The organism is Methanobacterium alcaliphilum, assembly GCF_023227715.1.
GTDB lineage: Archaea > Methanobacteriota > Methanobacteria > Methanobacteriales > Methanobacteriaceae > Methanobacterium_E > Methanobacterium_E alcaliphilum.
The window spans coordinates 1-109,381 of sequence record NZ_JALKIF010000011.1; the positions used below are offsets into that span (position 1 = coordinate 1).

The following is a 109,381-nucleotide window of genomic DNA, read 5'->3' on the forward strand; positions in this document are numbered from 1 at the left end:
ATACACGGAACAATCAACTACCTACGACGCAAAATGCAAAACTGGACACAAAAACACGGGAAAAATATCAACCCCCAATAACTTTACAACCCCTATTTTTCAAAAAATAAAAATAGAATGATGAGTGGATTTTGTTTAAGGGAAAATTTATAAAAAAAAATTGGAATTAATCTAAAATTTCTCTCATATATTCTACGAGATCGCGGCGAGCTTCAGGATCTTCAAAAGCAAATTCAATGGATGTTTTTAACCATTCTACTTTATTCCCAATATCAAAAGTTTTCCCATCAAAAACACAGCCATATATATTGTCCAGAAGCCGCATGGCATCAGTTAGTTGGATTTCTCCTCCAAATCCAGGAGGTATGCTTTCAATATGATCAAAAATTTCACTTTCCAGAACATATCTACCCATGATAGCCATATTAGATGGTGCAACTTCAGAGGATGGTTTTTCAACCATGTCTTCAATTAAATAGGTGGATGGACTGACTTCTTTACCTTTGATTATACCATATCGCTCAATCTTTTCATCAGGAACCGTTTCCACTGCTAGGGCAGATGCCCCATACTTTTCATGCACTTCCATCAATGTTTTAGTGCAGGGAATCTTTGATCTGGTGATGGTGTCCCCTAAAAGTACGGCAAATGGTTCACCGTCAATATGTTTCCTTGAGCAATATATGGCATCTCCCAGTCCTTTTTGTTTCTTTTGGCGTACAAAATAAATATCTGCTAGTTCTGAGATTGATTCTATCTGTTCTAAAAAATCAGTTTTCCCATTCTCTCTTAAATGATATTCCAATTCAAATGAACGATCAAAATGATCTTCAATAGAACGTTTTCCTTTACCGGTTATGATTAATATATCATCAATCCCTGAAGCTACTGCTTCTTCCACCACATATTGTATGGTTGGTTTGTCAAAGACAGGTAGCATTTCTTTTGGTTGTGCTTTGGTTGCAGGTAGGAATCGAGTCCCTAAACCCGCGGCTGGTATCACTGCTTTCATTTCGTCACCTTAACTAAGATTACATGAAAAATGTATTGTTTTCAACTTTTTTAATTTTTCCAGGACTCTTGTCACCATGAGGGTAATATATATAACTGGAAAGTATTTTAATTCTACTATTCTCCTGAGATAATGTGAAGTTTCCTTCCCAATCAGTTAGAAGACCAATGATATAAAAAGTTCCTGAAAATTTTTGCCCATCATTGGTAAAATTACCTCCACCGGTCCAGGCGGCACATTCCATAGTGTAAGTTCCATTAAGTTTAGTACCGAACATTGCTGTTTTTAGATCTTTAGAAAGTAGTGCAGAAATTGTGGTTGGAGTAATCTGGATGGTATATAACTTTCCCTTACCAGATAGTCCATTTTCATCAAGGTCAATTTTCGTTCCATTGATTTCATGCAAATCAAATTGTTCCGGCACCATTATCTTAAAATTGAAGTCTCTTCCCTGACCATTTATATTATAATAACCAGAAATAGAGCCTGCATCAGAAGAAGTTGGAGGGATCCAAACATGACCTGTGTAATTGTAGGGGATTTGGTCAAATAGATATCCTTCGATGCTGCTGGTTGAATATTCAAAAACAGCTAGACCACAGATACTTAATATTACTATAACTAGAGCTAAGTATTTTTTTTGCATTTAAATCACTAATCAGTTAAAAAAAGTTAAAAAAAAGAAGAAAAATTTTAGAATATATGAGCTATTACCGTACAGAGTGTCGGTGGTTGTGTGAATACTATACTCACCGTACCATCTTCGTTTACTGTTAGAATTTCCTCTTCAAATACTGGTTCAGTACTATCCAAGTTTAAGTCAGCAATTTCTTCAACGGTACCCCATTTGATGGTGTCGTCAGTTATTCCACTAGGTAATTGATATACAGGTAGGTCTGCAAAGAAGACATTGTACTTTTGATCGCTGGTTTGTGGATTAAGAGTGTTTGACCAACCCTGGAAGTCAAGATTTAAGTCCTGATTAGATCCCGGTACTGTTTCATTAACTAATCCTTTCCAGGATAATATTCGAATAGAAGTACCTGCAGGTAATCTGTCAGTTCCATATCCTAGTAACTCACTTAAGTCAATAACAACTTGACCATTTACTGGTTTTAAAAACACTTGGGCATGTAAGTCTTTTTGTGTGCCATCTTTCATGGTAACGTTTACCATTGTTAAATCAAGAGCTGCCCAGGTAGGACCTGTATTGTATAACGCAAACTTAGTACTGGTTTCAGAAGCAGCTACACTAGGACTTGTATTAGAAGTTAATACATAAGCTCCAACACCAACAATCAGGATGACTGCGATAATAATTCCGATTAATACATTTCGTTGCATATTATCACCCTAGACGATTGTTAGAACCTTATAAGTAACTACAGCACCAAATACTAATAAAAGAGGTACTATTGCTACATTCGACCCACTGACAAATTTATTTATTTTTAAATTCTTTTCTGTTTCCGAGCTCAATATTTCTTTTAGGGCTAAAAAGCCAATTAACGCCACTACCGCAATAATACTGTAGGCCATAACTTCCGTTGTAGTAACAGTAGTAGTCGTTGTAGTTACCGTCGAAATCATATTTCCCCTCCAATTGATGTAAATGATATTAAATGAATATTAACAGTATTCAACTGACATATAATATAGAGCCGGTACTATATAAAGTTATTCAACTTAAAAATGAATTATATTACCGGTTTTTAAAATACATAATTGATTTAAACACCATCAATATAAACAAATATGTTACTTTTTATATATATTAATATTACATTATAAATTTTACTATTCCTATTTAAAGAGTTTTGATTTCCAAATTAGTCAACAAGAGAGCAGTTAAAATAAAATTTTCACTATAAAAATGAATTTATTACTTCTAAAAATTCAACCTGTAATATATCATATATTTTTAATGTTTTTTGATGGCTTTTTTGTCCAGAAACTAATTCTACTTCTTTTCCCGTGAGTTTAGAGATTTCTTTTATGATTTCTTTGTTGGCCTTTCCTTTTTGGGGTAAGGCAGTGATTCGAATTTCTATCCTCTCCCTCCAGGAGTTATATCCTGAGATGGCAAATTTTGAAGCATTGGGAGTTACATCAATATTTACAAGTATCCCATCCTTAGTTTCAGTGACAGCTTTCATTTAATCAACCATTATTTTAAATTATACTCATGGGGATAACTATTATCAAAATGACATATATACTTTCAAAAAGAAAAAATGAAATCAATGGTTAAGCAAGTTAAAATTGAATAAATGGTACATGTATTAACCTAAAAAGTGAAAGATTAATTGCAGCAGTTAACTTGCAGTCGTTTTATGCTCTCAATTGTTGAGTATACAAATGTGACCGTTCCTTTCTTTTTTTCAATATCCCTAATAATTTTTACTAAATCATTTTCATTGCCGGGTTCATTCAGATATGTTTCAAAACCATTTTCAGATAATTGATCCTCATACCCACCAGATGTCATTTCTTTAAACCATAAATCTACCTTAACTTCTTCTTGGGATAAGTCTTTAGGCCAAGATTCGTCAATTAATATTCTAAATCCATCTTCTTCTTTAGGGAGTTCGTATATTTCTTTCATTCTTAACAAGATAACCACCGGTAAACTAAATTAATTTCATGATAAACAATTTAACATTATTAATCATGATATATAAAATTAACTAAAATATAGTTTTATTAAATCTAGAAAATTTAGGATTGGCCCAACAATAATCCAGATAATAGCATTGTAATTAAATACAATGCAATAACAGCAAGTTATAATAAAAATGAATATAATTTCATAGACTCCTAAAATGATGCACAAAAATAATTTAGAATACTCAATTCCTATTAAAAATCATACCAAGGGCAAAGTATAAATATAGTGAATAAGAAATGATGGTATACTTCCACTCAAAACTTTTTTTTCAAAGGCGGGGGTGGTCGAGCGGTCAAAGGCGCTAGGTTGAGGGCCTAGTGGGTGAGTCCCTTCGCGGGTTCAAGTCCCGTCCCCCGCACCATTATTATAATAAATTATAAATTTATTTTAAAAACAAAAGATTATTCTACAATTATATCGACATTTAACTTCTCCCCCTTACTTAAATCTTCAATTAATAGGGGGTTTAAATCACAGGCGGCCTTATCTGATTTTATCATTAATGTTCTGCTGCAGACATAATCACTTTTTCTGCAAACAATATCCGTTGGATGATCCAGGCTTAAAGAAACATTTCCAGTGCCTTTAATCTCATCATAAGCATTCTTAGTGGTTAAAACAACCCGGATGGACGAATTATTTTTTGCAATAGCTTTTTTAAATTCTTCTGGAAAATTAAGCATGGATTTTTCTGATGAAACACCAATTATGCAATCAGCAGCTTCACCAATTTCTGGATCCATGGTCACTTCAAAGGTTGTTTTATGGGCAGATGTTACATTAGGGTGCCCTTGAGCATGAAAAGAATAACGCATAATATCACATTTATTTTAATTAAAATTTAAAAATATAATGTTTATCGTTTCGTTTCTGCAGGGTTAAAAAGAACATTTTAATAATTGCCTAAATATCCTGCAAAGAGTACCACAACTTCTAAAGAAGAATGCAGGACTTTATGTTCCCTATAGAACTCTCCCCAAGCCCTATAATAATAGGAACACTATTGATTACTTATTTCCCATAGTAAACATCTTGCAATTGCCAGTTAATCACCCCCACGGTAATAAACGGCCCTGCAGAAACTATACTTATATAATATTCTTAATCATATAAATTTTGCGAACTCTATTTCAAATATTAAGTTAATATAATAATCCACACGACAATTAATAATATTAAAAAAGATCTATTGTTTAAATTAAATTGTACAAAAAGGATCAAATAAAATGAAAGGAACTTACTGTTTAATTATAGAACTAAATAATCGAACCAATCTTAAAGTAGGCTGTATAGGTAAATTAGATTTAAAAAAAGGGTTTTACATATATGTTGGGTCTGCTTTAAATTCCCTGGAAAGTCGGGTGAAAAGACATCTTTCCTCTAAAAAAAAAGTGCACTGGCATATTGATTATTTTCTAACCCATAATGATACCCAGATAAGAGAAGTACTCTTTTCAATTGGAGATGAAAAAATAGAATGTAACCTGGCATCAAATATTTTAGAAAAAGGTAAGGGGATTGTAAATTTTGGTTGTTCTGATTGTAAATGCAGTTCACATCTAATTTATTTTAAAGAATATTCTGAGGCATTAAAATACACTAAACAGGCATTTAACAAATTAAATATTGAATCAAATAATTTAGAGTTTTTATTGAGTCTGGAAAGAACTTGAAGGTAGGGAATATTAATTTATCTTGAATTTTTGTACAGTTTATATCCTGCAGCAATAATTACCAGCCCCAAAATTATTTTTAAATAGGCATGCCAAATTGGTTCACCGGCCCATTCACTCGGAGTGAGTGCCCAAATACCCATAATCAGAAATATAATTCCTAAAATGAAATGAGCTGCTGATAATAAATTATAATTAATCATAATATCACCTATGCATTTTTACTGGAAATATAGAGTTTTGTAAAATATATCCCCACACCAATTATAGAGATACCCACCAGAATCTTAATAATTGCATGCCAGGCAGGTTCATACCCCATATTTAGAAGGCCAAATAAACCCATAATACCCATAACTGTTATTATGATTCCTAATATCCCATGAACTGCTGATAAAAATACTAATCGATCCATATTTCTACCCCCTGCTATTTTTGTGAAAGTGTGAAATGGAATGATTAATTAAAGATCATATGCAACATCTAAAAAAATCTCAGTGAAACTGTCGGAAAAACTCTTCAAATTCCTCAATATCCATAGGTTGGGGAACTGTGAATTCATTATTATGAAAAACGTCTTTAGCAAGTTTTTCATAGAATCCTGCTTGCTTCGAGTCGGGATATTTTTCAATAACGGTTTTTGCTTCTATTTCACTTTTTTGAACCAGTTCACTTCGGGGAATAATCCCTATTACTTTCGATCCAACCTTCTGGGCAAATTTATTAACTATTTCCTCTTCTCGGTTAATACCCTTGCAGTTGCAGATGATACCTCCAAGGTTGCCTTTGAGCTTTTTTATGCCTTTACATATATTATTTGCTGCATAAAGAGCCATGTATTCCCCTGAAGTTACAATATATACTTCATCAGCAAAATCTTCTCTAAGTGGTACTGCAAAACCTCCGCACACCACATCGCCCAGGACATCGTATATTACCACATCCAGATCTTCACTGAAAACTTCCAGTTTTTCTAGAAGGTTCATGGCCACAATAACCCCTCTTCCAGCACACCCTACTCCAGGTTCAGGGCCTCCACTTTCAACACACATTACATTATTATAGCCCTCAAAGACCACATCTTCCACTTGGGCACTGCGTTTTTCCTTTAATACATTGAGGACAGTTGGGAGACGGGACCCATATAATGTTCGGGTAGTATCTGCTTTAGGGTCGCATCCAATTACCAGAACTTTATGGTTTTTAGAATATGCTGCGGCAATATTGGATACCGTGGTTGATTTTCCAATACCGCCTTTACCATAAACTGCGATTTTTTTAACATTACTCATTAGACTTCACCATAGCGCCAATTAAATCTCCACGGGTAATTATGCCTATTAATTTTTTCTCATCAACCACAGGAAGCCTCTTAACATCATGTTTATCCATTAACTCCGCAGCATCAGATATGGATTTTTCAGGAGTAATGGTAATTAATTTTCGAGTCATAATCTCTTCCACTAAAATCAGTGCCGCTTTGGTCATTCCTTCTGCGATTTCATCGTATTCATGCTTCATACGAAGAGGTAGTTCAATTAGATCTAAAGGAGCAGGTAGAATAAGATTCAATTTAGGGGAGTGGACTTCTAAAAGGCGCATAATGTCTCCTTCACTGACAATACCTATTAAATTTTCATCTTCATCCAGTACTGGTGCTCCACTAATTTTATTTTCTCTTAAAATTTTAGCAGCATCCCCTATTTTAGTGACTTTACTAAATGAAATTACATCTTTTTGCATAGCATCCTGAATCTTTATCATCACATCAACTCCCATTATCTTAGATTAATCAATCAAATTATTTAGATTATAAAGAATTACTAATGTTATATCTGTTTTTATAGTAATCTTTTTTGTCTTAAAAAAAATAAAATTAATAGTTCAATTTTATAGCTATTATAAACTTTAACTAAATTAGGCTGTGATAACATTTCTGAGACGGAATTGGATAAATTGTCCGATATTCTATGGGTGCAAAAAGAATACTTATCATAAAAATAGTTATATTCATTATATCCTCAATTTTGTGTGGTTTTTCAAGCACTATGTTTGAATTAATATTATTTAGAGGAATCCAAGGGATTGGTGGTGGTATTCTATTAACACTACCATTCATTGTTGTAGGTGAGATTTTCAATCTCCAATAAAAGGCAAATATATGTGAATTATAGCCTCGGTATTTCCAGCATCCTGGGACCAATATTTGTAGGTATAATCACCGATGGAATTCTAGATGAAGAATTGTAACAATCTTAAATTTTCTTAATTCTTTTATAAACAATATCATTAGGCCTTACTCTATCTGTAACCTTTAAACCAACATTTTGACCTTTTTTGGCTTTTGAAATATCTTCACCTTCAATTTGCATTGATTCAACAAGCTGAATTACAGATCCTGTTTTATTTCCCTGAATAATGATCTCATCATTAATTAATAGGTCGTCCCATAATTTAATTTCTGCAGCAGAAACATTTTTATAGTAATTAACCACAGATCCGATGTCCTTTTTTATGTGGGTTGCTTCATTATATGTGCTGGTTTTATAGGGAGTTTTAAAATAAAATCCAGTGTCAAAGCCCCTGTTAAAGACTTTTTTTAATTCTTCCATCCATTGTTGATTAAATTCCCTTCCTCCTTTTTCATAGGAAGTAATGGCTTCATTATACACTTTTGTCACAGTGGCAACATAATCCGCAGGTCTAGCCCTGCCTTCAATTTTAAAAGCATCAATACCCGCATCTATAAGTTCAGGAACGTGTTTTATCATACACATATCTTTTGGAGACATAAAATAGCCCCCATTTTCTCTTTGGTCCAATAAAAATTCACCTTCACCGGATTCAAGTTTCCATTTTTTCCGGCAGGGTTGTAGACACTCACCACAGTTAGCACTTTTATTATAAAGATAGGAACTTAAAAAACAGCGCCCAGAGACAGCTACACACATGGCCCCGTGTATAAAAGTTTCAATTTCTAGTTTTGTGTTTTCACGAATCTCTTTTATCTCAAAAAGGGATAATTCCCGGGATAAAACTACCCTTTTTACTCCTAATTCTTCCAGGAGATTCAATGATTCCACATTAGATATATTGGATTGAATACTCATATGGACATCAATCCCTTTATCAATAGCAAGTTTTAGGGCACCCAAATCTGAGATAATCAGAGCATCAACATCAAGGTCATGGAGAATAGGTAAAATCTTTTTAAAATAAGTTATGTCTTTATTTTTCATTATAGTATTAGTGCAGACGTAGATCTTCTTATCCTGTTTATGGCACTGTGTTACTGCATCTTTTAAGGTTTCAAGTGTGAAATTTGAAACATTAGCCCTCATGTTGCATCCTTCAATTCCCACATAAACTGAATCTGCACCATTTTCTAAAGCAGCACTTAATGAAGGAAAATCACGTGCCGGGGATAACAATTCCACCATTTATTCACCCCAAAAAAAGGAAAAATAATAAATTAACACCTGCATGATTCATATTCTTCTATGTTTTTAGGAAGATTAGTAGGGTACTTGCCATTAAGACATCCCATACATAATTTATCTTCATCAATACCTATACACTTTTTAAGAGAATCAATACTTAAATAACCCAGTGAATCCACACCTAAATCGTTTTTAATTTGTTCTACAGATTTATTAGCTGCAATAAGCTCTTTTTTAGTGGCCATTGCAATACCATAGTAACATGGTGAGATAATTGGGGGACATCCTACCCTAAGGTGGACTTCCTTAACACCAGTTTCCCTTAAAACTTCAATCAAAGATTTAGAGGTGGTTCCCCGGACAATACTATCATCCACCAGAACTATACTTTTACCTTCCAGTTCCGATTTTATAGGATTCATTTTCAGCCGGACTGATGATTCCCTCTCTTCCTGAGTAGGCATGATAAATGTTCGGCCAATGTAACGGTTTTTTATTAAGCCTTCCCCATAAGGGAGTCCTGAAACCCGCGAATACCCAATAGCAGCAGTAATAGCAGAGTCTGGAACTGGCATTACTACATCAGCTTTAGCCGGGAATTCTTCATAAAGGGCCTTACCAATATTTAACCGCACATTGTAAACATTACGCCTATCTAAAATGCTATCAGGCCTTGCAAAATAAACATATTCAAACATGCAGTGAGCTCTTGGAAGTTTACCTGTCCTTTCCATATTATAACTGGTTATTTTATCATTTAAAAGTAGTATTTCACCAGGTTTTACATCGCGCGTATATTTTGCACCAATTACATCAAAAGCAACACTTTCAGAGGCAACCATTTTCAGATCGCCTTTTTCCCCTAATACTAATGGTTTTATACCAATTGGATCTCTAACAACATATAAATCGCTGTTAACTAATATAACAATAGAATACGAACCAATTAATTGACGGGATACGCTTTTTATAGATTCAACCATGTTCTTCTGTTTGATGTATTCCTTGCTCAACATATGGCAAATGACTTCAGAATCAGTTGTTGATCTGAAGTGATGGCCTTCTGCTTTCAGTTCCTGTCGCAGTTCCATAGAATTTACAATATCACCATTATGAGCAATAGCAATATTTCCTCCCTGGAATTCACTGAAAAAAGGTTGTGAATTTTCTAATTGTGATTTTCCGGTGGTTGAATATCTAACATGGCCGATACCCACGTTACCATTCAATCCATCAATTTTTCCATTATTAAATACATCACATACTAATCCCATACCATGGAATGTATTTAAGTTGCAACCATCATTAGTTGCTATACCTGCAGATTCCTGACCTCTATGCTGTAAAGCATAAAGCCCATAGTAAATATGGGATGCGATGTTTTTAGATTGATTATGAGAATATATACCTACAATACCACACAATTTGGATTCTCCCAATTAACCAAATAGTAAATAAAAATGATAGACTAAGATTAATCCCATATATTCTGGAATCTATTATCTAAGTTATCTTCTTCCTCTAAATCCTCTTTATTTTCTTCAGATTTATCTGGATCTATGAAAATTAATGCCGTTTTTATAACTTTTAGCCATTCAAGGGCTTCTTCTTTTGACCGGGCACTTATATAACCCTGTCCAACGACAATGTTATCAGGTTTAAATTGATTAGTAGCAAAAATAATTTGATCTTCATCTTTTAAAATATCATCAAAAGCTTCTCTCCAAAGCTTTTTAATAGAAAAAACTTCTAATAAATTTCTTTTATGGATATGAGAATACTGAGATTCTAACCGACTGTATTCTTTTTTAAGACTACTGGATTCGCCCTCAACTTTTTCAAGCTCGCTTTGTAGCTTTTGATTAAGGTTGGATAATTCTTCCAGTTTCTCAGCAAGGTTATGATTTTCAGATAATAAGTCCTGGTTTTCCAAAGAAAACTGCCTTATCTTATCATTCGCATCGTCCATTTCCGTTTCCAATTCTCTAAAATGTTTAATATTAGTTATAGATGACAATCCTGCCCTAATGATAGCATTTTTAATTTCATCCTTTATTAAAAGCGGATCGATGTATTCCACATCATGGCCATAAGGAAACTTCATTCGCTCCAAATGCCCTACTTGATCTTTTAATGCGTCTTGAAATTTTTCAGCTAGCTCTCTACCTGGAGCATCCACATCTGTGGCAATTAAAACCACATCCGCACCATCCACAGCCCTACGGGCTATGTCTAGACTGGTTGTGGGAATTATAGAAGAAATGGTGATGTGGTATTCAGCCCCTAAAGCCACGTCCTGCATGGCTCGGGAAACACTTTCCACGTCAGAAGCACCTTCTACTATTATTCTAACATCAATAGGGCTTTTATTATCCATCTATTTCAACCTTATACCTGTAGTTACCTTCTTGTTCTGCCAGTTGTAACTTCTTATTCGCTTGGATTTTCCAAAGCCGCAGGAAGCACAAATTTTTTTGCGAACATGATAAGCATTTCGTCCACAACGTCTACAGCGTATGTGGGTTTTTTTATTTCTCTTACCAAATGATGGTGTACCTTTCATTATTTAATCCTCCTAAAAAAAGATGTGAATAATTATTCTAATGGAATTAAATTACATTAAAATAGTATGTGATTAGTTGAAAAAATAACTAATCTTAATTAATATATGTTAATATTCCATTAGATCAGGGAGATATATATACTATGTTATCTCCACGGATAAGAACCGTGCCCAATCGTCTAGTAATTTCACCTTTCTCTAATTCTTCAGCATCATTTAACACTAAGTTCATATGTAAGTCGAAACTTTTTAAAATCCCTCTGAATTCACGCTCACCTTTGAGTTTGATTAATACAGGGGAGTTTAATGATTTACCTAATGCATCAAGTGGTCTTTGTACATTCACTTTTTGTGCATTCATAATTATCACCTATCCTATACCTTCAATGTTGGCTGGATTTATATTTAAATGTAACGTTATCTAAATAAAAAGGTTTAATGAATTCCAGAGTTGAAGTTGGAACTCTAACATTAACTTTTTATCAGAACCAGATGTTACTATTTAGTATAATCCATAAATTAACTTAAACTTAAACATCAATTACTTAAAATTGACTTTATTAATTTATCTATATAAAATACACTATTTAAGCTTTTAATTTATTAATATTATTTATTATATTTAGGTGGATTTTTTAATATTTAATTGATAAACAGATAACAAGCCCTTTTATTTAAAACTCAAAATACATTAATGATAATATCACAAGGAGAAAGAATGATGGTGAATAATTCCAGCAACTTTTTTGCAACTTTTTTAGGGATAATGATAATTTTCATATTCTTTTTTCTAGTTTACCTGGGAATTATTCTTTATAAAAAATATATCCAGAGCCATGAAGGATTTAAAAGAGCAGGTAATTCATTATTTACCGGATTCTTTTTCGTGTTAATTTACTTTTTAAACTGGGGAGATTCATTTACTTATATTTTAAACCCTTTAATCTTAGAAGCAGGGATATTATCTATCACATCAGGAATATTTAAAATAGAAAAGATTGAAAATTACAGGACATATATGGTAGTTGCTATCATTGTTTTAAGTGTGACCATAATATTGAATTATTTTAATGCACATGATGTAAACCAAACAGTGTTCTATATCTTAACCAGTTTAATAGCTGTGAATTTAATAATCAGCGGATATTATGATGTTTTAATCTCAAAAAATGATAAGGAAAAATTATATTCAAAAATCAGTAATGGCCTAATAATAGTGACATTTATAATTTTTCTAATGATATTTGTTAAATAATAAAAAATAGGATATGAAACATTAAAATATGAATTCCACATCAGTAAGTCTTGTTTTAATCTCATTTAATATCCTATCTTCTTCTTCAATGGATAATTCACCATCTTTAAAAGCTTCGAAGCATGCCGCCATACGCACATAACTTCCGGCATCATCCCAGGGAACTGTGGAAATCAATTTTTCTTTTATTAAAAACTGGGAAAATTCTTCAGCACTGTTGAATTTAACACCATCTTTAGTTGCCTCGGGTGTTTTTATATAAAGATAAAATGTACCTCCAGGCATCTTTGCCTTAAATCCAGCCTCTTTTAATATATCAACCATCTTGGTGAGTCTTCTCTCGTATTTGGTTCTGGTTTTCTCAGTGATTTCTGGATGTTTTAAGCAGTTTATTCCTGCTTTTTGGATGGGTATGAACTGTCCACTGTCAAAATTATCTTTAACTGTTGCAAATCCTTTAACTACAAGTTCATTTCCTGCAACAAATGCTAATCTCCAGCCAGTCATATTATATGCTTTTGAAAAGCTGTGAATTTCCACCCCAACATTTTTTGCATCTTTAATTGAAAGAAAAGAAAGTGGTTTTTCTCCGTAAGTTAAAGCAGCGTATGCTGCATCCTGAACAACAACCACCTCATTTTCAAATGCAAAATCAATTACTTCTCTATAAAATTTTTTAGTTGCCTGGGCACCGGTGGGGTTATTAGGATAATTTAAATAAATTAGTTTAGCTTTTTGTTGAATATCAGGAGCAATGCCGTCTAAATCAGGCAAGAAATTATTTTCTTCAATTAAAGGTAATGATTCCACATCACCGCCATACCACTGAGTATGGGTTGCAGTTACTGGATAACCCGGGGTGGTCATTAAAGTTACATCCCCCGGATTTATAAATACGGCTGTAATGTAAGCTAGAGCAGGTTTGGATCCCATGGCATGAATTACTTCATTTTCACCATCCAGATTCTTTACTCCAAAAACATTATCCATGTATAATGGTACCTGGTTTTTTAGTTCTTGAATGCCATTATCTGCATATCCCCTGTTTTCATGGCGCTTTGTCTCTCTACATAATGTATCAACTACTGTATTATCTGCCATTTCATCAGGTTCCCCTACACCCATGTCAATGAGTTCCATATCAGGATACCTAAGTTTAGCCTTTTGTTTGGCTCTTTTAATTTTTTCAAACTTGTAAATTACATCTTCTTTGCCAAATCCTGGCCCGCCAATTCGCTCAGAAAAAAGATTTTGAATATGGTTTTTCATTTATTACACCTGAGTAATTTTTACTAAATATGCCTATTTCCCATTATTATATTATTTGAAAATATATTTTATAAAACAAACACTCCCCACACAAGATTAGAAATAATTTTTACTTTATAAAAAAAAACCCACACACAAAAGATTAGAAATAATTTTTACTTTATAAAAAAAACCCACACACACAAAAGATTAGAAATAATTAATTATCAATTAGGATAATAGTTATAACCATGAAATGGAAGTAGAATGAAGAAATTATGAATTTTTTATTATTTATTTATCAGGTGTTTTAGTTGAAGATTAAAAAAAGATATTTTCTCCAGAAAAAGAAGCTTAAAAAAATATTAAATGAATTAGGTAGTTACTCTGTTTTAATCCCATCCAATGCTAAGGTGGAGATGCTGGAAGTGGATCCTCACGATATCATCCTCGTAGATGGAATCCCTGCTATTATGTTAATAAATGATAAACCATTCCCTACATTAAAAGGTGCCTTAACTCTGAAATTATCATCTAATTATGTGGTGGTGGATATGGGTGCTGTTAAATTCATGGCAAATGGTGCAGATGTTATGAGTCCGGGAGTGGTTGATGCAGATCCTGGAATAAAAGAAGGAGATACTGTAGTAATCATGGATGAAACTCATCGCAAACCATTAGCTATTGGAATAAGTGTTATCTCTGGTAGTGAAATGGTTGAAAATGATAAAGGAAAAGCAGCTAAAACAATCCATCATATTGGAGATAAAATCTGGGATTTAGATGCTTAAATCAACAAAAAGAGTGATTGAATGGTAGAACTACGTTACGGTGCAGGAAATGTAATTTCTCCTGAAGTCCATAGTATAGGAATACTAGCTTTAGGTTCTCATTTAGAAAACCATGGCCCTGCACTCCCTATTGACACTGACGCAAAAATTGCATCATATTTAGCTTTAGAATCTTCTTTTCAAACAGGAGCCAAATTTTTAGGAGTATTATATGCTGCTACTGAATTTGATTATATTAAACATGGAAAGCACATCTCTGTAAAAGAATTGGTAGAACACCGATTGAAACCCACATTAATTTCAGCAAAAAAATGTTTAGATATTGATAAAGTAGTGATAGTAAATGGACACGGCGGCAATGTACCTGTTAAAGATTATCTTGATGATCTTAAAGAAGAACTGGATATGGAGATAGTTTTTAACAACAAAATAGTGGAAATTGAGGGCCCTCATGCCGGTTCTGGAGAACTATCCATGGGTTCCATCCTGGGGATACTGGATCCCAGGTATATAAGTGAAAGCTGTGATTTTAAAAAATATCCGGAAGTGGGGATGTGCGGTTTTCACGAGGCACGTGAGTTAGATGAAGGAATAGATAAGGGTGCTAAACTTGTAGAATCAAAAGGTTTGATGTTAGATCCAATATTAGGTCACTCTCTCCTTGATGATGCAATTACAAATATAAAAAAAGATGTTAAAAACCTTTTAAAAGAAGATTTTTAGGGTTTTCTTATAAAATGTATAAAAACCATACTCTTAGATTGCAGCACATTTGTCTAAAATATAGGTTTCTTGAAATACAGTAAAATAGTTAAAAATTAGAATATTTTTTTAACTCAAGTAGGCAGAGGTGATAAAATTGGACACCTTTATTACCGTCTACCTTAACTTGAGAGGGGACAATCCCCATATTAACTTTAATACAAATACATAAAAACTTTTAGGAATAGAAAATAAGAAAAAATAGATTTACTGAGTCTTATTCTTTTTTTTGAAATTAATTATAGTCTTATGAATATCATCTTTTTGCAAAGGTTTAATAAAATAAGGGCATTTCAATTTTTCTGCCTCTTCAAGAAGTTCTGGATCATTGTAAGCTGTGCAGAATATTATATACGGATCGTAATGTTTTTTAAGTTCCAATGCAGCATCCATACCGGACTTATCTTCTTTTAACTGAATATCCATAAGGATCACATCCGGCCTTTTTTCCAAGGCAATATTCATTGCTTTATCATAAGTATCAGCACTATCAATAACATCCCATCCTTTACTCATTAAAAAATGCCTTAAGCTTAAGTTAATTATGGCATCGTCCTCTACAATCATAACCTTCATCTTTATTCATCACTCCACACGAGTATTTTTTTATTGATATAAATATGGTAATCAATCACCATAAAAGTAAGTATTTATTATTCAAAATTTTAACCTTTTTCAATGATTTTAATAATTTTCAAGCATTCTTTTGCTTTTTTATGGTTATTAAAAGCTAAAGCTACCCTTCTAACTGCATCGAGAGTTCTTACTATTGAATCTAACCATGAAAAAATATCCCCTGGATAAGCATGTATTTGATATTTTTGCAGTAATCTTCTGGTTATATCAACAGGATCTTGTTTTTTGAGACGTTGTTTTATAATTTTCAAAGACAGTTCATCTTGCAGACAATTACAAAAAGGTCGATCTTTACATTTACAGGTCAAAAAGTCCATTTGTATATTTATAAGAGCTTGCTGAAAATTATGGTCGAGTTTAGCCAGATTTTCTCCAGAAGATATAATATCTAAGGTGGAATCTGCAAATAATCTGGTTGAAAAATTAGTTTTTAGGGCTCTGCTTAATTGAGTATGAATTCTGCTGGATAAATATGCACTTTCAAATGGTTCTAGAGACAACGCAATTTCAAGTGGGCTTTTCTTTGATTTCTTTTTCAAGTGGGTTCGAATATATTCTGCATCTTCCACATTTAAAAATGACATAGCAACTGCTTTTCCATAGTCAGTATGTTTTATAATGCCCTTATCTATCTTTAAAAGGCCATAAGATTCTAATATACCAATTGCCTTAGCAGGGTCTATGGGTAAAGGCACTCCTGCATAAATTTTAGATAATTGCTCTGTAGAAGAAACACTTCCTGCACATACATCAGCCAGTACATGTTCCAGGCTGTCGTCTTCAGAATAGTATACATTTACTGGATCAACATCACTTTCAAGTAGTTGCAGGGCTTTTGCTTCTTCAGTTTCATCCTCAAAACTCAGGCCGATTTCTGGAAGTAAGTAAACTATTCCCCTATCGTGGTAAGATGGTCTTCCAGCGCGTCCCAACATTTGGGAGAATTCATTAGGAGTAATCCATTTATTGCCCATGGTAAGGGTTTCAAATATTACCTGGGATGCTGGGAAATCAACACCCGCAGCTAAAGCAGCAGTGGTGACTACAGTAGATATCTCCTGTTTGGCAAAATCTTTTTCAATACGTTCTTTTTGAAAGTAAGATAGACCAGCATGGTATGCAGCAGCATTAAGCCTATTTCGGTTTAAATAATTAGCTATGAGATGGGTTTTTCGTCTGGAGTTAGTGAATATTATAGTTTGACCATGAAACCCTTTATTTGATTTGTTTTTGAATTCTTGTCTAGAAAAACGGGCAATTAAACTCTTTTTTTCTTCTTCACTGCGGGTAAATACAAGATGTCTCTCTAAAGGAACCGGGCGCCTATCATATTCCACCAGTTTGAGTCCAAATGCGTGGGCAATTTCTTGAGGATTTTGGACTGTTGCAGAAAGCCCAATAAGTTGAATATTTGGAAAAAGAGTTTTCAATCTTTTTATAAGTCCATTAAGACGGGGGCCTCTTTCTTCATCATCTAACATGTGAATTTCATCAATTACAACTGTGCCTAAATTTTCTAAAAGGAACGATTTTCCAGATCTAAGCATGAAATCTATACCTTCATAAGTGCCCACAATAATATCTGAATCTTTTATTTTTTCTTCAGGGAGTTTTATTTCCTCTCGAGCTTTTATTCTACTCATACCTACTTTAATGGCTGGTTTTAATCCCAAATTACTATATCTCTTCTTAAAATCCCTGTATTTTTGATTAGCCAGTGCCACCAATGGTGTTAAGAAAATGAATTTTTCACCATTAAGTGCTCGAGGTATCCCTGCCAATTCTCCTATTAAAGTCTTACCACTGGCTGTGGCCGAAACCACCAGCATACTTTCACCTTCTAAAAGACCATTATCTACTGCCAAGTACTGTACCGGTAGCAATGTTTTACTACCCTGTCTTTTAAGAGATATTTTAAATTTTTCAGGGATATTTAACTGTTCTATGTTTAATTTTGGCATATCTTTATCAGAAGAGGTTGTGATCTTATCAAAGAGAGTGAGATTGGAATTTTTTATTGGATCAAAATTAGGATCTAAAACTTTCAATACAACATCAAGATTCCCTGTTTTATCCAGTATTCTCTTAAAGTTTTTAAAAGTTTTTTTATCCAAACCTCTGTACTTAATTTCTCGTTTAATTACTTCTTCAGCACATAAACGACAGATATTCTGATCATGATACTTGAAAGATGATTTGGAATTAATAATAGTAATATTTCCTTCCAATGTGCAGTGATGGCAAATTCTTGTTCGGCGGAATTTAATATTTAATGATTCTAAAAATTCCTGGGTTTCGGCATCCTTTTCAACTAAAAAAACAGCTTGTTTTCTAAATAGTTTCACTGCTTCTGCGGGAGGTAGAACTTCTTCCTTATCCTTTTTTACGACAAAACGATTTATTTTAAGAGCTGATGGAGTTCTTTTAAATTTTATATATCCATAAAATTCAGGTTTTCTTCGAGAATTTAATGCACCTTTAGGACTGCCTATTGGATATAGTTCCAATATCTTCTTCTTTTTTCTTAAAATTATCATTTAAATCTTGAGCTCTTTAAAATAGTTTATAGTAATATTATCAACCAATTAAATTAAACCTATTTTTTTAAATAGTTATAACTACATAATTTTTTAAAATATTATAATTCCGAATCATTAATGTTCAAATTATCTGATCATGTTCATACCAATAATAATTTTAGAACTTTAATGTTAATCTCATCTGTCACATTATATGTTATATGGAGTAAACTTCTCCCAATAATCTTTTTTTTGAAAAAATAGAATATTATAATATATTGACCCGGCTCAAGTTATTTCTATAATTTTTAATTCTGTAAAAAAAGTCTATGTAAAAAAGTATGAGAGAAATAATTTTAGAGTATATTAATCAATATCTTCTTCTTGATCTAATTTTTTCTCTAAAAGCTCGACCGCCATTTCTCTTAATTTAAACTTTTGCACTTTGCCACTGGCAGTTAATGGAAGTTCATCAATGATGAATACATGTTTGGGAACTTTATATCGTGCTATTTTGGCCATAGCAAAGTCCCGAACATCTTCTTCTTGGATATCTGCATTTTCATCTTTTATAACAAATGCTCCAACAATTTCACCGTATTTTTCATCGGGAATGCCTATGACCTGCACATCTTTTATTCCAGGCATGGTGTAAAGGAATTCTTCGATTTCTCGAGGGTAGATGTTTTCACCGCCACGGATAATCATATCTTTTATTCTACCTACAATCGAGTAGTACCCTTCTTCATCCATAGTTGCCAGATCTCCACTATGTAACCAACCGTCCTCATCTATTACTTCTTTGGTTTTTTCTGGCATTTTATAGTAACCCTTCATTACATTATATCCTTTACAGCATATTTCTCCAGGTTCATTTATTCCCACTATTTCACCGGTTTCAGGATCCACTATCTTAACTTCACATTCAGGTAGTTTTTTACCTACAGTTTCCACTCTTTTTTCCAGTGGATCGTCAACACTGGTCTGAGTAAATCCCGGAGAAGCTTCTGTTAGGCCGTATACACTGGTTATTTCACTCATGTACATATCTTTAACTACTTTTTTCATGACTTCAACCGGAGGAGTAGAACCCGCCATGATTCCAGTACGCAGACTGGATAGATCAAACATTTCAAACATGGGGTGGCTGTACTCTGCAATGAACATGGTAGGTACGCCATATAAAGCTGTGCATCGTTCTTTTTGGATTGCAGCGAGCACCAGGAGAGGATCAAAAAGTTCTACCACCACAAATGTGGCCCTGTGAGTTAAAATAGCCATTACTCCTAGTACAATACCAAAACAATGGAAAAGGGGAACTGTTAAACATAGACGATCTTTTTCGGTGAATTTCTGACATTCCCCAATATAATAACCATTATTCAAAATATTTCTATGGGTTAACATTACTCCTTTGGGAAACCCAGTGGTACCTGAGGTATACTGCATATTTATGACATCGTTATTAGAAAGACCCTTTTTTGCCTCTTCTAATACTGCGTTTTCGGTATGTTTTCCTAAAAGAAGCAGTTCATGAGTATTGTACATACCCCTGTGTTTTTCAGGGCCTATGTAAATGACACATTTAAGGTGGGGGTATTCTTTACTTTTTAAATTGCCTCTACTGTGGGTTTTAATTTCAGGAACCAGATCAAAGACAGTTTGGACATAATCCACATCCCTAAAACCATCAATTATCGCCAGAGCTTTCATATCTGATTGTTTTAATACATAATCCAATTCGTGGCTTTTATATGCTGTATTTACTGTTACCAGCACTACTCCTATCTTAGAAGTGGCAAACATGAAGGTTAACCAGTCAGGGACATTTTTTGCCCATATACCCAAATGATCTCCTTTTTTAAGACCAATAGACAAAAGCCCCTTGGCGAGCATGTCAACCCTATGGTTAAATTCTCCATATGTAAAGCGCAGGTCACGATCTGGATATACCATGAATTCGTGATCTGGATTTATTTCTACTTGTTTTTCAAAAAATTCCCCAATAGTATCTTCAGTAAATACCATATATCCACCTGACAAAAATTTTTATATACTACAAAAAGGCCTCAGCCAAATATAACTTCATATTTTTCCAATATCTTCTTCTTCAACAAAATGTTTTTCAAGTTGAGACCTTATATCCTCTGGAATAGAGATTGGAACTTGATTCACGAAGTCATAATGAACCAGAACAGCTTTACCCTTAGCTTTTAATTCATCATCCTGCCATGCTTCATGACCTATGGTGAAAGAAGAATTCCCAATATGGGTGATATAACTCCTAATTTCCACATCTTCCCCATAGTACATCTGTCCTATAAAGTCAAAATCAGTTCTAACCAATATCAATTTCCATTTTTCATAACTTAAATCCAGATCTGGTGTAAACATTCTAAATATATGGTTTCGACCTTTTTCAAACCATACTGCTAAAACAGTATTATTAACATGTTTTAAACCATCTATATCTCCAAATCTAGGTATAACATTTATCTTAAACATTGAAAAATCCTCAAATTAATTGAATATTTTATTAAAAGGGTGTGTAAACTACTGCCAGTATTTTTGCTGGTTTTTCTCCATAGGCATGTAAATGGTGAGGTACTATTGAATCATAATATATGCTGTCTCCTTCCATGACCTTGTATTTCTCCTGACCATATACTACTTCAATTTCTCCATGAAGGACAAATATAAATTCTTCACCTTCATGGGAAGATAAATTAAAATTATCATCATCATGTATGTCTACATCAATCAAAAAGGGTTCCATGTGTCTGTCACTTTTTCCGGACCCTAAAGAATAGAATTCCATAGCACTTTCTTTAGTTTCATCTTCCAGTCCAGAGAAATAGATAACTTGATGACTTTTGCCTTTTTCTACTATAAAAGGTCCTTTTTGAGGAGAGTCATCCATGAAAGTTCCTAATCTAACACCTAATGCTCTTGCAATTTTTATTAATGGTGTTAGGGAGGGTACGACTTCACCATTTTCAATATCTTCAATTAAATTTATACTGTTATCACTTGCATCAGCAAGTTCATGAGTACTCATTTCCCTACTTTCTCTTATTTGACGAATTTTTGCTCCAATAAGGTTTTTGTCTGTCATTCCATCACCATTATAATTGTTATAATAACTTTTAATAATTTATTCCATAATTTATTTGTAAATTGTCCTTTATATAATTAGAATATTATAAAATTAAAAAAAAGCATAATATTGCCATTTTGCTGTTTAATATACTAAAAATATCTTGAAAAGTAAATATCTCCCAATAAGGGAGTAGATGTCAATTATTTAATCTTCAAAATAAGTAGTTTCATTTGTATCACTGCTATTGTTGTGGATAGGCGGGTTATCATTATTATTTGTATCATTTGTGGTGGTGTTGTTGGTAATATTTTGAATTATATGTCTTTTAATCCAAACTGGTTCAAAAGAAGGATTCCCAATAGTACTTATTTGTTGCTGATCCGCTGCTAAAACTTCAGGGACTTCCAATGTAATGATATCCGCAGTCAATAAACTAATACATGACCCCAAACCATAGGCTAATAATGCAAACATCAAAACTGCAAATAGCTTTCCCTGTTTTCTTGAATTCAAAGATATCACTCTCGTCTTAATATGATAAACTCATTTAAAGATAATTAAATCACTTACGATTAATTATAGAACATCTGCTTTTAATATTTAATGGTATTCTATATAATTTACTTAAATTATTTTTCTGGATTATTACTTGAAAAGAGAAAAAAAGTAACTTAATTCGTTATGATAGTTTAATTTATTCTTTTTTGGACTTTTGTACCCCTACCGCAAATATTATATAATAGCTAAATGAAAGTTTTATCGGAAATAGGTTGCCTATATCCAGCTATTAATAAAAATAGATACTCCAAGGCATTATCGGAAGAAGGAATCCTTATTCCGTTAAGTTTTTTTGGGGTGAAGATGAATTTGATTCAATACAGATTCATTACAAAAATGATTTTAAGGCATACAATCTGTTTCTAGTAAAAATTGAATGGATTTCAATGGAAAATAATTATAAACAAGATAGTAATTGTAAAATTAACTATTATAATCGTAAATTGGAATCATATTAATAGTAATAATATATATGGAGGCAAAAAATGGTTGCTGTACTCAATTCAGGAGACACTGCATGGATGTTAATATCCACAGCACTGGTCATTTTAATGACCATCCCCGGAGTCGCTCTTTTTTATTCCGGGTTAATTAAACGGCAAAATGTTTTAAATACGATGTTTTTATCTTTCATAACCTTTTCTATTGTGAGCATTATTTGGTTTGTCTTTGGTTATGACCTGGTATTTGGGCAGGATATATATGGATTACTTGGAACGATGCATAATCCATTCTTTAATGGGATATTAGAAAGCAAAGCTCTTGCTCCACTTGCTCCAACAATCCCTACTGGATTATATGCCATATTTCAAATGACTTTCGCTGCAATCACAGTAGCGCTCATATCTGGAGCTATTGTTGAGAGAATGAAATTTTCCACTTGGTTACTATTTGTACCGCTGTGGTTGTTACTGGTCTACATACCTATAGCTCACTGGATGTGGGGAGGGGGATGGTTAGCCCAACTAGGAGCATTTGATTTTGCAGGAGGCATAGTAGTTCACTTAAGTAGTGGTATAGCTGCTCTGGCATTAGTACTGTTATTAGGAATAAGAAAAGATATGCGTTTGCTGCCTCATAACTTGGGTTATTCTGTAATAGGAGCAGGATTACTATGGTTCGGATGGTTTGGATTTAATGCCGGATCTGCACTTTCTGCCGGAGATTTAGCAGTATCTACCATGATTGTGACTAACATCTCAGCAGCAGCAGGAATGCTTGCTTGGGTATTAATGGATAAATTAAACACAGGAAAACCAACACTTTTAGGTGCATTATCCGGTGCAATTGCTGGCTTAGCAGCCATAACACCTGCCGCGGGATACGTTAACATTACAGCAGCACTGATTATTGGATTTGTTACATCAATTATTTCTTACTACGCAGTATCCCATTTAAAACCTCTTCTTGGTTATGACGATGCACTGGATGTATTCGGAATTCACGGAGTATGTGGTATTTTTGGATCCTTAGCTGTGGGAATATTTGCTTTACCTGCAATAAATAATGTTTTAACTTCAGGAGGGTTAATAACAGGTAGTTTTAACTTATTAATTAGCCAAACTATTGCCATTGTCACAGTAGCACTATATTCATTTGTAGTTACCTGGATTATAGGCAAAGTACTGGATAAAACAATGGGTCTGAGAGTAAAAGATGCAGACGAAGTTCAAGGACTGGACATTAATCTACACGAGGAATCCGGTTACAGACTATCTTAGGTATTTATAAATGCTTCAAGATTAATTGAAAATAGTATAAGCTAATTAAATACTAATTTAATATAAAAGGTGATGTTAATGAAAAGGATAATCACTATAATCCGTCCTGACAGACTTGAAGCTGTGAAAGATGCATTGGAAAAGCTTGGAATTCATGGAATGACTGTAGAAGACGTTAAAGGTAGAGGTAGGCAATTAGGAATAACTGAAAGCTACCGTGGAAAAGATTATAATGTTGATTTGCTCCCTAAAGTAAGGTTAGAGATTGTTGTAAAAGCCAGTGACCTGGACTCAGTAGTCAATGCTATTTTAGAGAATGCAAAAACCGGAGACATTGGGGATGGAAAAATCTTTATTTCTACCATAGAGGAAGTCATTAGAATTAGGACAGGCGAAAGAGGAAAAGAAGCAATTTAATCTCCTCTTTGTATTTTTTTATTTTTTTCTATTATTTTTTTTAAATTTATTAATGTTTTATCATGACTGATATGGTTTTATTCAAAAAAATTACCATATCACTGTAACAATTGAACCTTCATATTAATTTTTTCTGAACAAAATTCAGGAAAACCAAAACATTTATATATAAAAATATCCAACTACTATAATGTCGGAAGATGGCTTCCGATTTCCGATGAATGTACATATTGATTCATCTGGAAAAAAGATATTGGAGGAATTAACACTATTAAGCAGTAAAAAGCGAATATAACGTGTTAAAAATCTAAAAATAAATTAAAAATATTATTAAAATCTAAAAAGAAGATTTTCTATAATGAAAAAATGGAGGAAATGTTATGGATCCTGTTCTTAACTCTGGTGATACAGCGTGGTTGCTTATATCCACAGCCCTTGTAATGCTAATGACCGTTCCAGGTTTAGCATTATTCTATGGAGGGTTAACTAAAAAAGAAAATGTCTTAAATACAATGTTTTTATCTCTCATCGCATTTGCCATAACAAGCATAATTTGGGTACTTTACGGGTACCAATTTGCATTTGGTTCAGATACTTTGATGGGAATAATTGGAAGTCCAATGAACTTGCTAACAAGTGGAATTGGTGTAGACCAACTTTCTACTGTTGCAACAACCGTTCCTGAATTCGTATTCATTGCTTTCCAGATGACCTTTGCTGCCATAACCGTGGCACTGATTTCTGGAGCAATCGTAGAGAGAATGAAATTCTCTTCATGGATGGTATTTGTAGCAGCCTGGGTCTCCCTGGTATATGTCCCAATTGCCCACTGGGTATGGGGTGGAGGATGGTTATTCAATCTAGGTGCTCTTGACTTTGCAGGAGGTACTGTTGTGCACATAAACTCCGGTATTGCTGCATTAGCACTAATTTTACTATTAGGTAAAAGAAAAGATACTCGATTGCTACCTCACCACTTAGGATACTCTGTAATAGGTGCGGGATTACTATGGTTCGGATGGTTTGGATTTAATGCCGGATCTGCATTAACCGCAGGCGGATTAGCTGGATCAGCATTCATAGTTACCAACACTGCTGCCGCAGCAGCAATGATCTCATGGGTCATAATAGATTACATTAAAACAGGTAAACCAACTTTACTTGGTGCAATATCAGGTGCGGTTGCCGGTTTAGTAGCAATTACTCCTGCAGCTGGTTTTGTAACCATACCTGTAGCAGTTATAATTGGATTAATCACATCAGTTGTTTCCTACTTTGCAATATCCTACCTCAAACCAAAACTTGGATACGACGATGCACTGGATGTAGTTGGAATACACGGTATGTCAGGTCTATGGGGTGCAATCGCCGCAGGTTTATTTGCAGCGCCATTTGTTAACGAAGCTGGAGTTGGATTATTCTATGGAAACCCTGGACAGCTATGGATTCAGATTATAGCCGTAGTTGCTGTAGCTGCATACTCCTTTGTAGTAACTCTAATCATAGGGTTAATCATTAAATACACTATGGGACTAAGAGTCAACGAAAGAGAAGAAATTGAAGGTCTGGATACCAATCTCCACGAGGAGTCTGGTTACAGAATTTAGACAGGTGGGTTAAAAAATGAAAGAAATAGTAGCAGTTATTCGACCAGACAAATTGGAAGATGTGAAAAAAGCTCTGGAAACTATGGGATGCCATGGAATGACCGTGACTGAAGTTAAAGGAAGGGGTCGTCAGTTAGGTATCACAGAAAGCTATCGGGGAAGTGATTATCGTATTGATCTTCTCCCTAAGACCAGATTGGAACTAATTGTCAATGACGCAGATGCTGATAAAGTCATTGATACCATTGTGAAAACTGCACAGACAGGGGATATTGGAGATGGGAAAATTTTCATATCATCTGTAGAAGATGTGGTAAGAATCCGAACTGGAGAAAGAGGAGATAATGCAGTATAATTATTTAAGGCCTTAGTGGCCACCAACCTCTTTTTTTTATTTTGTTTTTATCATATTTTTTTTATAGATTGATTTTAGTTTTATTTTATTGAACTTAGTTTCGTGTTAATTATAATATCATTGGCGGGGATGATGAATGTCAAAAAAAATTCTTGTCCTGAAAAATCAAGGCAGCTTAAAATTAGAAAGTCAAAATTGGATCGATTTAGAGATATACCAATATCAGAGAATGACCATAGATGGAAAAAACACTTACTTATTGAAGGAATACGGGCATGAACAATTCTTTTCATTAGGAGATATTATACAACAAGTTGATGGGGTGATGATCTTTGTCTCAGGTTCTTCTCCAGAGGACATAGGGGGAATAGTGGATATATTAAATATTCAACAGCTGCCCCATGTTCTGTTAATGGAAGAAAATTCCCATGAAATTTCGCAAAAGGAAAATGAGATATTTGCTATAGATAATAAAATTGAGAGTATAATCATAGCACTAAACAGGTTATCATCTCTAATTGATAAAAATATCAAAAAGTCAGATTATTCACCTGAAGAATTAATAACTAGATCCAAAAAAGAGATACTAGAAGAATATGCAAGTGAAAAAGAGCAGGAGACTTATTCAACTGAAGAATCAGATTATTCAGTAGAATTGGATAACACTACAGAAACTGGAAAAAACCATGACAGTGAATTTAAGAAATATGATCCTGAAGAGTATAGGGATGATGTAAATGAAGAAAAATTAAAGAAAATTAAATTTAATTTACACCCCATAATGATGAATCCCATCAAGCAATCGTTAGAAAAAATGGGATTTTCAAATATAACTGTTGCCGATATCAAATATGCTGAAGAAAGTCAAAAAAGTGAAACATATCGGGGAAGTCATTACAATATGAATTTTTCACCACGCCTAGAAGTAATGATGGTGGTAAGGGAAAGTGAATTAAGTTATATTCTTGATATTTTATCCCATCACAAAAATGAGGATATTGGCGATTATGCTGTTATTTACAATGCTGAAGATGCCGTAAGAATAAGTAGTCAAGAACACGGAAATTTAGCTATTGATTAATTTTTTTTTTAAAAAAAAAGTAATTATAAAGAGGATTACCATCCTCTCTCTTGCATACGGTCAGCGTCAGATATTTCACTGATTTCTAACCCATGCATTGCTTTTCCTAATCCTCTTGAAACATCAGCAAGTACATCAGGTTCATTATAATGTGCTGTGGCTTCTACTATTGCCTTTGCAAATTGCTCAGGGTTATCAGATTTGAATATTCCAGACCCAACAAATACACCATCTGAACCAAGTTGCATCATTAAAGCAGCATCAGCAGGAGTAGCTACACCGCCAGCAGCAAAGTTAACTACAGGAATTTTACCTAGTTTTGCAGTTTCTTTGACCAGTTCCAGTGGGGCTTCAATTTCACGGGCAAATGTCCATAATTCTTCTTCTTCTTTATTCTGAATCTCACGAATTTGTCCCATGATTATGCGCATGTGGCGAACTGCTTCTACAATGTTTCCGGTACCAGGTTCACCTTTAGTACGGATCATTGCTGCACCTTCATCTATTCTCCGCAAAGCTTCTCCTAAGTTCCGAGCACCACAAACAAATGGTATGGTAAATTTTTTCTTATCAATATGGAATGATTCATCTGCAGGGGTTAAAACTTCGCTTTCATCAATCATGTCCACACCTAATGTTTGCAGTATCTGTGCTTCTGCAAAGTGTCCAATCCTGACTTTAGCCATTACCGGAATAGAAACAGCATCAAGAATTTCCTGTACTTTAGTGGGATCTGCCATTCGAGCAACTCCACCAGCAGCCCTAATATCAGCAGGAACTTTTTCCAATGCCATTACTGAAACAGCGCCAGCTTCTTCAGCTATAGCTGCTTGTTCTGCATTTACAACATCCATTATGACTCCACCCTTTGTCATTTTAGCGAAGCCTTTTTTTAATACATCTGTACCATGTAACATCAAATTTCCTCCTTTATAATATGTTCAGCGTGATTTTTAACCATTTTATATTATTGATTACACAAAAATTTATATAATTGTAATTTGAAAGAGTAATCAATAATAAAGAGTTTGATTTTAAGATAATAAATACTTTTTACTAATCAAAATTCTAAAAGAAATATATTAAAAATTATCAATTCAAGAAATTTAAAATTATAAAGTGATAAAATGGTAGTTGAAACATTTACAGGATCCCTTATCTATTCACACATAGCCCCAGCAATAGTCGGTTTTTTAGGCATTCTTTTTATTTGCATAGGCATAATGGATAGAAAACAAAATTATACAATCATAGGAGTTATTATGTTCTTTGCTGCGGGTTTATTACCGTTTTTAATTCTTCCAGCAATTATAGGCAGCTAATTATTTATTTATTTTTATTTAGCCGGTTTAATACATAATTCCAATCTTTTTTAAATCCATTTTTATTTTCTAATTTAATTGTCGAGACCATTGCTGCAAATCGCCCACATTCTTCCAAAGAATTGCCAGTTACATGGCAGGAAATATAAGCTGCCATGAATGTATCTCCAAGTCCAGTGGGATCTGTTAATTTACTTGGAGGGAACGCCTTAATTATAAAAGCTTTTGATTCTTTTTTAGAATATATTACTGAACCCCTATTCCCACAGGTGATAATTACTTCATCAGGACCATATCCAGATAATAATTGTCCAATTTTTGCCAGTGATGTTTCATTAGGGGCTATGGCCCTGGCCTCCCCTTCATCTAAAAATAATATTTTGACATATTTTAAAATTACATTTACTCTTTTCAATGGCTCTAAATGGATATCACAACCATCAAAATGTCTTAAATAACCTTGAAGGCCCATATATATGGGTATATTAAGATCATGAATTTTATTAATGGTCTCCATTGGTATGTCCCATGGTAAAAGAGGACCTAACAAAACTCCGTCAAACTGTCGTTTTTTATCTTTAAATAATGTGAAAATATTTTCAACATCTTCTACAGTAACCGGTATTTTAGGAGCATTAGAGCGTTGAATCCTATGATTAGGATCATGATCATAATAATTATTTTCAAATTTCACAGTATCTCTTTTAAACAAGGGAATTACCTTTGTTTTATCTGGAAATTCATCTAATATGAATTTATCCTCTTTTGAAAGAGTTACAGCAGCAGTATGTTTTAATCCTAATCCACTTAAGACCATGGATTGATAATAAACAGCGCCCCCAATTCTATGAGTTTTCTGATTTTTTTTTATGATAGTATCCTTACTAACTGGCCCTAAAAGTAAAAATGATCCCATTTTTTCCTCCTTAAAAAATTCTAAATAACCAGCGGAAATTTCCCATTATGAAGTGCTGAACCAATAAGAACTTTGTTCACCCCTGTGGAAGAGATATCTGAAATCCCATCTAAATTTATGCCTCCACCTAATATCAAAGAGTTTTTGAGGGGTTCAAATTCTTTAATGAGATTATAGTTGAAACCTTTTTCCGTTCCTACTTGACTTATATCTAAAAGAATAATCTCAGAGGGATTTAAATTTATTAGTTCATCTTTCAAATCACCAAGTGATAAATCCATTTCATTGGAATATAATTCTCCATATTTAATATCGACACTGACCACTATCCTTTCTTTAGGAAATTTTTCAAATATTAAGTGAAGATCTTCCAGACTGTTTAGAGTCTCTGTAGCCACAATAACTTTACTGGCAAAATTTAGAGCAAATTCATATGTTTCAATATTTCTCACTCCAAAATCAAGCATAACTGGCAAGATATGGTTAATTTTTTGCACCAGTTCCAGATTTGATCCCTTATTTTCAATGGCATCCAAGTCAGCTATGTATATTCGGCGCGCACCCTGCCTTTCCAGAGACAAAGCTATTTCCATAGGATTTGAAGAGTTAGCAAAAACAGTTTTCAGTGGTTTATAAGTCTCACGCATTCCTGATTTTCCAGATACAGCCATACCTGACATTAAATCAAGTACTGGTATAATTTCAATCATATTCAAAAATTAGTTTTTCATGTTATTAAAATAAATGGTAAAAACTAGCTGATTAATGCGAAAAAAATCCAAAAAAAGGAGAAAAGTAGATTAAAAATTATTAAAAAAATGGAAAGTGAATGTCAACCTCCCTGAACCATGATAAGTTTTCCAGTTTTTGGATCCTTATAAACCTGGCCCATCTCCACATAACCCTGTCCTGATCCCGACGAAGTTTGAGGAGTATCATTCAACTCGTTTCCCTGATTTATTTCTACAGCCTTTTTCATTGCTTCCATGGTGTCCTGTCTCTCATCAGCAGACATATCTGAGAAAACAATGTTCTGCATATTCCAAGACATAACCAGAAATATTAAAAATCCGACAGAAAGCACCAACATTGCATCTACCAAGTTGGATGTTCCAGCTGTAGGGTCTTCCTCTTGCTGACTAGAAAACATTCTGCGTCTGGATTTTCTCACCATTTTTCATAACCTCCAGAACTGAATCAACCAGAGTATCTAAGTTAGAAATGTATTCTTCATACCATCTTCTCCTAATCTTAGAAACCACATATGCAATACCGCCTGCTGCCAGGCCAACAACTGTTGTATCAAAAGCTATAATAATTGCCTGGGCAAGAGTATTTATATCCCCCGACCCTAAAGCAGCTAGTCCAGGACCCATAGGAATCAATGTTCCCATCAAACCAAGAGTAGGGCCTAAACGAGTAACTATATCTGTTTTTTCTATTCCTTTCATTGCTTTTATTTCTTCATTTTCAACTAATTTTCGAGCTAATGCTTCTCTGGATTCTGAACCCATATTCTGAGTATTGGCCAGGTCATTTAGAATAGTTTTTTGTCCTTGTGGCAGTGCACTTTTTTCCACAACTTCCAGTATATTTTCAGGAGTTGGAGGATTTGATATTGCCTTTAGTATATCTTCAATTTCTTTGGGACTGGTTTTAATTCGGCTGGAATATTCAGAAATCATTCCACCAAATGTGATGATGGCATATGCCATGAATAACAAAAGGCCGACAATTACCGGTATTAAAAGACTCTGAGAAATTACGTGCAAAGCACTGCCTAACATTTCGCTGCCAGGAACTGCAACCATGAAATCACCTCATAATAATTAAATTTGATACTTAATTTTATTTTTTGTCTATTTAGAAAGAGTGCTTCTCTTCTTAGTCATATAAACTCCAACAACCAGTAAGGCTACAGCACCTAAAATAGCATATACTAAAGTCGTTATAGATGGAACTGATAGTGGAGTCATAGTAGTACTTAAAACTGAGTTTATATTGGGTAGAACTATTGCTGATGCCATGAAATATAATCCTGCAAAAAGCATGAAGTTGCCTAGTAGTACAGGGTAAGGTTTTTTTACCATCTTTACAATTGCTCCGGAAGCGAGATAAAAAACCGCTATTAATATCATTAAAAATAATGCAGAATATCTACCTATAGTTGCAGCAGAAAGACCTATAAGTGGTGAAACCATTATAATAACCGCAATTACTGCACCAAAGCAGCAGGGGCATGGAGCAACCATAGCCATACAAGTTGCTTTAGCAGTATTTTTTTTATTCTGTTTCCACTCGTTTATAGTATGGAATCCTGCATACATGATTACTGCCGCCATGATTATAGTTATTAACGAAGAATATTCGGTAAAAAAACCCTGTATAGAGGACATATAAGCACTAGCCAAAGTTGTTAGAGCTAATATACCTAAACCATATCCTATAGTTATTGCTGCTGCCATTTTTTTTGAAAGGCCAGCAAAGCCCATAGCTAAACCAATTTTTATTCCAAATACCAGCAAGACAGATAGCACTCCTACTTGCCAGAGTAAACTTACAATGTCCATATTTTCACCTTGATTCAATCCAATATATAATAATTTCTATTAAAAACTTATTATTACTTTTTCCCTGATTTTCAAGTATTTAGTAATAACAAATAATTGTTAATACCTATTCCCATGAAAATCCATTTTTTAATGGTAAAAAATAAAAAAAAGTTTTAAAATTTGATTCTGCTGCGGTAGTATCCTAATCCAAACAATCCCAATAATCCAATTATCCCCAAAATAGCATAGGCAGTGACACCAGTGCTATCTGAAGATCCTTGTGGATTTTTAGTGACTTCATATGATTTCTGTTGAGATTTTTCTGATCCTGCAGTATTTTGAGATGCTGATTTTTCTGATATAGAATCAGAAGATTTGGAACTGGAATGCCCATCAGATGAAGACTGACCAGTACTTCCACCAGTAGATGGAGAGTGACCATTTTCACTAGTAGATGAATCATCTTGTGATGGATTTGATGGATTATTTGAGGTTAATCCTATATCCTGACCAGTTGCAGCTTTGATAATATTTGCATATGTTTTTAAAGTAGCTGCTGGAAGTGAAGACACCTTAGCCACCCACTTATTAAATTCAAGATTAGCACAAGTGTGATGAGAGCACACAACTCCATAATCTTTAATAGCATTAATGTATTCATTAGCTATTTTTGTTAAAGTAGCAGAATCTGCTTTCCACATTCCTCTTCTAGCTGCTTCCAATAACCATGCTGCAGTTGAAGCAAATGCATATGGATTTGCTTTTAACATCTGATTCCGGTAATTTGAATCGAGTATGTACATATCCGCTATATTTTTCCACATCCAATCTTTGGTTACTGTAGGATCTATAGCATTCCATCGGAATAAGTTCTCTACATGATCTGCAATTTCATGTGCACCACTAAAGTTATTTTTGAGCATACCCTCCGCCCATTTAGGATTTAATATTCGGGTCCTCATCTCATTATTTACAAACTGAGACAATGTCTCAATTTTAGGTGTGCCTCTAGTATTTGCAATATAAACCTGAATATCACGCCCAGATAAGTATTTGGCAGCCATGGTCAGACCACCTAAATACTGCACTACATCGTCGTTATCAAATACACCATATAAACCATCTCTGATTTGTACAGTCGCATCAATACGTGTGAGCTGGTTTATAAATGCATTTAAACCACTTTTAGCATTTATGTTTCTCCCATAGAAATAGGACATTCTGGTTAAATATGTGTCGACCAACTCAGATTGATCATCCCAGGCAGTAGTTGTAGTAGATAACTCACTTAAACCAGTACCATATGCTTCTGCAGGAGGCCCGAATATACGCGCCATAGCATATAATTCAGCATCATCTGAACTCATTCCCTGCCCATTATATTTAATCAGGTCTTCCAGATAGTGTTTTCGAATATAGTTATTTGCAACACTTTCATTGAGTTTGGATACGAATCTAAAAGCATCGTCTAATAATTCTATGGTGTAAGAGAACGTGTCTCTGAAAAGTCCGCTTATGGTTACTACAACATCCACTCGGGGCCTATTAAGTTCAGATAATGGTGTTGCTTTTACTCCATTGAAATATCCAGAAGATGCATAAGTTGGTTCAAGACCCATTAACCTTAATATCATAGCAATAGACTGCCCATTGGTACGCATGGTCTCAATAGACCATAAAACAACGCCTACTGTTTCGGGGTAACGGCCATTAGTATTGTAGTATTCTTGTATTAGATCATCCGCCATTTTTTTCCCAATTTCCCAGGAAGCTTTATCTGGAGCATATCTGGGGTCAAAGGAATAAAAATTTGAACCAGTTGGAAGTACATCGACTTTTCGGATAGGGCTTCCTGCAAGAGCTGCAGGTATATATTCCCCATTTAAAGCTTTCAACAAGTATTCCATTTCATAATTTACACTTAGTATGCTGCGTAAGTAATCTCTATACTCAGTAGTATTCCTATTTTCTGGATCAAAACTTACAATAGATTCTATCATCTGTTCCAATAAATCTCCTTCTAAAACACTTCCAAATGTGTGTAAGCCATAAGGCATTAGTGTCACAGCAAGTTCTTCTAAATAGTGTTCAACCTTGTCCAAAACTTCATTGAAGGGAGTTGTATTGAGGTTCAAATTCAAATCTTCATCTAGATGTAAATCCTTAATCATCACCATCATGATTTTTTGGAGCGCAATTTTTCTTTCCTCAGTTGTAGCATCGCGATAGAATTTAATCTGATCTGAAAGTTTTGCTAAATCACCATAAAGTTCTGAGAGAACCATAGGTGGAATCATATGGTCTATGATTACAGCATAACTTCTTCTTTTAGCTTGTGTTCCTTCACCTGGATTTTCTACGATATAAGGGTAAATATTAGGTATGTTACCTATTAAAACATCTGGCCAGTCATCACTACCCAGACCTACACTTCGCCCTGGGAGCCATTCCAATGTCCCATGAGTACCCAAATGAATTATTGCATTGGCATCGAACTGGTTCTGAAGCCACATATAAAAAGCAATGTATTGATGAGTTGGCGGCAAACTAGCAGAGTGTGTTATTTTATCGGGATCTTCACCCCAACCACGCATAGGTTGGGCACCTAAAAACACATTTCCCAGCATTATTCCAGATATAACTATGGAATTATTGTAAACCATTACATTACCTGGTGCTGGCCCCCATTCACTTATGACTTCGTTCCTTAAAGTTTCAGGCAGACTATTGAACCATGTTAAATATGTCTCCAGAGGTATTGTTATGGCACCCGCCTGAACTACTTTTTCAAGTTCTCCTGGAGCCCAACTACCTACATTATTTCCAATACCTAGCATAATATCTACTATGTCTTTTGAGGAATAGTTACCGGGAACGGTGTAATTAGTTCCATTTAAGGCCTTAATGATGGCATCAATACTACTTACCACATCCAGATAAGAAGCAGATACTCCATCTTTACCCCCACCAATATTATAGTAGAGCAGTGCAATTTTTTTATCGGCATTGGAAAGGGTTCTGAGTTCGATCCAATTTTTTACACGTTCTGTGACTCTATCAATTCTCTCAGGAATGGCCTTATAATGTTTGAGGACTATTCCGGTTTCAGGATCTATTCCTACTGTTTCTATACCTCCCATGAGGATTGGTTCTATTCTTCCTTCCAGTTCGGGTTGTGCAATTTGCCAGTACACTTCACTGGTTATCCCAGTTGAACTATCTTCCCAACCTTCCAGATTAGAAGTATAAACTGGAGCAAATATTGGTACATTCAAATCTTTAAATAGAATAATAGACTTTGAAGAGTTTCCAGAGACATAAGTGAAACCTAAACTAGCAATTAATGCATGGATTCTGGTTACATTGCCCTCTTTAAAATACATATCCGCAACATTTAATCTACCCGTAGTGGTTGCAAATACAAGTATAACATTAAGCCCCTTATTTTCAAGACTTTTTAGGAGTTCTACTTGCATTTCACTGTTTCCTCCTTTTAAACTGGAATCATAGGCAACAATTCCAACCCATGGTGCGTTTTGTTTATAATAACCATTGTTTTTGTACCATGTGAAGTACTCATTCCATGTGTAAAACATAGCTATTCCCCCATTTAAGTTTGCATTGGAAGAATTAGCTCCATGGTGAAATATGAACTGTTCTGGCCAGGTCACTACAGTGACATTTTCACCAGTTTTTAATCCCATCCCTACCATTTGCAGGATGTATAATTGAAACCTTCTAACATTTTCTGCACCGGCCTGAACCCAGTACTGTCTAGTGACTGTATCATTAAGATCTATATTGGGTAAATTAAGATTCGAACTACGAATACCTAGAATTTTCTTTGCAGGAGTATTGGATATTAAATCCCTTATAATATCCACCTTAGAAGAACTACTAATCATCTGTAAAGCAATTATATCTGCTTTATTTGCAGCTTCTCTGATTTTTTCCTGTTTTGCCAAATCTGTTACCTCATCCAACCCAAAATAATAGAGATTGAAATAATAACCCTCATTTTTAAGTTGTTTATAGGTATCTACAAAATTCTGGACATACGTCTCTGAGCTACTAATCATTAGCAAATTATAAGCCCTCAGATTTATACTGGCATTAGCCGAATAAAATAAATCTTCAGGGTTTATGTGGGAAACTGAAACATTCACACTATTTGATACATGTCCCAGTGCACTGGATGTTATATTAAAAAGAGTTTTATTACTGGTAAAATTCACTTTGTACTGATTATCTCCGAACTTACTTACTGAAACATTACTTATAAAATTCCCCTCTTCATCTTTCACAGTGATATTTGGCAAATTATCACCCGCGATGGCTTCAGGATATTCCAAAGTTAAATTTAATGTTATTTCTGATTTATTAAACGAATTTACTTCAGAATTATTTGCTGCAGAAACTGTTCCACATAAAGATATCACAAAAACCATAGAAATCAATAGTAAAATTAATTGTTTTCTAATGTTTTTCACCTCCATTTCACATCTAGCATATTATAAAATATACTTGAATCAAATAAAATTGATATTTAAATTTTACTATTTTTTCAAGAAAACTTTATAGTTTATCAAGTAATTTTTATATTAAAGCAATTATTGAAGAACGTATAATTTATTAAAGAAGTAAATCGATCCATAAGTTGTTTAAACTAATTATAGAGCCAATTATGCCCATGAAAAAAGATTACTGGTATTTAAATTTCTAAAACATGTAAATACGAAAATTTAGCGTCTTTTTCTATATCTAAAAAAATAAATAGTCCCTAAACTTTGAATAAAAAGTAAGAACCCTGGCAGAAACCTGATAACGAACAGTTTTGGGATAAATACATTGGGGTATTAGATTTCTACCAAGTATGCCCTTAGGAGAAATGATTCATTTGAATCAATTTTTTATTAAACTTCATTTCATATAAATGTAATTATATTTCTATAAAAAGTATTACGAAAAGGAGGTTATTAAAAAATTGTTAATAAAAAATAAAAAATACAAGTTAAATATCACGCACTTTTCTTTTTCATCCAGAAAACACCACCTGCCAATCCCCCTATTAAACCAATAACAATTCCTGTGATGAATGGAGTTAAAAAGCCACTGCTAGTATTAGTATTTTTTGAAGCTGTGGAATTAAGCAAAATTAGTCCATTTTTAATGTCCATCTCATCTGAAGAGCTAACAAAAATTCTACCTGAAACCTCAGGATGTTTTGATAAGAAATCAGTTACTGTATCTTGATAGGCTACAACCAAGATTGTCTTATTAGTATTATTTATAGCATGTTCTAATTCATGTAATACGTCATCTCCAGATTTAAAATTATAAACAGAAACATTCAGTCCTATATCATTTGCTAATTTTTTAGCTGGAACTCCTGTCGAATTATCAGCAATGACAATCATTGTTGCATTCTCTGGAGTTACGTGCAATCCATGAGCATTAACCGTGGATATCATTCCTAAAACAATTATCAGAATACAAACTAATTTAATGTTCATTAAACATCCTCCTTTTTAGATTTTAGTAATTTTTAACATTTCAGGTTTTACTTTGCCTATAAATGATACTACGAAGACAGTCGCAGTTCCTTCGATAACTGCAATAAATAGATAAAATGGTAAGAGAGTAGCCAGTAGCAGATCTAATGTGGCAACACCTGCAAATAGTAGTATTAAAATATGAGTAATGGTGGCCATTGCTATTCCCATTAGTGTCCCCGCAAAAACACCTAAACGTTCGTCAAGGTCCGAAGTCAATGTATAGAATATGTAAGTAGAAAAGCTAAGTACTACTCCCATAGTTAATGTATTTCCTCCTAATGTGGTAATCCCACCCATTCCCAGGATGAAAAATTGAATGGTTAAACAAATAAAGGCAACCAAAACACCTGTTAAAGGACCTAATATTATGGCTACCAAAGGAATAAGGAAAAAATGCATGGGTACACCAAAGGGTGAAGGTACCGATATAGATGAAGCCGCGACTGATGCAGCAGCAAGTAAAGCCGTTAAAACCATTCTTTTTTGATTATCTTCAGTTTTTGATATTTTATATGAGTATAATGCCAGAGCAATGAGAACAATTACCCAGTAAATAGCTGCCTGCCATAAAGGTATAATTCCATCAGGTAAATGCAATAAAAAAACCTCCATTTAATGTATAATATGATTAATCTTTATTCCGATATTAGCATAAATAAAAATTTTATTTCAATATACCTGCTTTAAACAGACCAACCATAGCTGCAAATCCTACCACAAAAACACCCATTATTGTCAAAATACTCATGACTGGATTAGAAGAATTATCTGTGGAAGTGGCATTAGTTTGATTATTTGTATCATTCGAATTATTTTGGGAAGTAGCAGTATCATTTACACTGGATTGATCAGTTGCATCATCAGTAGAATCAGACTGTGAAGATCCACTGCTTCCCTGATTACTGGAAGAACTACCACTACTTGATCCGCTTGAACCATCAGAGTTACTGTTTTTATTGTTTGTAGTTGTACTTTTTTTATTATTATTCTTCTTGTTGCTATCACTGGTTGAATCTTGGTTAGATTCTTGTTGATTAGTATCTTCAGTAGTTACCTCATCATAATATTCACCATGCCCTGGATGGGCGATGACCATTCCACTCCCAAATATAGCCAATGCCATGAATGAAATAAGAATTATAGTGATTCTTGTTTTATTTTTAATATAATCAGCCCCTAAACTTCTTTATTGAAACAATAAATGTATCAACATCATATTAGAGTAATACAATAAATAAGTTTTATGTTATTACGAAAATGAGGAAATTCGAGAAAAAGTAATAATTAATTGATATTAATCCTATTAAAATCAGGGATTTATACATTTATTCTATAAAAAAGACCAGGAATAATCATTAGAAATATATTTAAAAAATTCAATCCATAATTTAAATAAATAAATCAGTCTTTAATCAATTAAGAATTCCAATACAGCATAAATAAAAAAAAATAGTTAATGTAGGGAAAGAACCAGTAGAGATAATAAATCCCTACCGGATCATACAGAGGGTAAAAAATGGCTTAAATTAGTATTACCCACAACAACTTAATTGTTATCAGTTGTAATGTGATATAATTCTTATTTAACACTTTCTATTTATTTTTTATTATTAAAAATTAATGCAAAAAACAAGAGTTAGTAATAAATTAAGAATAAATCATATTCTATCAATAAATTCTAGCTAAAAATTATTCTTTTTTGATTAAAATAGAAGTATTGTTCACTTTACCTGAAGGTAAAACTGTGGATTCTATTACAAATCCCAGAACATCTTCTTTCGTTACAGGAGAATATAGAATAGCCCTCATGCCAGTGTAAGTTCTGTAAATTACCCTAGTTTCTTCACTGATTAATAAGCGGACATTTTTAAAAACTCTCTTTTTTGGTTCTGCCAGAGCAGCCACCAACACTAGATCAAAATCGATACCAGAAAGACTAGTCTCATCACCACATAACACTGAAATCTCTTCATTTAAGTCCATTTTTTTTAAAACATTCCTCGAAATATCAGCAACCTCAGGGGATCTTTCAATGCTAACCCCCTTAATCCCATAAAATTTATTAATTAATATTAGAGATAGTGGAAGGGGACCTCCTCCCACAAAAACAACCCTATCCTCATTAACATAATGCGCCAGATGAGCTTCATTTCGAATTAATTTTTCATATCGATGAAAAAAATGAAATGACTCTAAAGTTTTCCAGGGGCTATCTGAATTCAAGATTTCATATGCTTTCTCAGTCTCCAGCTTCATTCCAATATCCACATAAAATTTCCGGATAACTTTTAATGCATTAGCCATTCTTTCATTATCTAAAATATGTTGAGCTGACTCAAAATCTATAGTTTTATCATGAGCTATTTCTTCAATATCATCTAAAAGAGGCAATATTTTTTCTAACGGCAAATTTTCAATGGTGCATTCATCATATTTTTTCAGGTTTTCTGCAATCTCCGAAATTTTTTTCCAGTAAATGTAACAACTCATAATGATTCCTCAACTAAAATTGAATAATTTTTTTAGATTAATGCTCATCACTATCTAAAATAAATCAAAGATTCTCATTTTTATAACGCAAAGTCTAAATTTTTATTTCGTACTATCTATGGATATTATTAATAAAACATCTATTTTAAAATATTTAATTCTGTTTCATGAACCCCTTAAATAAAAATATATATCTGGTTGGATTAAAACTACTTATTAATATAAAAATATTCATGAGTATTACAAATCTTGAAAAAACCCAGCAAAAAGTATTATTGGTGAGGGATTATTATTAAAGAGTTTACCATCAAAATCATGGAAAAATCAGATATAGACCTATTCAATGTGCGAGAATTTCTTTTTTCACTGATTAAACAGGAATTTGGGTATGGTTATGTTCCCGAATTCCATGAGGACATAATAAATCTTGAATCGTTTTATATAACTCCTGAAAAAAATGCATTCATAATTGCCATAGACAACGAAAAAAAGAAACTAGTCGGTACTTTGGGCGTAAGAAGCTATGATAAAGATTTTGAATCTTTTAAAGATAGATACAATCCCTCAAAAACAGCAAGTTTCTGGAGAACATTTGTACTGAGCCACTATCGTAGGATAGGTTTAGCATCTTCTCTGGTAAAATTTGGAGAAAATTTTTGCCATGACCAAGAATTCCATGAAATTTATCTGCATACACACAAAATAGTTCCAGGGTCTCTCGAATTTTGGATGTGTAATGGATATAATATTATTGAAGATACTCAAAATGAAAGAGGAACAGTGCATATGGAAAAAATACTAAGTAAACCAATAAACTACTCAAAAGGATTATTGAAACAGAAAATTTCCTCAAAATTTGAATACAGGGCATCTATACAATAAAAAAAGTGACTGAGCGAAAGGATTGTTATAGATGCCCTGGAGTACTTTAGGAATCATGCCAAGATTTATGGCATAAGCATAGGAGGAAACCAATGCTCATGTTAAAGAAGGTGCAATTAGTATAAATACTTTTTGAAAAAAAAGTATTACTTAATTGTTAAAATACTTAAATATCGTATTAAAAATTGAGAAAAATAGTTTAAATAAAAGAAAAAATTAATTAAATTCGGTAATGATCATCTAAAAATTTGTCCAGTGAATTATGGGCAAATTCTAATGCTTCATTGACAATTTCGGGGTCCTGATTAGATAACTGGTCTAAAAAAAGCTCAATTGATATATCAACAGAGAGTTCTTCACTATATGATAATTCAACCTTTATATCAATGTCAGAAATCTCTTTTTTAGAAACTTGACCTAAAATGAAGTTTTGAGTGGTAGAAGAAATGAAATCTGAAATTTGATCTAAATCTTCTTGACTCAAATTTTTGAGTTTTTTCAATTAATTACCCATCCCCGGAGTTAATCCAGCGCCCTGCATAGCTTCTTGTAATGATGCCTGCATTTCCTGGAGTTTACTCATAACTCTTTCTTCTTGTCTTTGAATGGTTTTTTCTCTAAGTTGTAAAGTTTCAACTTTATCTTCTAACTCAGTATTAATCTCATCTTTTTGAACTTTAATTAAAAGATTGCCTGCAGTTTTGTAAACATCAGCATCGTCTGCAGCTTTTTTAAGTTCTTCTAAAGCTTTTTGAGATTCCTGGATTTGTAATTCAACAGTTTGTTTCTGCATAGAAATTGCCTGTGCTTGTTGTTGTAACTGTTGGAATTGGGCCAATTGATGTTGGATATTTTGTGGAACTTCCATTGTATTACCTCATTTTATTAAAATAATTACTTTTTATTTTTAAGATTTAATACATCTAATGATAATATAATCCATTTTAGAGATGAGTTTAATGATGCTCTGAAAGAGGTGGCATCTGTAGCTTTAATGTTAATATGAATGTTATTTCCTTGAAGATCCATAGTCATAGATGATCTTTGAGAAGGAGAACTAGAAATCTCAGGTTGTACAGAAGTGAATATAAGTTCTGCTTGTGTTGGATTATCAAATTCAATTAGTATTTCACTTTCAACATACTTTAAAGGAGCAGTTGCATTCAAGCAGCACCCTCTCCTCTATTAAAGTTTTTTATAAAAATCTTGAAGCCAGTAGATATCCCACTGGAATCAAAAAATTCCAAGATTGCTTTATAATCATTATCAGATTTCTTTATCCATAAAAAATCCAATTCTGATTCATTATCACTTTCAATATTAAGAATATCCCCTAAAAAACATAGGTCTTTAACATCACATTTATACGATAAATGATCTTTATGTATCTTGATCCTTTTTTCAGGAAGAGCAGCATTTAAAGTGATGTAAATTATCTCAGAACCATCACAATCATAAAAAGTTATTTTACTGGGATTACCGTGTTTTTCAAAAACAACAGCAATAGTATCATGGTTTAATTGAGAAGCTTTTAAAAGCACATCTCTCATGCTCATTTTACCCCTGTTTACATATTCTGAATTTAAAACCCGGTGAAGGGTCTGACAAAACGAACGTGTTCTGCTTCCAGGTTTTCTAGACGTAGTGATGAGCATTGAAACTCTTCCCAAAGTAGAATAATAAAGATAAAATTTATTATCTTGCTTTAATATTCCTTCTTACAGTAGGAACTTCTTTAAATAGAATCCTATATCTGCATCGTGGACATTTATTTTCCATGTAACCTTTAGGATCAATTACAGCTCCACATTCAGCACATTTATACAACTCATAAACCTCCAACAATCCGTTTTATATTTCTAGTAGCAGTCTTTCCCATAGGTGTAACTGGGGCATATGCACCGCCAGTAAAGACAGTATTGCATTTTCTGCATTTCCAGATTCCAGTACTTACTCTTTTAACATGAGGTCTGTCACATTTAGGGCAAACATGCTTCTTTTTCATGTTTTCTTCAATTTGTTTTACGGTTCTTTTGGCTTTTCTACCGTATCTAGCCCCAAATCTTCCTGTAATACCAACTTTTTTGGTTCTTGCCATTTATATCACTCCAAGTAAATTTTACGATTTAGTGGTTTTTAGGATAATAATTATCCCGGATAGATTAGCATACTATAAAATTGCATCTATCTGTTATTAGTGAATTAACACTGAAAAAACTGACAATAACTGAGTTAATTGCAGTCCAAGTAAATTATTTTAAACAAACTTTAGAAATCATTAGTTTAAAAAAGTTACTCATAATATTTAGATTAAATTTTTGTCATATCGACAATTTAGATATATAAAATATAATTAAAGCAATATTTAAATGTAAGGTTTAAAGAGTAGATGATTATGGTAAGTTTTTCATCAACTCTTTAGATTTTTCTTCAGTTGTTTTTACTGCTTTTATTATCTCATCTTTAGTGAGTGGTGTGGCACCACCTTTCTGCATAGCACATATCTGTCCTGATTCCGTAATTCCAATAGATATTCTAGCAGAAAGTATATTTTCTTCATCTAATGCTGGATCAATGATCATCTGCTCACCTATTTTGGCAAAAGTACACATTGTAACTTTATCCCGAATAGGTAATGGTTCTAAAATATCCTTATTAATTACAATTTCATCATTTTCCACGGTAGCTTTAGGTATTTTTGTATCTAATAAAGCAGCAACAGTTCCTAAAACAGCCGCATCAAATAAATTACCATCATAATCAAGAATATGCAGGTCAACAAATATCAACCAAACTTTTTTGCCTTCGATGATGCACAGCTTCTCCATATCAACCATTCGACTTTCGCGAATACATCTGTCTGTCACTCTAGCTAATTCAACTGAGCGTTCATCAGGTGGTCCTGGTTCAAATGTAGGTGAAGCCATAGGTAAAAGTTCCGAATTGGTCATAAGTACACCAACATTAGGAGTATCAGAGAAAGGTTCTCCAAGTTGTGACTTAGTACCGACAATTATTTGAGTATTTCCGATTTTTACACGTGCAGATCCTTCAGCTTTGGAAATAACCCCAGTTTCAAGCGAAATTTCCCTATATTCATCCAAAGCACGACCATCAGGCCTTTCCATATTGTTTATAAGATTAGTAATGCTTTTACGAGTTATCTCTGGAACAACATTCATCTTACTCACCGTACCTGTTTTTTAAGGCCTCTTTTTGAATTTTACTAATTTCTTGACAGCCTTCAATAGCCAGATCAAGGGCTTTTTCAAATTCTTCAGTGGTAAGATTGCCATCACTCTGTAGGAGTGTTACCTCACCGCTGCGTGGCATGATTGCCACCGGAACATCAGCTTGACCGTCTTTATCTTCTACTTCTGAGAGATCCAGTACAACTTCATCATTTACTTTACCGGCCGCACAAGCCACAACCATGTCTTTCATAGGTATACCAGCGTCAGCTAAGGCTACAGAAGCTGCAGTAATTCCTGCACATCTAGTTCCCCCTTCAGCCTCTAATACTTCTATAAAAATATCTATAAGTGATCTAGGATACTTTTCAAGAAGTATAGATGGCTGTAAAGCTTCTGAAGTAATTTTTGATATTTCTACCGATCTTCTATCTGGCCCTGGTCTTTTACGATCGTCCACAGAAAACGGGGCCATGTTATATCTGCACCTAATATTGGCCCTATCTGGACGTTGTAATCTCCGAATATGTGATTCTCTAGGCCCATAAACTGCCACCAATATTTTATTTCCACCAAATTCCAAATACGCTGATCCATCAGCTCTTTCTAAAACACCTGCTTCAATTTTCAAGGATCGGAGTTCATCAAATGATCTTCCATCATCCCTTGATTTAGAAGTTGAATTGTTGTCTGTTGTGATGATAATAATCACCTCTTAATGAAATTTAATTTAGATTCAATTAGATCACGAGGGAGATTTTTATTTGCTTTATTTTCCTCATTGTTAGAAGAATCTTCAGAGTTGTCCTGAGACGTTTTGTCTCCTCCCTCTTTTTCAACTGTTTCTTCTTGATCTTCAACAACTTTCTCTTGTTCTGCAGCTTCACCTTGAGATTCAGATGATTCTTCTTCAGTCTTGCTAGAAACTTGAGATTCATCATCTTTTGATTCTTCCAATGACTCTGTTTCAGAAGTTTCTTCTTCATCAACCTCAATTTTCTCGCCAGTTAACTCCGCAAGCATATCTCGAACTCTATCAGTAAGTCCAGAAGTGTGAGCCTCATCTTCAATCATTAAAATGACTTTTTCAGCAATTCTTTCCATATCACTTTGGCCATTAACCCATACCACTCCATTTTGACCAACGACAATATCACAGCGAGTTTTATCCTTGATCATATTAATCATGGATCCTTTTTTCCCAATTAACCTAGGAACTTTAGTAGGAGTGATATTTATTAATATGCCTCCTTTAAATTTGCCCAACCCTCTGCCTTTGAGTCCTAATTTTACTTTTTTAACTTCGTCTACATCAATTACTCTTAAAAATAAAACATCTCCAATGTCAAATACTTTCTCCAGTTCTCGTTTTTCTTTCCCAAACACTTCTGATGCAGGTAACAATCCCGAGTAAGGTGAGTTTATATCTAGTCCCCACATTGAAAATCTAATATCAGTAATCTCTCCAATAACTACATCGCCCCGTTTAGGAACGTATTTACTTTGTAGAGGAATTACACTAATTTTTTTATTTCTTAAGGCAACCAAACCTACAACAGAAGAGCATATTTTGTTTTCTTCCTTAAAGGTTCCTCTGCCAGGATGATAATCATCCTCTGCAAGTACTTCACCAGGAACCACAAGATCCTTGTCTTTTACTAATATCACATTATGCCTCCTTTAATTATGAAGGCCACATAAAATAGGGAAAAGAAGAAGTTATTTGATAACCTTGGTTTCAACATTTCCACCTGTAAGCTCACTCATTTTTTGATAAAAACTATCTTGAAGGCCTCCAGGTATCTCCACCACTGCTATCCATGACCCATCTTGTTGCCATTCTTCTTTAATGATTTTTCCAAACTGAGAAATAGTACTATAAGCACCACCTGCAGATTCTCCAGGCATTCTCATAGCCACTTTAACCTTTTCAAAACGTATTGGAATTTTTATCCGAATGGCTTTTAGAACAATATTTACCTGTTCGTCAACAGTTTTAAATGGATCAATATGAACTTTTGCCTCTTCCATGGCCTTTTCAATTCTCCTTGGGGGGTGAGGAAGTCCAGTTTGAGGATTTATAGCTTCTCTAGCTATAGTACTTACAATTTCTTTGTGTTTCTCCTCAAGCATTTCTCTGCGTTGTTGAGCAGTGAGTTGGATCTGTCCTTTCATGATGATTGCTGCTGCAACCTCCAGATGATCCGTGCTTTGAAATACTTTGTTCATTCCTTCCTCTGATGCTTTATCACCCTTTTTAGCATCTTTAAATACTTCTTCTACTGCAAGGACACTTTCTATATCAATTTCAGATCCTTTTTTAAACTCAGCAGATAAATCAGGGTCTACTAAAATCTCAAATCGTTCCCCATGAGATTCTAAACGGGCAATTACTGCATCTTCAAGGTTAACCATGTTTTACTCCTCTTCTTCCTCTTCTTTCTCCTTTCTTATGAGAAGTTCTTCAACATGATCTTTAATTTCATCTTCAGATAATTTTTTATATTTCTTATTTTTTGCATCAATTACTGCTATTTCCACGCTTTCAGGGGTTGTTTTACCTTCTGTAGCCTCGTAAACTGCATCTAAAGCAAGTTCTATCGCTTCAGTTAAGGTCATGTCATCCCTGTATTTTTTTTCAAACTCTTCCATGGCTACTGGTCTTCCAGCACCAATAGCAGTAGCTTTATATTCAATTAATGCACCACTAGGATCCGTTTCAAATAAACGACATCCCTTACCATTTACTCCACCAATGATAAGAGCAGATCCAAAAGGCCTAACCCCACCATGTTGAGTGTACATCTGTTTCATATCACAGATTTTTTTAGATAGGGTTTCTACCCTTATTGGCTCATTATAAGTTATTCTATTAACTTGAGCTTCTATTCTGGCTTTTTCTATAATTGCTCTTGCATCTGCTACTAAACCAGAAGTAGCAGCACCAATATGTTCATCAATTTGGAAAATTTTTTCAATTGATTTAGGCTCAACCAGTTTGCTAGTGGGTCTCTTGTCCACCACAAGCACTATTCCTTCGCTTGATTTAACACCTAATGAAGTTGTGCCTCTTTTTACTGCCTCTCTCGCGTATTCAACCTGGAACAATCTTCCATCCGGACTGAATACAGTAATGGCCCTATCATATCCTGCACTTTGAAGCGGTTGCATAGGTATACCTCTCTTTTTTTTCTTCTATTTATGAAAATAATTTTTAAGAATTTGATTTTTTAATAAGGTAATTTATTAAAAAACCGATCTGTCCACACTATAATGTATTAATTCGTCTATTCTGTGTAATTTATGTTAGTTTCTTGGTTTAATAAACTTTTGCGTTGCTGAGCGAATAGTGCCAGATAATCCCAAAGTATAAAAAACCACTCTCTTACCTTTATATTGGTGAGTTAAGCACATAGCCGCCCTAACTTTTTCTTCATCTTTCCGGTTGCACTGTAATATACCCTTCATATAAAAATCATTATTTTTATAATTATTCCCTTGGTCAACAGAAGGGCAAGTCCATAACCTCATTAGCCACAAGCGAAATCTACTGGTTTCACATTCTCCATGTAATTTCAAACAGGAATCCCATATTATAGAAACCAAATCATCTCTATTAATAGATTTTTGAGAAATGACCTCAAAAGCAATGTATCTTTTTGGGCCTCTGATTGTAGGGGGAAGTATTTTAAGTTTCATTGAACCATCTGCAAGATCAATTATAACATTTAACGGCGTATATATTTATAATAAATTATCCAACTACTTTTTTGACTCCACCAATGACCATATCTCCTCTATGTTTATTGTAATCCATGATAGAATGAGGAACTTTGGATAATGCTGAAATGGATTCTTCATGATTAAGGCCAAAGCACTGGGCAAGCGCAATTAAATCTCTGGGACTTCGAATATCATAGAAAGAAGTTGCACCACTGGTAATTATAAGTGGAAAACCAAATTTTTTATGCAGTTTTATTATTTCTCTAAAATGGGCTAATAATTTAGATCTTAATGTTAGCCATGATTTTAAAATATCAGATATATTAAGTTCTACTGCCACATTATTTTTAGCTGCTTCTTTAGCCAGAACATGATTAATTCCACAATCACGTCGTTTGTAATAAGGCCTTGAAAGAATATCCAACTGAACATTTTCACATGCAGCCCTATTGATCTTTAAATCTCCTCCATGAACCAGTAAAAGATCAGTTTTATTTCTAAATTTTCTGACTTTTTTTTTAAAATCTTCGGGATTTTTTGGATATAACTCTAATCCAGGATCTAATTGAAATGGTGTTTGTGAAACTTCAGAATTTATTTGGTCTTTAATTTCATCCAAATATTTAATATTTTTATAATTATCAATAGAATAACTTATTGACACACCAGAATAACCTAAGTATGCTGCTTCTTTTATAATGCTGTAATCAGTTTCGGGATTTCTTCCTTTCAAGTGTAAATCATAAAATTTCATGATAATATTCCTTAATAGTAATTACCAATGGTTATCTTTATAATGTATTATTTGAATTTGTTTAAAACAATTAATATAGATAAAATAATTGAATATAGTTACTGAATTTATAATCAACCTAAAATATCCTGTGCAATTTTAATTGCAACCTTCTTTTTTGCAGGATATGCAGCAATTTTTATTCTAACATGGATAGAATCTCCATGTTCCACAATTTTCCAATTGCCGTGATAAGCTTCTTGTTTATTAAATCGTAAAAATAAGTTTCCATTATCATCCATCTTTCTTTCTAAATCGTGAAAAATTGATTCTTTCTCTTTTTCATTGATATTTTGTAATCTTTGAATGAACTCTTTGATTTCTCTTTTTTTATCGATTTTTTCCTTTAGAATGATAACGGGATTTTTATAATAACCTTCTGTTTCTTCCCTTTCAAAGGAAATATTTGGAAATAATGTTATTAAAGCATCTTTTATCTTATCCTCGTTTTCAGTTCCATGAACAAAAACCCTATAAGAAATATTGTGAATCATAATAAACCTTTAAAAAATGTTTGATTAAATAATATTATCAATAATAGAAATTAATAGAATAGATGACTCAGATAGTTTAATAAGGAAATAAGAAAAGAATAAGTAATCTTAAAAGATTATCTTATTTTTTCTGAGCCTTTTCCTTTATTACGGAGCCCTCTGGTTTTTTTACCTTGGCTAGTTAAACCACGGAATGCTCGGCCTTTGTGCTGTCTTTCACAGATCCAGTTAATTTTAGGATCATTTTTAATGACAGGATGGTTTGGGTCTACCAATATAACTTCGTAGAATTTGAATTTACCATCAGCCCATACCCAGTATGAGTTCAGGACTTCCATATTCGGGAATTTTTTAGCGACTCTTTCTTCGGCTATTCTTTGTAGGTTCTTTTTTGGAGTTATTTTCTTAACACCCATTCTTTTAGGCCTTCGACCTGCTTTGAATCGGGTTTTTCTCCTTCCACCACGCCTAACGCGTGTTCGAACAACTACATATCCTTTCTTAGCCTTGTAACCTAGTGATCGTGCTCGATCAATTCGGGTTGGTCTGTCGATTCTCTGAATTACGCTTTCCTTTCTCCATTGAGGAGCTCTTTCCCACATAAGTTCCCTTACATAGGAGTTGTCTGGATTTTTCCATGCATCTTTGATATACTTATACATAAATAAACACCTCTTTGTTCAGCTTGCGCCACATCCATGGGACTATGTCCCAAAAAGAGTTTTCACTCGCCAAAATTGGCGATGGTTAATATTGATATTATGAGCATAAAAAGGTTTTCCTTACCCTAAATATTTTCTAGTTGATAAAATAGGTATTTGAGTTTTTATTTAAATTAATTATAATTAACGAATTCACATATATAATATTACGCAAATCTGTAAAAAAGAGAAAATATCTGAATATTAACCTTATTTTAAAAGTATACAGGCGTTGGGGAATAATCTCTAATTCATTCTGGAACAACTGGCTGTTCTTTGAATCTTATTTCAAAATGAGTTCCTTTAGATCTATCTAAAGTTACCTTGGCACCAATTTGTTCCGATAGATTGTAAATTAGTTTTAAACCTAATGAATCAGAATCTTCATAATCTAATCCTTCAGGGATGCCAACACCATCATCACTTACAATTAATCTGTATCCAGAATTATCTTGGTGAAATTTAACATTCAAATTACCAACCATATCGCTAGGAAATGCATATTTTAAAACATTAGAAACCAGTTCATTAAGAATTAAGCCTAGGGGTATGGCAGTGTTTATATCCAGCATTACTTTTTCAACTTCAATATTCAGATGAATTTTACTGCCATCCCTAACATAACTACGAAAAAGATCCATGGTTAAAGCCCTGGTGTACTCTCCAAATTCAATCCTTTTAAGGTCTGTTGATTGATATAATCTTTGATGAATAAGAGCCATAGATTTCGCCCGGTTCTGACTCTCTTTAAAAATATTTAATGCTTGTTCATCTTTTATATATTTGGACTGGAGATTAAGAAGACTTTGAATAACCATTAAATTATTTTTTACCCGATGGTGAATCTCCTTCATCATCAAATCTTTTTCATTTAAAGATTTTTTAAGCTGTGATTCTAGTTTTTTTCTTTCGGTTATATCTCTTACCACAATTTGAGCAGCAGGCTGATTATTGAATATTATTGGAACATCACCAATTTCTATATCTTTCTCTTCACCGTTTAATGTAATTATCCTCTCTTCTATAAAATCTAAAGACTTTCTTTCTACTAAAACTTCATTTAACCTTTTTTTTGAAATTTCTTCAAAGTCAGGGTGAATGAAACTAAGAATTTCTTTTCCAATTAATTCTTGAGAACTTTCGGCCCCTAAAAGAATTGCAGAAGCATTATTAGCAAATACAATCTTGTTATCTATAAGTACTGCGATCGAATCAGGAGAAAGTTCGGTTAAAACCTCATAACGATCTTCAATATTACTTAATTCTTTTTCAACAGTTTTCCGACGAGTAATATCTTGAATAACAATTAATTTGCCCAGTTTATCCTGGTTTTCACAGATGGAAGTTAATTGTACTTGAAGCCAGAGATTCCAAGGTTTTCCTAAGAATATTTCTTTTTCTGAGAGTTCTCCATTGTAAAATGTATTTAGGTCTGGAAGATCAGTAAATACATCCTCTGATTTTTTACCAATGCTTTCAGAATATATTCCCAAAAAACGTGAAGCTGAGTTGATTTCAACCAGTATATCTTCTGCATCAAACACCAGAAAACAATTTTTCATACTTTTAAATAGTACCTCATGAACAATAGGGCGAATATCTAGAAAATTAAATAAAAAAATATCAATGGAAATCAATATTCCCGAAAATGCAAGGCCGAACGGAGTTATGTCCAGCCCAGCAATTGGAAGAATATCAGAAATATAAAGAAGGCTGAAAATTATAGGTGAAAAGCCACTCAATAATAAAAGGTAAATTTGAGACCTATAAATTTTTGAAGAGCTAATTAAAGTCTGGAATAATATTGTTACACCCAACAAAATCATTATGAAACTATATAATATATTTAGCCAGAAAGCAGGCCCATGTGCATATATCAAAAGCGCACCAGGCACATCTGAAGTGGGTGTAATGCTGGGCCAAACTAAGTTATGCCATGAATTGGTGAAAGCCAAAACCAATACAATTAATGGTATTATCATTAAAAGTCCAATATTTTTGGGTTTTAAGTATTTTTCATATCGACTATAACTTAATACTACAATTAACCATAATGGTGCAGCAGTTGTAACCCCAATGTAACTTATTTGTATCCAAATAATTTTCAAAGACATTTCTATGGTGAAAAATTCCATGGCAGATGCGAAACACCATACAAATGAAGATAACAAAAGCAAACTAAAATAAACATGCATTCTGGAAGAACGTTTTTGAAAACTGTAAATTGACAAGGACAATACGATTACTGCACTTATTAATAATACAGCCCCATATGGTGAATATTGAAAGTTCATGATTAATAACAACCAGTCAAGGATTATATTAATAATTGAATTGTATGCACCCATATAATATTATTCATCCTACTAAATAAGTGCCTATACAATTTTTATGTGTTAAACATAGGTCAATAACTTATTGATTTAGGTAACTTTTTTGCAAAGTTTATACAATATTCAATATCTTCCAAAACAAATTTGGCTCGAGTATAATTTTTATCCTCATTTAAATGAATTAATTCATTAAAGAGATGTTCTGGTGAATCATTTGACAGTTTATCAATATTATCTGTTCCTGTTTCATAAATCATTCTGGCAAATAATGGCCCTACCCCTCCACAGCGGAGCAGATCAGCGAGTTTTACCAGTTCCATGAGTGATTCTAGGGGAACATTTGTTTTTTTTGATAGTTCTTCCCGTTCACTTTGCGTTTTAGAAACCTGGAATAGTTGTTTAGAATTTTTGATATTGAAATCAGAGAGATTGTCCACATAATCTTGATTAACTCCAGATATGTCTTTTAAATAGACAGGTTTTGGTTTATAAGCCATGATATGTCTACGCTGAATAGTTAAATATTCAATAGATAAGCCGGTTTCATTTGAAAATTCTACAATTTTCTTTTTAGTTTTTATTTTTGATAATAGATCCTCTAAATTAGTTATTTTTAAAGACCGGAACAAATCAAATCTCTCTTTTAGGTTATCTTTTAAAATGGTTCTTCCAGGGAGTACCCGGGCTGATTCTAAAATTTCCTGATAATCGCTTAATTTAAAATTTTTTAGATTAACATTGTAATCATCTTTCATATACTCACCGGATTTTAATATCATCTAATTTAAAGTCCATCCACAAGATATTTGATACTTTCTCATCGGCTGTGTTTAATTAATTCATTTAATAATTCAAATCAAAGGCGATTAAATTTCAATTAAGTGAATTAATGACTTTTTCAATTAATTCAACTTTTAATCTAAAAAAAATAATATGTGAGATATTTGTTTTAGTCTACTATCTCATAGAGTATTTTCATAGCTTTGACAAAAGGTGGGTTTCCAGAAGTTAGAAGAACTACTCGTAGAACATCCACTATTTCATCTTTTGTGACATCAAATTCTCTCATGGCACTCATCATTTGTTTTTTCATGGCACGATCATCAGAATTAGCAGCAGTTATACCTAAAGCAATTAGTTTTTGAGTTTTATAATCTAAAGACTTACCCGTATATGCTGCTTCATTCAAAGTCACAACGGCATCATATAAATCAAGATAATCTTTTTTTACATGAGCCATACCTTTTCCATAGAAAACATCTTCTTTCATTAAATCCCTCCTATTTCTACCAAATTAATATATGTTTAAAATATTATTTAAATATTGGATAAAAATATGATTTCCAAATTCTATTAAGATTATAGGCTCCTATAAAACCCCTTACTCTTTTTTATAAAGCAAATGGAATATTATAATAGCCATCATCTATTTTTTAGACCTTTTTCTTCCAATTCTCAATGCATTCAAAATAACAGCTAAACTAAGCCCCATGTCTCCAATTGCTACTGCCATCCATAAAGTAACAAATCCCATAACAGAAAGAATAGCAAAGGAACTTTTAATTATAATGGCTACAGTAATATTCTGTTTAATTACGCCCATGCTTTTTCTACTTAAATCAATTAAATAGTCTATTTTTGAAATATCGTCCTGCATTAAAGCTATATCTGCTGCTTCAATAGCAACATCTGAGCCAACAGCCCCCATGGCAATGCCCACATCCGCTAAGGCCAAAACTGGAGCATCATTCACTCCATCACCAACCATAGCTACTTTTTTATTTTCTTTTAGAAGATTTTCAACCATCTTTACTTTATCTTGAGGCAATAAACTGTAATGATATTTGTCCATACCTATTTTAGAAGCTACAGCTTTTGCTGTGCCGGGATTATCTCCAGTAAGCATTAAAGTTTTAATATTTCGATTTTTAAGAGATGTTATTGTTTTCTTTGATAATAATCTTATTTTATCCCTTAAACCTATAACCCCAACAATATGATAGTTATTACCAACAAGAACCACTGTTTTACCTTCACTTTCCATTTTTCTTACAATTTCAACAGGAAAATCAATATTTTTATGGAAAAGACTTTTTTTACCTATGAAAAATGTATCACCATCAATTATGCCTTTAAGGCCTTCACCAGTTAAAGATTCAAAATCTTTAACTTCTTTAATGGGTATTTTTTGATTACTAGCCTGGTTCACTATGGCCTCTGCTAAGGGATGTTTTGAATTGGATTCCAGTCCCGCGGAAATCCCTAAAAGTTCTTTTTCAGAGAAATTATTAAAAGGGATAATATCAGTCACTTCAAGATTTCCTTCGGTTAATGTTCCTGTTTTATCAAATACAAATACATCCACATCTTGCATTTTTTCGATGTATTCCCCGCCTTTTATTAAAACACCATTATTGGTTCCTGCAGTTATAGCTGAGACCATAGAAATGGGTGTTGATATTGCCAGAGCACATGGACAGGAAACTACAAGTAAAACTAAGGCCCTATAAAACCAGGTATCAAATGGTAATCCTAATAAAAAAGGAGGTATAGTGGCCACAGCAACAGCAAGTAAAATTACAGCAGGAGTGTAGTAATGGGCGAATTTATCAATAAATGCCTCTGTTTTGGATTTCTTACTTTGAGACTCTTTAACCATTTGAATGATTTTGGAAATTAATGTCTGATTGGATCTCTGGGTGACTTTTACTTCCAAAAATCCATCAATATTTAAAGTTCCTGCAAAAACCATATCTTTTTCAATCTTTGTAACTGGCATACTTTCACCAGTTATTGTAGCTTGATCGAGAGATGATTTACCTTTAATTACCACCCCATCTAAAGGTATTTTATCTCCAGGTCTTACCAAGATAATGTCATTAATATTTACTTGATTGACTGGAATTTCTTCACTTTCACCATTCTTTTTTAAAGTAGCAGTTTCCGGAGCTAATTTTAATAGATTAGAAATTGATTTTCGTGCTCTCTCACCAGCGTAAGTTTCTAAAAACTCAGCTAAAAAAAATAAAAATACTACCGAGGCACCTTCTGCCCCCTCGCCAATAAAAAATGCCCCTACAACCGCTATGGTAATTAGAAGATTCATAGTGAATTTTCCTTTTAAAGCTCCTTGCAATCCTTTCTTGATTATTTCTAAACCAGAAAGAACCACCACCACCAAAAAGAATAATTCGGCGAGTAGTTTCTGACTAGTGAAGAAATCTAGATATAGTCCCAGAGATAATATCAGGATGGATGAACAAATAATCAAAAGAGGTGTTTTTTTCCAGTCTTTTTCTTTTTCTTCAAAAAGGTCATCACCACAACCACAACTGCAAAAATCGGATGAATTATCTGTTTTGCAGCTTTTTCCAGATGTATTCCCACAGCCACAATCCTCATCATTCTCATCATTCATGGAGGAATAATCCTCACATCCACCATTAATATTATTATAGCTTTCATTACAATCACAAGAGTGCGGATTTTTTGAGTTTAAGTCTTTTTCATCGTTATCATTTTGAGCCATAATATAAACCTCCACCCCACATATCTGTTCATATGAACATCTATTCATACAAATATATAAAGTTTTTTTATTTGACTAAAAAGATGCAAAACGATTAAAAACAGAGAATTTATGATTAAAAATAAAAAGATTAAAAAAGGATTATTCCTTTTTAGTTTCAATAAGTGACGAGTTTTCTATTTTTTCAGAATTTTTGTCTTTGGAAAATAATTCACCTATACCTGCAATTGATCCTAAAATTCCAGAAGTTTCCATAGGGAGCAGTATTTTTGTAGCCTTACCATCAGCTACTTTTTCCAGAGAATCTAAATATTTAATAGCTAGTAAATCATTGGTAGGATTACCCTCGTGAATGGCATTAAATACATTCATAATGGCCTGGGCTTCACCCTCAGCAATAGCAATTTCCTGATATTTATTGGCATCTGCAACCTTTTTAATAGATTCCGCTTTACCTTCAGCTTCCAGTATAGATGATTGTTTATCACCCTCAGCTCTTTTAATTTCTGATTGTTTATATCCTTCAGCTTCCAAAATAGCAGCTCTTTTCATCCTTTCAGCTTTCATCTGTTTGGACATGGCTTCTACAATATCTTTAGGAGGTTCAATTTTCTGAATTTCAACTCTGACAACTCGGGTCCCCCATTTATCCGTTGCAAGATCAAGAACTTCTCTTAATTGAGTATTAATCATTTCACGAGAAGTTAAAGTTTGATCCAGCTCTAAATCACCTATTATATTCCTTAGATTAGTTTGAGCAAGTTTAGTTATGGCTTGATAAAAATCAACTACATTGTAAACCGCATTAAATGGATCCACTACTTCGTAAAATATAACACAGTCCACTACCACAACTGTGTTGTCTTTAGTAATCACTTCCTGTGGAGGGACATCCACTACCTGTTCCCTTAAATCAACCTTCTTTATGGTTTCAACAAATGGAACAATGATAATTAACCCACTTTCAACAGTGCGCTGATATTTTCCTAATCTCTCCACAACACCCTTCTCAAAAGGCCTTAATATTTTGACACCTTTAAATGCCATTACTAAAAGCACTAATAAAATCAATCCAATAGTAAATATATCCATTATAATAACCTCCATTTAATAATTAATACTATTAATTTATTCATTGTCAAGTGTTTTAACACAAAGTTTTACACCTTGCACACTTTCAATTTTAACCAGTTCACCTGTTTGAATTTTTTGTGGTGCAACAGCTCTCCAAACATCACCATCAACATCCACCAGCCCACCTTCGTGCTCAAGAATTTCTTCAATCACTATCGCTTCTTTGCCAATTAAGCGATCACTAGCTGCTTTTTTTGGAGATTCGCTAGTAATTCGTGCAGCAAATGGTCGTGATATCCCTAGTAAGATCAATGAAATTATTATAAAAGCAACAAACTGTATCATCGGGTCAAATCCTAAATAATTCAAAACCGCAGTTATAGATGCACCAATACCAAACCATAAAAGGAAAAAACTGGTGGTGATCATTTCCCCTATAAAACAAATTGCTGCTAAAGCAATCCATATTTTTATATCTATCATTATATCTCCATTTGAAACTGTAGAATAAAAAAAATATTATATAACACTAACTGGGACCTCGGCATATCTCACAACTTTTTCTGTAGTACTACCCAGAACCAGTTTTTCAATTCCATGTTTACCAGATTTACCCATTATTACATGATCAATATTTTCTTCTTTTATTGTTTTGAGAATAACTTCTGCAGGTTTACCCTCCTTAATAAGAGGGATAAAATTAACATTAGTACATTTACCTTCACATTGATTATCTTCCAATTTTTGTTTAAAATGTTCCAATGTAATTTCACCTTCTGCTTTTAATTCTTTTTTCAGTTCATCATAAAGATCTTTTTGAGGCAGTGATTCTAGATAGGAAGTATCAATAACATACAAAACTATTATTTCAGCAACTTTCAGACCTAAATCAGAAATTGCATATTTTCCTGCCTTTTCTGATGGTTTGGAACCATCTATAGGTAAAAGTATTTTCTGCATAATAATTACCTCCTCTTATTTGTAGAGTATTTTATATTAACCATTATATATCTTTACCATTCTTAATTAAATCCATTTAATAGAATTAAAAAAATGAATTAATACTTCAATTTTTATAGAAGCAACACACAACCATACGATGATATTTTTTAAAGTATTTAATCAATTATTTTAAAAATTAGAATTTATGAAAGTTAGGTATTTCCAAACTATCAACAATATATTTACCCATAATAAGTATTTATTTAGAAAATTAGCCCATATCGTCATGTTACACATCATTAATAATCACGTACTCCGAGAAACAAAAATATTAATATTAAATCACCATATTATTGTTAAGATCAGATATTATTTTGATTGATTGCTATTTTGAAAATTGGATATTAAAAAAACATGCAAAAAAGGGGTTATCATGAAAAAAATATTTCTTTGGTGGTTAATTGCTGGCACAAAAGGTGGGAAAAACCGTGCTAGGATTATAGACGAACTGAAGAAAAGGCCCTATAATGCAAATCAATTAGCAGAGAAACTTAATTTAGATTATAAAACTATTCGACACCATATTGGAGTTTTAGAGGAAAATGATTTAGTTAAATCAAGTGGGGAAAAATATGGAACTTTATATTTTCTCTCAGATAAAATGGAAGAAAATTTTTCTGTTTTCCAGGAAATATGGGATCAATTTAATGAATAGATGTTAAAAATTCCTGAAAATTAATATATGATTAAGATAAAAGAAGGTAACTAACATGTCAACTGACGCTGGATCAATTTTTCGACTAATATTAATATATTTACCTGTAATTACAGGAATCATAAACATCTTTTTCTTATTAGGAATGTTATTAATTTACGGGGAAAGATACAAAGAAGTAAAATCCAAATTCACTTCTATTTTATTATTCTTTGCACTGCTTCTTATATTACAAAATGTTTTGTTTACCATATACTTCCTGGCTTTTCCACCAGGACGAATTCTTTATGCATTACTACCTACTATTTACGCCGGCCTTGAGTTAATGGCTCTGGCGCTTCTTTTAAGGATTACATTAGATTGATATTATAATAAAAACAGTATATATCTATTAAATCCTAATTTCTTTTAATTACAATATTACGGAAAAATAGCCTGAACGTATAAAATAAATGCATGAGAAGAAATGTGAGTTTTATCATGATAGCACATGATATGACTGTGGCTTCAACTGCAGATAGGACCATAAAAGTTCTGGATGGAACATTCAGAACTGATTTTTTTATTTTATATCGATATAATCGAGAATAAATGGTTTTTAAATCTATTTTAATATAAAAAAATCTACATTTTCAATTTAAAGAAGCTGTTTATTATTTTATTTAATTCTTTTCAACACCCCTAACTTTACTGTCTCCAATTTTTAGTCTTTTTTCTAATTTACATGGGGTGAATTTGGGTGTAAAATAGATAAAAAATTGATAGAAACTTGAGCGAATTTATCGAAAAAGTTGACTTAAACTTGATTAAATCTTGGAAAAATTATTTTTAAATGGTTAATCAACAATTAGGATAATTAAAAATTATTAGGGGTGATTTACATTTATTATAATTCTTAAAATAAAATCTGTCCCGAAAATCAAAGCAATTATTTTGACAACTTAAATTTAAAAATAAACCTTAAAAAAGTTCAATATTTAAAAAAGAGAATTAAATATTTAAATATACTAAATCCGGGCGAAACCATGGACATTTATAAATTAGCTTTTAAAAATATTCGTAGAAAGCAGCTGAGAAGTGCATTGACCATGCTGGGGATAATAATAGGTACTGCAACCATCGTATGTTTATTAGGAATTGTTTCAGGATCAACCTCAGCTCTAGAAGATGAAACAAATGCATATATGTATGATATAATTGTAACACCTTCTGCTACAACTGGGACCTATTTTTTAGATCCAAAAGCTGTGTCGAATGTGAAAAATTCCACAGGTTTGTATGATATAAAAGAAACTACCAGTATGCAGACGTATGTAAACGGAAAATTAACGACAATAACTGGAATTAATAATTGGAAAGAAGTAGATTTGAAAAAGGGTAACTCAGGAGTTGTTGTAAGTTCGACAATGGCCAAAAAATCAAAATATGGTATTGGAAAAAAAATCAAAGTTAAAAATAGAGAATTTATCATAACCGGCATCTCTTCAAAAGATCAAGAAATCATTTTCATCGATCAAAGGGCAGTTAAAGAACTAGCTGGAAATAAAATCAGCACAATTACTGCAAGAACAAAATTAAGTGCAAAAAAAGAAGCTAAAACTTTAAAAAATAATGTAGACGAAGTTACTGTATCAACAAAATCAGATCAGGTGAAAAAAATCCAAAAAAATGCAGACAAGGCTCTTTTCATTATCGGGACAATAGCCGGTATCTCTCTTTTAGTAGGAATAATAAGTGTGGTAAATACTATGCTTATGAGTGTTATGGAAAGAACAAAAGAATTAGGCATATTAAAAGCCATTGGTTTTACTAACCGGCAAATAAAAGTAAGTATTCTCCTGGAATCTGGTTTTTTAGGGCTTACTGGATCAATTATTGGAGTTATACTAGGAGTTATTGGAATTTTGGTTGTGGCCAATATGACTGATTTTACACAATATCTTCCCCAAATGATGCCAGTATGGTTAATATCAGGATCAATTTGCGGTGCTACATTATTAAGTGTTTTAGCCGGCCTTTACCCTGCAATTCATGCATCTAGATTAAATGTTGTGGAGGCTTTAAGATATGAATAATTTAATTGAATTTAAAAACGTTTTTAAGACGTATTATATGGGTGATGAAAAAATTAATGCACTATCCGGTCTGAATCTTTCACTCAAAAAGGGGTCATTCACCGCATTTATGGGCCCATCAGGTTCTGGTAAATCAACTTTTTTACATATTGCCGGAATACTGGATAGGCCAAGCAAAGGATTATTTAAAATTAATGGTAAAGAAACAAACAATATTTCTAACAAAGAAGAATCTTTACTTAGAAGAAAAGAAATTGGATTTATATTCCAAAGATTCAATCTCTTACCTCAACTATCGGCACTAGAAAATGCAATGTTACCTATGTTGAAACCAGATACTGAAAAAGCAGAAGATATGCTAGACATGTTCGGTTTAAATAAGAAATATCATAAACGGCCCAACCAACTTTCAGGTGGAGAACAACAGCGTGTAGCTATAGCAAGAGCATTAATCAATGATCCATCCCTTATTTTAGCAGATGAACCAACTGGAGAACTTGATACTCATAATACTACCTCAATAATGAAAATATTAAATGAATTGAATGAAAAAGGAGTGAGCATAATACTGGTTACTCATGATAAACGAATAGGTGAATTTGCAGATAATATTATTTATCTCAGAGACGGTGAAATAGTCGATAATGTGTGAAATATTTTATTAAAAAATACCGGGTGAAAAAATCTAAATCTAATTATTAGATTTTACTTTCGGAAATTATTTTTTTAATAAATTTAGAAAAGAATAATCATTAAATCAAATAAGATTATTCAAAGGAAATCCAAAAATTAATTAGAGATAATGAGTTCAAACTAATTAATTATAGGGAGAATGTATATGCTATTTGGATCACCAGATTTAATTACTGATTTAATTGTTATTAGTACTGTTTTCCTGGGTATTGGAACTATAATATTACTTTTAATATTATTATACATTTACTGGGGAAGCTTTAAAGAAATCAGGTCAGAATATACCATTGGTTTATTATTTTTTGCATCTACTTTATTACTACAAAACATATTACTAACTGCCAGCTACTTCGCTTCATCACTTAATCATTGGTTTGAAGGTATTCCAGGTTTTAGTATAGTTGTACTTGAATTTATTGGGTTATTTATTTTATTAAAGATTAGTTGGGAATAATTTAAAAATTTTAGTAATTTGTAAGAGGGTTTTTCATGAAAAAGTTTTTATGGTGGTTAATTGCAGGCACGAAAGGAGGTAGAAATCGTGCCAGAATAATTAATGAGCTAAACGAACGGCCATATAATATACATCAACTTGCAGAAAAGCTAGAATTAGATTATAAAACAGTTAAACACCATATGAATGTATTAGAAGAAACAGATATTGTTATATCAAAAGGAGAAAAGTATGGCAGGCTTTATTTTCTATCAGATAAAATGGAAAAGAACTATGATATTTTCCAAGAGATATGGGCACATTATCAAAAAACTAGTTAGAAAATAAAATTTATAAAAACTAAAAAAGGGTATTTAATATGGCTCTAATTTCACCAGAATTAATAAATATTCTAGCTTCAAATTTATTTAGAATATTGGCACTAGGTAATATAATCTTATTATTAGGATTAATCTATACTTACAAAAGAAACCATAACGAATTTAAGTCTAAATACACTTCAGGATTACTATTTTTTGCAACAGTTTTCCTATTGCAGAATATTATAGTATTTATAGCACCTTCTGCCAGAGGCATAGTATTTTATTCATATATAACCCTGGAGTTCATTGCCCTGGCAATATTACTTAAAATCAGCACTTAAATAAAAAAATTTTGTTTTTCTTTTTTGGATGATACTGCTGCGAAAAATAAATTAACAATAATTTATATATACTATCCTCATGACTGGTGCTAAAAAAAGAATTGCTTGGGGAATTACTGGTGCTGGGGAAAAACTTCCAGAAACTTACGCCATAATGAAAGATATTAAAGAAAAATATCAGGACGATGTGGAAATCCGTGTTTTTATTTCCAAGTCGGGAGACCAGGTAGTCAAATATTATGGCATATTCCGGGATTTAGAAACCAGTTTTGATAATGTGTGGGTGGAAATAAATGCTAATTCACCATTTCTTGCAGGGCAAATCCAGTTAGGTAAATTTGATTTCATGGTGATTGCGCCGTGTACTTCCAATACAGTAGCCAAGATTTCCCTTAGGATTGCAGATACTCTGCTTACCAATGCTGCAATTATGGGTCAAAAAGCGGGAATACCATTGTATATTATGCCCTCTGATTTTAAAGAAGGAGTTGTAGTAACTAGGCTGCCTAATGGTAAAGATTTAGAACTTGAAATTACTAAAGAAGATGTTGAACACGTGGAACGCTTAAGTAAGATGAAAAATACCCATGTATTTGAACACCCGGACCATATATACGAAATACTTTCCAAACATGTTCGATCAGACTGAGGTGACCTAATTTATTTATTTTTAATTAAGGAACTGGAATATAAAACTATTATTGCAACTCCTGTAAGTTGACTTTATATGTGAAGAAAAGGACCCCAACATCATCAGATTCTTCCTTTAAAGGCCCTGTACCTTTAAAATAATATTCAACATCTCCTGTATCCCCTATACTCATTTTCAATGGTTCCATATCAGTCATTGATTCAAAAAAATCTTTTATTCGTAAAATTTCTTCTTCATATGACTTAAAATTCACTGTTAAGGCTCCAGCTGATCTTAAAGTTAGTGTAAGATAATCTTGTTTAACTTCTAGTTTTACATCTTCAGATTTCTTAGCCCCACTGGTTTTTTTAAAAACTACATATTCCTCTAAATTGCTCATCATAATTTCCCCTTTTTATTTGTATAAAATAATATACATTTAAAAACATATAATAATTTTTAAAATATTGAACTGCCTTTTTTTAAGGAAGTAATATTATGAATAGCAGCATTCTAAAAAAGTTGATAAAGTCTAAAGAAACCTTAATCATGCCCGATGCATATGATCCACTAAGTGCTAAATTAATTGAAAATGCTGGTTTTAAAGCAGTTCAATGTTCAGGTTACAGTTTTTCGCTGGTTAATTGTATTAAAAAAGAAGTTAACCTTTCTTTAAAACAAAACCTTGAAATCACTTCTAAAATTGTAAGTTCGGTTAGTATCCCGGTTATGGGTGATGCAGAAGATGGATATACCAATGCCCAGAAAATAGGAAATACGGTAGTGGAATTTATACGTACCGGTGCTTCTGGAATGAATATTGAAGATCAAATTCAAAATGAACTTCCAGGGGTTCAAATTGTAGATCTTATTACCATGACCGAAAAAATTCAAAATGCGAGGAATGCTGCAGATAAAATAGATCCCGATTTCATAATAAACGGCCGTACAGATGCCTTAAAAGCAGGAGAAAATAGATCAGAAAATCTCTCAACTGCCATAAAACGTGCTAATGCATATTTGAACGTGGGAGCCGATTTAGTTTTTATACCTTATGTAAAAACACTTGAAGAAGCTGAGATTATTTCAAAAAGAGTTAAGGGCCCGGTTAGTATAGCTATTGGTTTACCTTATAACATTAATAATTTATCAATTAATGATTTAAAAGAATTAAACATTGCTAGAATCAGTTTACCAAATCTATTGATCCATTCTAGCATTCATGCTATGAAAAATGCATTAAACCATATAAATAATGATAAAATCTCTGATCTGTCAAAAAAGAAGTTGATATCTTCTTCTGAAGAGTTAAATAAATTAATAAAACATTTTTAAATATTGGATAAAAAAAGAAAAAATGAATTAAAATTTGTATCCAATATCTCGCAGGAATTTACGGCGATTTAATATATCTTCTTCAGATTCAATGCCTTGGGGAATTGATCCATCTATAACTCCTATTATTCCTCTCCCCTGTTCACTTTCTACAATTAATATTTCTACTGGATTTGCTGTGGCGCAGAAAATGTTTACAACTTCAGGTATATCTTTAATTCGTTGAATGATATTTATGGGAAAAGCGTCTTTTAAATAAATTAAAAAAGAGTGGCCGGCCCCAATATCCATCATTTTTTCACAAGCCATTTTTTCCAGGTCTTGGTCATTGCCAGCATATCTTATTAAACAATCACCTGATGCTTCTGCAAAAGCCAACCCAAATCTAGCTTGAGGAACTGTGTTCACAATGGATTCGTAGAGATCTTCAACTGTTTTTATAAAATGACTCTGGCCTAAAATTATATTCATTCCTTCTGGAACATCCAGCTTTACTTTCTTTATTTCCATGAATATTCACCTTTTAATATTTATCTAATTAATCTTAGAAACAATTTATGTAAAGTATTCAAAAAAATAAGATTAACCCGAAATAATTCTAAAAAACTGTTCTTAATAGACATCTTTATATATAAAATAAAATAATTCATCATTAATAATCATTACATATTTTATTATAGTTACATGCAATATTTTCCCATATATTCAACCAATATTGAACAAAAATTATCATTTTTAAATATTTAGACCAATATAATTCTATTTGAATATTTTATATAAAATATCAAATCTATTAGAATTACCCTGTGATAAAAATTAGTATTCATACGAGTGATATTTGAGGTGTTAATAAATGCAAGAGAAAACAAAAGAAATCGGCTCCAGAGTAATGGAACTTAGGGAATTATCTGAAATAAATCCTGAAGAAATGGCCGATTACTTAAAAATACCTGTAGATACCTATTATAAATATGAAAGTGGGGAAGAAGATATTCCTGCCAGCATTTTATATGAAATTTCTCATAAATTCAAGGTAGATATGGGTCTTCTTCTCACTGGAGAAGAAACCAGAATGCATATTTTTTCAGTGACCCGTAAAGAAAAGGGTGTTGCAGTAGAAAGAAGAAAACAGTACAAATATGAAAATTTGTCTGAGAGATTTATTCACAAAAAATCAGAACCTTTTATAGTCACAGTTGAGCCTCGAGAAGATGGAAAAAAGCCTTCCACTAATAGTCATCCTGGACAGGAGTTTAATTACGTCCTTGAAGGCCGTATGAAAATTTACATACACCATCATGAAATAGTTCTAAATGAAGGAGATTCCATATTCTTTGATTCTAATTATAAACACGCTATGGAAGCTTTAGACAATAAACCTGCTAAATTTTTAGCAATTGTTATGTAAACTTCATTAATTAATTATATTTATTAAAGAGGTATTCGTATGTCTTCATTATTAAATGATTATGTTAACAAAGTAGATTTCGAATCTTATCAAGATTTCAAAGACAATTTCAAGATATTCACACCAGAAAACTTCAATTTCGCCTATGATATTGTAGATGTTTATGCCCAAAAATATCCCGACAAGGTCGCACTGGTATGGTGTAATGACCAAGAACAAGAAAAAATTTTCACTTTTTCCGATTTAAAAATATATTCCGATAAAGCGGCTAATTTCTTTAAAAAATGTGGAATTGGTAAAGGAGATACTGTGATGCTAACATTAAAAAGCAGATACGAATTCTGGTTCTGCATTTTAGCATTGCATAAAATAGGTGCTATTACCATACCCGCCACGCACATGTTAAAATCAAAAGATATTATCTACCGAATAAATGAAGCAAGTATCAAAATGGTGGTATGTATTGGGGAAAATGGAGTCCCACAAAGTTTTGATGACGCTGAAAATGGATTAGAGTCCCCCATTATTAAATCAATTGTAAGTGAAGAAAACCGCGAGGGATGGTTAAATTTCAGAGAAGAAATAAAAAAATCATCCTCAGAATTTGAAAGGCCCAAAGGTATAGATGAAAGCAAAAATGAGGATATATGCCTAGTTTATTTCTCATCTGGAACCACAGGAATGCCTAAAATGATTCAACACGATTTTGCTTATCCTTTAGGACATATAATAACCGCAAAGTTCTGGCAAAATGTCCGAGCAGATGGTCTCCACTACACGGTAGCAGATACTGGTTGGGCAAAGGCCATGTGGGGCCAAATATATGGCCAATGGATTTCAGGAAGTGCGGTATTTGTTTACGATTACGAACGTTTTGATGCTAGAAAAATGCTTGAAAAATCATCCAAATATGGAGTTACTACCTTCTGCGCTCCACCCACAATATACCGCTTCTTGATTAAAGAAGATTTATCCAAATATGATTTGTCATCCATTGAATATGCAGTGACTGCAGGTGAGCCATTAAACCCCGAAGTATATAACAAATTCTATGAACACACTGGTTTAAAACTCCGGGAAGGATTTGGACAGACAGAATGTGTTGTGTGTATTGCAAATTTTCCCTGGATGGAACCAAGACCTGGATCCATGGGTAAACCGTCTCCAGGATACAATATTGAATTATTAGATCGTGACTGTAACCCCGTAGATATAGGAGAAGAAGGAGAACTGGTGATGAACACCAGTAAAGGAAAGCCAACAGGCCTGTTTGAAGGATATTATCTTAACCCTGAAAAAACCAAAGAAGTATGGTATGACGGTTATTATCACACGGGAGATACTGCCTGGATGGATGAAGACGATTATTTATGGTTTGTCGGAAGAACTGATGATATGATAAAAAGTTCAGGTTACCGTATTGGCCCATTTGAGGTAGAAAGTGCTGTGATTTCACATCCATCAGTCCTGGAATGTGCTATCACAGGATATCCTGATCCTATAAGGGGGCAGGTAATTAAAGCAACAGTAGTACTTACTAACGATTATGAGGCTTCTGATGAGTTGAAGAAAGAAATCCAAAATCACGTGAAAAAGGTTACAGCACCATATAAATACCCTAGAATAGTGGAATTTGTAGATGAACTGCCAAAAACCATAAGTGGAAAAATTAGAAGAGTTCAAATCAGAAGTGAAGATCAGGAAAAACTCTAATTTAAAATTATAAACAATTTAAAAAAATTAAAATCACAAACATGAGTTTCAAGAAGGATTAATATGTCTGAGACTGCAAAAAAACGAGAACCTTACCCCGTTATCAATATAGAAGAATGTAAAGCATGCGATCGCTGTATACTTGCTTGTCCTAGAAAAGTACTGCAAATGAGTACTGAAATCAATACAAGAGGGTACCATTTCGTAGAATACCAGGGAGAGGGTTGTAATGGATGTGGAAACTGTTATTACACTTGTCCTGAACCACTGGCTATTGAAGTGCATATACCTCAAAGAAAACGAAGTCATAAGTTTTCAGATGATGTTAAGGAGGAGGAATAAACATGGCAACACAAATGGTTAAAGGAAATACAGCAGTGATTATTGGAGCCATGTACGCTGGTTGTGATTGTTATTTTGGATACCCAATTACACCTGCTAGTGAAATACTCCATGAAGCATCTAAATATTTCCCTATGGTTGGAAGAAAATTTGTACAAGCTGAATCTGAAGAAGCCGCCATAAATATGGTTTATGGTGGAGCAGCAGCAGGCCACAGAGTAATGACTGCCTCATCCGGTCCAGGTATTAGTTTAAAACAAGAAGGAATATCATTCCTTGCAGGTACTGAACTTCCGGCAGTTATTGTTAATGTGATGAGAGCCGGCCCGGGTTTGGGTAATATCGGACCAGAACAAGGAGATTATACTCAAATTGTGAAAGGAGGGGGGCATGGTAACTATCAAAACATTGTAGTTGCCCCTAACAGCGTGCAAGAAATGTGTGATCTGACTATTAAAGCATTTGAACTGGCAGATAAATACCGAAACCCAGTTGTCGTCCTTGCTGATGGCGTTTTAGGTCAGATGGCGGAACCTCTACATTTTCCAGAAGATGCTGTACAACACACTATAGATACTTCCCGTGCAGTTTGTGGAAATAAGGAAACCATGAATAATCTGGCTACTTCTATTTTCCTCGATTTCAATCAACTTGAAGATTTCAACTTTACAATTCAAGAGAAATATCAGAAGATAAAAGAAAATGAAGTAGAATTTGAAGAGTATATGGTTGATGATGCGGATATCATCCTAGTTTCTTATGGAATAAGCAGCCGTATCTGCCGCAGCGCAGTTGATGAATCAAGGTTACTAGGAATCAAAGTAGGGCTTTTAAGACCTATCACATTGTTCCCTTTCCCAGAAGAAAGATTGTCTGAGTTAAATGAGCATAATCAATGCAAATTTGTTTCAGTTGAAATGAGCAACGGACAAATGCTTCAAGATATCAAAATGGCTATTAACTGTCACAATGTAGAACTGGTTAATCGTATGGGTGGGAATATGATTGAATTAGAAGACATCATGACAAAGATCCATGAAATCACAGGAGACAAATAAATGCAACCTTCCAAAAAATCAGACGAACTGGTTGAAAAAGTTATTAAAAAACCAGACTCCATTAATGACGTTTTTGAAAGAAAAGGTGGAAGTGCTCCAACAGCTACTCATTACTGTGCAGGTTGCGGTCATGGGATATTGCACAAACTTATAGGTGAAGCGCTGGATGAACTTAATATTCAAGAGCGTTCTGTAATGATTAGTCCAGTGGGTTGTGCAGTTTTTGCCTATTATTATTTTAACTGCGGTAATGTTCAGGTGGCCCATGGAAGAGCACCTGCTGTTGGAACAGGAATTTCAAGAGCAGAAGATGATTCTATTGTTATGTTATATCAAGGTGATGGAGATCTGGCATCTATTGGACTGAATGAAACCATTCAAGCCGCTAACCGAGGGGAAAAATTAGCAGTTTTCTTTGTTAATAACACTGTTTATGGAATGACTGGAGGGCAAATGGCACCCACCACTCTTTTAGGTGAAGTTACGGTAACCTGTCCTCAGGGAAGGGATCCTCGTTTTGCAGGATATCCTCTGCACATGTGTGAACTATTGGATAATTTACAAGCCCCTGTTTTTATTGAAAGAGTTTCTGTATCAGATATTAAACACATTCGAAAAGCCAAACAAGCCGTGAAAAAAGCACTTGAAATACAGCGCGACGGTAAAGGATATGCTTTTGTGGAAGTACTCTCACCATGCCCTACTAATCTCCGTCAAGACGCATTAGCAGCTGAAAAATTCATAAATGAAGAAATGGAAAAGGAATTTCCTCTACGCATATTTAGAGATTACGCACATGAAGTTGAACCATTATATCGTGGGGAAAGTGATTTCTCCAAAAGTTCGCTTGATAAAATATTTCATTTAAAAGAGGACAGTACCCCCGATCCCATTGATGATCCAGAATATAAAGAAAAACATGTGAAAATTGCAGGATTTGGAGGTCAAGGCGTTTTAAGCATGGGCCTGACATTAGCTCAAGCAGCATGTGCAGAACGCAGGCATGTCTCATGGTACCCCTCATATGGTCCCGAGCAACGAGGAGGTACTTCCAGTTGTGCCGTAGTAATCTCTGGAGAGATGATTGGTTCTCCAGCAGTACAAAAGCCAGATATTTTAATTGCATTTAATCAGCCTTCTCTAGAGGAATTTGCAGAGGAAGTTCGGAAGGGAGGAGTTATTATATATGATTCTGCTTCTGGAGAATTTAATGCTCCTAAAGGCGTGGATAAAATTGCAGTTCCAGCTATGAAAATAGCAAAAAGTATGGGTGTGAAAAGAGCCGCCAATACTGTAATTTTGGGTGTTTTAATGCATTTGGGACGTAGTAATCTTTCTAAAAATGCATATAGGGAAGCAGTTAAACACACTTTCTCTTCAAAACCAAAGCTCATTGATATAAACCTCCAAATATTAGAAGCCGGTGCTCAATGGGCACGGGAAAATATAGAATTATAAAGATTTAGTTTAAATTAATAAACTAAATTTAAATTTTTTTAAGATTTATAATAGTATAATAATTTAATTTTACATAAAAACAGTTTATGGCAAACTAAATAGACCTAAAATAATTATAAATATTACTGCAAAAACAATTGCAAAAAATCCACCCATTCATCCTGAGCAGCTCTTTTTTCATCTTCCATAATACGTACCCCCAATTCATTATTAATTCTTATTGAATTAGATTAGTATTAAATATTTGCCTAGTGTAAATAATCACACTAGAGAAAATTATTATATTTATTTTATAATTTCAGAAAGTTAAAAATCTAAAACACCCCTAAACAATGAGCTAAGTCCACTGATAATTAAAAATTTTTTCATGACACCTATACAAAAATAGTATAATACAGTAACAACTAATCAGATTAAGGGAATTTCAACTAACTTATAATAAGTCTGCTTTTTGGAAAGTTTTAAAGATCAAAAAGAGGGATATCATGAATTATCAAGGATTTGCTGAAAAATTATTAAAATCATTGAATGTGTCAATTGGAGATACCTTAAAAATTGTTAAACCAGATATATCCTATGAAGGAATGTTATTGGATAGATCAGAAGATGCTGATGATCAACACTTAGTTCTAAAATTAGAAAGTGGTTATAATATTGGTATAAACATCTCTGAAGCAACAGTAGAAATTATAAAGAAAAGTGATAAACCAAAAATAGAGCTTCCATCATTAAATATTAAAAAAGACGATGTAAAACCCAATGTTTCCATTATTTCAACTGGAGGTACAGTTGCTTCAATAATAGATTATAAAACAGGAGCTGTGCATCCGGCATTTGATGCTGAAGACCTTATACGTGCCAACCCTGAGCTCTTAGAGTATGCTAATATTACTGGAAAGTCAATACTAAATATTCTAAGCGAAAATATGAAACCAGAGTACTGGGTAAAAGCAGCTAATTCTATAGCAGATGAGATAAGTGATGGTTCATATGGAGTCGTAGTAGCTCATGGTACAGATACTATGCATTATACTGCGGCGGCATTGAGTTTTATTTTAGAAACTCCAGTTCCCATAATAATTACTGGAGCCCAAAGAAGTTCGGATCGTCCATCATCTGATGCATTTTTAAATTTAATAAACTCAGTATCGGCTGCGAAATCTGATATAGCGGAAGTTATGGTTTGTATGCACGGCACCAGTAATGATTCAACATGTTATCTTCATAGAGGTACCAAAGTAAGGAAAATGCACACATCTCGAAGAGAAACATTTAGAAGTATAAATACCACACCATTAGCTGAAATAGAAAATGGTGCATTAAAAATAGATTCAACAAAATCATTCAAAAAGAGGAATGAAGTTGAATTAACTATAAAAGACAATATAGAACCAAAAGTTGCTTATATTAAAAGTTTCCCAGGTATTCAAAGTGAAATAATAGATTATCATTTAGATAAAGGTTATAAAGGTATTTTACTGGAGGGCACTGGTCTTGGTCACTGCCCGGAAAATATGGTTTCTTCATTAGAAAGAGCAACAGATTCAAATGTGCCGGTGGTTATGACTTCCCAATGTCTTTATGGGAAAGTAAATATGAATGTTTATAGTACCGGGCGGAAAATCATGTCTGCAGGAGCCATATCTGGAGAGGATATGCTCCCTGAAACTGCTTATGTTAAATTAATCTGGGCTTTAGGTCAAAGCGATAAATTAGATGAAGTTAAAAAGATTATGATTACTAATATAGCAGGTGAAATGGAAGAAAAATCCTCGATGGATTATTTTCTAAATTAAGAATTTTATGCGTATATTAAATTTTATGCTGGTGATTTAATGGATTGGGATGAATTAGGACTTAAAATGGGATTAGAAATACACCAACAACTTAATAGTAAGAGTAAACTTTTCTGTCCTTGCAGCTGTGATTTAATTGATGATGAAGCTGATTTTGAAATTGTTAGAAATTTGAGACCAACTCAAAGCGAGCTAGGTAAAATTGATAGGGCTGCATTTGAAGAGGCTCGGAGAAAATTACATTTTATTTATCAGGCATATTCAAATGAAACTTGTCTGGTGGAAGCAGACGAAGAACCACCACATCCTTTAAATGAAGAAGCTTTAGAACTGGCTATGACTATTGCTTCTCTTCTGAATATGAGAATTGTTGATGAATTCCATACCATGCGAAAACAGGTTATTGATGGAAGTAACACCGGAGGTTTTCAGCGAACCGGGCTTGTAGCTACCCAAGGTTATTTAGAAACTCCTCATGGGAAAGTTGTAATTGATAATCTCTGTTTAGAAGAAGACGCCGCTCGAAGAATTGAAAATAAAGAGGAAGGAGTTGTATTTAGATTAGATAGATTAGGAATTCCTCTGGTGGAAATCACTACTGATCCCTCAATTCACCACCCAGAACAGGTCAAAGAAGTTGCATATCAATTGGGGCAGGTGTTGAGAAGTACTAAAGTGAAAAGAGGTCTTGGGACCATTAGACAAGACTTAAATATATCTATAAAAAAAGGCGCCCGTGTTGAAGTTAAAGGTGTTCAAGACCTGGACTTAATGCCCACCATTGTAGAAAGAGAAGTTCAGCGCCAGCTAAAACTTGTGGAGATTAGAGATAAACTAATTAAAAGGAATGCAAAAATTCCAAACAAAATATATGATGTTAAATCATTATTTAAAGATACAAAATCAAAAATCATAGCCAGTGCCCCCAGTGTAATGGCTATTAAATTAGAAGGATTTAATGGATTAGTGGGTATCGAAATTCAACCAGGAAGAAGACTTGGAACAGAATTTTCAGGATATGCTAAAAAATTAGGAGTTTCTGGAATATTCCACACAGATGAATTACCTGCTTATGGAATCCAGCCCGAAGAAGTTGAAAATCTGAAAAATGCAACTAATGCATCCCCAGAAGATGCAGTGATCATAGTGGCTCATGAGAAATATATTGCCTGTTCTGCACTAAAAGAAGTTCAACGCAGGGCAAAAATGGCCTTAGACGGAGTCGTAGAAGAAACAAGAAAAGCATTAAATGACGGAAATACTGAATATTTAAGACCTCTTCCCACATCCAGCAGGATGTATCTAGAAACCGACACCCCATTATTTGTGATTAATAGAGAATACGTTGAAAAAATTAAATCTAACCTACCCGAGCTACCCCAAGAGAAGAAAGAAAGAATTATTAAGCAATATGAAATCAGTGAAGATTTAGCAGGCCAGTTAGTTAGAAGAAACAAGGTAGGGGATTTTGAAGAAATATTGGGTCAATTAGATGTTGATAAAACAGTTGTTGGATCCATACTTGCTTATTCTCTTAAAGAACTTAAAAGAGACGGGCATGATGTTGAAAATCTTGATCTTTCTCTAATTGTAGATACTTTAAAACTTTTAGAAAATGGCAAAGTATCTAAAGATGCTCTTGCTCAGATATTGGGTTACGTGGCAGATAATAAAACCACACCATCCGATGCAGCACAAGCATTAGATCTAATAATGCTAACTGAAGATGATGTGGCATCCATTATTGAAAAAATAATCAGTTCTAACTCCAAAATGGTTGAAGAAAGAGGAATGGGTGCTATGGGGCCCCTTATGGGTATGGCTATGAAAGAATTAAAAGGAAAAGCGGATGGGAAATTAGTGAATAAACTTTTAAAAGAAAATCTTCAAAAATTCATGTGATAATAAATCCACATTCCTCCTTTTTTTATCCAGCCCAAGCAAATAATAAAATTACAATTCCTCCCACCAAGTTTAATAAAAACCAGCTTATTTTTCCAGATGTGCTTCTGTATTTATACCCTCTTTTCTCTTGTTTAGTACTCCAGAAGTAAAAACTGATACTGTGATATATGAAAATAACTCCAGGTATCCATGCTAACTTGAAACTCCAGGATTGGTCTAAGATTAATCCAAAGCCAATTATTAAATATAACCAGCCGATACAAAGATCAGCCATTGCAATACCATACTCATAGTCCCTGTATTCAGGCAATATATTTTTCTCAGCAATTCCTAACTTAACTGCTTTTTCCCAATTGATAAGACTAATAAATTGGCCAACAAAATGAAATATGAAACCAATCAGCAAGATTAGAATTCCTGCCACTATATTTGAATATGCAATCATTGTATTTACATCCCCCATACTCTTTTAAATCAGGACTATCCCATTAATTTTTATTTACATGTAGATCCCTGATTTCATACTATTATTTTTATATATTCATTGCTATATTTCATAGTATAATTAACACTGAATTCATTTGAATCTAAAAAATTTTATGAATAAAACTATTAACCCCTATTAAAAAATTAGGAATGATAAAATGGAAGAATACGATATTATAATAATCGGAGCCGGACCGGGAGGTATAACTGCAGGAATATATGCTGGAAGGCAAGGCACAAGTACCATTATGTTAGAAAAAGGCCCTGCTGGTGGTTTAGGTTTAGAAGTGCCTCTGATGGAAAACTACCCCGGCTATGAAATGATTGCGGGTATGAGTTTAATTGCCGAGATGAAAAAGCAAGCCCTGAAAACTTCTACACTACAAGAGATGGAAGAAGTAAAATCATTGACCCTAAAAGGGAATTTATTCCATGTTAAAACAGTTAAAAGAGAATATACTGCTCATGCAGTCATATTAAGTACAGGGAGCCGGCACAAAAAGCTGGACGTTCCTGGTGAAAAAGAACTTCTGGGAAGAGGAGTATGTTATTGTGCTACCTGTGACGGACCATTATATGCTGGTAAAAAAGTATTGATGGTTGGCGGTGGGAACTCCGCTGCTCAAGAAGCAATATTCCTTAAAAATATTGGGTGTGACGTCATTTTAGTTCATCGAAGGGATCAATTACGTGCAGAGCAATATTTACAAGACCAACTTAAAGCACAGGATATAGATATTATATGGGATAGTGCAGTTGTAGAAATTAAAGGCGATCCATTTGTTGAAACAGTTACCCTGAAAAATTTAAAGACTTCCCAAATAACTGAGCAAAAAGTGAATGGTATTTTTATATCCATTGGTGACGAACCCATAAATCAACTGGCCAAAGAGTTGGGTGTAGAACTAGACACTGCAGGATACATTATAACAGATAAATTCCAAAGAACCAATATAAAACACGTATATGCTGCAGGAGATGTAACTGGAGGATTTAAGCAGTGGGTAGTAGCTTGCAGTGAAGGAGCCGTTGCAGCCATGGCCGCATATAACGATTTACAGAAATTGTAATTATTTAAAAAAGATATTAAATTTCAAAATAAGAATAATTTAAAAAATAAGAGATAAAAAAGGATTGCGTTTTAATCTGAGCCACCTTTTAAAAAGATATAAATTACATATGCTATGATCAGCACTATGATAATAGGCAGCAACCACCATAATACATAAAAAGCCACCACGGCTAATATAAGGGCAACTATTATGTATATCAAATCTCTAATTTCCATATATAATATAATTGTAAATTTTAGTATAAATAAATTTCTCTAATTATTACTGGAAAAAATTAGTATTAACTCTTATTTATGCATATAAAACATTAAAAGAGGGAAAAAAATGAAAATACTGGTTGTAAATAATCACGGCCAATATAATCACCGTATTCATCGAACATTGCACTATCTAAAAATTCCATCAGAGTTAGTTTCTAATGAGCTTTCTCTAGAAGAGATTAAATCTAAAGACCCCATAGGTATTGTACTGGGTGGCGGTCCTTCCATTGAAAGATCCGGGAATTCTATTGAGTATATAAAAAATTTAGAATTACCCATATTAGGGATTTGTCTGGGTCACCAGCTTATTGGAAAGGCCTTTGGAGGGGAGATATCTACTGCAGATGCACAAAGCTATGCACAGATTGAGCTAGAAATCATAACCGAAAATGACATATTCCAGGGCTTAGGTCCAAAAATGAATGTGTGGGCATCTCATAAAGATGAAGTTAAACAAATGCCCTCAGATTTTGATGTTCTGGCAAAATCCGATATATGTAGTGTTGAAGCCATGAAACACCAACAAAAGCCAATTTATGGAATCCAATTCCATCCAGAAGTACATCATACCGAAAACGGACCCCTTGTTTTTGAAAACTTCTATGAAGCTTGTAAAAGATACTCGAAATCTATTGAGTAAATAAAAAAAGATTAAAAGAATTTAATAATCTATTTTTTTAAAGAACATTTAACCGTGAATATTAGATTGAAATATTAACCTTAAGTATTAGCTGCAGGGATAGCATGGCGAATGAAAAGCATTACATCATAGACCTTCACGAAAAAGATTTTTCCATAAAAAAAATTGGAGGCAAAGCAGTTAATCTAGCCAAACTATCATCTGCAGGTTTTAATATTCCTCCAGCATTCATTGTTTCAGTAGAATCTTATGATGCATTTATTAAAAATAAATTAGAAAGCGAAATATCTAAAATTCTCAATTCAATTGATTTTAACAACGAAAAATCGATTTTTAAAGGATCTTCTTCAATAAAAAATTTAATACTAAACGAACAATTCCCTCCAAACATGTTTTTAGAGATCTCTGCAAAAATAAACGATCTTTCTGATGGGTATTATGCAGTTAGGTCATCTGCTGTAGCTGAAGATCTTCCAGATGCCAGTTTTGCTGGACAGCAAGATAGTTTTCTAAATATTAAAAAAGAAGATATTTTAAAAAAAATCGTGGAATGCTGGGCATCTTACTGGAATCACCGTGCCATCAAATACAGACATGATTCATCCATTGGGCATTTAGACAGCGAGATAAATGTTGCAGGAATAGCAGTAATAGTGCAGAAAATGGTCAATGCAGATATAAGTGGGGTGACATTCACCACCAACCCCGTTAATGGTAATGATGATATTGTAGTTGAATCCACCTGGGGTTTGGGTGAATCTATTGCATCAGGAATAGTTACCCCTGATATTTTTGTTATGAGTCGTGATGGAACTATACTTGAAAAAAATATTAAAGAAAAAGAAAAAGGCTATTTCCTCAAAAATGGTGAAAATGCATTAATTGATATTAATGAAGAACAGATGATGAAATCCAGCCTTAACAATGAAATACTGAAACGTTTATTAAAAATTGCCCTTAATCTTGAAAAATTCTTTAATCTGGCACAGGATATTGAATGGGCCATTGAATGTGGAAAAAGTCCTGAAAATCCTCAAATTTATATTCTTCAATCAAGACCTGTAACCACATTAAGTGATACCTCAGATAAAGACGATATTTTATGGACACGAGCATATGGGGATGAATACTGGGCTGATGCTACAACACCCCTTTTTTATGATGTAATGGGTAAAATGCTTACAGATTATGTTAATCATGAAGGCGCCCGTATAATGGGATATAAAGAAATAACAAACACTAAACTTTTAAAACTCCATAAATCAAGAGTTTATTTCAATACTTGGGTTTTAGAAAAAGCTTTTTCGTATTATCCCAAATTTGCAAGGTCTAAAGAGTTATTAAATTATTTCCCCCTTGAAGATCAAGAGAGAATATCCCGCTATCCATCAATACTACACAAAACATTAATATCTCAGATTTTAGTTGCTATTCGCGATCCAGATGGTATGATGCATCGGACAAATAAGGCCTATCTAAAATGGGCTAATGACTTTATGGAAAAATGCAGAGATTTTGATCAAACTGATTTATCCACACTGAGTGACTCGGATTTACTTCCTATTTATGATGATATTGAAAAATCGGGAATCAAACACTATCAATTGATAAGATATGGTATGGTTTCTCATTCTATAGCCACTAATCTTATGATAAAAAACTGGTTGGTGAAGTGGTTGGATGATAAAGATGGATCTCTTTATGCTGGTTTAATTTCAGGTTTAGATGATAATAAAACAGTGGAAATGAATATACGATTTTCTGATTTAGCTCAAATCATGAGAAAAGATCATTACTTATTACAAAAAATAAATGCCACCCCGGATTTAAGTTCTTTAGGTCAGACCGAGATTGAAGAATTGATCTCAATTAATGATAATTTTAAGAAAGATTTTGATTTGTTTATTGAAGATTACGGCCACAGATCCAATACTCGTGAAATATTGTATCCACGTTGGCAGGAAGATAAAGCCTACGTTTTAGAGGTTATTAAATTACTCTCCTCATCTGATTTGGATTTAAGAAAGAAAGAATTGGAAAGTCAAAGACATAGAGCTGAAACTGAAAAAAAAGTTTTCACTAGGATAAAAAAACAGAAAAGGGGTTATTTTAAAGCTAAAATATTTTCTGTGGTTTTAAATTTAGCTCAGACCTATTTAACATTCCGGGAAAATCAGAGATTTTATTTAGACCACCTGCTTTTCCGTCAAAGATTAATACTCAAAGAAATGGCAAAAAGATTGGTTTTGAAAAAAATTATTGCTGAAATTGACGATGCTTTTTTCCTTCATGAAAAAGAATTATTTTCTTTTTTTGATGGAGTTTCATCGGATAAAAGCATCCTTGAACTAATGGATGAAGTTCTTAAAAGGAAAAAGGAATTTTTTAGATACAAATCATCTCTTCCCCCTAAATTTTTAAAAAATGGAATCGAATTTGACGATACGGTTATGGAATATGGTAAAAATGCAGTTTACGGTGCAGCAGCAAGCCCCGGGACATTCCAAGGCATAGCTAGAATAATTGAATCCATTGAAGATCTTTCAAAACTTGAAGAAAATGAGATCCTCATTACCAGTAACACTGACCCTGCATGGACTGCAATCTTTTCAAAAATAGGTGGTCTTATCACAGAAACCGGAGGGATACTATCACACGGGGCCGTAATTTCCCGTGAATATAGGATACCAGCTGTAACTGCTGTTAAGGGAGCCACTAAAATTTTCAAGACAGGGAATGAATTAATTATAGATGGTAACGAAGGTACGGTTTATAAAAAAGAGTAAATGATTAAAGGTTATCATCATTTACATCGCATTCCTCACCATCCCGGACCATCCATATATTTTTAAAAACGCAACCCATCATAATATAAAAAATATTATCATTATATGGAATAGGTAAAATTATCCCTATTTAGAACAAAAAAAGTAAGATATGAATCGGAGCAATAGTATGGTTGATTTAGAAACTCTTAAGAAACAAGAAGAATGGAATGAAAGCTATTATTTTAATTTTCATGACCAGAAAAATGATTTAACCGCTTTTATGCGCATTGGGAATAAGGTTAATAAAAATGAGAAATCAATGTTCTTCTACTTAATGTCACCTAACTTGACTGCTGGAGTTAAATTAGAATCCCCCTGCGATTCTAAGCCGTTAAAAATTGGTGGTTTAGATTATGAAGAAATTGAACCCAATAAATGGAAAATTAAATATGATGGCCCTATTTTTAGTCCATTAAATAAAACTAAATTTAAGGTTAAAATGGATATTATTTGGGAATCTTTAAATCCAATCATGGATTATGTGGATTGTGTTGATGAAAAACAAACAGAATTATCATCGAATGTGGCATCCGAACACTATGAACAATTTGGAAAAGCGTCTGGCAAAATTGAAATTGATAGTGAAAAATTTGAGATTGATGCCTTGGGAGAAAGAGATTTAAGTAGGGGAATAAGGGCTTGGGATTCTCCTAAGATGTGGATGTGGATTAATTCCCATTTTTCTAACCATGAATCTTTTAATATAACAAAACTTTCTGTAGAAGAAGGAGATATAGACGCAGGATATTTTTACACAGGTTCAAAAAATGTAGCATTAATAAAATCAGATATATCACTAAAATTTAATAATAAAATCCCTTATAAATTTTCAATGACTTTATTTGACAAAAAAGGATGTGAATACCTGGTAAAAGGAGAAGTGGTTCGATTTGGAATGATTCCCATTGATGAAAAAATGTTACTTATAGAAACTCTTTCCAGATATAATTGGAATGGTAAAGAGGGTTATGGCATAGCCGAGTTTTTAATTCCCAATACACCAGAAAATTAGTACTATAAATAAATAGTAACTTGTTAGAATCAATTCCCATTCTTTAATTTTAATAAAATTTTGCTTTTATTTACGTGCAACATTTATATAATTAACAGATAAAATAGTGTAAAATATTTAGATAAATTAATTTAAAATGAATTAAAAACAATACTTTAATAAAAATTATTTTATCTTTTTATAATAATTAAAATTTATATATTTGGTGAAAAACATGTTAAATCCATCTGATTTTATTAAAGAATCGATTGAAGGAATTAAAAAAACTGTTGGGGACGGAACAGCTGTAATAGCACTTTCTGGTGGTGTTGATAGTTCTGTGGCATCAGTATTAACTAAAGAAGCGTTAGGAGAAAATTTAATTGCAGTATTTGTGGATCACGGTCTTTTAAGAGAAGGTGAAGCAGAATATGTACAAAAAACATTTGAACCACGTCTTAATTTCCGTTATGTTGACGCTTCAGAAGAATTTTTAGCTGCCCTCGATGGAGTAAGTGATCCTGAAGAAAAACGAAAAATCATTGGGGAAATATTCATCAATGTATTTGAACGGGTGGCAGAAGAAGTTGATGCTGAATTCTTGGTACAGGGAACCATTGCCCCAGACTGGATTGAAAGTGAAGGGGATATCAAATCACATCACAATGTAGCCTTACCACATGGGTTGGTTTTAGAACTTATTGAACCTATAAGAGAACTCTACAAAGATGAAGTAAGGATTATTGGAAGCGAATTAGGGCTTCCCAATGAAATGGTTCTTCGCCAACCATATCCTGGCCCCGGCCTAGCAGTTAGAGTAGTTGGTAAGCTAACTCCAGAAAAAATCGAAATTTGTAGAAAAGCAAATGCCATAGTTGAAGAAGAAGTTCATAAAGAAAGTTTAGATGAAACACTGTGGCAGTATTTTGCTGTTTTAACAGATACTAAAGTTACTGGAGTAAAGGGAGATATCAGGGATTACGGGTATCTAGTAGTACTAAGAATGGTTGAATCTATGGATGCTATGACTGCAGATGTTCCAGAACTACCATGGAAAATGGTCAAAATAATATCCAGAAGGATCACTGCTGAAATACCGGAAGTAACACACGTAGCACTTTCCGTAAGTGATAAACCCCCAAGTACTATTGAATTTGCTTAAGAAAAAAAAAACTTTTAAAAAAAAAAGTTTATTAAATTTTTATTTTTTATCCCTAATTAAAACATGAAGTTCTGCAGAAGGTTTGAATACCATTCAATTATTAAGAGATTTATTCATTTTCCATCAAAAACCATTGCAAATGAATAGTTAATATTTAATGGGTCCTGTCTTGAATAATTGAATACAATTTCTCACTCAAAGGACTTTTAATACCATATTGTGCACTTAATCGAATTACTGTTCCCCCAAAAAGATCACCTTCATTTTTTGATCCCTTTAATTGCACATCTTTATGATAAGAGGTAGTGGTATCATAGGGGAAATTATTCCCCTTTTCTAATGATTCCGTGATGATATTATTATGTAATTTTACTCCTTCTAATTCAGCAAGAGTTAAAATTTCCCTCATTACATCCCTAACCAAATCTTTTAATTCACTATTTTCCATTATTTCTCCTAAAGTTTTATCATATGCCGTAGAAACCAATCCAAATGATGTAATGAAAATATATTTTTCCCAAATGGCTGGAAACACATCAGCCTGATATTCATTATTAATTTTTAGATATTTGAAAAGATCTAATAATATATCCATATCAAAATCAGGATTTTCCGGATCATCCCCTACTATTATCTTTCCATCCCCTCCACTTTGAACAATTACCCCTGGTTTTTCAATATGGGTTCCTACATATACACAAGCAGGCAGTATTATCCCTTTAGAGATTTTTTCCCTTATTCTGCGGTATATATCAACTCCGTTTAATAATGGAAGTATGATTGTGTTTTCATCAATATTTTGAGAAATTTCATTAACTGATTTATTAAGATCATATTCTTTGACGCAGAGTAAAATTAAATCAGGACTTTGCAATTTTTTAAAATCATCACCCGCATATTGGGGATGCACAGTTATCTCTTTTTGGAGTGTTTTTAAAATCAAACCATTCTCTTTAATTTTTTTTAAATGTTCTCCTCGAGCTATGAAACCTATTTCTAAAGATTTATCCATTTTTTTTGCAAGATTATGTGCCATAGTACCTCCAAAAAATCCACCAACACCACCAACACCATATATGCAAATCTTATTTATTTGAGAACCTATTTTCTGATTTTTAGTCATAGAACATCCCCATGAAATTAAAAATATATTAATTCATCTTTATGTTTTTTATATTATTAACTTAAAGCATTTCAAACAGTTTTTTAGACTTAAATAATTAGTTTTCATATTATTAACTTTGCCTTGAAAAAAACTTACCTCTGAAAAAAACACCAATTATTAATATTTTTAAATATAGATAATTTATAGATTGAGGGGATAAAAATGGGTGAAAAAAAAGAATCTGAAGAAGACCCTGAAATAGACCCAAACGATTCTAATCTTAAAATAGATCGGATTATGGGTGAAAATAATTCTATATCCCGTATTATTTTTGATTTAAATTACTTTAGACTCTGAAAATGAAATTTTTGAATATATTGGTAAAAAAATAAAAGATATATTAACAAAATCTTACATTCTACTTTCAATCTATGATGAATCTTTAAAAAGTTTAAAAGTTCACAGTATTTACGGAAGTAACCCTAAATTAATGGCACTTAGTGAAAAAATTGCTGGTGTGAAAATAGATGAATTTTATACTCCTATTACGAAATTTGATCCAGAAACTCGAACTTTTCTCTCAAGTGGCAAACTGCATGAAATAGATGAAGGGATTTATTATATAACTGCCGGTAAAATTCCACAAAGAACTTGTCAGATACTAGAGAAAACATTTGGAATAAAAAAAACATATGTTATGGGTTTTTCCTGGCAGGGCGAGATGTTTGGAAGTGCCAATATACTTACTAAGACTAAATATGATAATGAAAAACTTAGATATGTTGAAACTTTTTTAAATGTTGCTTCTGTATTGCTTCAAAGAAGAAAAGCAGAAAAAGAACTCGAAGATAGAGAAAAATTACTTAGTTTAGTTACAAATAACATGCTCAACTTAGTAGGCCATGTTAACCAGGAAGGAATATTTCAATATATAAGCCCTTCAGTAAAGAGTGTGCTGGGTTATGAAGTTGAAGATGTTTTAGGGAAAAATGTATTCGATTTTATACAAAAAACACATCCAGATGATGTGGAAAAAGTAATGAGCACATTTATTGAATCCAATCTTTCATATACTCCAGGTAGTGTTCAGCACCGTTTCAAATGTGCTGATGGCCATTATGTGTGGATGGAATCTTTAGGAAATCCTCTTTTTGATGAACAAAAAAATTATGATGGGGTTGTGTTTAGCATGACTGACATCAGTTCTATTAAATCTGCCGAAGAAAAATATAAAACATCTCTAAAAGAGAAAGAACTGGTTCTAAGAGAACTTCATCACAGGGTAAAAAATAATATGCAGATCATATCCAGCCTTCTGAATCTACAGGCAAAATCCTTAAAAGATAAAAGAGATATTGAAATTTTTAAAAGCAGCCAAAGCAGGGTTAAATCAATGGCCATTATTCATGAAAAATTATATGATTCTCCAGATTTTGCCCATATTAACTTATTAGACTACATTAAGAGTTTACTCGAGGAACTTTTCGCCGCATATAATTCCCAAGAAAACAAGATTGAATTAAAAATAAATGTGGATAACTTGGTATTGGATATGGAAACAGCTATTCCCCTGGGGCTTTTAATTAATGAACTTGTTAGTAACTCACTTAAATATGCTTTTTCAGATCTTGAAAGTTATGAAAATGCCGAGATATCTATCGAACTTAAAAAAGAAAAATCCAATTATAAATTGGTAGTGAAGGATAATGGAATAGGGCTACCTGAGAATTTCGATTTGAATAAAACAAAAACTCTGGGTATGCAATTAATAAATAATCTTACAAATCAAATTGATGGTGATTTAGAGTTAGATAGATCTATTGGAACAAAATTCACTATTAAATTTAAGGAACAGGGCTATAAAGAAAGAATTTAAACAACTATTTTTAGAAAGTATTAATTAATTAAAATAAATTACTCTAATGATGATTTTTATGAATATAATTCCAGATCAACGTGGCTATTGGGACAGTGTAGCCTCAAAAAAGGATTTTCCCACCCCTTGCAGATGAAAGAATTTGAAAAATACGTTTCTAAGAATATGAATATACTGGATGTGGGTTGTGGTTATGGTCGAACTTTAAATGAACTCCACCACCAGGGGTTTATTAATTTGACAGGTATGGATTTCTCCCAAGGCATGATTGATCGTGGCCTTAAAAACTACCCAGATCTAAATATTTTTAAAAACGACGAAGATACATTACCATTTCCAGAAAATGAATTTGATGCTGTCATCCTTATTGCAGTTTTAACTTGCACTCCCGATTCCCATAAACAAGACCAAATAGTTGAAGAAATCTCAAGAGTTTTAAAAGACGGTGGAATTTTATATATAAATGATTACTCCATTAATACAGATAAACGTAATATTAGTCGATACCAAAAATTCGAAGACAAATATGGAACATATGGAATTTTTGAACTTCCAGAAGGAGCTATATTAAGACATCATACCTCCGAACATGTTTTTAGAATAACTAAAAATTTTAAACAGATAGTTTTCGAAGAAATGATTTATGATACTATGAATGGTAATGAATCCAAGGGATTTTATTATATCGGGCAGTTGAAAAAATTATGATTATTTTTATTTTAAATATAGTTTATCATTGCTAAAGCATTTTTAACAGCTTTTTGTATCTCTGGATGTTCATAGTTCGCCCTATTTTCAATTAATCTGTTTATATCCATTGAAGTGATTCCAATATATCCTAAGCTCCTTACAGATTCCCAGACAATAGGGTCTTCCGGATTTGTTTTTATAATATCAACTAATACTCTAGAAGCTTTTTCACTCCCCTTAAAACCACTTAAACATCTACATACTTTCCACAATGTTACTTCATTTAATGAATCCATATTATGTGTATGGACTAGTTTTAAAATCGAATTTAGTGCTCGATGATCACTTGTTTTTGCAGCAATACCCCCTAAAGCATCCAGTGCTTGTTGTATTTCAAAATCATCACCATCTTCCAGAACATCGATCAAATAAGGCGTGGCAGGGTTTCCAATTTTTACCAGTGTTCTGGCCGCCATGTCTCTAGCTAAAGGGTAACTTTTTTTATTAAAGTATTTTTCAGGTAGTGATTTTTCTTGATTGCTGCCAATTTTACCCAGAAGATTAACCAAATAAGGAACACTACTTTTGCCTATATTTGAAAGAGCTTCAGATATGGCTATGCGAGAATAAAGTGCTTTTTCTTTTTTAAAGGATAAACAGAGCATTTCAATAACAAATTTGTTAGAATGGTTTTTTCCTAAGATAGTAGCAGCAATAGTTCTTTTTTTCGCTTCACTATCATTAAGTAAGATGAGTAATTGATCCGAAGAACAGTTTAAATAGGGTTGGAGATCTTTTTGAGTAATTTCACCTCGTTTTTCCCTATCCTTCTTTTTTTTATCGCTTAACATCTTTTTGATTCCTTGTAAAAATTAAATTAAATTGCTTTTTTAATTCCATCAAAATTAGGACACATACTTCTACATTTGCTGCAAGAATACAAAATATGACCCTTCTTATTAGCCTGCATCGAATGTGTTCGGCAGAGCTTTTGGTTAACAGTAATTCTATCTAATGCTTTTTGAGGACATGAATCAATACATATGCTGCATTTTGGAGAGCAACAAAGATAAGTAACCATTGGATCTTCTTCTAATTCAATATCTACCAAAACGGCCCCTATAAAAATCATGTTGCCATACTTATTATTTACCAGAAGGGTATTTCTTTCTAATGTTCCCAGGCCCGCAAAATACCCGGCATGTCTCAGTGATAAAATTCCCGGCCTTTCATATTTTTTTGATCCCAATATTCATAAGGGTCTTCAGAAGGTATGGGAACACAATATACTTCTTTATTTTCCAGAATAGAACATAAGTTGATTGCAAGAGAATCAACATGATCTGTGAATTCGATTAATGTTGGTGTAAGGAACAGCCGTGCTGGAGAACAGCGAAGTTTTTGGAACTTTTTTAGCGAAAACAATCACAGATTTGCATTCAAGAATATGTCAGTGGGATTATATCCTCCAGGAGCATCTTTGAATCTATCCACACTAGATATACCAGATATATCTGCACCTAAATCAATTAAAATACCTTTAATTTCTTTTGAATTCATAAAACTACCTTAAATATAATTTATAGATTTAAATTTCTAACAAATTCTGCTAATTTATGTCCTAACTTGATGTGTTCCTTCTCATCCAGGTGAATACCATCTAAACTGCTAGAAGTGACTATATGTGCAGCATTAAAAAATTCACAGCCATATTCTTCAGCAACTTGCTGATAATATTCACCTAATTTTTGAGATTTAATTTCAGATTCACTAAATTCTTCAGAAAATCGAGAAATGGGCGGGATAGTTTTAACAGGTGGAGGGGCGATTAAAAGTAGTTGAGGTGGCCTTCCATTTATACCAGATTCACTTTTAAGAATAATGTCTGTCAAAACTCTTAATCCTTGTGAGATTTCGAAAGCAGATAGTGAAAACCTCATTTTCAAATCATTAGTTCCTAAAAATAATATGACTAAATTTAAAGGTTTATGAGTAGATAAACATGGAATTAAATAGTTTTTACCATTTTTATAACCCCCATGCAATGGATCATCCCATACTGTAGTGCGGCCATTTAATCCTTCCTCAATAATATGGTAACCTTCCCCAAGATCATTTCTTATTACTCCGGGCCATCGTTTATCCCTATTAAACCGATCTCCTGTGGCCGGGTTATATCCCCAAGTATTAGAATCACCATAACATAAAATTGTTTTCATAACAACACCCACGAATTTGAATTATTAATCTTCAAAGGGACCATATATTTAAAATTAGATATGGTTTATTAAATACATTTCAGCTAATGTGAAATGATTATTATTTTTTTGATAAGTTTGATAATCTAAGTCCTAATTAAAGAATCATATCGAAACCAAAGAAATTTAATTTAAAGAATTACAAATATTAGTTTAGAATTATGATTTCAAAAAAATCCGAAAATAGCAAAATATTTATTTATTTTGTCAAAACAGGTGAAATAGAACAGGTCGATAAAATATGTAAAAGCGATGAAGAATGGAAAAATATTCTATCAAATAAACAATTTGAAGTATCGCGGAAAAAAGGAACCGAATTAGCTTTTACAGGGAAATACCACGACTATCACAAAGATGGAATTTACCGGTGCGTGTGTTGTGGAACTGATCTTTTTGATTCAAAAACAAAATTCGACTCTGGGACGGGGTGGCCCAGTTTTTGGGATGTTGTAGCTGAAGAAAATATAATAAAAAAAATGGACCATAGTTTATTAATGCTCCGAACAGAAATCTTATGTGCCCGGTGCAATGCTCATTTGGGGCACGTGTTTAAAGATGGTCCAGACCCTACAGGGCTGCGTTACTGTATGAATTCTGCTTCCTTGAGTTTTATTCCTAGAAAAGAGATATAATATATTCTCGGGAGTTTCCAATTATGATAAGAAGTAAAAATGCCTATCTTCAGAAACTCACCGCTAATATGAAAATGCGGTCAGTGAATGTAGGTCAAGAACTGGATGGGAGCACACCACCCTCTGTTTTTATAGGTAGCTGGAACTATCCCCAGGTTTATGCAGGGCCTATGATGGTTCCTCAACAGGGCGATACTTATATAATGGATTCACCAGAATCATGGATTCCCGGACAAAAAACTCAGGAAGACATTATTGGATACCGTTTATCACTGGTACGTGGAAAACAGCGCATTGGTATTCAAGACATTGATAATTCGTTCGTGCAAAAACTTCAAGATATTTCAATGGCATCTAAATCAATTGATAGTGAAGCAAAATTCAATAAACGTCCAAGAGGACTCTCTTTTAGTGAAGAAACCACACCCCATGGACCCAGCGCCATACTGGAAAAGTTTGATATAGATAGTGTTAAATGGGACCGTGAACTGGAAAAAGCGTTTTATGATACTGATTTAAAAGCAAAGGACGCTTTGACTGATTTACATCAAGAGAAAGTTCCATTTTCAAGTATGCAAAAAGCATTCTCTGTAGGTGCTATGGGTACTGAAAAAAGAAGACGTTTGGTGCCTACCCGGTGGTCAATTACAGCTTGCGATAGTACCTTAGCTGATTATTTACTAAAAAGAGTTAGAAATTACAATATATTAGATATGCATAGGGTTTATGAATTTTCCAGCTTAAATAATTATTATGCAGTTATTTTGATCCCTACTGAATGGCAGTATGAATGGATGGAAGCTTTTATACGCGTTTTAGGTAAAGAAGAACTCATATTCTCAGATTATGAAAATAACGGCGGTAAAAAAGAATATTCAAGAGTAGGTGGCTGTTATTACACATGTAAAATGGGTGTCCTAGATGCTCTTGATAAAGAAAAAATACAGGCAGGAGTTATTGTTTTAAGAGAAGCTTATTCTGGTTACGTCCCATTGGGAGTTTTTAATGTGCGTGAAAACATCAAGTATGCTATGGAACAACCTTATACTGAATTTGAAGATCTTAAATCATCTTTAAAATACGTCGGGAGTAAATTAAAAATCCCAATGAGTAAGTTTGTAAAAAAGAGTGATCTTCTAAAAGAAGTTTTAAGATCAAGACAAACAACATTAGATAACTTTTTTAAAAAGTAATGATTAATTAATAGAGTTGATTTTATTGAATCTACAATTTAAAAAGCCCTCTTCAAAAACACAGAAATTAATGAGCAAAACCGCCTTGAACCCCAAAATAGCTCATAGAATTGCCCCAGAAATTACAGTGGCAGAAGAAAATGTGAAAAAAATAACCCAACACAATCATGCTAAAATAGTTAACAGTGGAAATTCTGCCATAATGTCTGTTATGAATTCAATTAACGGCCCCTTTATTTTTCCAGATCAGGGCGCCTGGAGCGGTTTAAAGAAAATTGCAAATTTTTTAAACCAAGAATATAATTTAATCCCCACTGAAAAAGGTTTGATTTATCCAGATCTCCTTGAAGAATATTTAAATACGCAAAAAGTAGTTCCTTCTGCATTATTTCTAACTAGTTTTGCAGGTTACACTGGAGAACAACCTATTAAAGAATTATATGATGTCTGTCACCAAAATGGAATTTTACTAATAGAAGATGCCTCTGGAAGTGTAGGTGATGTTGAGAAAAGATTATGCAATGGTACACACACCGATGTTATAATAGCATCAACTGGTTCTCCGAAAATTGTAAATGTTGGAAACGGAGGTTTTATCTCCACCAATGACCCTCAAATTCTTCAAAAATCCGCTTTTTTATTGAAAATGTTAAGAGCAGACCCCATAACTTGTGCAGGTATGGTTCAAGAAATAAAAAATGCAAGTTCTAGTTTATCCAAAACAATTGAAGCTTGTAATTTTCTTAAAAAAAATATTTTAACGGTTTTTCATAAAGATAAAAGAGGTATTAATGTTATTGTTCCATCTAGAGATCCAAAAACTGATTCTTATAAATTACGGCAATTAATAAATGCAGATGGGAAAAGTATCATAACCAAATGCCCCCTTTATGACCGTGTCCTTGAAAAAGCTGTTTGTATAGAAATTAAAAATTTAGATGCTGCTTGTTTAAACAAAAATACCCTCGTAGAAATAAAAGAGCATGTCCATAACATACTCTTTTAAAGAAGCTTTCATTAATATTTTCATGTATCTAAAATTAAAGTCGTGGATTTTTCCATTAGAATATAGTTCACGTTACCCATTAAACCTATTTCTTCATTTTTTATATTGTATATCTCTTTTAAAATAGATTCATCTGCATCTAAAATACTATCATCCCGTTTGAAAATAGAATTCACTTCACTTACCATATCATTAGAACATCCCACAAAAACTGCGCAGATATCCATAGAACCCTCTTTAAGCCCTAAAATCTTAATAGCTCGAGATATTTGTCGCTGTGCCGAGGTTCTAACACAAATTTCCATTCCTAAATCATTTGCTATATTATTTTTTCTCTTAAATGACAATATAGCATGTATTGTAGCGTGTAAAATATGTTCTTTTCCTGCAACTGCTTTAGCATTTAATAATTGTATTGTACAATCGCTTGAATCCTTTAAAATTGAATTTACTTGATTCAATGTACTCTTTACATTATTAATTTCTGATTTGAATCCCATGATAATAATACGAGGCATATCTTCCTGAATTTTCATGACAACACTTTTAAAGTTATTAAAAAATATTAAATGTTTATAATACGGCATAGGTGCCTACAAAAAATTAAGATTTAATATCTTCCTTTTTATCTGCCAGAAGCCTGTTTACTCCACTCAAGTATGCTTCCACACTGGCCATGATAATATCAGGTTGGGTACTCCTAGCACTGATAACCCTATCTTCATATCTGAGTTTAACAATAACATCAATAAGGGCATCAGTACCTCCAGTGATAGCATCTACGTGATACTCTTCCAATTCAATATCTGCAAAATCAGCAATACTTTTCTTTATTGCCACAATTGCCGCATCGACTGGACCTAAACCTACACCGGCTTCCAAAATATCTTTATCATCTATTTTAAGCTTTACTGATGCCGTAGGTATGACTTTATTACCAGAAACAATGGTTACTTCTTCTAAATCAACCATTTTCTCCTGAACAAATCCTAATACATCCTCAGTTATTGCCTGAAGATCCACATCAGTGACACATTTACCCATATCACCTAATGATTTAACTCTTTCAAAGATCTGCATCAATTGCCCCTGATTTACTTTCAATCCAAGTTCATCGACACGTTTCTGGAGAAGTTTAGTACCAATATGTTTACCCATAACAAATCTTCTCTGATGGCCAACCAATTCAGGAGTTATAGGTTCATAAGTCTCTGCTTTTTTGATAACACCATCTGCATGTATTCCAGACTCATGTGCAAAAGCATTTTCCCCAACTATAGCTTTATTAGGTTGTAAATAAACACCAGTTAACCTCGCAACCATTTTAGAGGTTTCATACAACTGTTGAATATTAATATCTGTTTTTGTTCCATACAATGAATGAAGTGCAACAGCAACTTCTTCTAATGAAGCATTTCCCGCTCTCTCACCAATACCATTTATAGTGGCATGAACTTCACTGGCACCTGCTCTTAAAGCAGATAATGAATTGGCAACAGCAAGACCAAAGTCATTATGACAGTGCACACTTAAAGGCGCACCTAATTTGCTTAATTGACTGTAAAAATCGTGAGATTTCTCAGGAGTGAGCATCCCCACAGTATCACATGCACATATCCGTTTAGCTCCAACCCCAATTCCTTCTTCGAATATTTGAGAAAGATAATCCATATCACTACGTGTAGAATCCTCTGCAGATAATTCAACAATTAATCCATGATCGACTGCATACTGAGTACTTTCAATTGATTGCTGTAGAACCTCTTCTCGAGTTTTTCTAAGTTTATGTTTTAAATGCAAATCAGAAGTAGGAACAACCAGATGTACACTATCCACATCACATTCTAATGCAGCATCTATATCTACCTTTACAGCTCGTGCAAAACTACAGATTTCCGCAGAAAGACCTTCGCTTGTAATTTTTTTAATTCCTTCCCTTTCGCCTTTAGAAGTAATAGCCGATCCAGCCTCAATAATATCCACTCCTAAATTATCCAATTTAAGAGCTATTCTAAGTTTTTCATCAGGAGTTAATGAAACTCCAGGGGTCTGTTCTCCATCCCTAAGCGTAGTATCTAAAAATCTGACTTGCACTGAAATCCCCTTATTTTTTTTTATTAATTAAATTTGATTAAGTTGCATTTGCTTTAAAATCTAAGAAAAATTTAAATAACCCATGTAAATATCAGTCATTTTTTTCCATTATTGAAATGACCCGGGTCAAGCTTTTATGCATTCTTATTTCATGTCTTTCTAATATTTTAAATTTTGTACCTTTAATCAACTCATTAACATCCACATAATGAGGAGTTGCCATGCAAATACGGCCTTTTTCCACCATATTATCACTTACAGATATTAAAAAATCACTGTAAAGTTTTCCACTATCTTCACCAGCAGTAGATGCAGAAATACCGTAAGGTGGATCTGTAACCACAGCGCGAACTTTCTCTTCAAGATCTAAATTACGCGCATCAGATTGAAAAATATGGAAATCACTTATACCACAGTGTTTAAGATTTTCCACAGTACCATTAACCATTTTCTCATCAATATCAGTGCCAATAAGCCTAGCCCCTACTATTCCAGCTTCAATAAGGATTCCACCTGTACCGCAAAACGGATCCATTAAAAGATCCCCTTTTTTAATACGTGAAAGATTGACCATACACCGCGCAAGTTTTGGGCTCATAGAACCGGGGTAAAAAAATGGCCTTTTATGTGGTTTGAGTTCATAAAAATGTTTTTTATTAATCTTAAAACTCCTTTTACCCACCATTACTTTTGAACCAGCTACTAGTATCCTAATAAATGTTAAAGGACTCTCTAAATTGACTTTAACATTATTTGACTGAGATTTGACAATATTTCCCAACTTTTTTTCCGTTTTTAAAGAATCTAATTCAGTTATTGATTCGATTTTTTTTACTCGTACTGCAAAGTCTTTTTCCAGGACACTACTCCAATTAAATGAAGTGAAATCTTTTTCCAAGTTTTCTAAAGTAGTTTCAAAAAGGAGATCGCAAATTTCATGGGCATAGCCCATTCTTTTGCCTAAAATTGATGTAATTTTTGCAGGAGAATCAATAACCATTACTCCCCCCTCATCATACTTTATATCATATTCTATCTCTTCAGCTTCTAAAACTGCTTTTACCTCACCGGAAGGGAGTGTTTCATGTTCTCTTGATAAAATTAGAAATATTTCCATATTTCAGATACCCTCCTGTATAAAACTGATGGTAGAATAGAAAAGATAAGTCCTCGTTTGATGAACTCTTTTATTAAAGCATATTGATCATCCATATCACCATATTCCGAAATCAACTCATCTGCCCCTTTTTCTTTTAATTTTAAGAACATACTATCCAGATCATTATTAGTTAACATTTCAAATGTTTTTTGAACTCTCAACTGATTTTTAAGTTCTTTATCATATTTTTGATGGTATTCTATTTCATATTGATTTAATAAGGATAAGTCCTCATTATCTAGAGCATTAGAAGCTGCTTCACTGGCCATTTTTGCTGCAGCAAATCCGATTATTAAGCCGCCTCCAGTTGTGGGTTTAACCTGAGCAGCTGCATCACCTAAAAGCAGGGATCTTTCTTTTATAATCTTTTTATTAAAATTAGCAATGGGTATGGAACCATGGTGCTTTTTAATTATTTTAAAATTGGTTTCATTATAATGAGATTTAATAAATTTATTCAAAAATATACTTAAATTTGCATAATTATCTCTTCCAAAAAGACCTATGCGGACCTCATTTTCAGATATGGGTATGCACCATATAAAACCTGGTGAAATATACTCATTAACATGTAAATTAACAAATTCTGGTTCGAATATTGATCCCTCAAATTTCAAATTATATTGTGCCGCTTCAAATTTTTTAGATTTAGGATCTAATTGTTTAGATAAAACAGAATTATGTCCTCCGGCATCAACTATAATATCCGCAGATAATTCTTTACCACCATTAGTTCTAACTCTTCCTGATTTTAAATCAACTTCACAAACATTCTGCTGAAGCATTATTTGAGCGCCCTCGGAGATTGCAATCTCAGCCAAATATTGATCATATTTGACACGATCTAAAACAAAAGCTTCTGGTTTTTCTTTTGAAACTTTTAAAATATGATCTGAAGGTGAATGTAAATATGCCCCTTTTACCTTATTAATAATAAATTCATCAGGCAGTATATTGACTTTTTTCACCTTTTTAGCCAGTAACCCGGCACATTGCAAAGGAAGACCTATCTGTTTTTTTCTTTCGAGAACTCCTACATTATAACCCTTTTCAGCCATCTGTCTGGCAAAAGTAGACCCTACTGGTCCTGCACCAACCACCAAAATATCATAATGATTCATTTTTATTCCTTTCCAGACTTAGTATTTAATTAAAAAACTGATAACACTGCAATTTTTATGAATGTGAAACATACCCCTATTTGTTCCCAAAATAGCTATGAAATTTTAATAAAATAGATTTAAATGGTTATAATATAAATTATAAAATATATCTTTTAAGTCTTTTGATAAAGCACGATATAGATTAATAAAAAAGTTTATAGTTATCTGTTTTTTCTTTTAAATTTATCAGAATGTCGTTCCATTATGTGTTTATCTGGTTTTGAAGAATCATTTTGATCATTTGATCCAACTGGAGGTTTAGAATCTTCAAAATCTTCAGGTGTTTCATAATTTTGTCTTCTAGGAACATCATATTCCTCATTATTAACAGAATTCCAATATTCCGGATCACTAAATGAAAATTTTCTTTTAGGTTTTTCAGGTAAAGGCATGGATCTGCGGGGATTGGAAAAAGTAGATTCCATTAGCTGATTAATTTGATATTCTATCTCTTCTGGGTGTGGAACATCTTCTAAAACAATGAGTGTATTTTCATGGCCACTGTATATTTCAATATCTCCTGATGATAAAATTCTCTCCAGAAAACTCTGGTAAATAGCAATATCTTCAATTTTTTCATAGTGCACATATGTTTTTCTGCGGCGAATAACACCTTTTTGAACAACCACCCTATGGTTAGTGAGTAAATACTCCATACTTCGCCATGAGACTAAATTCCATCCTGACCAGAAAAATAGGAGCAACACCAAAAGAACTATTACTGTAACAGTCCATTTTACCAGAGGTAAGTGAGCATAACTCACAAGTTCCATCTGTAATTTAGCTGCAAAACTAACTATAGATCCAAAATACGATATTAATAATAAAGCAATGATTATTTTGATAATTACTGATTTACAATGCAGAAAAATATTGGGCCTAGTTCTCTTTAGAACTCTCTCGCCAGCATATTTTTTTCTATTTCGACTAAACATAGATATCATTACTACTATTATTAAGCTCCTAAATATCTTTTTTGCAAAAACAGTAGGTTTTAATATAAAATAATAAATTTAATATGATGTTTAAGTTCGCCGATAAAAGAATACTTCACTAATTTAAGGTTATATTATTTGAAATTAATATAAAATTGATGAATCAAGAAAAAATCAGAATGGGTGAAACAAGGATAAATTTAATTACCGATCTTGAAAATCACGATATTTCCAAACTAATTTTTAAAGAAAGAATGGTGATTAACGAGTATATTAAAAGAAATCCTGAATTTTTAACTTCATTAGATCCCATTAACATAAATGATGCTCCTATGATTGTGAAAATTATGGGAAAAGCTGCAAGGAAAGCAGAAGTAGGCCCCATGGCTGCAGTGGCCGGTACCATTTCTCAACTTTGTTTAAGTTATCTCTCAGATAACGGATCAAAACACAGCATCATAGATAATGGCGGAGATATTGCTTTAAAAACTTATAAAAAAGTAGTTACAGGCCTTTATGCAGGAAATTCATCACTTTCGGGAGAAATTGGATTTCAGATAAAACCCCAAGATACACCTATGGGAATATGCACCTCCTCAGGGACAGTGGGTCATTCTATTAGTTTTGGTAGGTCAGATGCCGTGACTGTTTTTGCTTCTCACTCCAGTTTAGCTGATGCTCTGGCTACATCAATCGCTAATTATGCTCAGGGAAAAACAGATCACGACGCTGTTCAAAATTCCCTGGATAGGGCAGATAATTTTCGAGAATACTTTAGAGGAGTTATGATAGTTGTTGGAGAACAAGCCGGGAGCATTGGTAAAATTCCACAGCTGGTTAAAACAGATAAAAAAACAGTTTTAGGTGATTTATTTGAAATATGAATCAAAAAATAATATTTAAATGAATTAAATAGCCTCAGATCGCCCATCATTCATCACAGTTCAGAGCTCATAGGGTTCATCACAGGCCATAATCTTATTTTAGAAACAAGGTATAAAAAAGTTTGTGAGAATTATAAAAATTTTAAATTAATAATTATAATCAAACATACTTATCCTGTAGTTATAAATCGAGTATTATGAAGAATAATATTATAAATTAATAAGTTAGCTGCATTTAATGCTTAATAAAAAAGTGGTTTGATTATTTTTTATATTTTAATAGATAATAAACTCTTCCTGCAAGGAAAAAAATTTTAAATGACAATGAATAAAAAAAAAGAAGTTATTGTAGTTAGTTATAACTACAATTTCTATCAAAATTTGAGTTTTCTTATTTTGATTGGAAACTATTTATAATAACATCAAAATAGGCTTTCTGACTATCCAAAGTGTTTCCAAGGTCTGATCCTCGGGCTAAACAAGCTATTATGTAAATTTTGTCTTCTTTTTCCCAATTTATAATTTTATATTGGGATTTATGGCCCTGAGAATTATCTCCTTCAACAATACTTTGTGTTGCTGATACCCCATCCACAGTCACAGTGGTTTTTTGAGTTGTAACACGATTTGTGATTGCGCTGGTGAGGTCATTTACAAGATTATCCTTATTTACATCAGATGATTCACTTAAATAAATAATACCCACTGCTGTTGCTTTGAGGGCATTAGAATCAGCTGCAAATTGAGGATCAAGTATATAAACAGCATTCCCCGTAGAATCACTTTGAGTATCATTTATAACCCATGTTTTTGGGTAATTAAATGAAAATACATTATCACTGTACTGGCTGGTTTCAATTTGAGGTGTGGTCGGGGCGTCTAATTGATTGGATGATAAATTATTAAGAGATTGGAAGGTAAAAACAGATACACCAACCCCAATAATTATAACTAAAGCCGCTACGATTATGATATTTCTACCGTGGACCTTGTAGTAAGAATTATCACGAGTATAAAGATATACTCCAATGACAACACCAATGATACCACTTAAAACAGCGAAAATATAACCCAATACAACCAGTAATCGAGAATTCTTTTTTTTAATTCTCGTGTTTTCATGGTTTTCTTGTGCTAATTGATTGCTGCATTTTTTACAAAATTTTTCATTGTCTTTGTTTTCGGTTCCGCATCTTGGGCAAAGCATATTCTAACACATCACATCATAAAATTTATATTTAGTTAATAAATTTTTTAAATTAGTTATATAAAAAAAATGGGATAAGTGAATGGGTTTAAAATGCACCTCCACCCCCTCCACCGGATCCTCCACCTACTCCTCCTACTCCCCCAGAACCACCATCACCTTGATTAACAGTAGTCATACCTGTAGAGAGACTTGAGGAAAGTAAAGCATAACCACCATAGTAATGGAATAAATATAAATCACTCCGGTCCAGCTGGTCGTCAGGTAATGATATTTCCATGGATTTTCGAACCTTATCCGCCACCCCCAGTGCAGTAGCATAAACCAAATATTTATTCCATACCGCAACTGATTCTGGAGGATATTCTTTAATTAAAGAGAAATCCTGAATATATTTTTTGAAAGCCTGCCATTTAGCATCATAATCAATCCCTTCTTGAGTCCATCGTCCACCCACCTTTTCTGGTAGAATGATAGAAATTATTCCTGCTACTCCAAGAACTATAGAAGCTAAAAATGCATATATTGATGCAGGGAGAGGATTGAATACAGTAAAAAAGAATACTATCCCGGCTAATATTATAGCCAGAACACCATAAGTTTTTATATAAGTATCTCCCGTTTTTATGAAAAATTTATCAGTTTTTTTGTTTAAAAATAAATTATTTAAATCTCCTTCCCAAGCATCATAAGAAGATTTGAAAGATTTAGCTTTATCTTGTTTTTTAAGCTCCTTTTTAAGATAATCCATATTAATGATATTATCAACTGCAAATCTTCTTAAAAAAGTGATAACATGCTTTTCAAATGAATAAAGTTCTTCAAAACTTTTCTGTTTTATTTCTAGATTAACCTGCTTTTTTCGACCTTTTTTTTCTGTATATACTCCCAAAAATCCACGGTTAATAAGATCCATAATGGTTGCTTGGAAACCGTCCATATTAGGATTTCCAACGCTTTTCCCAAATCCTTTTCCAGAGATTGCATTGACCACTGCAGGAGAATCTTTAGTAGGTAGTTCGCGTTCGTATTCACCACGGTAAGTAGTTTTAGGTTCCCTTCCATATTTAAAGTAGATTATAATTGGGATGACTATGCTTAAAAGCATTATAACTGCCAGTACCATGTAAAGAATACTGTAAAAATTTATCTGATCTTTGTAGTCCTGCTGAATTTTTTCTATAATGGCCATTCCATTTTCATTTAATTGCTTTGCAAAGACAGGGTTTGCAAATTGATCTTTAGGTATAGCCATTCTGACCTCAAAATAATTTCCAGGGGAAATAGACTTAGTAACTACCTTCAAAACAGAATCATCCCAAACATCACTTAAAACATAGTAAGGGGGGTTCAACCAATACTTAACCCCTTCCTGGGATTTGAGATGAACATTAGTTGTTAATTCTCCTACATCCACTTCCCACTCTTCACCCCATACTTTAAACTGTAATTCTGCAATGTCATTGTAAATTTTGATGACGTTTATAAAATCATATTCAATTGTCACCACGACATCCCTATTAGTTATAGGAGTGGTTTTTTGAGCATCTGAGTAAAGAAAAATCTTTAACGAAGTCATATCAGTTTTATTTGTTATTTGATAATCAGAATAAGCTCCAGAAGTAGATATATCCAAATTTTCTATTTTTTCTCCATTCTTTAGAGGTATATCCCTATAAACACCATTATAAGTTCCAGAAAAAGAATAGTGTAATGTTTCTTTAATCCTTAAATTCCCATTTTCCTGCACATAAAGATCAAATGTGGCCTTAGGAATAGTGAAACTTCTGTCATCATCATCGGCAGCAAAGCCGATCATTGGAAATGACGCCAGCACTAATATAAACAGTAATAATAACGATGTTAACCTAATTTTATTCATTTTATATCAACTCCTAAAATTCTACTTTAGGCACGTTTTTGACTGATTCTTCAATTTCAAAGAATTCTGCTTCTTCAAAATGGAAAGTACTAGCAATGATATTACTTGGAAACATCTGACACTTATTATTGTACATTAAAACCGTGTCATTGTAGAACTGTCGGGAATAGGCAATTTTATTTTCGGTTTCCGCAAGCTGTCCCTGCAATTCCAGAAAATTTTGATTAGCTTTAAGATCAGGATAGTTTTCTGCAACAGCAAAAAGAGATTTCAAAGCTCCAGTTAACATATTATTAGATTCTTGACTTTCTTTTACAGTTTGAGCACCTATAACCGCAGATCGTGCGCGAGTAACCTCTTCAAAAACACCCTTCTCATGCTTAGCATAACCCTTTACTGTTTCAAGCAAGTTAGGTATCAAATCAGCCCTCCTATTTAGTTGAACATCTATCTGAGACCATGAATTCTTAACACGGTTTCGAAGATTCACCAAACTATTATAAAGCCCTATTACCACTCCAATCACAAGGAGTATAATTATCGCAATTACAACATATAACCACATTTTTAATCAACTTCCAGATGGATTAATATATTAATTATAATATCTATTTACTCGATTGTTATTTTTTTATGACATTTAATGTTGAAAAACTCATATACTAAAAAATTTAAAAGAATACTGGGAATGTTTCTAAACATGTTAAGATGTTAAATAAATGCTCAATGTTACATCGTCCAATTCACCAGATCCCGTGGAAGAATTCATTGAATTAACAGTTTCATCCCCTCTAATAGCCGATACTGTTAATGTGTCAGAGCCCTTATCTTTTTTTTCAACTTTAACTCTTAAACTACCGGTAATACTGCCTAAATCAATTGTTTTATTACCTGTACCTTCTATAGTCTGTGTTCCTGAGGAATCAGTTATTGTACCATTCCAACTACCGGGATAATCTACAGCAACCTTAACCGATGAGGATATACAACCAGATATTCCTACAACAAAGCAAAGCAAGAGTATTAGAAAACCTATTTCAATTTTTTTTAACAAGTCTCACATCTCCTCAAATATTGTTTTAGAATAGCCTAAAACTTATAATTTTTGGGGGCAAATAATAAATTAGAACAACGTAATTTAAAATAAGCAATAAATATTAACACCCATTAAGATAATGCAATGAGCCAAGTTATATCAAGTATTAACTTAAGGCTACAAGCTAAGTCAATAGAGCAAGATGAAAAAAATAGATTGAATTTAACAAATTTAATTATTTTGAGAAGTTATAATGTTAAATAGAATAAAAAAAGAAAATTAACCTCAAAAGAGGTTAACCAAACATTACGCCTGCTTCTTTCTTGTATTCTTCCTCGTTTTCAACACCCATAATCTTATCGACAGCATCCATAAAATCATTCATTGTAACTTCTTCTCTTTCATCTCTGATGGCAAACATTCCAGATTCAGTACAAATAGCTTTAAGGTCTGCACCAGATGAACCTTCAGTTAAATTAGATAAAAGTTCAATGTCAACTTCTTCTGCTAATGACATAGACTTGGTATGTATCTTTAAGATCTCTCGACGAGCATCGTCGTTAGGTACAGGTACCTCAATAAAACGATCAAATCTTCCAGGTCTCAAGAGTGCAGGGTCAAGAATGTCTGGTCGGTTGGTAGCAGCAACTATACCCACATTTCCTCTTGCTTCAAAACCATCCAGTTCAGCGAGAAGCTGCATTAAGGTCCTTTGGACTTCACGGTCCCCACTAGTTGAACTTTTTAGTCTTTTAGCAGCTACCGCATCAATTTCATCAATGAATATGATACTTGGGGATTTTTCTTTAGCTAATTCAAATACTCCTCGAACCAGTCGAGCACCTTCACCTATATATTTACGGACAAATTCAGAGGCAACGATTTTAATGAAAGTTGCATTAGTTTCATGAGCAACTGCTTTAGCCAGTAATGTTTTTCCAGTCCCTGGAGGGCCATAAAGGAGAACACCTTTTGGTGGTTCAATACCGATTTTTTCAAATAGTTCTGGTTTCTTAAGAGGAAGTTCTACTGTTTCCTTTACTTCAACCACTTGTTCGTCCAGTCCACCAATTTGTTCATATGAAACATTCGGTTTCTCATCTACTTCCATACCAGTTACAATAGGATCTTTCTCAGATGGAAGAATATCGACAATACTGAAGGTTTGCTGATTTAAAGCAACCCTAGCACCAGGTTCTAATAATTTATCATCTAAAAATCTTGAATAATTAATTACAAAATGAGGTCCCGTACTACTTTTAACAGCAATTCGGTGTTCATCTAATACCTCAGTGATAGTAGCAATTACTAGGGGAGGTGATCTGAATCTTTCAACCTCTCCACGAAGGGATTTTACTTCGCGATCCAGTCGAATTTTTTCATTTTCGATTAAAACCTTATCTTTTTCAAGTTTTCTGACTTTCCACATCAGATTTCTTTTAGTTTTAGTATTCTCTTCTTTAAGTATTCTTATTTCTTTTTTAAGGTCTTCAATCTTTTTTAACACACTTTGGGAGGAATTTTCCATGAGCTTAGAACACTCCTATTTAAATTTTATTGATACTATCTATGTCTTAGTAATATTTAAATATTAAGGTAAGAATTATATAATGACAAAAACAAAGGGATCTTCATGAGATGTGAGATTTGTGGGAAAAAGATTATGGGTCAGCCCATAAAGACAAAAATCGATGGATCTGTAATGAATGTATGCAATGATTGCTCAAAATTTGGTAAAATCCAAAGACAACCTACAAGACCCACTAAACCTCGAGCAATCCAGAGACCTCCTAGAAGAGAGAAACCAACCTACGAAGTCCTGGAAGAATATAATAATATTGTTAGAGAAGCTCGGGAAAAAAAAGGATGGTCCCGCGAAAATTTAGCGGAAAAAATATATGAAAAGGTTTCTGTGATTAACCGAATTGAATCTGGGCGTATGTCTCCGGACATTAAGCTGGCCAGAAAATTAGAGAGAATACTCAATATTACGATTCTAGAAAAATTAGAGGATACTCAGAGTGAAGAATTCAAGGCATCTTCACTTAAAGGAGCTACCATTGGAGATATTGCTCGAATCAAAAAGAAATAATTTGACGGACAAAACTATATAAATCTCCCATTATTTTTTTTAAATTCTTTGATAAAAATAGATTAGTTACATTTTTTGATTTTATTATTTAAAGTGTAAATAAAATAAAAAAGAATTTATTTTTTAGAAGGTTTATCTTTATGTGAGTAATATCCCTTTAAAGTAGGAGCATCCCTCATTTTATCTTTTAATTCGCTAAATTCAGAGTATTCACTACTGACCACTATTATATGGGCCGGAGGATGAATTTTTTTTACCTGCATTATACTATGAGTGTCACTTTCCTGAACACGGATAACCACTGAAACTCTTGATTTTTTGCGTATTTTCCTGTTTATAATACTTTCAGCCAATTTATCAGCATATTCATTTTCTAACAATCGAGGCTTGCCATTTATTTTTAAACCAGCATGCCTCTCTAGATCTGCTAAAGAATTTAAAAGTTTTGACTGATTATCAGCCCTTAGTAAAATTAAAGACATTTTTCATCCTACCTTTTAAATGATGTAATTAAAGTGCTTCTAAAGAGTACCAGTAGCACCATTACAAAACCAATAGCCGTCTGAATATTACCTAATAAATCCAAAACATTAGAACTAATTGGTAGATTCCATGCAGGTGCCGTCCTACCATTTGGTAGAGCTGAGTAATATACTCCTACTGCCTTTGAACTCTGTTTAACATTTAAATCCTTAGGTTCAACATAATTCACACCTACAATAAGGCCATTATTTATAGCTTTGTTAAGGGATCCTGCAATGGTATTAGCATTATAACCATACTTTTTAACAGAGGCTTTAACTACTTCTTTTGTAGTTTGTTCTACTCCACTTTCATCAACACCATATACCGATACCATTATACTATCTTTAGTAACAGTTATGGCATCAATAAGAGCATCAGTAGCACTAACTGTTTTAAGTTTTGATCCATCTATGGGGCATGTTTGGTAGTTTTCAGCACTGGGATAACCTACAGACCATCCACACAGCGGGCAAACCTTCAAGTAATTAGAATCCATAGGATAACCAGTTTCATTCAAGTTTTCTGGTGTAAACATGTCTCCAGTGGTAAGTCCAGAAACCATATTCACAGCACCACCACCGTATTTTTCACCAGCATCAGTTGCAACTTCTTTTAGAGTTTCCCCTATTATTGTGGTAGCCGGATATCCATCACGGATCATTTTACCCATATTAATAGCTGTTTCACGCCTTACTCTATCTGCAGTACCCATTTTAGGGTTTCCTGCTGTATTTCTTAAGTGAATAATCGCTCCTTTTTTACCTGCAGGTAAAACTGCAAGACCTCCACTATAAGGGGTTACTTTAATTGTTCCGTCGTCCTCCACAATTACAACATAAGCCTTAAAATATCCCCCCACTGCAGCACCACCAGTAGGAGTTCCACACATAACCCGGATACCTGAATAAAGGCTTGCAGCCGATGCAGCTTGTGAAGGTGTTGCTCCATTCTCAAGTCGACTTATAGTATCCACGATTGCTTCTAGACGAGGCGTTGATTCACCTTTTCCTCCAGAAAGAACAGCATATTTATTTTCTTTGGATAAAAGAAATGTGGATTGGAACATATTATCCGCAAATGACATACTTCCTGCTGCAGCACCATTAGGATCAGTTCCAGAGGGGTCTGTAATAACTATGACGTTACATGTAGCTGAAGCAGCGTGAACCATTAATAGAATAGTACAAGCAAAAACTATTAATTTTAAAGTATTTTTCAACCCTTTGCCCCCGTTACATTGACTGTGTTGAAATCCTCAATAACATTTACTGTAACTACTCCCGTTTTCGTGTCAACTTTTACATCAGCGGCGGCGATGGGTTGAACTCTCGTTCCGGGAATAGTTGTTTTCTTAACAAAAGACTCCGCAGATTCAATTGCTTCATTTAGAGGCAGTTGTCTTTTAGAAGTTATTAAAACATCACCTTTGATATAACTACCACTCCTGAATCCAGCTTCTGCAATATTACTTTTAATGGAATCAAGAGGAACTATATCATTCCCTTTGATAATTACTCCAGATATGGCTACTCCATCACTATCTTCAGAAGATGAAGCATAGGCCATATAAGTCATTGCCCGACCTGAAACAATTAGCAGAAACGCTAGAAAAAGAATGATAAGCGTATCTCTTCTTATTTTTAGGAACATTCATTTCACCTAACATAGTTAATTTTAAGACCCTAATGTAAATTTTAAGATAAATTTCATGGACTTTTTTATAATTTAAATTTCGCTTGATAATAATTTATTTTATACAATTTTAATTAATTCTATTATCAACATTTCACTAATCAAACTTTTTATTAATATAGTATACTGCCTTATCTTCTACAATAACCTCATAAAATATTATTATCTCTTTTATAAAATTTTTTTGAAAGATTTTAAATAAATTATTTCAAGTTCAATTAATGGGTCAAATATAAATAATAAAACTACAATGAATCACATTTTTAATGATCCATACTATTTTAAATTTATGTGACAGTAGTATACTAATTAATATATAAAAACTTTTTGTTAGAAAAAATTAAAATAACATCCATTTAACCATTTATTTCTTAAGCAAGAACCTATTTAAAATTTTTTCAGCAGTATCCATTCCCTGCGCCCCAATTAGTAAAATTGTGTCATTTTCATCTGCAAGAAGAAGTACCTGTCTCAGTGAATCATCAAGTCTTTTGTAAAAACTATAATTAACCTTGGAATTTTCCAATGCATTGACAAATATCCTGTTTTCATGGTTTTTTACTGTATTATTTTGGTCCACAGCTTCTGCACTATTCGTGATTATTAAGTTAATTTCTAAGTTGTGGATCTCATTTATTGCCTCAACCAGTGCCTTGGAATTGATTAAATTAATTTCATCCCCTCTAGATCCCCTAATAGCACAAACTATCCAGAGTTTTCCTGAAGTGATCTCAGCAGTGCTTTTAATAGTAGCTTTAATACCTTCAGGATTATGGGCAAAGTCATCTATTATTGTAGGAGATGTATTTAAAATTGAAAATCTTCTTTTAAGAGGCTTGTAATTGTAAACCCCTCTTTTTATAATATCCATGGGTATTTCTAAGTAAATACATGCAGAAATTGCAGCTAATGTGTTTTGAATAAAATGAGAGCTGGTAAAAGGCAATCTGGATCTTTCTAAAAAAAGATTATCCTTATAGAAAATTCCATGGTCTTTATATTGAAGTTTAGAATTATTCCCATAAGTAAAAATTTCTGAGTCCTGGCTTAAAAATTGCTGCATATCCATAACTTGAGGGTCTTCCTGATTTAAAATCGCGCATCCTTTATCTAAAGCTTTTATGGCACCTGAAATTTCCTTAAAAGCCTCTTCAATGGAATTAACAAGACCAATATGGTCCATAGCAACATTAGTTATAACCACGACTTCTGGTTGAATTGCCCGAGTCATAAGTAGTGCGTGATCATGCATTACCTTATCAAACCAGCCCTGAACTTCAGAAACTTCAATTACCACGTAATCTAATTGGGAATTGTATCCATTTATATCTTGACAATAATCACCAAGTTTTTTAGCTACCATAGGATCTATTAATGTATTGAATTCAGATTTAGAGTCTGTATTGGTGAATACATTAAAGCCACCTTCTTTTAAAATATTATAAATAATATGAGTAGTAGTAGACTTCCCATTGGTACCCGTTACAACCAATCTTACTGAATCTCTGGCAAATTCATTAATAGTCCATTTTAAAGCAAAAGCATTGGCCAATTCTATTTTATCAACAATTATTAAGCTAAGATTAAGTTCTTCTGCTATTTTTTGAGCAGTTCCCCGGGGATCTTGAGTTATAAAACAAGAAACATTTTTCTCAGAGGCAATTTTTATTCCAGTTTCATCCACCCAATGGCGAATAACCACATCCCCTTCTTTAGCATCGCTTAAAAGATTAAAAAATCCATTTATAGGCTTATTATTACCAATGAGTTTTCCTTTTATTTGCTGTGAAAGTGTTAAAACATCCAATTTTGTCATTCGAGTCACTACATCTTTACTTTTTAAAAAAAGGGAATTATGAATAAATAGTTACAATAATTGCGACAGCACACACTAATACCGTTAATGACCAGTATAAAAGGACAATTTTGCCTTCAGATAAACCACGATAATGTAAAGTATGGTGTAACGGTTCAACTGGAAGTTTAATAATTTTAGCACGGTGCATGAGACTAATTACAACTGAAAGGATAGGAACAGTGATGGAAACAACAGCAAAAGGGACAATGTCTCCCAACATAGCTGCAGCAGCAAAACCCCCACCTAAAGCAAATGCCCCAGTATCCCCCATAAATATAGATGCAGGGATTCGATTATACAATAAAAATCCAAAACAAAGCCCTGCCAGAACAAAGAAAGTTATTGCTACATCGCCTTTGCCTACTATTAAAGAAAATATTGCGCATGATAATGAAGCTATACCCATTATCCCTGCTGCCAACCCATCCATACCATCTATAAGATTAACTGCATTTATTGCCCCGACTACACCCAAGATGGCTATAGGAAAAACTAATAAACCTAAATTCATTCCAAAAAGAGTGAAGCTTATCGCTCCGGAGGCAATTAAAAATATTCCAATCAATATCTGGGAGAATATCTTTTCACTTTCTTTTATCTCACTTTTAATAGGGATTTCTCTTATGAGCTCAACTTTATTGGAATCAAATAGTGATTGAACTTCCATTTTAGCTTTGGGGGTTGCTACTCTTACTTCATCTCCAGGTTTAAGTAGTAATCTACCCAGTTGCACTGACTCTGTGCTGATATTTTTTACGACCTTTTGGATTTCCTTTACTTTTAATCCAATAAGGTCATCTAAAAGCCCTATAATACCTGAAACAATCATTAACCCCACAGTTAAAACCAAAATAGGAATATCATGATAAACATTGAGGACAAATAAAGCACTTATAATAATAGCTAAGCCCCCCATTATAGGGGTTCCTTTTTTATGGCTGTGCTCTGAAACAATAGGTTTATCTGTAATATCTGCCATTTTCATTACTCTGCGTATAAATGGTGTGAAAAATGCGGTTAATATAAACGCGATTATTAAAGGGATTAAAACGGCCCATAATTTGTTTTCAATTATCAAATAATCACTACTCCACTATTTTTAATTTTTTTGCAATTTCTATAGTTTCATCAGAATTTTTTGCTCTTATTGTAATCCTTTGAGCTTTTTCATGCCCATGAAGTATCCAGGGCCTATTTTTGCTAAATAAATGATTATTAGTAATATCTTTTTTGCCTTTGGAGAAAATTTCGTTCATCTCCTTTTTTCTGTGAAGGGGTAATGGCATTTCAAATGCAGAATATTTTTTCATGTTATCTTCAACTATTTTTTTATCCCAGTGCCCAGTGCCCATATCCACCAGTTGTTGTAATGGATTTATTCCACTGGATGTTAATGTTAAATAACGTGTCCCACTTGGCCGGGTATTCATTTCAATAACATTTAATTCATTAGTTTCTGGATCAAAGATGAATTCAACTTCTATGGTTCCACTGGCTCCCATTTTAGCCACAATTTTCTCGGCTAATTTTCTTAATTTCTGATTATCAAGATGATTAACTTCAGCAGGTGCAGTTCTGATCTTATTTAACGGATGTAAGAAATCCAGAGTGGTTTCTCCTTTATATACTGGTGTTAATGCAATGGATTGACCTTTCCAACTTAAAACTTCTACTGAAACCTCAATACCTTTAACAAATTTTTCAACAAATGCATGCTCAAATTCTTTAAAATAATCACAAGCATCATCCTTACAAAGAGCAAGTTTTATACCGGATCCTCCCTGGCCTTCAGATTGTTTTAAAACTGAGGGATAATCTAAATTAAATTCCGTGAACTGGTTTAATTTATCACTTTTCTCTTTTAAAAATTGTTTCCTGTTGATTTCGAAAAATTCGGGAGTTTTGATATTATTTTCCTGAAAAAACTTTTTTGTTTTTAGTTTATCTGATGCAATTTCCGTTGAATGTAAATTAGAGGCCACAACAGGCAAGTTATATTCTTTCTCTAATAGTTCTTTCATCTTTGCTACATCAATCAAAGGTTTATCAATCCCAATTAAAGGCACCACCGCATCAACATCTTCAGATAGTGCGATTTCTACAGGACTATCCATTCCCCGAGGCACAATAAACAATTTATTTGCTAACTTTAAATTAGGTGAATCCTTATTTGATTCAGTTAATATTGTATCTATTCCTTTTTCTTTTGCATAACCTGCAACTTCATTAAATAACCTTGCACCAATAAATAGTATCTTCATTATATCCTCGATAATCCATATTTTTTATTTAAATTGAGATAATTATATTTGATTGTAAGTATCTTGTTATAAATCCAACTTATATTATTTCAAACTATTCACTATTAATTAAGATATAAAAGTTCGAATTAGTTTTAAATCCAAACTATATTATTTCAAACAGATTAAAAGTATTTTCTAAAAAGAATAAAAATAGTCATAGATTTTATGATATATTTTTTGAAGTTAAAAAATTTAAAACCAAATAAAATGAGGCAGCTATTC

123 protein-coding genes and 1 tRNA gene are annotated in these 109,381 nt (G+C 33.1%); 42 read left to right on the top strand and 82 right to left on the bottom strand.

The window, feature by feature from the left end:
- Window positions 1-166: 166 nt before the first annotated feature.
- From galU to MXE27_RS08625, 6 genes are all read right to left on the bottom strand, one after another.
- Window positions 167-1,012 carry a UTP--glucose-1-phosphate uridylyltransferase GalU gene (gene galU, locus MXE27_RS08600; protein ID WP_248612018.1) on the bottom strand — a complete coding sequence of 282 codons (846 nt, stop codon included), beginning with the start codon at window positions 1,010-1,012 and terminating at the stop codon, window positions 167-169.
- Between the two features lie 19 nt (window positions 1,013-1,031).
- Window positions 1,032-1,658: a hypothetical protein gene (locus tag MXE27_RS08605; protein WP_248612019.1), complete on the bottom strand. Its 627-nt coding sequence runs from the start codon at window positions 1,656-1,658 to the stop codon at window positions 1,032-1,034.
- Window positions 1,659-1,705: 47 nt separating this feature from the next.
- Window positions 1,706-2,356 (bottom strand): hypothetical protein, encoded by a 651-nt coding sequence (locus MXE27_RS08610; RefSeq protein WP_248612020.1) that lies wholly within the window; start codon window positions 2,354-2,356, stop codon window positions 1,706-1,708.
- A gap of 9 nt (window positions 2,357-2,365) precedes the next feature.
- Complete coding sequence (locus MXE27_RS08615; RefSeq protein WP_248612021.1) at window positions 2,366-2,602, bottom strand: hypothetical protein; 237 nt, start codon at window positions 2,600-2,602, stop codon at window positions 2,366-2,368.
- 275 nt (window positions 2,603-2,877) lie between these two features.
- Complete coding sequence (locus MXE27_RS08620) at window positions 2,878-3,168, bottom strand: DUF167 family protein (RefSeq protein ID WP_248612022.1); 291 nt, start codon at window positions 3,166-3,168, stop codon at window positions 2,878-2,880.
- 146 nt (window positions 3,169-3,314) lie between these two features.
- Window positions 3,315-3,617, bottom strand: coding sequence for a DUF488 family protein, N3 subclade (locus tag MXE27_RS08625; RefSeq protein ID WP_248612136.1), 303 nt, complete (start codon window positions 3,615-3,617; stop codon window positions 3,315-3,317).
- Between the two features lie 337 nt (window positions 3,618-3,954).
- Here MXE27_RS08625 and MXE27_RS08630 point away from each other — a divergent pair.
- Window positions 3,955-4,041: transfer RNA gene (locus tag MXE27_RS08630), tRNA-Leu, on the top strand.
- A gap of 40 nt (window positions 4,042-4,081) precedes the next feature.
- On the opposite strand, the gene MXE27_RS08635 is transcribed toward MXE27_RS08630, so the two are convergent.
- A complete protein-coding gene (locus MXE27_RS08635) occupies window positions 4,082-4,495 on the bottom strand; it encodes a DUF371 domain-containing protein (RefSeq protein ID WP_248612023.1) in 414 nt (137 codons plus the stop codon).
- A gap of 411 nt (window positions 4,496-4,906) precedes the next feature.
- On the opposite strand from MXE27_RS08635, the gene MXE27_RS08640 reads away from it, so the two are divergent.
- Window positions 4,907-5,353 (top strand): GIY-YIG nuclease family protein, encoded by a 447-nt coding sequence (locus MXE27_RS08640; RefSeq protein ID WP_248612024.1) that lies wholly within the window; start codon window positions 4,907-4,909, stop codon window positions 5,351-5,353.
- Between the two features lie 17 nt (window positions 5,354-5,370).
- Here the strand turns inward: MXE27_RS08640 and MXE27_RS08645 are convergent, their stop codons facing one another.
- The 4 genes from MXE27_RS08645 to MXE27_RS08660 all read right to left on the bottom strand — a co-directional run bounded on the left by MXE27_RS08645 (window position 5,371) and on the right by MXE27_RS08660 (window position 7,117).
- Window positions 5,371-5,556, bottom strand: coding sequence for a hypothetical protein (locus MXE27_RS08645; RefSeq protein WP_248612025.1), 186 nt, complete (start codon window positions 5,554-5,556; stop codon window positions 5,371-5,373).
- A gap of 8 nt (window positions 5,557-5,564) precedes the next feature.
- On the bottom strand, window positions 5,565-5,768 hold the full coding sequence (locus tag MXE27_RS08650; protein WP_248612026.1) for a hypothetical protein: 204 nt from the start codon (window positions 5,766-5,768) through the stop codon (window positions 5,565-5,567).
- A 79-nt stretch (window positions 5,769-5,847) separates the two neighbouring features.
- On the bottom strand, window positions 5,848-6,645 hold the full coding sequence (cfbC, locus tag MXE27_RS08655; RefSeq protein WP_248612027.1) for a Ni-sirohydrochlorin a,c-diamide reductive cyclase ATP-dependent reductase subunit: 798 nt from the start codon (window positions 6,643-6,645) through the stop codon (window positions 5,848-5,850).
- Window positions 6,638-7,117, bottom strand: coding sequence for a CBS domain-containing protein (locus MXE27_RS08660; protein WP_248612028.1), 480 nt, complete (start codon window positions 7,115-7,117; stop codon window positions 6,638-6,640). The genes cfbC and MXE27_RS08660 overlap by 8 nt, the downstream gene beginning before the upstream one ends.
- Window positions 7,118-7,323: 206 nt before the next feature.
- Between MXE27_RS08660 and MXE27_RS08665 the strand changes: the two genes are divergently transcribed.
- Entirely contained in the window at window positions 7,324-7,503 is a 180-nt protein-coding gene (locus tag MXE27_RS08665; RefSeq protein ID WP_248612029.1) for a hypothetical protein, read from the top strand.
- 105 nt (window positions 7,504-7,608) lie between these two features.
- On the opposite strand, the gene MXE27_RS08670 is transcribed toward MXE27_RS08665, so the two are convergent.
- The 5 genes from MXE27_RS08670 to MXE27_RS08690 form a co-directional block, all read right to left on the bottom strand.
- Window positions 7,609-8,793: a peptidase U32 family protein gene (locus tag MXE27_RS08670; protein ID WP_248612030.1), complete on the bottom strand. Its 1,185-nt coding sequence runs from the start codon at window positions 8,791-8,793 to the stop codon at window positions 7,609-7,611.
- Window positions 8,794-8,825: 32 nt separating this feature from the next.
- Window positions 8,826-10,217, bottom strand: coding sequence for an amidophosphoribosyltransferase (gene purF, locus MXE27_RS08675; RefSeq protein WP_248612031.1), 1,392 nt, complete (start codon window positions 10,215-10,217; stop codon window positions 8,826-8,828).
- Between the two features lie 50 nt (window positions 10,218-10,267).
- The gene (locus MXE27_RS08680; RefSeq protein WP_248612032.1) at window positions 10,268-11,170 is read right to left on the bottom strand and encodes a toprim domain-containing protein; all 903 of its coding nucleotides are present in this window, start codon (window positions 11,168-11,170) and stop codon (window positions 10,268-10,270) included.
- Window positions 11,171-11,356, bottom strand: a complete 186-nt coding sequence (locus MXE27_RS08685) for a 50S ribosomal protein L37e (RefSeq protein ID WP_248612033.1) — start codon at window positions 11,354-11,356, stop codon at window positions 11,171-11,173.
- A gap of 124 nt (window positions 11,357-11,480) precedes the next feature.
- Window positions 11,481-11,717 (bottom strand): LSm family protein, encoded by a 237-nt coding sequence (locus MXE27_RS08690; RefSeq protein WP_248612034.1) that lies wholly within the window; start codon window positions 11,715-11,717, stop codon window positions 11,481-11,483.
- Between the two features lie 357 nt (window positions 11,718-12,074).
- On the opposite strand from MXE27_RS08690, the gene MXE27_RS08695 reads away from it, so the two are divergent.
- On the top strand, window positions 12,075-12,611 hold the full coding sequence (locus tag MXE27_RS08695; protein WP_248612035.1) for a hypothetical protein: 537 nt from the start codon (window positions 12,075-12,077) through the stop codon (window positions 12,609-12,611).
- A 21-nt stretch (window positions 12,612-12,632) separates the two neighbouring features.
- Here MXE27_RS08695 and MXE27_RS08700 read toward each other — a convergent pair whose 3' ends face one another.
- Window positions 12,633-13,880 carry an LL-diaminopimelate aminotransferase gene (locus MXE27_RS08700; protein ID WP_248612036.1) on the bottom strand — a complete coding sequence of 416 codons (1,248 nt, stop codon included), beginning with the start codon at window positions 13,878-13,880 and terminating at the stop codon, window positions 12,633-12,635.
- A 293-nt stretch (window positions 13,881-14,173) separates the two neighbouring features.
- On the opposite strand from MXE27_RS08700, the gene MXE27_RS08705 reads away from it, so the two are divergent.
- Together MXE27_RS08705 and arfB are read left to right on the top strand one after the other, a co-directional pair.
- Entirely contained in the window at window positions 14,174-14,650 is a 477-nt protein-coding gene (locus tag MXE27_RS08705) for a DUF1947 domain-containing protein (protein ID WP_248612037.1), read from the top strand.
- A gap of 21 nt (window positions 14,651-14,671) precedes the next feature.
- Window positions 14,672-15,373: a 2-amino-5-formylamino-6-ribosylaminopyrimidin-4(3H)-one 5'-monophosphate deformylase gene (gene arfB, locus MXE27_RS08710; RefSeq protein WP_248612038.1), complete on the top strand. Its 702-nt coding sequence runs from the start codon at window positions 14,672-14,674 to the stop codon at window positions 15,371-15,373.
- Window positions 15,374-15,619: 246 nt separating this feature from the next.
- Here arfB and MXE27_RS08715 read toward each other — a convergent pair whose 3' ends face one another.
- The 6 genes from MXE27_RS08715 to MXE27_RS08740 all read right to left on the bottom strand — a co-directional run bounded on the left by MXE27_RS08715 (window position 15,620) and on the right by MXE27_RS08740 (window position 22,180).
- Entirely contained in the window at window positions 15,620-15,988 is a 369-nt protein-coding gene (locus MXE27_RS08715; protein ID WP_248612039.1) for a response regulator, read from the bottom strand.
- Window positions 15,989-16,077: 89 nt separating this feature from the next.
- Window positions 16,078-18,585, bottom strand: a complete 2,508-nt coding sequence (locus MXE27_RS08720; protein ID WP_248612040.1) for a DEAD/DEAH box helicase — start codon at window positions 18,583-18,585, stop codon at window positions 16,078-16,080.
- A gap of 348 nt (window positions 18,586-18,933) precedes the next feature.
- On the bottom strand, window positions 18,934-20,595 hold the full coding sequence (locus MXE27_RS08725; protein WP_248612041.1) for an AMP-binding protein: 1,662 nt from the start codon (window positions 20,593-20,595) through the stop codon (window positions 18,934-18,936).
- A gap of 57 nt (window positions 20,596-20,652) precedes the next feature.
- Window positions 20,653-21,072 (bottom strand): acyl-CoA thioesterase, encoded by a 420-nt coding sequence (locus MXE27_RS08730; RefSeq protein WP_248612042.1) that lies wholly within the window; start codon window positions 21,070-21,072, stop codon window positions 20,653-20,655.
- Window positions 21,073-21,103: 31 nt separating this feature from the next.
- Window positions 21,104-21,682 carry a helix-turn-helix domain-containing protein gene (locus MXE27_RS08735; RefSeq protein ID WP_248612043.1) on the bottom strand — a complete coding sequence of 193 codons (579 nt, stop codon included), beginning with the start codon at window positions 21,680-21,682 and terminating at the stop codon, window positions 21,104-21,106.
- A gap of 189 nt (window positions 21,683-21,871) precedes the next feature.
- Window positions 21,872-22,180 carry a hypothetical protein gene (locus MXE27_RS08740; protein ID WP_248612044.1) on the bottom strand — a complete coding sequence of 103 codons (309 nt, stop codon included), beginning with the start codon at window positions 22,178-22,180 and terminating at the stop codon, window positions 21,872-21,874.
- A 530-nt stretch (window positions 22,181-22,710) separates the two neighbouring features.
- On the opposite strand from MXE27_RS08740, the gene MXE27_RS08745 reads away from it, so the two are divergent.
- The 5 genes from MXE27_RS08745 to MXE27_RS08765 all read left to right on the top strand — a co-directional run bounded on the left by MXE27_RS08745 (window position 22,711) and on the right by MXE27_RS08765 (window position 27,406).
- Complete coding sequence (locus MXE27_RS08745) at window positions 22,711-23,946, top strand: ammonium transporter (RefSeq protein WP_248612045.1); 1,236 nt, start codon at window positions 22,711-22,713, stop codon at window positions 23,944-23,946.
- A gap of 78 nt (window positions 23,947-24,024) precedes the next feature.
- Window positions 24,025-24,363 carry a P-II family nitrogen regulator gene (locus MXE27_RS08750; RefSeq protein WP_248612046.1) on the top strand — a complete coding sequence of 113 codons (339 nt, stop codon included), beginning with the start codon at window positions 24,025-24,027 and terminating at the stop codon, window positions 24,361-24,363.
- 380 nt (window positions 24,364-24,743) lie between these two features.
- Entirely contained in the window at window positions 24,744-25,970 is a 1,227-nt protein-coding gene (locus tag MXE27_RS08755) for an ammonium transporter (protein ID WP_248612047.1), read from the top strand.
- 16 nt (window positions 25,971-25,986) lie between these two features.
- Window positions 25,987-26,325 carry a P-II family nitrogen regulator gene (locus tag MXE27_RS08760; RefSeq protein WP_248612048.1) on the top strand — a complete coding sequence of 113 codons (339 nt, stop codon included), beginning with the start codon at window positions 25,987-25,989 and terminating at the stop codon, window positions 26,323-26,325.
- A gap of 136 nt (window positions 26,326-26,461) precedes the next feature.
- Window positions 26,462-27,406 (top strand): P-II family nitrogen regulator, encoded by a 945-nt coding sequence (locus MXE27_RS08765; protein ID WP_248612049.1) that lies wholly within the window; start codon window positions 26,462-26,464, stop codon window positions 27,404-27,406.
- 35 nt (window positions 27,407-27,441) lie between these two features.
- Here the strand turns inward: MXE27_RS08765 and pdxS are convergent, their stop codons facing one another.
- On the bottom strand, window positions 27,442-28,323 hold the full coding sequence (gene pdxS / locus MXE27_RS08770) for a pyridoxal 5'-phosphate synthase lyase subunit PdxS (RefSeq protein WP_282731534.1): 882 nt from the start codon (window positions 28,321-28,323) through the stop codon (window positions 27,442-27,444).
- A gap of 210 nt (window positions 28,324-28,533) precedes the next feature.
- On the opposite strand from pdxS, the gene MXE27_RS08775 reads away from it, so the two are divergent.
- Window positions 28,534-28,728 carry a hypothetical protein gene (locus tag MXE27_RS08775; RefSeq protein ID WP_248612051.1) on the top strand — a complete coding sequence of 65 codons (195 nt, stop codon included), beginning with the start codon at window positions 28,534-28,536 and terminating at the stop codon, window positions 28,726-28,728.
- A gap of 4 nt (window positions 28,729-28,732) precedes the next feature.
- Here MXE27_RS08775 and MXE27_RS08780 read toward each other — a convergent pair whose 3' ends face one another.
- The 10 genes from MXE27_RS08780 to MXE27_RS08825 form a co-directional block, all read right to left on the bottom strand.
- Window positions 28,733-29,644: a PfkB family carbohydrate kinase gene (locus MXE27_RS08780; protein WP_248612052.1), complete on the bottom strand. Its 912-nt coding sequence runs from the start codon at window positions 29,642-29,644 to the stop codon at window positions 28,733-28,735.
- Between the two features lie 20 nt (window positions 29,645-29,664).
- On the bottom strand, window positions 29,665-30,354 hold the full coding sequence (locus MXE27_RS08785) for a HisA/HisF family protein (protein ID WP_248612053.1): 690 nt from the start codon (window positions 30,352-30,354) through the stop codon (window positions 29,665-29,667).
- Window positions 30,355-30,476: 122 nt separating this feature from the next.
- Entirely contained in the window at window positions 30,477-30,818 is a 342-nt protein-coding gene (locus MXE27_RS08790; RefSeq protein WP_248612054.1) for a DUF2149 domain-containing protein, read from the bottom strand.
- On the bottom strand, window positions 30,784-31,455 hold the full coding sequence (locus MXE27_RS08795; RefSeq protein WP_248612055.1) for a MotA/TolQ/ExbB proton channel family protein: 672 nt from the start codon (window positions 31,453-31,455) through the stop codon (window positions 30,784-30,786). The genes MXE27_RS08790 and MXE27_RS08795 overlap by 35 nt, the downstream gene beginning before the upstream one ends.
- Before the next feature lie 48 nt (window positions 31,456-31,503).
- Complete coding sequence (locus MXE27_RS08800; RefSeq protein WP_248612056.1) at window positions 31,504-32,214, bottom strand: DUF2162 domain-containing protein; 711 nt, start codon at window positions 32,212-32,214, stop codon at window positions 31,504-31,506.
- 155 nt (window positions 32,215-32,369) lie between these two features.
- On the bottom strand, window positions 32,370-36,644 hold the full coding sequence (locus tag MXE27_RS08805) for a cobaltochelatase subunit CobN (protein ID WP_248612057.1): 4,275 nt from the start codon (window positions 36,642-36,644) through the stop codon (window positions 32,370-32,372).
- 570 nt (window positions 36,645-37,214) lie between these two features.
- Window positions 37,215-37,709: a hypothetical protein gene (locus MXE27_RS08810; RefSeq protein ID WP_248612058.1), complete on the bottom strand. Its 495-nt coding sequence runs from the start codon at window positions 37,707-37,709 to the stop codon at window positions 37,215-37,217.
- Window positions 37,710-37,724: 15 nt separating this feature from the next.
- The gene (locus MXE27_RS08815) at window positions 37,725-38,348 is read right to left on the bottom strand and encodes an energy-coupling factor ABC transporter permease (RefSeq protein ID WP_248612059.1); all 624 of its coding nucleotides are present in this window, start codon (window positions 38,346-38,348) and stop codon (window positions 37,725-37,727) included.
- A gap of 67 nt (window positions 38,349-38,415) precedes the next feature.
- On the bottom strand, window positions 38,416-38,847 hold the full coding sequence (locus tag MXE27_RS08820) for a hypothetical protein (protein WP_248612060.1): 432 nt from the start codon (window positions 38,845-38,847) through the stop codon (window positions 38,416-38,418).
- Window positions 38,848-39,440: 593 nt separating this feature from the next.
- Window positions 39,441-40,241, bottom strand: a complete 801-nt coding sequence (locus tag MXE27_RS08825) for a nicotianamine synthase family protein (protein ID WP_248612061.1) — start codon at window positions 40,239-40,241, stop codon at window positions 39,441-39,443.
- A 315-nt stretch (window positions 40,242-40,556) separates the two neighbouring features.
- On the opposite strand from MXE27_RS08825, the gene MXE27_RS08830 reads away from it, so the two are divergent.
- Window positions 40,557-41,123 carry a GNAT family N-acetyltransferase gene (locus MXE27_RS08830; RefSeq protein ID WP_248612062.1) on the top strand — a complete coding sequence of 189 codons (567 nt, stop codon included), beginning with the start codon at window positions 40,557-40,559 and terminating at the stop codon, window positions 41,121-41,123.
- Window positions 41,124-41,343: 220 nt separating this feature from the next.
- On the opposite strand, the gene MXE27_RS08835 is transcribed toward MXE27_RS08830, so the two are convergent.
- From MXE27_RS08835 to MXE27_RS08940, 22 genes are all read right to left on the bottom strand, one after another.
- Window positions 41,344-41,625 (bottom strand): DUF3194 domain-containing protein, encoded by a 282-nt coding sequence (locus MXE27_RS08835; protein WP_248612063.1) that lies wholly within the window; start codon window positions 41,623-41,625, stop codon window positions 41,344-41,346.
- Window positions 41,626-41,991 carry a prefoldin subunit beta gene (locus MXE27_RS08840; RefSeq protein ID WP_248612064.1) on the bottom strand — a complete coding sequence of 122 codons (366 nt, stop codon included), beginning with the start codon at window positions 41,989-41,991 and terminating at the stop codon, window positions 41,626-41,628. It abuts the gene before it with no gap.
- A 26-nt stretch (window positions 41,992-42,017) separates the two neighbouring features.
- Complete coding sequence (locus MXE27_RS08845; protein WP_248612065.1) at window positions 42,018-42,290, bottom strand: KEOPS complex subunit Pcc1; 273 nt, start codon at window positions 42,288-42,290, stop codon at window positions 42,018-42,020.
- Window positions 42,287-42,778 carry a Brix domain-containing protein gene (locus MXE27_RS08850; protein WP_248612066.1) on the bottom strand — a complete coding sequence of 164 codons (492 nt, stop codon included), beginning with the start codon at window positions 42,776-42,778 and terminating at the stop codon, window positions 42,287-42,289. The genes MXE27_RS08845 and MXE27_RS08850 overlap by 4 nt, the downstream gene beginning before the upstream one ends.
- Before the next feature lie 40 nt (window positions 42,779-42,818).
- The gene (locus MXE27_RS08855) at window positions 42,819-42,950 is read right to left on the bottom strand and encodes an Rpo12/RPC10 RNA polymerase subunit family protein (protein ID WP_248612067.1); all 132 of its coding nucleotides are present in this window, start codon (window positions 42,948-42,950) and stop codon (window positions 42,819-42,821) included.
- Window position 42,951: 1 nt separating this feature from the next.
- Window positions 42,952-43,221 carry a 50S ribosomal protein L37Ae gene (gene rpl37A / locus MXE27_RS08860; RefSeq protein WP_248612068.1) on the bottom strand — a complete coding sequence of 90 codons (270 nt, stop codon included), beginning with the start codon at window positions 43,219-43,221 and terminating at the stop codon, window positions 42,952-42,954.
- Between the two features lie 295 nt (window positions 43,222-43,516).
- Complete coding sequence (rrp42, locus tag MXE27_RS08865) at window positions 43,517-44,305, bottom strand: exosome complex protein Rrp42 (RefSeq protein ID WP_248612069.1); 789 nt, start codon at window positions 44,303-44,305, stop codon at window positions 43,517-43,519.
- A 1-nt stretch (window position 44,306) separates the two neighbouring features.
- Window positions 44,307-45,026, bottom strand: a complete 720-nt coding sequence (gene rrp41 / locus MXE27_RS08870) for an exosome complex exonuclease Rrp41 (RefSeq protein ID WP_248612070.1) — start codon at window positions 45,024-45,026, stop codon at window positions 44,307-44,309.
- Entirely contained in the window at window positions 45,023-45,982 is a 960-nt protein-coding gene (gene rrp4 / locus MXE27_RS08875; RefSeq protein ID WP_248612071.1) for an exosome complex RNA-binding protein Rrp4, read from the bottom strand. The genes rrp41 and rrp4 overlap by 4 nt, the downstream gene beginning before the upstream one ends.
- 51 nt (window positions 45,983-46,033) lie before the next feature.
- Entirely contained in the window at window positions 46,034-46,729 is a 696-nt protein-coding gene (locus MXE27_RS08880) for a ribosome assembly factor SBDS (RefSeq protein WP_248612072.1), read from the bottom strand.
- 3 nt (window positions 46,730-46,732) lie between these two features.
- Complete coding sequence (gene psmA, locus MXE27_RS08885; protein WP_248612073.1) at window positions 46,733-47,485, bottom strand: archaeal proteasome endopeptidase complex subunit alpha; 753 nt, start codon at window positions 47,483-47,485, stop codon at window positions 46,733-46,735.
- Window positions 47,486-47,620: 135 nt separating this feature from the next.
- A complete protein-coding gene (locus MXE27_RS08890; protein WP_248612074.1) occupies window positions 47,621-48,013 on the bottom strand; it encodes an Rpp14/Pop5 family protein in 393 nt (130 codons plus the stop codon).
- A 55-nt stretch (window positions 48,014-48,068) separates the two neighbouring features.
- On the bottom strand, window positions 48,069-48,791 hold the full coding sequence (gene rnp3 / locus MXE27_RS08895; RefSeq protein ID WP_248612075.1) for a ribonuclease P protein component 3: 723 nt from the start codon (window positions 48,789-48,791) through the stop codon (window positions 48,069-48,071).
- Between the two features lie 113 nt (window positions 48,792-48,904).
- Window positions 48,905-49,324, bottom strand: coding sequence for an RNA-binding protein (locus MXE27_RS08900; RefSeq protein WP_248612076.1), 420 nt, complete (start codon window positions 49,322-49,324; stop codon window positions 48,905-48,907).
- 116 nt (window positions 49,325-49,440) lie between these two features.
- Window positions 49,441-49,986 carry a 50S ribosomal protein L15e gene (locus tag MXE27_RS08905; RefSeq protein ID WP_248612077.1) on the bottom strand — a complete coding sequence of 182 codons (546 nt, stop codon included), beginning with the start codon at window positions 49,984-49,986 and terminating at the stop codon, window positions 49,441-49,443.
- Between the two features lie 290 nt (window positions 49,987-50,276).
- Complete coding sequence (locus tag MXE27_RS08910; RefSeq protein WP_248612078.1) at window positions 50,277-52,319, bottom strand: histidine kinase N-terminal 7TM domain-containing protein; 2,043 nt, start codon at window positions 52,317-52,319, stop codon at window positions 50,277-50,279.
- Between the two features lie 113 nt (window positions 52,320-52,432).
- Entirely contained in the window at window positions 52,433-53,113 is a 681-nt protein-coding gene (locus MXE27_RS08915) for a DUF4332 domain-containing protein (protein WP_248612079.1), read from the bottom strand.
- Window positions 53,114-53,307: 194 nt separating this feature from the next.
- Window positions 53,308-53,628, bottom strand: coding sequence for a carboxymuconolactone decarboxylase family protein (locus MXE27_RS08920; protein ID WP_248612080.1), 321 nt, complete (start codon window positions 53,626-53,628; stop codon window positions 53,308-53,310).
- 156 nt (window positions 53,629-53,784) lie between these two features.
- Window positions 53,785-55,887: a heavy metal translocating P-type ATPase gene (locus MXE27_RS08925; RefSeq protein WP_248612081.1), complete on the bottom strand. Its 2,103-nt coding sequence runs from the start codon at window positions 55,885-55,887 to the stop codon at window positions 53,785-53,787.
- A 141-nt stretch (window positions 55,888-56,028) separates the two neighbouring features.
- Window positions 56,029-56,979 (bottom strand): SPFH domain-containing protein, encoded by a 951-nt coding sequence (locus MXE27_RS08930; RefSeq protein ID WP_248612082.1) that lies wholly within the window; start codon window positions 56,977-56,979, stop codon window positions 56,029-56,031.
- A gap of 36 nt (window positions 56,980-57,015) precedes the next feature.
- Complete coding sequence (locus MXE27_RS08935) at window positions 57,016-57,444, bottom strand: NfeD family protein (protein ID WP_248612083.1); 429 nt, start codon at window positions 57,442-57,444, stop codon at window positions 57,016-57,018.
- 36 nt (window positions 57,445-57,480) lie between these two features.
- The gene (locus MXE27_RS08940; protein ID WP_282731561.1) at window positions 57,481-57,921 is read right to left on the bottom strand and encodes a universal stress protein; all 441 of its coding nucleotides are present in this window, start codon (window positions 57,919-57,921) and stop codon (window positions 57,481-57,483) included.
- Between the two features lie 415 nt (window positions 57,922-58,336).
- On the opposite strand from MXE27_RS08940, the gene MXE27_RS08945 reads away from it, so the two are divergent.
- From MXE27_RS08945 to afpA, 8 genes are all read left to right on the top strand, one after another.
- Entirely contained in the window at window positions 58,337-58,618 is a 282-nt protein-coding gene (locus MXE27_RS08945) for an ArsR/SmtB family transcription factor (RefSeq protein WP_248612084.1), read from the top strand.
- A 55-nt stretch (window positions 58,619-58,673) separates the two neighbouring features.
- A complete protein-coding gene (locus MXE27_RS08950) occupies window positions 58,674-58,982 on the top strand; it encodes a DUF8036 family membrane protein (protein WP_248612085.1) in 309 nt (102 codons plus the stop codon).
- A gap of 661 nt (window positions 58,983-59,643) precedes the next feature.
- A complete protein-coding gene (locus MXE27_RS08955) occupies window positions 59,644-60,693 on the top strand; it encodes an ABC transporter permease (protein ID WP_248612086.1) in 1,050 nt (349 codons plus the stop codon).
- On the top strand, window positions 60,686-61,345 hold the full coding sequence (locus tag MXE27_RS08960) for an ABC transporter ATP-binding protein (protein WP_248612087.1): 660 nt from the start codon (window positions 60,686-60,688) through the stop codon (window positions 61,343-61,345). The genes MXE27_RS08955 and MXE27_RS08960 overlap by 8 nt, the downstream gene beginning before the upstream one ends.
- Window positions 61,346-61,531: 186 nt before the next feature.
- Window positions 61,532-61,840: a DUF8036 family membrane protein gene (locus MXE27_RS08965; protein WP_248612088.1), complete on the top strand. Its 309-nt coding sequence runs from the start codon at window positions 61,532-61,534 to the stop codon at window positions 61,838-61,840.
- Window positions 61,841-61,875: 35 nt separating this feature from the next.
- Window positions 61,876-62,160, top strand: coding sequence for a winged helix-turn-helix domain-containing protein (locus MXE27_RS08970; RefSeq protein ID WP_248612089.1), 285 nt, complete (start codon window positions 61,876-61,878; stop codon window positions 62,158-62,160).
- A 38-nt stretch (window positions 62,161-62,198) separates the two neighbouring features.
- On the top strand, window positions 62,199-62,483 hold the full coding sequence (locus MXE27_RS08975) for a DUF8036 family membrane protein (RefSeq protein ID WP_248612090.1): 285 nt from the start codon (window positions 62,199-62,201) through the stop codon (window positions 62,481-62,483).
- 79 nt (window positions 62,484-62,562) lie between these two features.
- Complete coding sequence (gene afpA, locus MXE27_RS08980; RefSeq protein ID WP_248612091.1) at window positions 62,563-63,132, top strand: archaeoflavoprotein AfpA; 570 nt, start codon at window positions 62,563-62,565, stop codon at window positions 63,130-63,132.
- Between the two features lie 49 nt (window positions 63,133-63,181).
- On the opposite strand, the gene MXE27_RS08985 is transcribed toward afpA, so the two are convergent.
- A complete protein-coding gene (locus MXE27_RS08985; protein ID WP_248612092.1) occupies window positions 63,182-63,514 on the bottom strand; it encodes a hypothetical protein in 333 nt (110 codons plus the stop codon).
- 98 nt (window positions 63,515-63,612) lie between these two features.
- Here MXE27_RS08985 and MXE27_RS08990 point away from each other — a divergent pair, with 98 nt between their 5' ends.
- Window positions 63,613-64,449 carry an isocitrate lyase/PEP mutase family protein gene (locus MXE27_RS08990; RefSeq protein WP_248612093.1) on the top strand — a complete coding sequence of 279 codons (837 nt, stop codon included), beginning with the start codon at window positions 63,613-63,615 and terminating at the stop codon, window positions 64,447-64,449.
- A gap of 27 nt (window positions 64,450-64,476) precedes the next feature.
- On the opposite strand, the gene MXE27_RS08995 is transcribed toward MXE27_RS08990, so the two are convergent.
- Complete coding sequence (locus tag MXE27_RS08995) at window positions 64,477-64,959, bottom strand: adenosine-specific kinase (RefSeq protein ID WP_248612094.1); 483 nt, start codon at window positions 64,957-64,959, stop codon at window positions 64,477-64,479.
- A gap of 343 nt (window positions 64,960-65,302) precedes the next feature.
- Here MXE27_RS08995 and MXE27_RS09000 point away from each other — a divergent pair, with 343 nt between their 5' ends.
- The 7 genes from MXE27_RS09000 (at window position 65,303) to gatE (ending at window position 74,126) form a co-directional block, all read left to right on the top strand.
- A complete protein-coding gene (locus MXE27_RS09000; RefSeq protein WP_248612095.1) occupies window positions 65,303-65,857 on the top strand; it encodes a helix-turn-helix domain-containing protein in 555 nt (184 codons plus the stop codon).
- A 39-nt stretch (window positions 65,858-65,896) separates the two neighbouring features.
- Window positions 65,897-67,570 (top strand): AMP-binding protein, encoded by a 1,674-nt coding sequence (locus MXE27_RS09005; RefSeq protein ID WP_248612096.1) that lies wholly within the window; start codon window positions 65,897-65,899, stop codon window positions 67,568-67,570.
- A 63-nt stretch (window positions 67,571-67,633) separates the two neighbouring features.
- A complete protein-coding gene (locus MXE27_RS09010) occupies window positions 67,634-67,912 on the top strand; it encodes a 4Fe-4S dicluster domain-containing protein (protein WP_248612097.1) in 279 nt (92 codons plus the stop codon).
- Between the two features lie 2 nt (window positions 67,913-67,914).
- Entirely contained in the window at window positions 67,915-68,970 is a 1,056-nt protein-coding gene (locus MXE27_RS09015; protein ID WP_248612098.1) for a 3-methyl-2-oxobutanoate dehydrogenase subunit VorB, read from the top strand.
- Window positions 68,971-70,428 (top strand): 2-oxoacid:acceptor oxidoreductase family protein, encoded by a 1,458-nt coding sequence (locus tag MXE27_RS09020; RefSeq protein WP_248612099.1) that lies wholly within the window; start codon window positions 68,971-68,973, stop codon window positions 70,426-70,428.
- A 485-nt stretch (window positions 70,429-70,913) separates the two neighbouring features.
- Window positions 70,914-72,224 carry a Glu-tRNA(Gln) amidotransferase subunit GatD gene (gene gatD / locus MXE27_RS09025; protein ID WP_248612100.1) on the top strand — a complete coding sequence of 437 codons (1,311 nt, stop codon included), beginning with the start codon at window positions 70,914-70,916 and terminating at the stop codon, window positions 72,222-72,224.
- Window positions 72,225-72,263: 39 nt separating this feature from the next.
- Window positions 72,264-74,126 carry a Glu-tRNA(Gln) amidotransferase subunit GatE gene (gene gatE, locus MXE27_RS09030; RefSeq protein ID WP_248612101.1) on the top strand — a complete coding sequence of 621 codons (1,863 nt, stop codon included), beginning with the start codon at window positions 72,264-72,266 and terminating at the stop codon, window positions 74,124-74,126.
- Window positions 74,127-74,151: 25 nt separating this feature from the next.
- Here the strand turns inward: gatE and MXE27_RS09035 are convergent, their stop codons facing one another.
- Window positions 74,152-74,574, bottom strand: a complete 423-nt coding sequence (locus tag MXE27_RS09035) for a hypothetical protein (protein ID WP_248612102.1) — start codon at window positions 74,572-74,574, stop codon at window positions 74,152-74,154.
- A 199-nt stretch (window positions 74,575-74,773) separates the two neighbouring features.
- On the opposite strand from MXE27_RS09035, the gene trxB reads away from it, so the two are divergent.
- On the top strand, window positions 74,774-75,685 hold the full coding sequence (trxB, locus tag MXE27_RS09040) for a thioredoxin-disulfide reductase (RefSeq protein ID WP_248612103.1): 912 nt from the start codon (window positions 74,774-74,776) through the stop codon (window positions 75,683-75,685).
- Window positions 75,686-75,756: 71 nt separating this feature from the next.
- Here the strand turns inward: trxB and MXE27_RS09045 are convergent, their stop codons facing one another.
- Window positions 75,757-75,903, bottom strand: a complete 147-nt coding sequence (locus tag MXE27_RS09045) for a hypothetical protein (protein ID WP_248612104.1) — start codon at window positions 75,901-75,903, stop codon at window positions 75,757-75,759.
- Between the two features lie 109 nt (window positions 75,904-76,012).
- Between MXE27_RS09045 and MXE27_RS09050 the strand changes: the two genes are divergently transcribed.
- The 4 genes from MXE27_RS09050 (at window position 76,013) to guaA (ending at window position 81,569) form a co-directional block, all read left to right on the top strand.
- Window positions 76,013-76,588 carry a GMP synthase subunit A gene (locus MXE27_RS09050; RefSeq protein ID WP_248612105.1) on the top strand — a complete coding sequence of 192 codons (576 nt, stop codon included), beginning with the start codon at window positions 76,013-76,015 and terminating at the stop codon, window positions 76,586-76,588.
- Window positions 76,589-76,692: 104 nt separating this feature from the next.
- On the top strand, window positions 76,693-79,374 hold the full coding sequence (locus MXE27_RS09055) for a PEP/pyruvate-binding domain-containing protein (protein ID WP_248612106.1): 2,682 nt from the start codon (window positions 76,693-76,695) through the stop codon (window positions 79,372-79,374).
- A gap of 169 nt (window positions 79,375-79,543) precedes the next feature.
- Complete coding sequence (locus tag MXE27_RS09060) at window positions 79,544-80,428, top strand: DUF7065 domain-containing protein (RefSeq protein ID WP_248612107.1); 885 nt, start codon at window positions 79,544-79,546, stop codon at window positions 80,426-80,428.
- 214 nt (window positions 80,429-80,642) lie between these two features.
- Window positions 80,643-81,569 carry a glutamine-hydrolyzing GMP synthase gene (gene guaA / locus MXE27_RS09065; protein WP_248612108.1) on the top strand — a complete coding sequence of 309 codons (927 nt, stop codon included), beginning with the start codon at window positions 80,643-80,645 and terminating at the stop codon, window positions 81,567-81,569.
- A gap of 154 nt (window positions 81,570-81,723) precedes the next feature.
- Here the strand turns inward: guaA and MXE27_RS09070 are convergent, their stop codons facing one another.
- Complete coding sequence (locus tag MXE27_RS09070) at window positions 81,724-82,692, bottom strand: ketopantoate reductase family protein (RefSeq protein WP_248612109.1); 969 nt, start codon at window positions 82,690-82,692, stop codon at window positions 81,724-81,726.
- A 204-nt stretch (window positions 82,693-82,896) separates the two neighbouring features.
- Here MXE27_RS09070 and MXE27_RS11940 point away from each other — a divergent pair, with 204 nt between their 5' ends.
- The 3 genes from MXE27_RS11940 (at window position 82,897) to MXE27_RS09080 (ending at window position 85,258) form a co-directional block, all read left to right on the top strand.
- Window positions 82,897-83,031: a hypothetical protein gene (locus tag MXE27_RS11940; RefSeq protein WP_282731597.1), complete on the top strand. Its 135-nt coding sequence runs from the start codon at window positions 82,897-82,899 to the stop codon at window positions 83,029-83,031.
- 133 nt (window positions 83,032-83,164) lie between these two features.
- Window positions 83,165-84,550, top strand: a complete 1,386-nt coding sequence (locus MXE27_RS09075) for a sensor histidine kinase (RefSeq protein WP_248612110.1) — start codon at window positions 83,165-83,167, stop codon at window positions 84,548-84,550.
- 132 nt (window positions 84,551-84,682) lie between these two features.
- Complete coding sequence (locus tag MXE27_RS09080; protein ID WP_248612111.1) at window positions 84,683-85,258, top strand: class I SAM-dependent methyltransferase; 576 nt, start codon at window positions 84,683-84,685, stop codon at window positions 85,256-85,258.
- An 11-nt stretch (window positions 85,259-85,269) separates the two neighbouring features.
- On the opposite strand, the gene MXE27_RS09085 is transcribed toward MXE27_RS09080, so the two are convergent.
- From MXE27_RS09085 to MXE27_RS09100, 5 genes are all read right to left on the bottom strand, one after another.
- Window positions 85,270-86,091: a HEAT repeat domain-containing protein gene (locus tag MXE27_RS09085; RefSeq protein WP_248612112.1), complete on the bottom strand. Its 822-nt coding sequence runs from the start codon at window positions 86,089-86,091 to the stop codon at window positions 85,270-85,272.
- A gap of 26 nt (window positions 86,092-86,117) precedes the next feature.
- Window positions 86,118-86,351, bottom strand: coding sequence for a hypothetical protein (locus MXE27_RS09090; RefSeq protein WP_248612113.1), 234 nt, complete (start codon window positions 86,349-86,351; stop codon window positions 86,118-86,120).
- A gap of 95 nt (window positions 86,352-86,446) precedes the next feature.
- On the bottom strand, window positions 86,447-86,665 hold the full coding sequence (locus MXE27_RS09095) for a hypothetical protein (RefSeq protein WP_248612114.1): 219 nt from the start codon (window positions 86,663-86,665) through the stop codon (window positions 86,447-86,449).
- Window positions 86,666-86,800, bottom strand: a complete 135-nt coding sequence (locus MXE27_RS11945) for a hypothetical protein (RefSeq protein ID WP_282731602.1) — start codon at window positions 86,798-86,800, stop codon at window positions 86,666-86,668.
- A gap of 20 nt (window positions 86,801-86,820) precedes the next feature.
- A complete protein-coding gene (locus MXE27_RS09100; protein ID WP_248612115.1) occupies window positions 86,821-87,459 on the bottom strand; it encodes an SGNH/GDSL hydrolase family protein in 639 nt (212 codons plus the stop codon).
- A gap of 200 nt (window positions 87,460-87,659) precedes the next feature.
- On the opposite strand from MXE27_RS09100, the gene msrB reads away from it, so the two are divergent.
- The 3 genes from msrB to MXE27_RS09115 are packed head-to-tail and all read left to right on the top strand — an operon-like array spanning window position 87,660 to window position 90,329.
- Entirely contained in the window at window positions 87,660-88,130 is a 471-nt protein-coding gene (gene msrB, locus MXE27_RS09105) for a peptide-methionine (R)-S-oxide reductase MsrB (RefSeq protein WP_248612116.1), read from the top strand.
- Window positions 88,131-88,153: 23 nt separating this feature from the next.
- Window positions 88,154-89,323 (top strand): Nre family DNA repair protein, encoded by a 1,170-nt coding sequence (locus MXE27_RS09110; protein WP_248612117.1) that lies wholly within the window; start codon window positions 88,154-88,156, stop codon window positions 89,321-89,323.
- 25 nt (window positions 89,324-89,348) lie between these two features.
- Window positions 89,349-90,329: a DegT/DnrJ/EryC1/StrS family aminotransferase gene (locus tag MXE27_RS09115; RefSeq protein WP_248612118.1), complete on the top strand. Its 981-nt coding sequence runs from the start codon at window positions 89,349-89,351 to the stop codon at window positions 90,327-90,329.
- 20 nt (window positions 90,330-90,349) lie between these two features.
- On the opposite strand, the gene cgi121 is transcribed toward MXE27_RS09115, so the two are convergent.
- The 5 genes from cgi121 to MXE27_RS09140 form a co-directional block, all read right to left on the bottom strand.
- Window positions 90,350-90,865: a KEOPS complex subunit Cgi121 gene (gene cgi121, locus MXE27_RS09120; RefSeq protein ID WP_248612119.1), complete on the bottom strand. Its 516-nt coding sequence runs from the start codon at window positions 90,863-90,865 to the stop codon at window positions 90,350-90,352.
- Between the two features lie 67 nt (window positions 90,866-90,932).
- Window positions 90,933-92,429, bottom strand: coding sequence for a (R)-citramalate synthase (locus tag MXE27_RS09125; RefSeq protein WP_342766003.1), 1,497 nt, complete (start codon window positions 92,427-92,429; stop codon window positions 90,933-90,935).
- 85 nt (window positions 92,430-92,514) lie between these two features.
- Window positions 92,515-93,540 (bottom strand): TIGR01177 family methyltransferase, encoded by a 1,026-nt coding sequence (locus MXE27_RS09130; protein ID WP_248612121.1) that lies wholly within the window; start codon window positions 93,538-93,540, stop codon window positions 92,515-92,517.
- On the bottom strand, window positions 93,525-94,703 hold the full coding sequence (locus MXE27_RS09135; RefSeq protein WP_248612122.1) for a geranylgeranyl reductase family protein: 1,179 nt from the start codon (window positions 94,701-94,703) through the stop codon (window positions 93,525-93,527). The genes MXE27_RS09130 and MXE27_RS09135 overlap by 16 nt, the downstream gene beginning before the upstream one ends.
- Window positions 94,704-94,906: 203 nt before the next feature.
- Complete coding sequence (locus MXE27_RS09140) at window positions 94,907-95,680, bottom strand: PH domain-containing protein (RefSeq protein WP_248612123.1); 774 nt, start codon at window positions 95,678-95,680, stop codon at window positions 94,907-94,909.
- Window positions 95,681-95,838: 158 nt separating this feature from the next.
- Here MXE27_RS09140 and MXE27_RS09145 point away from each other — a divergent pair, with 158 nt between their 5' ends.
- Window positions 95,839-96,564 (top strand): UPF0280 family protein, encoded by a 726-nt coding sequence (locus tag MXE27_RS09145; protein WP_248612124.1) that lies wholly within the window; start codon window positions 95,839-95,841, stop codon window positions 96,562-96,564.
- A 391-nt stretch (window positions 96,565-96,955) separates the two neighbouring features.
- On the opposite strand, the gene MXE27_RS09150 is transcribed toward MXE27_RS09145, so the two are convergent.
- The 5 genes from MXE27_RS09150 to MXE27_RS09170 form a co-directional block, all read right to left on the bottom strand.
- Complete coding sequence (locus MXE27_RS09150) at window positions 96,956-97,771, bottom strand: PsbP-related protein (RefSeq protein ID WP_248612125.1); 816 nt, start codon at window positions 97,769-97,771, stop codon at window positions 96,956-96,958.
- A gap of 88 nt (window positions 97,772-97,859) precedes the next feature.
- Window positions 97,860-99,653: a DUF2207 domain-containing protein gene (locus MXE27_RS09155; protein WP_248612126.1), complete on the bottom strand. Its 1,794-nt coding sequence runs from the start codon at window positions 99,651-99,653 to the stop codon at window positions 97,860-97,862.
- A 13-nt stretch (window positions 99,654-99,666) separates the two neighbouring features.
- Complete coding sequence (locus MXE27_RS09160) at window positions 99,667-100,218, bottom strand: LemA family protein (protein WP_248612127.1); 552 nt, start codon at window positions 100,216-100,218, stop codon at window positions 99,667-99,669.
- A 138-nt stretch (window positions 100,219-100,356) separates the two neighbouring features.
- Window positions 100,357-100,671 (bottom strand): hypothetical protein, encoded by a 315-nt coding sequence (locus MXE27_RS09165; protein ID WP_248612128.1) that lies wholly within the window; start codon window positions 100,669-100,671, stop codon window positions 100,357-100,359.
- Between the two features lie 313 nt (window positions 100,672-100,984).
- A complete protein-coding gene (locus MXE27_RS09170) occupies window positions 100,985-102,217 on the bottom strand; it encodes a proteasome-activating nucleotidase (protein ID WP_248612129.1) in 1,233 nt (410 codons plus the stop codon).
- A 105-nt stretch (window positions 102,218-102,322) separates the two neighbouring features.
- On the opposite strand from MXE27_RS09170, the gene MXE27_RS09175 reads away from it, so the two are divergent.
- Window positions 102,323-102,781: a multiprotein bridging factor aMBF1 gene (locus MXE27_RS09175; protein WP_248612130.1), complete on the top strand. Its 459-nt coding sequence runs from the start codon at window positions 102,323-102,325 to the stop codon at window positions 102,779-102,781.
- A gap of 116 nt (window positions 102,782-102,897) precedes the next feature.
- Here the strand turns inward: MXE27_RS09175 and MXE27_RS09180 are convergent, their stop codons facing one another.
- The 6 genes from MXE27_RS09180 to ddl form a co-directional block, all read right to left on the bottom strand.
- Window positions 102,898-103,263, bottom strand: a complete 366-nt coding sequence (locus MXE27_RS09180) for a DUF356 domain-containing protein (protein ID WP_248612131.1) — start codon at window positions 103,261-103,263, stop codon at window positions 102,898-102,900.
- 8 nt (window positions 103,264-103,271) lie between these two features.
- On the bottom strand, window positions 103,272-104,477 hold the full coding sequence (locus tag MXE27_RS09185) for an Mfer764 family protein (RefSeq protein ID WP_248612138.1): 1,206 nt from the start codon (window positions 104,475-104,477) through the stop codon (window positions 103,272-103,274).
- Window positions 104,478-104,521: 44 nt separating this feature from the next.
- On the bottom strand, window positions 104,522-104,956 hold the full coding sequence (locus MXE27_RS09190; protein WP_248612132.1) for an Mfer763 family protein: 435 nt from the start codon (window positions 104,954-104,956) through the stop codon (window positions 104,522-104,524).
- Window positions 104,957-105,362: 406 nt separating this feature from the next.
- Complete coding sequence (gene murE, locus MXE27_RS09195) at window positions 105,363-106,805, bottom strand: pseudomurein biosynthesis peptide ligase pMurE (RefSeq protein ID WP_425438283.1); 1,443 nt, start codon at window positions 106,803-106,805, stop codon at window positions 105,363-105,365.
- Between the two features lie 46 nt (window positions 106,806-106,851).
- On the bottom strand, window positions 106,852-107,934 hold the full coding sequence (gene mraY / locus MXE27_RS09200; RefSeq protein ID WP_248612134.1) for a pseudomurein biosynthesis MraY family phospho-N-acetylmuramoyl-pentapeptide-transferase: 1,083 nt from the start codon (window positions 107,932-107,934) through the stop codon (window positions 106,852-106,854).
- A 7-nt stretch (window positions 107,935-107,941) separates the two neighbouring features.
- A complete protein-coding gene (gene ddl / locus MXE27_RS09205; RefSeq protein ID WP_248612135.1) occupies window positions 107,942-109,117 on the bottom strand; it encodes a pseudomurein biosynthesis D-Ala-D-Ala ligase in 1,176 nt (391 codons plus the stop codon).
- Window positions 109,118-109,381: the final 264 nt, after the last annotated feature.

What these genes read in the sequence shown, in the direction of transcription:
- galU (WP_248612018.1), bottom strand. Translation starts at nt 1,012, where the DNA reads ATGAAAGCAGTGATACCAGCCGCGGGTTTAGGGACTCGATTCCTACCT.
- MXE27_RS08605 (WP_248612019.1), bottom strand. Translation starts at nt 1,658, where the DNA reads ATGCAAAAAAAATACTTAGCTCTAGTTATAGTAATATTAAGTATCTGT.
- MXE27_RS08610 (WP_248612020.1), bottom strand. Translation starts at nt 2,356, where the DNA reads ATGCAACGAAATGTATTAATCGGAATTATTATCGCAGTCATCCTGATT.
- MXE27_RS08615 (WP_248612021.1), bottom strand. Translation starts at nt 2,602, where the DNA reads ATGATTTCGACGGTAACTACAACGACTACTACTGTTACTACAACGGAA.
- MXE27_RS08620 (WP_248612022.1), bottom strand. Translation starts at nt 3,168, where the DNA reads ATGAAAGCTGTCACTGAAACTAAGGATGGGATACTTGTAAATATTGAT.
- MXE27_RS08625 (WP_248612136.1), bottom strand. Translation starts at nt 3,617, where the DNA reads ATGAAAGAAATATACGAACTCCCTAAAGAAGAAGATGGATTTAGAATA.
- MXE27_RS08635 (WP_248612023.1), bottom strand. Translation starts at nt 4,495, where the DNA reads ATGCGTTATTCTTTTCATGCTCAAGGGCACCCTAATGTAACATCTGCC.
- MXE27_RS08640 (WP_248612024.1), top strand. Translation starts at nt 4,907, where the DNA reads ATGAAAGGAACTTACTGTTTAATTATAGAACTAAATAATCGAACCAAT.
- MXE27_RS08645 (WP_248612025.1), bottom strand. Translation starts at nt 5,556, where the DNA reads ATGATTAATTATAATTTATTATCAGCAGCTCATTTCATTTTAGGAATT.
- MXE27_RS08650 (WP_248612026.1), bottom strand. Translation starts at nt 5,768, where the DNA reads ATGGATCGATTAGTATTTTTATCAGCAGTTCATGGGATATTAGGAATC.
- cfbC (WP_248612027.1), bottom strand. Translation starts at nt 6,645, where the DNA reads ATGAGTAATGTTAAAAAAATCGCAGTTTATGGTAAAGGCGGTATTGGA.
- MXE27_RS08660 (WP_248612028.1), bottom strand. Translation starts at nt 7,117, where the DNA reads ATGATAAAGATTCAGGATGCTATGCAAAAAGATGTAATTTCATTTAGT.
- MXE27_RS08665 (WP_248612029.1), top strand. Translation starts at nt 7,324, where the DNA reads ATGGGTGCAAAAAGAATACTTATCATAAAAATAGTTATATTCATTATA.
- MXE27_RS08670 (WP_248612030.1), bottom strand. Translation starts at nt 8,793, where the DNA reads ATGGTGGAATTGTTATCCCCGGCACGTGATTTTCCTTCATTAAGTGCT.
- MXE27_RS08680 (WP_248612032.1), bottom strand. Translation starts at nt 11,170, where the DNA reads ATGGATAATAAAAGCCCTATTGATGTTAGAATAATAGTAGAAGGTGCT.
- MXE27_RS08685 (WP_248612033.1), bottom strand. Translation starts at nt 11,356, where the DNA reads ATGAAAGGTACACCATCATTTGGTAAGAGAAATAAAAAAACCCACATA.
- MXE27_RS08690 (WP_248612034.1), bottom strand. Translation starts at nt 11,717, where the DNA reads ATGAATGCACAAAAAGTGAATGTACAAAGACCACTTGATGCATTAGGT.
- MXE27_RS08695 (WP_248612035.1), top strand. Translation starts at nt 12,075, where the DNA reads ATGATGGTGAATAATTCCAGCAACTTTTTTGCAACTTTTTTAGGGATA.
- MXE27_RS08700 (WP_248612036.1), bottom strand. Translation starts at nt 13,880, where the DNA reads ATGAAAAACCATATTCAAAATCTTTTTTCTGAGCGAATTGGCGGGCCA.
- arfB (WP_248612038.1), top strand. Translation starts at nt 14,672, where the DNA reads ATGGTAGAACTACGTTACGGTGCAGGAAATGTAATTTCTCCTGAAGTC.
- MXE27_RS08715 (WP_248612039.1), bottom strand. Translation starts at nt 15,988, where the DNA reads ATGAAGGTTATGATTGTAGAGGACGATGCCATAATTAACTTAAGCTTA.
- MXE27_RS08720 (WP_248612040.1), bottom strand. Translation starts at nt 18,585, where the DNA reads ATGATAATTTTAAGAAAAAAGAAGAAGATATTGGAACTATATCCAATA.
- MXE27_RS08725 (WP_248612041.1), bottom strand. Translation starts at nt 20,595, where the DNA reads ATGGTATTTACTGAAGATACTATTGGGGAATTTTTTGAAAAACAAGTA.
- MXE27_RS08730 (WP_248612042.1), bottom strand. Translation starts at nt 21,072, where the DNA reads ATGTTTAAGATAAATGTTATACCTAGATTTGGAGATATAGATGGTTTA.
- MXE27_RS08735 (WP_248612043.1), bottom strand. Translation starts at nt 21,682, where the DNA reads ATGACAGACAAAAACCTTATTGGAGCAAAAATTCGTCAAATAAGAGAA.
- MXE27_RS08745 (WP_248612045.1), top strand. Translation starts at nt 22,711, where the DNA reads ATGGTTGCTGTACTCAATTCAGGAGACACTGCATGGATGTTAATATCC.
- MXE27_RS08750 (WP_248612046.1), top strand. Translation starts at nt 24,025, where the DNA reads ATGAAAAGGATAATCACTATAATCCGTCCTGACAGACTTGAAGCTGTG.
- MXE27_RS08755 (WP_248612047.1), top strand. Translation starts at nt 24,744, where the DNA reads ATGGATCCTGTTCTTAACTCTGGTGATACAGCGTGGTTGCTTATATCC.
- MXE27_RS08760 (WP_248612048.1), top strand. Translation starts at nt 25,987, where the DNA reads ATGAAAGAAATAGTAGCAGTTATTCGACCAGACAAATTGGAAGATGTG.
- MXE27_RS08765 (WP_248612049.1), top strand. Translation starts at nt 26,462, where the DNA reads ATGTCAAAAAAAATTCTTGTCCTGAAAAATCAAGGCAGCTTAAAATTA.
- pdxS (WP_282731534.1), bottom strand. Translation starts at nt 28,323, where the DNA reads ATGTTACATGGTACAGATGTATTAAAAAAAGGCTTCGCTAAAATGACA.
- MXE27_RS08775 (WP_248612051.1), top strand. Translation starts at nt 28,534, where the DNA reads ATGGTAGTTGAAACATTTACAGGATCCCTTATCTATTCACACATAGCC.
- MXE27_RS08780 (WP_248612052.1), bottom strand. Translation starts at nt 29,644, where the DNA reads ATGGGATCATTTTTACTTTTAGGGCCAGTTAGTAAGGATACTATCATA.
- MXE27_RS08785 (WP_248612053.1), bottom strand. Translation starts at nt 30,354, where the DNA reads ATGATTGAAATTATACCAGTACTTGATTTAATGTCAGGTATGGCTGTA.
- MXE27_RS08790 (WP_248612054.1), bottom strand. Translation starts at nt 30,818, where the DNA reads ATGGTGAGAAAATCCAGACGCAGAATGTTTTCTAGTCAGCAAGAGGAA.
- MXE27_RS08795 (WP_248612055.1), bottom strand. Translation starts at nt 31,455, where the DNA reads ATGGTTGCAGTTCCTGGCAGCGAAATGTTAGGCAGTGCTTTGCACGTA.
- MXE27_RS08800 (WP_248612056.1), bottom strand. Translation starts at nt 32,214, where the DNA reads ATGGACATTGTAAGTTTACTCTGGCAAGTAGGAGTGCTATCTGTCTTG.
- MXE27_RS08805 (WP_248612057.1), bottom strand. Translation starts at nt 36,644, where the DNA reads ATGGTTTTTGTGATATCTTTATGTGGAACAGTTTCTGCAGCAAATAAT.
- MXE27_RS08810 (WP_248612058.1), bottom strand. Translation starts at nt 37,709, where the DNA reads ATGAACATTAAATTAGTTTGTATTCTGATAATTGTTTTAGGAATGATA.
- MXE27_RS08820 (WP_248612060.1), bottom strand. Translation starts at nt 38,847, where the DNA reads ATGGTCATCGCCCATCCAGGGCATGGTGAATATTATGATGAGGTAACT.
- MXE27_RS08825 (WP_248612061.1), bottom strand. Translation starts at nt 40,241, where the DNA reads ATGAGTTGTTACATTTACTGGAAAAAAATTTCGGAGATTGCAGAAAAC.
- MXE27_RS08830 (WP_248612062.1), top strand. Translation starts at nt 40,557, where the DNA reads ATGGAAAAATCAGATATAGACCTATTCAATGTGCGAGAATTTCTTTTT.
- MXE27_RS08840 (WP_248612064.1), bottom strand. Translation starts at nt 41,991, where the DNA reads ATGGAAGTTCCACAAAATATCCAACATCAATTGGCCCAATTCCAACAG.
- MXE27_RS08850 (WP_248612066.1), bottom strand. Translation starts at nt 42,778, where the DNA reads ATGCTCATCACTACGTCTAGAAAACCTGGAAGCAGAACACGTTCGTTT.
- rpl37A (WP_248612068.1), bottom strand. Translation starts at nt 43,221, where the DNA reads ATGGCAAGAACCAAAAAAGTTGGTATTACAGGAAGATTTGGGGCTAGA.
- rrp42 (WP_248612069.1), bottom strand. Translation starts at nt 44,305, where the DNA reads ATGAATGTTGTTCCAGAGATAACTCGTAAAAGCATTACTAATCTTATA.
- MXE27_RS08880 (WP_248612072.1), bottom strand. Translation starts at nt 46,729, where the DNA reads ATGGTTAACCTTGAAGATGCAGTAATTGCCCGTTTAGAATCTCATGGG.
- psmA (WP_248612073.1), bottom strand. Translation starts at nt 47,485, where the DNA reads ATGCAACCGCTTCAAAGTGCAGGATATGATAGGGCCATTACTGTATTC.
- MXE27_RS08890 (WP_248612074.1), bottom strand. Translation starts at nt 48,013, where the DNA reads ATGAAACTTAAAATACTTCCCCCTACAATCAGAGGCCCAAAAAGATAC.
- rnp3 (WP_248612075.1), bottom strand. Translation starts at nt 48,791, where the DNA reads ATGAAATTTTATGATTTACACTTGAAAGGAAGAAATCCCGAAACTGAT.
- MXE27_RS08900 (WP_248612076.1), bottom strand. Translation starts at nt 49,324, where the DNA reads ATGATTCACAATATTTCTTATAGGGTTTTTGTTCATGGAACTGAAAAC.
- MXE27_RS08905 (WP_248612077.1), bottom strand. Translation starts at nt 49,986, where the DNA reads ATGTATAAGTATATCAAAGATGCATGGAAAAATCCAGACAACTCCTAT.
- MXE27_RS08910 (WP_248612078.1), bottom strand. Translation starts at nt 52,319, where the DNA reads ATGAACTTTCAATATTCACCATATGGGGCTGTATTATTAATAAGTGCA.
- MXE27_RS08915 (WP_248612079.1), bottom strand. Translation starts at nt 53,113, where the DNA reads ATGAAAGATGATTACAATGTTAATCTAAAAAATTTTAAATTAAGCGAT.
- MXE27_RS08920 (WP_248612080.1), bottom strand. Translation starts at nt 53,628, where the DNA reads ATGAAAGAAGATGTTTTCTATGGAAAAGGTATGGCTCATGTAAAAAAA.
- MXE27_RS08925 (WP_248612081.1), bottom strand. Translation starts at nt 55,887, where the DNA reads ATGGCTCAAAATGATAACGATGAAAAAGACTTAAACTCAAAAAATCCG.
- MXE27_RS08930 (WP_248612082.1), bottom strand. Translation starts at nt 56,979, where the DNA reads ATGGATATATTTACTATTGGATTGATTTTATTAGTGCTTTTAGTAATG.
- MXE27_RS08935 (WP_248612083.1), bottom strand. Translation starts at nt 57,444, where the DNA reads ATGATAGATATAAAAATATGGATTGCTTTAGCAGCAATTTGTTTTATA.
- MXE27_RS08940 (WP_282731561.1), bottom strand. Translation starts at nt 57,921, where the DNA reads ATGCAGAAAATACTTTTACCTATAGATGGTTCCAAACCATCAGAAAAG.
- MXE27_RS08945 (WP_248612084.1), top strand. Translation starts at nt 58,337, where the DNA reads ATGAAAAAAATATTTCTTTGGTGGTTAATTGCTGGCACAAAAGGTGGG.
- MXE27_RS08950 (WP_248612085.1), top strand. Translation starts at nt 58,674, where the DNA reads ATGTCAACTGACGCTGGATCAATTTTTCGACTAATATTAATATATTTA.
- MXE27_RS08955 (WP_248612086.1), top strand. Translation starts at nt 59,644, where the DNA reads ATGGACATTTATAAATTAGCTTTTAAAAATATTCGTAGAAAGCAGCTG.
- MXE27_RS08960 (WP_248612087.1), top strand. Translation starts at nt 60,686, where the DNA reads ATGAATAATTTAATTGAATTTAAAAACGTTTTTAAGACGTATTATATG.
- MXE27_RS08965 (WP_248612088.1), top strand. Translation starts at nt 61,532, where the DNA reads ATGCTATTTGGATCACCAGATTTAATTACTGATTTAATTGTTATTAGT.
- MXE27_RS08970 (WP_248612089.1), top strand. Translation starts at nt 61,876, where the DNA reads ATGAAAAAGTTTTTATGGTGGTTAATTGCAGGCACGAAAGGAGGTAGA.
- MXE27_RS08975 (WP_248612090.1), top strand. Translation starts at nt 62,199, where the DNA reads ATGGCTCTAATTTCACCAGAATTAATAAATATTCTAGCTTCAAATTTA.
- afpA (WP_248612091.1), top strand. Translation starts at nt 62,563, where the DNA reads ATGACTGGTGCTAAAAAAAGAATTGCTTGGGGAATTACTGGTGCTGGG.
- MXE27_RS08985 (WP_248612092.1), bottom strand. Translation starts at nt 63,514, where the DNA reads ATGAGCAATTTAGAGGAATATGTAGTTTTTAAAAAAACCAGTGGGGCT.
- MXE27_RS08990 (WP_248612093.1), top strand. Translation starts at nt 63,613, where the DNA reads ATGAATAGCAGCATTCTAAAAAAGTTGATAAAGTCTAAAGAAACCTTA.
- MXE27_RS08995 (WP_248612094.1), bottom strand. Translation starts at nt 64,959, where the DNA reads ATGGAAATAAAGAAAGTAAAGCTGGATGTTCCAGAAGGAATGAATATA.
- MXE27_RS09000 (WP_248612095.1), top strand. Translation starts at nt 65,303, where the DNA reads ATGCAAGAGAAAACAAAAGAAATCGGCTCCAGAGTAATGGAACTTAGG.
- MXE27_RS09005 (WP_248612096.1), top strand. Translation starts at nt 65,897, where the DNA reads ATGTCTTCATTATTAAATGATTATGTTAACAAAGTAGATTTCGAATCT.
- MXE27_RS09010 (WP_248612097.1), top strand. Translation starts at nt 67,634, where the DNA reads ATGTCTGAGACTGCAAAAAAACGAGAACCTTACCCCGTTATCAATATA.
- MXE27_RS09015 (WP_248612098.1), top strand. Translation starts at nt 67,915, where the DNA reads ATGGCAACACAAATGGTTAAAGGAAATACAGCAGTGATTATTGGAGCC.
- MXE27_RS09020 (WP_248612099.1), top strand. Translation starts at nt 68,971, where the DNA reads ATGCAACCTTCCAAAAAATCAGACGAACTGGTTGAAAAAGTTATTAAA.
- gatD (WP_248612100.1), top strand. Translation starts at nt 70,914, where the DNA reads ATGAATTATCAAGGATTTGCTGAAAAATTATTAAAATCATTGAATGTG.
- gatE (WP_248612101.1), top strand. Translation starts at nt 72,264, where the DNA reads ATGGATTGGGATGAATTAGGACTTAAAATGGGATTAGAAATACACCAA.
- MXE27_RS09035 (WP_248612102.1), bottom strand. Translation starts at nt 74,574, where the DNA reads ATGATTGCATATTCAAATATAGTGGCAGGAATTCTAATCTTGCTGATT.
- trxB (WP_248612103.1), top strand. Translation starts at nt 74,774, where the DNA reads ATGGAAGAATACGATATTATAATAATCGGAGCCGGACCGGGAGGTATA.
- MXE27_RS09045 (WP_248612104.1), bottom strand. Translation starts at nt 75,903, where the DNA reads ATGGAAATTAGAGATTTGATATACATAATAGTTGCCCTTATATTAGCC.
- MXE27_RS09050 (WP_248612105.1), top strand. Translation starts at nt 76,013, where the DNA reads ATGAAAATACTGGTTGTAAATAATCACGGCCAATATAATCACCGTATT.
- MXE27_RS09055 (WP_248612106.1), top strand. Translation starts at nt 76,693, where the DNA reads ATGGCGAATGAAAAGCATTACATCATAGACCTTCACGAAAAAGATTTT.
- MXE27_RS09060 (WP_248612107.1), top strand. Translation starts at nt 79,544, where the DNA reads ATGGTTGATTTAGAAACTCTTAAGAAACAAGAAGAATGGAATGAAAGC.
- guaA (WP_248612108.1), top strand. Translation starts at nt 80,643, where the DNA reads ATGTTAAATCCATCTGATTTTATTAAAGAATCGATTGAAGGAATTAAA.
- MXE27_RS09070 (WP_248612109.1), bottom strand. Translation starts at nt 82,692, where the DNA reads ATGACTAAAAATCAGAAAATAGGTTCTCAAATAAATAAGATTTGCATA.
- MXE27_RS11940 (WP_282731597.1), top strand. Translation starts at nt 82,897, where the DNA reads ATGGGTGAAAAAAAAGAATCTGAAGAAGACCCTGAAATAGACCCAAAC.
- MXE27_RS09075 (WP_248612110.1), top strand. Translation starts at nt 83,165, where the DNA reads ATGGCACTTAGTGAAAAAATTGCTGGTGTGAAAATAGATGAATTTTAT.
- MXE27_RS09080 (WP_248612111.1), top strand. Translation starts at nt 84,683, where the DNA reads ATGAAAGAATTTGAAAAATACGTTTCTAAGAATATGAATATACTGGAT.
- MXE27_RS09085 (WP_248612112.1), bottom strand. Translation starts at nt 86,091, where the DNA reads ATGTTAAGCGATAAAAAAAAGAAGGATAGGGAAAAACGAGGTGAAATT.
- MXE27_RS11945 (WP_282731602.1), bottom strand. Translation starts at nt 86,800, where the DNA reads ATGAATTCAAAAGAAATTAAAGGTATTTTAATTGATTTAGGTGCAGAT.
- MXE27_RS09100 (WP_248612115.1), bottom strand. Translation starts at nt 87,459, where the DNA reads ATGAAAACAATTTTATGTTATGGTGATTCTAATACTTGGGGATATAAC.
- msrB (WP_248612116.1), top strand. Translation starts at nt 87,660, where the DNA reads ATGATTTCAAAAAAATCCGAAAATAGCAAAATATTTATTTATTTTGTC.
- MXE27_RS09110 (WP_248612117.1), top strand. Translation starts at nt 88,154, where the DNA reads ATGATAAGAAGTAAAAATGCCTATCTTCAGAAACTCACCGCTAATATG.
- cgi121 (WP_248612119.1), bottom strand. Translation starts at nt 90,865, where the DNA reads ATGAAAATTCAGGAAGATATGCCTCGTATTATTATCATGGGATTCAAA.
- MXE27_RS09130 (WP_248612121.1), bottom strand. Translation starts at nt 93,540, where the DNA reads ATGGAAATATTTCTAATTTTATCAAGAGAACATGAAACACTCCCTTCC.
- MXE27_RS09135 (WP_248612122.1), bottom strand. Translation starts at nt 94,703, where the DNA reads ATGAATCATTATGATATTTTGGTGGTTGGTGCAGGACCAGTAGGGTCT.
- MXE27_RS09140 (WP_248612123.1), bottom strand. Translation starts at nt 95,680, where the DNA reads ATGTTTAGTCGAAATAGAAAAAAATATGCTGGCGAGAGAGTTCTAAAG.
- MXE27_RS09145 (WP_248612124.1), top strand. Translation starts at nt 95,839, where the DNA reads ATGAATCAAGAAAAAATCAGAATGGGTGAAACAAGGATAAATTTAATT.
- MXE27_RS09150 (WP_248612125.1), bottom strand. Translation starts at nt 97,771, where the DNA reads ATGCTTTGCCCAAGATGCGGAACCGAAAACAAAGACAATGAAAAATTT.
- MXE27_RS09155 (WP_248612126.1), bottom strand. Translation starts at nt 99,653, where the DNA reads ATGAATAAAATTAGGTTAACATCGTTATTATTACTGTTTATATTAGTG.
- MXE27_RS09160 (WP_248612127.1), bottom strand. Translation starts at nt 100,218, where the DNA reads ATGTGGTTATATGTTGTAATTGCGATAATTATACTCCTTGTGATTGGA.
- MXE27_RS09170 (WP_248612129.1), bottom strand. Translation starts at nt 102,217, where the DNA reads ATGGAAAATTCCTCCCAAAGTGTGTTAAAAAAGATTGAAGACCTTAAA.
- MXE27_RS09175 (WP_248612130.1), top strand. Translation starts at nt 102,323, where the DNA reads ATGAGATGTGAGATTTGTGGGAAAAAGATTATGGGTCAGCCCATAAAG.
- MXE27_RS09180 (WP_248612131.1), bottom strand. Translation starts at nt 103,263, where the DNA reads ATGTCTTTAATTTTACTAAGGGCTGATAATCAGTCAAAACTTTTAAAT.
- MXE27_RS09185 (WP_248612138.1), bottom strand. Translation starts at nt 104,477, where the DNA reads ATGGTTCACGCTGCTTCAGCTACATGTAACGTCATAGTTATTACAGAC.
- MXE27_RS09190 (WP_248612132.1), bottom strand. Translation starts at nt 104,956, where the DNA reads ATGTTCCTAAAAATAAGAAGAGATACGCTTATCATTCTTTTTCTAGCG.
- ddl (WP_248612135.1), bottom strand. Translation starts at nt 109,117, where the DNA reads ATGAAGATACTATTTATTGGTGCAAGGTTATTTAATGAAGTTGCAGGT.